The organism is Acidiphilium iwatense, assembly GCF_021556475.1.
GTDB lineage: Bacteria > Pseudomonadota > Alphaproteobacteria > Acetobacterales > Acetobacteraceae > Acidiphilium > Acidiphilium iwatense.
In genome coordinates this window covers 1-102,943 of record NZ_JAKGBZ010000012.1, presented here as the reverse complement: position 1 = coordinate 102,943, position 102,943 = coordinate 1, and the positions used below count along the sequence as shown (strand labels likewise).

The following is a 102,943-nucleotide window of genomic DNA, read 5'->3' as shown; positions in this document are numbered from 1 at the left end:
CTCCAGCACCATCCGCACCGCGCGTTCGCGGACCTCAGGTGAATATCTGTTCGATGTCTTCCGCTTTTCCATTGCTCCATCCTACTCAAGAGTTGGAGCCTCCGGGATTCCCGGCGCGGTTCAACGTCATTCATTGCCTAGTGCCTCCATCCTGATGGATATCCGCTCTCTCTTTCGTTACGGTTCGTTGCCCGCGACGCGATCGATGGCGTCGGTCAGCCGTTTCCGCTCCTTATTGATCCACTGACCTTCCGAGTAGTTTTGGAGAAACGCCTCGGCGAACTCCACAGGGTCCTCCCCAACGATCGCGCGGATCGGGGTTCCGTTCGCCGCGCTCTGCTCGAAGAGATCTGCGAGATCCTCCAGCATCGACACCAGGGTGTCCCCTTTCGTTATCGACCCGAAGTACATCAGGTACCGATTCAGCGCATCGATTGCCGCGCGATAATTCGCGGGAAGCTGTTCCGTGCGCGCTTTGTACTGCCAGTAGCGCCTCTTCTGCTCGATCGACCCTGTGATCTGCTCGATCCACCCTGTGGCCATGTCTATTTCCTTCCTGTGTGGAGCTGTTCGAGCCGTTCCGCGAGGAAGTTCCAGGTCCTCCAGAACTCTTCGAGATATTCCCGTCCCTGAGCGTTGAGCGAATACACCTTGCGCGGCGGCCCCTTCTCGGACGGGATCTTCTCCACGTCGACGAGGCCCTTTTGCTCGTTCCTGACGAGCAGGGCGTAGACGGTGCCTTCGGCGATGTCGGAGAAGCCCTGCTCCCGCAACCGTGCCGTGATCTCGTAGCCATACTCGGGCTGCACGGACAGGATCGCGAGGACGATGCCCTCCAGCGTGCCCTTGAGCATCTCCGTCATCTGCTTGCCCACGAACACCCTCTCTGGCTACTCATCGATACTGACTACTGGTATATAGCGTCACTCAATAGTAGCCGTCAAGTTCCACGTGGCGCGGGAGGTTTCGGCTCTTGCGATAGAGGACTGGTGGTCGTTCGCGGGGCTCTGGGACAAGGCCGAGACAGCGGAAGGTCCGCTGGAGAGCTTTGCCATCATCACGACCGAGGCAGGCGAGGACAGCCGGGCGCCCCCCAACCGCCAGCCCGTAATCTTTAGAGAAGGCCGACTTCGCCCGATGGCTGGACCTGTCGGCGGATGTAACCGGCCTGCTGACTCCATTGCCGCCAGGGACGCTGAGCATCGAGCGGACGTGAGGGGACTGAGACCGCTTCCTTAAAGCCCATCAAGGTGCGCTAACCACCCTTCTCCGACGTTCGGAATGTCTGCTTGCGGCGCGGAAGCTCTACGTGCCTCCCGCGCCTAACGGCGCAATCGGAGAAGAGTCCGAAGCCGAACGGCCCGTGCATCGGCCGGCGATCGGGCACTGCGCGAACTGACGGCTCCGCGGCCGCTCGACGCCCGACCCCGAACGTCGGTGCTGTGACATCTCTAACGGTGAGAAATCGTGACTTCTCTATCCGGCGTAGACAGACATGGATGACGATTCAGGAGCGACAAAAATAGAAAACGCCGCCCGTGGGGCGGCGTTTCCAAAGGCGCTGGAGGGAGCAAAAGATCAGTTTTCGGTCTGGGCCTGCTGGTTGCGGCGGCGGATCGCCGCACCGAGGATGTCGCCGAGCGAGGCACCCGAATCCGACGAGCCGAAATCGGCCATCGCCTGCTTCTCCTCGTCGATCTCGCGGCCCTTGACGGTGAGCTGGAGTTTGCGCGCCGCACGATCGACCGCGGTGATCTTCGCGTCGATCTTTTCGCCGACGGCGAACTTGTCCGGGCGCTGGTCCGCCTTGTCGCGCGCGAGTTCGGCGCGGCGGATGAAGCCGGTGAGAACGTCGTCCACCTTCACTTCGAGCCCGTTGGCCTGAACCGCGGTGATCACGCAGGTCACGACCATGCCTTTGTGGACACGGTCGAGCACGCCGGCGGCGGGGTCTTCCTCAAGCTGCTTCACGCCGAGGCTGATGCGCTCCTTTTCGACATCGACATCGAGTACCTTCGCCTTGACGATATCGCCTTTGTTGAACTTCGCCATGGCAAGCTCGCCCGGCTCGTCCCACGACAGGTCGGACATGTGGACCATGCCGTCGATTTCCGGGGCGAGGCCGATGAACAGGCCGAACTCGGTGGTGTTGCGAATCTCGCCCTCGACCACGGAGCCCACGGGATGTTCGTCCATGAACTGCTCCCAAGGGTTGCGGCTGACCTGCTTGAGCCCGAGCGAGATGCGGCGCTTGCCGGCATCGACGTCGAGCACCATGACCTCGACTTCCTGGCTGGTGGCGACGATCTTGCCGGGATGGGCGTTCTTTTTGGTCCAGGACATTTCGGAGACGTGAACCAGCCCCTCGACGCCGGGCTCCAACTCCACGAAGGCGCCGTAATCGGTGATGTTGGTGACCCGGCCGGTGACCTTGATTCCAGGCGGATATTTGACGTCGACACCGTCCCACGGATCGGTTTCGAGCTGCTTCATGCCGAGGCTGATGCGCTGGGTGTCGGAATTGAAGCGGATCACCTGCACGCGCACCGGCTGGCCGATGGTGAGTGCCTCGGCCGGGTGATTGATGCGGCGCCACGCGATGTCGGTGACGTGGAGCAGGCCATCGACGCCGCCGAGATCGACGAAGGCGCCGTAATCGGTGATGTTTTTCACCACACCGTCGAGGATCTGGCCTTCCTTGAGGCCCTGGATCAGCTCGCTGCGCTGCTCGGCGCGGGTTTCTTCCAGGACGGCACGGCGGGAGACGACGATGTTGCCGCGCGCGCGATCCATTTTCAGGATCTGGAACGGCTGCGGCGTGCCCATCAGAGGCGTAACATCGCGCACCGGGCGGATATCGACCTGGCTGCCCGGCAGGAACGCGGTGGCGCCGCCGAGATCGACGGTGAAGCCGCCTTTGACCCGGCCATGAATGACGCCGTTGACTCTGGTTTGTGCTTCGTGGGCCCGTTCCAGCGTGGTCCAGGCTTCCTCGCGCCGCGCCTTCTCGCGCGACAGGACGATCGAACCGTCCTTGTCCTCGTAGCGCTCGATATAGAGATCGAACACGTCGCCCGGCTTGACTTCCTGGGTGCCGAATTCCTTGACCGGAACGCGGCCTTCGCTTTTCAGGCCGACATCGACGACGACGAAATCATCGTCGATGCGCGAGACCCGGCCCGAGACGACCGAGCCTTCGAACCCGGTGTTGCTGCCCAAGGTGCTGTCGAGCAGGGCGGCGAAATCCTCGGTGCCCGAACCTGTAGCGTTGGTGAAATCGTGAGCGCCTTGCGAGCGCATGGCAGTTGCGGTTGAACCCATGAAGCGGTCTTGATCCTTGAAACGAGGCCGGTGGGCCGGCCGGGTTGGCTTGCGCGCCGCGCCCACCATCCGGGGCGTTTCGTCGCGACTGCCCGGTGCTGAGGGGCCGGGCTGGTTGAACATCATTCCCATGCGGAAACGGGCCGCGCACATCATGCGCGCGGCTGGCCTGGAAATACGCAGTTTGCGCGGGTTTTGCAACCCGCGCGCGGCGATAGCGACTCTCTCCATAACTGCCGAGGCTTCGCGCGCCCGAATCACATGCTATAAGCCCGCCCCGATGACGCACGCGCACCCCCAGACCGGCCCGTATCCCCGCCCTGCCGCCAATCCTGTGCCGCCGAGGTCCAGTATGACGCGGCTCAGGCATCTGATCGTTCTCGCGCCGCTTGCCCTCGGCGGCTGCGGCCTGTTCGGCGGCGGCCATCCGCATACCGGAAAGGACGCGGCGTCGGGCAAGGAAAAAATTCTGCCGCCCGCGGGGACGCTCTACGCCAATGGCCTCGCCTATCTGCGGAAAGGCGAGAACAAGAAAGCCTCGGCGGCGTTCAACGAGGTCGAAGTCAATTATCCGTATTCGACCTGGGCGACCCATGCGGAGCTTCTGCACGGCTATGCCGAATACCGGCGGCAGGATTTCACCACGGCGGTCGGCGCGCTCAACCGCTTCATCCAGCTCCATCCGGCGAGCCCGGAAGCGGCCTACGCCTATTATTTGCGCGCGCTCTGCTATTACGAACAGATCGAGGGCGTGCGGCACGACCAGACTTTCACCCTCGAAGCGGTGCAGGCGCTGCAGGATGTCGTCACCCGATTCCCCGACAGCGCCTACGCGCGGGATGCGCGGGTCAAGCTTCGCCTGGCGGAAAACCGGCTCGCCGGACATGAAATGGCGATCGGGCGGTTCTACGAGCGGCAGAATCTCTACGCAGCGGCGATCATCAAATACCAGGCGGTGGTGCAGGACTTCCAGACCACGACCTTCGTTCCCGAGGCACTGGAACGGCTGGTCGAATGCTATCTCGATCTCGGCCTGACCAAGGAGGCGCACCGCACCGCCGCCGTGCTCGGCTACAATTATCCCGGCTCGCGCTGGTATCGGGACGCCTACGCCAAGCTGCGCGCCCATGGGCTGCTGAACGGGGTGGCGAAGCCCAAGCGGTCGGGCGGCTTCCTGTTCGGGCTGTTCTGACCGGGGGCGTGCCGGCGCCATGCTCACCGCGCTCTCGATCCGCGACGTGGTGCTGATCGACCGGCTCGATCTGGCTTTCGACCAGGGACTGACCGTTTTCACCGGCGAGACCGGGGCGGGGAAATCCATCCTTCTCGACGCGCTGGGCCTCGCACTCGGCGCGCGCGCCGATGCCGGGCTGATCCGCGCCGAGGCGAAGCAATCGGTGGTGGCCGCGTCCTTCGCCGTGCCGGCGGCGCACCCTGCCCAGACGCTGCTGACCGAGCAGGGAATCGAGCCGGGCGAGGAGATCCTGCTCCGCCGCATCGTGGCGCGCGACGGTAAATCCCGCGCCCTGATCAACGATCAGCCGGTGGGTGCCGGATTGCTGCGCCGGGTTGCCGATCTGCTGATCGAAATCCAGGGCCAGCACGCGCAGATCGGTCTCGCCGATCCGGGGGTCCAACTCGCCATGCTCGACGAATACGGGGTCGAGCCGGGGCTTCGGGAGTCCGTGGTTTCGGCCCATACGGCGTGGCGCGTCGCCGAAGCGGCACTCGGGGTGGCCGAGACCGCGCTTGCCGAGGCACGGCGTGACGAGGATTTTCTTCGTCATGCGGTGGACGAACTCTCAGGCCTCGCCCCGCGCGCTGACGAGGAGGATGCGCTGGCCGCGAGCCGGCAACGGTTGCAGGGCGCGGAACGGCGCGCCGAGGCGATCGACTCCGCACTGGCCGAACTCGCGCCGCGCGAACGCCGCTCGGCCGGCCCTGCCACAATCCTGCGCGGGGCCGCGCGCGTGCTGGCACGGATCGCCGAGACGGAGGCGGACGGGACGGTCGCGCTCGCGCTCGAGGCGCTCGAACGCGCCGAGGAGGCGCTGGCCGAGGCGGAGACCCTGTTGTCGCGCGCGAGCGCCGAAGCCGAGGCCGACCCGCGCGGGCTGGAAGCGATTGAGGAGCGGCTGTTTTCGCTCCGCGCCATGGCGCGCAAACATGCGGTCGCCGTATCCGAACTTCCCGAGTTGCTCGACCAGTTCGCGGCGCGGCTCGCGACGCTCGACGCCGGTACCGCCGATCTCGCCCGTTGCGCCGCCACGGCAAAGATGGCCCGCGCGGCCTATATCGCCGCCGCTGGCGCGCTGATGGTGGCGCGGAACCGGGCCGCCGAGCGGTTGGCGAAGGCGGTGGCGCGCGAATTGCCGCCGCTCAAGCTTGACCGGGCGCGATTCGTGGTGGAACGCGCCGATCTGCCGGAGACGCAATGGGGCGCGCGGGGTGCCGATCAGGTGCGGTTCCTGATCGCGACCAATCCGGGCGATCAGCCGGGGGCGATCGACAAGGTGGCGTCCGGCGGCGAGCTGTCGCGCCTGCTGCTGGCGCTCAATGTCGTGCTTGCCGGCGAATCGCCGGTCGGTACGCTGATTTTCGACGAGGTGGACAGCGGCATCGGAGGTGCGACCGCCGCGGCCGTGGGCGAACGGCTCGCGCGGATCGCCGCCGGCACCCAGGTGCTGGTGGTGACGCATTCGCCGCAGGTCGCGGCACGGGCCGGCACGCATTTCCAGGTCGCGAAACTGGCCGGGCGTTCGCGCGCGCAGACATTGGTGGGCCGGCTCGACGTGGCGGCAAGGCGGGAGGAAATCGCCCGGATGCTGGCCGGCGAGACGATCACCGATGCCGCCCGTGACGCAGCACTCAGCCTGATGGCGGAATCATGAACAGGAACGACCCGAAGCTTCGGATCGACGAATTGCTGGCGCGGATCGCCGAGGCCGATCTCGCCTATCATCGCGACGACCGGCCGATCATGGACGATGCGGCGTATGACGCGTTGAAACGCGAGGCCGAGGCGTTGCGAGCCGCCGATCCAGCGCTTGGCGCGGCGCTCGACCGGGTTGGCGCGGCGCCGTCCGGCGCTTTTGCGAAGATCAGGCATCGCCAGCCGATGCTGTCGCTCGACAATGTTTTCGCGCCTGAGGAATTTGCCGAATTCTGCGCGCGGATACGACGTTTTCTGAACCTTGGGCCGGTGCCGCTGGCGTTTGTGGCCGAGCCGAAGATCGACGGGCTGTCGATTTCGCTGACCTACGAGAATCGGCGTTTCGTGCGCGGGGCGACGCGTGGCGATGGAGCCGAAGGCGAGGATGTGACGGCGAATTTGCGCACGCTCGCCGGCCTGCCCGATACACTACCGGAGGATGCGCCGGATTTCATCGAGATCAGAGGCGAGGTCTATATGACCAAGCGCGACTTTCTGGCGCTGAATGCCGGCCAGGCGCGGCAATTCGCCAATCCGCGCAACGCTGCCGCGGGCAGTTTGCGACAGATCGATCCGGCGGTTACGGCATCGCGCCGGTTGTCGTTGTTCGCCTATGCGCGGGGCGCGGCGAGCGCGAAGGTTGCCGATACGCATTGGGATTATTTGCGCAGGCTCGAACGCTGGGGATTTTCGGTCAATCCGCTGGCCGAACGGATCGCCGAGCCGGAGGCCGAGGAATTTCAGCGGAGCATCGGCGAGCGGCGGGCGGCGCTCGACTACGATATCGATGGTGTGGTGTACAAGATCGATGATCTCGCGATGCAGGAGCGGCTTGGATTTGCCGGCCGCGCGCCGCGCTGGGCGGTGGCGTGGAAATTTCCCGCCGAGCGTGCGATCACCACATTGCGCGCGATCGATATCCAGGTGGGCCGGACCGGGGCGCTGACGCCGCGCGCGGCGCTCGATCCGGTGAATGTGGGCGGGGTGCTGGTGCAGCACGCGACGCTGCACAATGAAGACGAGATCGCGCGCAAGGATGTCCGCGTGGGCGATACCGTCGAATTGCAGCGGGCTGGCGATGTGATTCCGCAGATTCTGCGGGTTTTGCCGGAACACCGGCCGGCGGCGAGCGTGCCGTTCCGGTTTCCCGATCATTGTCCGGTGTGTGGCTCGTTGGCGATTCGCCCGGCGGGCGAGGCCGTGCGGCGTTGCACCGGCGGGCTCTCGTGTGCGGCCCAGGTGGTGGAACGGCTGATCTATTTTTGCTCCCGCGCGGCCTTCGATATCGACGGGATGGGCGAGAAGACGGTGCGGGATTTCCATGCGCGGGGCTGGCTGGAAAGCGCGCCCGATGTTTTTGCGCTGCCCGCGCGGGCCGGCGAGATCGCGGCGCTGGAGGGGTGGGGCGAAACCTCGGCCCGCAAGCTGGTGGCCGCGATCGAGGCGCGGCGGAAAATTCCGCTCGCGCGGTTCATTTTTGCGCTCGGCATAAGGCGGATCGGCGAGGCGAATGCGCGGCTGCTCGCGCGCCATTACGGCAGCTACGGCGAATGGCGCCGGCAGATGGAGGCGGCCGGCACGATCGGGTCGGATGCGCGGCTCGAATTGGGTTCGATTTCGGGAATCGGCCCGTCGATCGCCGAGGAACTCGCCGGGTTTTTCACCGAGCCGCATAATCGTGCCCTGCTCGACCGGCTGGTCGCGCCGCTGGCGATCGAGGATGAGGTGCAGATCGCGTCGGGTGGTGCGCTGGCCGGCAAGACCATCGTGTTCACCGGCACTCTGGAGACGATGACGCGCCCGGAGGCAAAGGCGCGGGCTGAGGCTTTGGGGGCGAAAGTGACCGAGAGCGTGTCGAAGAAGACCGATCTCGTCGTGGTCGGCGCCGATGCCGGGTCGAAGGCGGCGAAGGCGACGACACTGGGCGTCACTGTGCTCGGCGAGGCGGAATTCCGCGAGATGGCGGGGTTGTAGAACTCAGTCGTCGCGCTGGATGCGCTCCTGGCGCTCGTGCCGCTCCTGGGCCTCGATGGATAACGTGGCGATCGGGCGCGCCATCAGCCGCTTCAGGCCGATCGGCTCGCCAGTTTCCTCACAGAACCCATAAGTGCCGGTTTCGATTCGGGCCAGCGCCTGATCGATTTTGCCGATCAGCTTGCGCGCCCGGTCGCGGGTGCGCAACTCAAGCGCCCGATCCGTCTCGACGCTGGCGCGGTCGGTGATGTCGGGTTCGAGAATGCCGCCCTCGGACAGGCTGGCCAGGGTGCCGTTCGCCTCCATCAGCAGGTCGTGGCGCCAGCGCTGCAGGCGTTGCCGGAAATATTCGACCTGCATCGGATTCATGAACTCCTCATCCTCGCTCGGCAGATAATCCGGGGCAAGAGTGATTAACATGAATACGAGTTCCTCCAACGGACTGGCCGTACGGAGATCGCCGCGGGCCGTATGCTGGGCGGCTTATAGCGGCGCACCATGGCGCCGCCAAGAGCGGCGGGGCGGCATTTCATCGAGCCGTCATATCCGCCGGCGCCGGGCGAGTTCGATTCGTGCCCGCAGCCGGATTGCCCCGATGATGGCGCCAAGCGCGGGATCGGCCGGTTCCGCCATACGCTCCACCGCATCATTCAGCGCGGCCATGGCGGTGCTCTGGCTGCCGCCCAGCAAGGCAGCCTGAAGCTCGCCAAGCGCATCGAGCGCCTGTCTGGCGCCGCGTTGCGCCGCGCGGTCGCGCCGTGAGGGCGATTCGTCGTCCTGCAACGCGATCAGGCCGGTCAGGCCGGCCGGCGTCACCACCGCCGCCTGGCGCGGCGGCGGGGAGGTGACGGTGAAGTCCGGGTTGTCCGGGCGGGGGCTCGGCGCGGCCATCGCCAGAGGGCTGAACCGGCCGAGCGATGCGATGCGGGTCACGCGGTGCTCCATTGAATTAAGGTGGATCGGCCGGCAGCGAATTTTGGCCGGTAACGAGCCTGGAGGCGGAAAATAGCTGCAAATTATTAACTTTTCCCTGCGATAACCGGCTTCGTGAGCATGCCGGACCGACCCCAACGCCGAGTCGCACGACGCCTGACATCGCTGGTCCGGCTTGGGCTGCTGCTCGTTCTGCTTCCTATGGGCGCGGCGCCGGCCTGGGCGCAGGTGCGGATCAAGGACATCACCGATATCCAGGGCATCCGCGACAATCAGTTGATCGGCTACGGGCTGGTTGTCGGCCTCAACGGTACCGGCGATACGCTCAACAACGCGATCTTCACCCGCCAGTCGCTGATCGGCATGCTGGAGCGGCTCGGGGTCAATACCCAGGATCAGGCGGCGCAATTGCGGACCAAGGATATCGCCGCCGTCATGGTCACCGCAAATCTGCCGGCATTTTCGCACAGCGGCGAGCAGATCGACGTGACGGTGTCGGCCATGGGCGACGCCAAGGATCTGACCGGCGGCACGCTTCTGGTCACACCGCTGCTCGGCGCCGATGGGCAGGTTTATGCCGTCGCACAGGGGTCTCTGGTGACCGGCGCGATTTCGGCGCACGGGGCAAACGCGTCCTTCACCCAGGGCGTGCCGACGGTGGGGCGCATCACCAATGGCGCGATCGTCGAGCGTTCGGTCAATTTCAGCCTGGCAACCCAGACCGCGCCGAAGCTCGAGCTGCGCAACCCCGATTTCACCACCGCCGAACGCATCGTCCGCGCGATCGACGCGCGGTTGGGGCCCGGTGTCGCGACGATGGACGACCCGCGCACTGTCGCGCTGGATCTTAAAGGGCGCAACGTGGTCCAGGATCTCGCGAATATCGAGGATTTGAGGGTGAGGCCGTCGGTGCCGGCGACCGTGGTGGTCGATGAAGCCACCGGCACGATCGTCATGGGCGCGGATGTGCGGATCAGCACGGTGGCGATCGCCCAGGGCGATCTGACGGTCCGGGTGACCAATCTGCCGGTGGTCAGCCAGCCGAACCCGTTCGCGACGGGGCATACCGTGGCGACCGCGGTGACGCATATCTCGGTCAACAAAGGGAAAGGCAAGAAATTGGACATACTTCGGGGCAGTATCAGCCTTCGCCAGCTCGTTTCGGGGCTGAACGCCCTGGGCGTCGCGCCGCACGACATGATCAGCATTCTCCAGGCGATCAAGGCGGCGGGCGCGCTGCAGGCCCAGTTGATCGTGCAATGACCGGCACGGTTCCCGCCATTGCAGCCCGCTATCTGCCGCGACCGGAGAATCGGGCCTCCATGCCGGGCGGCGATGCGGCCGCCGCGCATAAATTCGAGGCGATGGCGATCGCCCAGTTGCTCAAGCCGATATTCGCCACTCTGGGCAAGGCCGACCCGCCTTTCGGCAGTGGCGGAGCGGTCAGGGCGTTTCGCCCTTTCCTGATCGAGGCGATCGCGAAATCGATGGAGGCGCGCGGCGGCCTGGGTCTTGCGCCGATGATCGAACGGGCACTGTCCGCCAAAGCACCAACCGGTGAAACCACCATGAAGGGAGCCTTCCAGCGATGACCGCACCACCCGAGACGGCGGAATGGATCGCGGCGACGGCCGAACTGGCCCGCGTGATCGAAGCGGAGAACGATGCACTGGCCAGAGTCGATTTCAGTGAAAGCTGCCGGTTTGCCGAGACCAAACGCATGGCGATCATGCGCCTGGAATCGATGATCGATTCGCGCCCCGTACCGGCATTCGGGCAGGATCGGCCGGGAAGCGCGGCGCTCCGACAGCGGCTCGATGCGGCGATCGGCAGGAACCGGGCATTGCTGCTGCAGGCGATCGATACCCAGCAGCGCGTCATCGCGACGATCGTTCAGGCTCTGGGGCCGGGCGAGGCCGACACGCACTACCCGTCCGCATGCGGAGCTCATCCGATGCAGCGAGCGGCGGCACCGGTCGCTCTTGCGGTTCGGGCCTGAGGGGGAATGCTGACCTCACCGGATGAAATTCATTCGGCGCGCGTCATTGCGCTCCTAGTGATGACGGCAATGTCGCAGGCGTCAGCGCTGCGCGCCTCGCGATTGCCTGTTGCGGGTATGGCAGGTGATGGTTGTCCCGTTACGGTGGGATGCGCGGAGCCGGGTGGCCAGTCCCGACAGCCTATGGCATTCAGTCCCGCATGCGTCTTGCATTGATCACCGCGGCGCCGTTCGAAACCGTGACCGGCGCGTCTTTCTATCATCGCCGGCTGCTCACCGCCTGGCGGGATATGGGCGGGGAGGCCGATATCGTCGCACTCGACGGGCCGGCCGCGCCCGATCTCGCGTCCCGGTTCGGTCACGGCGAGATGATCATTGTCGAAGGAGCGGCCTTCGAATCGGCGGAGGCGGTGATTCCCGCCTTGCAGGCACGCGGTGCGGTTGCCCTGGTTCATCATCCGACCGCGCTCGAACCGGGAACGCCCGAGCCGCGCCGGCGCCGGCTGAAATCGCTCGAACTCGCCGTGCTGCCGGGATTCGGTCGGGTCGTCGCCGCGAGCGAACCGATCGCCGACCGGCTTTCGAGTGAATTCGGCGTGATCCGCGAGCGGCTGCATGTGCTTGTGCCGGGGACCGATCAGCAGCCGCGCCGCGCGATCGACCCGAACCGGCCGGACGGCACGCAATGCACGATCCTGAGCCTCGGCACGCTGAGCTATCGCAAAGGCCACGATATCCTGCTCAGAGCGCTCGCGACGCTCGCCGATCTGGACTGGCGGCTCATCCTGGCCGGAGAGCCGCGCGATCCGGCCTATGCCGCCGAGCTCGACACGCTGGTCACGACACTTGGCATTGCCGCTCGGGTGGATCGGCGGGGTGCGCTCGAAGGCGAGGCGCTGGAGCGGGCATGGGCGGATGCCGAATTATTCGCCTTGGCAACCCGGTTCGAGGGATTCGGCATGGCGATCGCCGAGGCGATGGCGCGCGGCCTGCCGGTGGCGATCACCGACGGCGGCGCGGCCGGCAGCCTGGTGCCGCCGGCGGCGGGCGTGGTTGCTCCGGTCGATGACGCGACGCAGCTCGCCAAGGCGATGCGCAGGCTGATTTTCAGCCCCTCCCTGCGCGCCGACATGGGCGGTCACGCCTGGACCCATGCCCGCAGCCTTCCCGGCTGGCCGGATCAGGCCCGCGCCTTGCGGGATATCCTGCGCGGCTGAACCGCGCCCGAGATATTTTACCGCCCGAGCAGCCGGGCGATCCGGGTTGCAAGCTGATCGAACGAAAACGGCTTCGCCAGCAGATCGGTATCCGGCGCGGCCGAGGCATTCGCCGGTTCGCCCCCTTCGGTGAAGCCGGTCATGAACAAGACCGGCAAATCCGCACGTTCGTCCCGCGCTCGCGTCGCGAGGTGTTGACCGTTCATCCGGCCCGGCAGGCCGATATCGGCGATCAGCAGGTCGATTCGGGCGGCGGACCGCACGATGCCGAGCCCGGTTTCGGCGTCCTGCGCTTCGAGCACCGCGAAACCCAGTTCGCCGAGCATATCGCCCAGAACCGAGCGCAGACAGGCTTCGTCATCGATGATGAGGATGGTTTCGCCAGGGCGCGCAAGCCGGGAAGGCGCAGGGCATGGGAAGCGATCGGGGAGCGGGTCGGGTTGCGCGGCGCCGCGACGGCGCGGCAGGAACAGCCGCACGACGACGCCGCCGCACGGCATGTTGCGAAGCTCGATGTGCCCGCCCGATTGCTTGATGAAGCCGTAGACCATCGACAGCCCGAGCCCGGTGCCCTGACCGCTCGGTTTGGTCGTGAAGAACGGCTCGAAGGCTCGGGTGAGCGTGTCGGCGCTCATTCCGGTCCCGGTATCGGTAACCGAGAGCATCACGTAATCACCGGGTTCGCAGCCATCCTTCATCCCGGATGAGCGAAGGGTCGCATTGGCCGCTTCGATGGTGAGGGTGCCCCCGTCCGGCATCGCGTCGCGCGCGTTGATCGCAAGGTTGAGCAGGGCATTTTCGAGCTGGTTACGATCGCAATAGGGCGTCCATACCCCCGCTTCGCATCGGCTGGCGACCGTAATGGCCGGCCCGACGGTGCAGCCGATCAGCTCCTGCATATCGGCAAGCAGGATTTCGACATCGATCGGGGCCGGGGTGAGGGTCTGGCACCGGGAAAATGCGAGAAGCCGCTGGGTCAGGCCGGCGGCGCGACTCGCGGCGCTGCGGGCGCCGTCGAGATAGGAATTCGCGGATTCGCGGTCACCTTGATCCAGCCTTGCGGCGAGCATGTCGAGATTGCCGAGAATACCGGTGAGCAAGTTGTTGAAATCATGTGAAATTCCACCGGTAAGCTGGCCGATTGCCTCCATTTTCTGGGCCTGGCGCAGCGCGCCCTCCACCCGTTCGTACTCGCGGATCCGGCCGGTCGTCTCGGCGATGATGACCAGCACGCCGTCGATTCGTCCCGCCGCATCGGCAATCGGGCTGCAACTGAAGTTGAGCCAGACTTGCTCGGGTCTGCCGTTCCGGTTCAGGATCAGTTCGTGATCCCGGTAGCGCATCGCCAGGCCGCTATGAACCTGATCGAGCACGGAGCGGCTGAACTCGGCCATCTCCGGCCAGGCCCGTTCGATCGGCATACCTAAAATCGCCGGATGCCGCCGGCCGGCGAAGCGGCCATAGGCCTCGTTGTAGATCATGATTCCGTCCGCGCCCCAGAGCGTCGCGATCGCCGACTTCGAGGGAAGAATCAGGTCGAGCGTGGTGCGGCGAATGTCCGGCCAGGTCGCGATCGGCCCAAGCGAAGTCCTCGCCCAGTCGAACGCGGCGATGATGGAGCGGAGTCCTTGTGCCGGTTCGGGAGGGGCGGGCACAAGCTCAGGTGCAAGGTAGGACGGCAAATCGCGAACACCTCCGGCACGGATGACATGCGGATTCAGCCTTCTCGATGGTCAAAAGAAGCTCGATCTGCCATGTCCGCAGGGAGTTGCCCCTGATGTCCACCATGTTAAGTTTTAGTGATCCCGTGATGGCAACTCAAGGGAGAATCAGCGTCTGGGTCGGGTTTTCGGCAAGTTTGAAATTTAATTACCGATTTCTCAGCCGATAGACCGCGACCGGGGTATTGTCGACCACCTGAAGCCCGATCGGCAGCAGGAAGGTCTGAGCGTGATGCGACTCAAGCTCATACCGCACCGGCTGCAGCGCGTTCATCAGGCCCCGGTCGATCACCATATGGCCGGTGCCGTCGACGAACAGAGCGGCGACGATCCGGCCATCGGGCAGAGCGGTGAACAGAATGGTCGCATCGACCCGGTGGGCATTGGCGAGGGCCGCGCTGAACTGGCCGTTGCTGCGCAGCGCGGCCGCGATGCTCCGGCAATAGGCGGGGAATCCGATCGCCTCATGGTCGCGGAACGCGGTGGCCTGGCAGAACAGCGAGTGGCCATAGGTTGTCGGCGCCGCGCGGGCGGTGCCGCCGGATAGGGCCAGCGTGGCCACTGCCGCGAGGGTTGTGACGATCAGCGAGCGAACTGGGTGGCGCATCGGACTCACCATCGGCTTCGATGTTGTCGATATGCGGCATGACCAGCGTGGCCATTGCCACTGCCGAATATATTAATACCACGGGCGCCGTTCGACTCATGCCGATTTCGCAAGGATCGGTTTGCAAGGGGCGTGTCGATTGCATGGTTCGGGACCATGCCGGCGATCGTCAGGGGTCGTTCGCCGCCATGACGCCGCGCTTCTCCGCCGCGCGGCCGTAGAGAAACGTCCAGACCATGAGGAGCCCGATGGTGGCGTAGCCGACGATCGGGCCGACGATCAGGAACCGGCCCACCGGCAGCGAAAACACCAGCACGCTGCGGATGGTCGTTTCGGCGATGAATCCCGCGCCCCAAACGATGGTCATCATCGTCATCATGCGGCGAAAGCCGGGGCGGTCCCGAAAGGCCGCGAATTCCGCGCTGTCTTCGGGCGATTGGCGCTTGAGGCTGGCGCTCGCGAGGACATAGATCAGCGGTTTGCCGATGATCGCCGAGGCGATGAAAACGATGCCGATCAGGCCGGTGATGAGGGATTCGCGCATCAGCAGCAATTTGGGCGAGCCGCCGAGCGCGAAACCGACCAGCGAAAGCCCGATGCCGCCGAGCACCATGACCGAAATCGCGTCGATGCGCCGCTTGCGGGCGAATTCGATCAGGCTCCAGGCCATCGGCGGGGCGGCGGAGGCCATGATGGCGTGGATCTGGCCGACATGCGGTTTGGCCAGCCGGTAGCACGCCCAGGGGAGCAGGAAGTTGAACAGGATTTCGAACGCGAACAGGACGCGCTTGCGGGTGATCCAGCCGGTCATGGCATCTTTCCTATCGAACCCGGCGCGCAAATGAAACCGGGCCGTCAGATCGAGGTCAGGCCAACGGCGCGGGCGGCTTCGCCACGCCGCCTCTGCCGCTTGCCATACCAGGTGCTCCAGAGGATCAGAAGGCCGATAATCCCGTAGCCGATGATCGGGCTCGCGATGAGGTAATGCCGGATCGACATGGTGAAAACCAACACGCAGGCGAGTGCGGCCGAGGCGATCAGGCCGCCCCCCCAGACCAGGGTCATGATCGTCATGGTGCGGCGGAAATGCCGGTTGTCGCGCAGCCGTTCGAACCGTTCCGCCTCGGTCGGGGATTTCCGCATCATGCTCGCGCGGGCGAGCTGGTAGATCAGCGGCTTGCCGATCGCCGCCGAGCCGAGGAACACCAGACCGATCAGGCCGGTGACCAGGTTTTCGCGCAATTGCAGGAAACGCACCGAGCCGCCGCCGAAAAAGGCGAGAATCGAGAGGACGATGCCGGCGATCACCAGCATGGAGACCGCGTCGATGCGGCGTTTGCGAATAAATTCGGTGACGCTCCAGACGATCGGCGGTGCCGATGCCGCGAGCAGGGCGTGGACCTTGCCAATATACGCTTCCGAACCGGCATAGATCGCATAGGGAAGCACGAAATTGACCAGGATTTCGCCGGCGACGCCGGTACCGTTTCGCAGTGCGGATCGCCTGATGCCGGTGCTGTCGGTCATGGGCTTTCGGTCGTCCGTTCAATAGACGAAGGGAAGAAGCCGCTTGGTTTCGCGCCGGTAGGCGCGATAGGAGTCGCCGAAGGCTTCGGACAGCGCTTGTTCTTCCACCTTCATGCGATAGGCGTAGACGGCGAGAGCCGCGCCGGTGATGACGGCGAGGCTGACCCAATTGCCGAGCGCCAGGCCGACGCCGAACATCGAAAGAATCCCGCCGCTATAGGATGGATGGCGAAGGTAACGATAGGGGCCGTCGCGGACGATCCGATGACCTTCGCGAATCGCGACGTCGCGCGTGAAGAACCGGCCGAGAACGCGGATCGAATACCAACGGAACGCGGCGCCGCCGACCATGACCAGGGTTCCGGCAAGCAGCATCGCCGCCTGGTCCGCGCCGATGCGGGCCGCCGGCCACGAAGCCGAGACGTTGAAGGCGAGGGTAGCGCCGCCTACCAGCCCGACGATCAGGATCGGATGCGACCAGCGGTCGTGGCGCCGATCGGCTTTGCCGGAGGCTTGCCAGCGCGCACCGATCATTTCCGGCAGGAAACAAGCGGCGAAAGCCAGCCAGAAGACAATCGTGACGGGGCGAGATTCAAGCCAGATCGGAGTCATGGGTTGGTGCGGCTCCAGGCCGTTTATGTCAATAAGGTAGGCAATCTAACTATTTTACAATCCGAATCAACACAATCCAGCCGGGCTGTTGCGGCATGGGGTCGCGCCGTCGCAGTGCGCCTCGCGATAGCGGCCTCAGCGCGTTGGCCGGCCGGCACGGTGATAGGGGTGACCGTCGAGTATGCTCTGCGCGCGGTAGAGCTGCTCGGCAAGGATCGCGCGGGCGAGCAGATGCGGGAAGGTGAGGCGGCCGAGCGACAGCGTCGCCTCCGCCCTTCCGATCACCGCGCCGTCCAGACCCTCGGCGCCACCGATCACGAAGGCAAGCGCACGGCCGGTTTCGCGCCAGCGGGCGAGCTGCGCGGCAAGGCCGAGACTGTCGGGGGCCGAACCCGCCTGATCGAGGGCGATCACGAAATCGCCGGCGCCGAGGCGCTTGAGGATCGCCTCGGCCTCGCGGCGCTTGATTTCGACCGGGCTGCCGTGCCCGTCGGGCAAAGCGATCAGCTCGGGCGGCGGCCTGAGCCGTGCCGCGTAGCGGCGCAAAAGTTCGGTTTCGGGGCCGGTGGTGTCGCGCCCGATCGCGACGATGCGCAGTCTGCCGGCCGCGACTGTCAAATCCGCCTCCGGTCAGGCGGGATCATCCAGATCCGCACCCCACATTTTTTCGAGCGCGTAGAGCGTGCGCGAGTCCGGTTTGAACAGATGAACCACGATGTCTCCGGCATCGACCAGTACCCAGTCCGATCCGGCCGCGCCCTCGGTCTGCACGCGCTTGACGCCGAGTTCGGCCAGTTTCTCGATCAGATGGGTCGCCATCGCGGAAATCTGCCGGTCGGCGAGGCCGGTGGCGATCACCATGCGATCCGCGAAGCTGGCGCGGCCGGCAAGGTCGAGTGCGACGATATTCTCGGCCTTGTCGTCGGCGAGGCTGCTGGTGATGACGCTCTGCATCGCCTCCAGCCGGTCGGACGATTTATCCCGCGCCGCTTTATGCGCGCGCGCCGGTTTCGGCCCGGCGATCACGGCTTTCTTGCGCGGCGTGCCCGGCGCCTTGGGGGCGGCTTCGGCGAGTTTCGGCGGCTTGCGCTTCGCCGCCGGCTTACGCGCGGCGGGCGATGGCGGATTCGAGCGGCTCGGTGGGCGGGCTATGGAAATTCTCCTCGAGAACGGCTTTTGGCATGAGCGCGCAATGCCGTGGCTGATAGCGGATTTTCGCGAATCGGCAACCATGCCCATGCCGGAGCGGGCAGGGCGGCAAGCGTTGCGGCGCGGCGCGGCGGCATCCTCGACCGGCGCAGCGCCTGTGCCGCCGCCCCGGCAAGGGCGCGGCGGGTTTCACCGGGGCGCGGCAGCACAGCGATCGGGATCAGGCGGGTGATCGCACGCCAGCGATTCCAGCGCGGCAATTGAGCGAGGTTGTCCGCTCCCATCAGCCACACGAAACGCGCGCGCGGAAACCGCCTGCGCAGTTGCGCCAGCGTATCGGCGGTGTAGCGCGTGCCGAGCGCGGTTTCGATCGCGGTGGCGACGATGCGCCGCCCGTCGGCGATCGCCCGCGCCGAGGCAAGGCGTGCCGCGAGCGGCGCCATGCCGTTGCCGTTCTTCAGGGGATTGCCGGGCGAGACCAGGAGCCAGATCTGATCGAGGCGGAGGCGCCGCAGCGCGGCGCTGGCGATATGCGCGTGGCCGGCATGGGCGGGATTGAAGCTGCCGCCGAGCAATCCGATTCGCAGAGGGCGCCGGTCGCCGAAGCGCGGCAAGGCGTGATCCTTCAGGGCCGCACCTGTCCATTCCCGATGACCTGATAGCGGAACGTGGTGAGCTGCTCCGGCCCGACCGGGCCGCGCGCGTGGATGCGCCCGGTGGCGATGCCGATTTCGGCGCCGAAGCCGAATTCCCCGCCGTCGCAGAACTGGGTGGAGGCGTTCCACATTCCGACCGCGCTGTCGATGCCGGCGAGGAACCGCCCGGCGGCGGCGCGGTCTTCCGTGATGATGGCTTCGGTGTGCGACGAGCCGTGGCGTGCGATATGGGCCAGGGCGTCGTCGATGTCGTCCACCACCTTGACCGACAGGATCGCGTCCAGCCATTCGGTATCGAAATCGCCTTCGGTCGCGGCGGGAAGTGCGGGGACGATGGCGCGTGCCCGGCCGCACGCCCGGAAAGCGCAGCCGAGTGCGGCGAGATCGGCGACCAGGGAGGGCAGCAGGCCGGGCGCGATCGCGGCGTCGATCAGCAGCGTTTCAGTGGCGCCGCATACGCCGGGGCGGCGCATTTTGGCGTTCGCCACGACCCGGCGGGCCATTTCGGGGTCGGCGGCTTGGTGAACATAGGTGTGGTTCAGCCCTTCCGCATGGGCGAGCACCGGCACCCGTGCCTCGCGCTGCACAAGCTCGACCAGGGAGCGGCCGCCGCGCGGGATGATGAGATCGATCAGCCCGGCGCCGGCCAGCATGGCGGCGACGAAGCCGCGATCGGCGGTCGGCGCGATCTGCACGCAGGTTTCGGGAAGGCCGGTTTCGCGCAGCCCTTCGGCGAAGGCGGCGTGGATCGCGCAGGCAGAGAAGAAACTCTCGCTGCCGCCGCGGAGCAGGACGGCGTTGCCGGATTTCAGGCAGATCGCGGCGGTATCGGCGCCGACATTCGGCCGGCTTTCATAGATCATGCCGATCACGCCGATCGGCTGCGCGACGCGGCGGATCACCAGGCCATTCGGCCTGGTCCACTTCGCGAGGGTGCGGTCCAGCGGGTCGGGCAGAGCGGCGACGGTTTCGATCCCTTCCGTCATCGCCGCGATTCGCGCCTCGGTCAGGAGCAGGCGGTCGCGGAACGCTTCGGTTCCGGTAGAGGTCGCGATGTCCTGGGCATTGGCGGCGAGGATGTCCGGCGCATGACGGCGCAGCGCCGCGGCGGCTTCGCGCAGCGCGGCATCGCGCAGCGCGGCCGGGGTCTGGGCCAGGGCGCTGCTCGCCGCGCGCGCCGCTTCGGCGGCTTCGCGCAGGACGATCTCGTTGGGGTCCAGCTTCATGTCCATCGCCAATGGTTGCGCCTGCCGCGCGCGCAAATCAACCGCCCGAGATTCGGGTGCAACGTGGCAGGATTGCCCTTCCGGCGCGGCTTCGGACCGGCTATCCCGGTCCGGGTCCGTCCATCGATCAGCAAGGGGTTACGTGTCCGATCTGTTCGCCATCGCCGACCGCGCCGGGACGACGGCATCTGCCGCATCCACGGCGCTGCGCCGGCTCGAAGCCGGGGATGCCGCGCGATTCCATCTTCTGATCAATGACTGGGAAATCTGCCGCCTGCTGCCGGAGGCGCCGTTTCCCTATCCCGAATCGCTCGCCCGCGCGTGGATCGACACCGCGATCGCCGACCGCGCGGCGGGGCGTGCCTATGAGTTCGCGATTCTCGATGCCGCGAGCGGCGCGATGATCGGCAGCGCCGGGCTGCGGCTGGCGAAATCGGGCGATAGCGCCTCGCTCGGCTACTGGCTCGGCCGGCGCCACTGGGGCAAGGGCCATGCGCGCGAGGCGGCCGGCCAGTTGATCCGCTGGGGTTTCGCAGAACTGCCGGTCGCGACGATCGCCGCCACGGTGGCGGAGGACAATGCGGCCTCGCTCGCGGTGCTGCGGCGGATCGGCTTCGCCGAAACCGGAACCGGCCGGGCACGCTTCATCGGCCGGCCGGGCGAGCGCCTGCCGGTGCGCCATTTCGCGATCACCCGTGAGGCGCTGGCGTTTCGCGATCCCGAAACATCCCAGGAAGTATCAGGGTCAGGACGCATGATCGATGCCATGAAACCGCTGCTCACGGTCGCCGCCTGCGCGCTGGTCGACAAGCGGGGCGATATTCTGCTGGCGCGCCGGCCGGAGGGCAAGAAGCTTGCGGGGCTGTGGGAGTTTCCCGGCGGCAAGCTGGTGGCAGGCGAAACGCCGGAGGCGGCATTGGTGCGTGAGCTTGCTGAAGAAATCGGCGTTGCGGTGCGCGAGGCCGATCTGGCGCCGTTCGCCTTCGCGTCCCATGCCTATGAGGCTTTCCATCTGCTCATGCCGCTCTATCTCTGCCGGCGCTGGCGCGGCGCGCCCGAGGCGCGGGAGGGCCAGACACTCGCCTGGGTTTCCCCCGCGCGGCTCGACGAATACCCGATGCCGCCGGCCGACCGGCCGCTGATCCCATTGCTGCGCGATTTTCTGTGAGGACTTATGGCCGATAACCCGACCGCCGCGATTCTGATCATCGGCAACGAGATTCTTTCCGGCCGCACCCAGGACGTGAACGTGAAATTCATCGCCGAGCGCCTCGCCGCCCTCGGCCACAAGCTCGAAGAGGTGCGGGTGGTGCCGGATGTGCCGGCGCGGATCATCCGGGCGGTGAACGAATTGCGCGCCGCCTACGACAATCTGTTCACCACCGGCGGAATCGGTCCGACCCATGACGACATCACCAGCGAATGCGTCGCCGAGGCGTTCGGCGTGCCGTGGCAAAAGCATCAGGCGACCTGGGACGCGCTGGAGCGCCATCTGGGCGCCGAAAATTTCAATGCGGCCCGGCAGCGCATGGCAATGATGCCGCGCGGCGCCGTGCCGATTCCCAACGCGATCTCGATCGCGCCGGGGTTCTCGATCGGCAATGTGCATGTCATGGCCGGCGTGCCCAAAATCATGCAGTCGATGTTCGGAACCCTCGAACAGAAACTCGGGCGCGGGACGCCGATTTCGATGCGCGCGGTGCATGGCCTGCGAATTAAGGAAGGCAGCATCGCCGCTGGGCTCGGCGCGATCCAGCAGCGCTTTCCGATGCTCGATCTCGGCAGCTATCCGTTCTACCGCGAGAGCGGCGGCGGTGTCGCGATCGTCGCCAAGGGCACCGACGCGGCGGCGCTGGATGCAGCGATCGCCGAGGCGGAGCTTCTGATCGTGTCCCAGGGGATCACGCCGGTCCGCGGCGAACCGGCGATCTGACTCAGCGGTTCAGCGGCAGGGTGATGCCGAAGGACAGGCCGGCCGGGAAGGCGGGCGTGTAGTACGCCGGCGGGGGCGGGGCATAATAGACCGGCGGCGGGGGCGCGTAGTACGCCGGCGGCGGTGGTGCGTAGTAGACTGGCGGGGGCGGCGGTGCGTAATACATCGGCGGGCCAGCGAAGCCGATGGAAAAGCTCGGGCCATCGTCCCAGTCGGCATGGGCGGTGCCGATCGCGCCAAGAGCGAGCCCGGCTGCCATTATACCGCCAAGAACCAAAGTTGATCGACGCATGGTCACGACCTCCAATCTGACGGTCGATTGGATAGATCGCGATTATGGCATGATTTCGGAGGGGTATATCACGCTTTCGTGAATTCTTTCAGAGGTCCGGACACGGAAGTGAATTTACGGACGCCAGACGCGAACGAGGTCGGAGCATTTGTCCGTTTTCCCGTCCGAAAACTGGTTTGGCCGCGATCTCATCGGTTGATTTGGCTCCCGGATATTTTGAACTTGTCCGATCATTTCTTGATTTTCGGACATACGTACGTAAACGCTCCTTTCGCACGGGTCTTTTTCTTGAAGTTCATTGCCAGCAAGGACTATCCTCGATTTCACCTCGCAGTGCGCAAGGAAAAACAAAGGGAGAACGGCCATGAAATATGTGCTGCTCGGCAGGTTGGACGCGGCGTGGGCCGGCAAGCAGGCGGATCGGCTGAAGAAAGCGGAAGCGAAGCTCAAGGAACTGGGCATCAAGCTCGAGAGCATCCACTACACCCAAGGCAAGTACGATTTCGTGGACGTCGTGGACGTGCCGGATGCGGAAGCGATGCTGAGCTTCTCGGTATGGTATGCCGGTCAGGGCTTCGGTCGCATCGAAAGCCTCCCCGCCTTCGAGCCGAAGAGCTTCGAAGCGGCGGTCAAGAAGGCTGCCAAGTGAGCTAGGCGAGCGGAGCGAAGGGCTCGGGGATAGCGTTTGGGACGCTCGGTCGGCGCCTGGAATGCGCTGCGCTTTCGGCGCGAAGGCATGGCCGGTGACAAAGGCATGTTATACCAAATCTCATGAATCTCGACTCATGAGATTTGGTATGCGCGCGGGTTGGCGGGCGGCGCGCGCGAACACAAAGAGCGAATACCATGGGTCGCGATCAGCGAGACATGGTATTACGTGTCGGCACCCCTTTCATGCGTGGCGCATGCCGATCAACTGGATGAACAGCGTGATCAGCAGAACCGCGAGCACTACGATCGAGACCGTCCAGCGCATCGCGAGATAGTTCGAGGCGACGAGGTTGCGCCCGCGCCCTACGGTTTCGCCTACGACGGTCGCGAAGAAGCCGGCGATCAGGATGGCGATCGCGAGGCGGGGTGCGGAAGTCAGGGTGAGGGCCAGAAGTGCTACCCAGCCGATCAGGGCGGGCACGACGCCGAAGGTGAGACGCTGGTGGTTGAGCTTCGAGTCAGTGACCACGCCGCCGGGTTCGAGGGCAAAACCCCAATGCACCGCACCGAGAAAGGCAAGGATGCAGGCGCCGTAGTCGATCATCGCGACGGTCGCGGCCGGCGCGTTGAGCGGCCGGGTGACGATCACCACGAGGGCCACGAGGAACGGAATCAACCCGGCGGCACCGAGGAGGGAAGCGATCATGAAGGGAGAACGGGTCATGCCCGTTTATGTCATGAAATCGAGACCGATATCCAGCACCCGTGCACTATGGGTCAGCCAGCCGGCCGAGATGAGATCGACGCCGGTTTCCGCGATCGCGGGTGCGGTTTCCGGCGTGATCCGGCCGGAAGCTTCGGCGATCGCTTTGCCGCCGATGATGGTGACGGCGTTTTGCAGCGCTGCGAGGTCCATGTTGTCGAGCAGCACGGCATCTGCCCCTGCGTCCAGCGCCTCGGTGAGCTGATCGAGGGTTTCGACCTCACATTCGATTTTGACCAGATGCCCGACGGATTGGCGCGCCCGGCGCACCGCGATGCCGACACCGCCGGCGATGGCGATATGATTGTCCTTGATGAGCACCGCGTCATCCAGGCCGAAGCGGTGATTCGCGCCGCCGCCGCAGCGCACCGCGTATTTCTGCAGGGCGCGCAGGCCGGGGATGGTTTTGCGCGTGCAGGCGAGTTTCGCGCGTGTGTGGGCGATGGCGGTGACGATGCCGGACGTGGCGGTCGCCACGCCGGATAACTGACCGAGGAAATTGAGCGCGACCCGCTCGGCGGAGAGGATCGGCCGGGCACGACCTTCGATGGTCGCGATCACATCGCCGGGAGCGACGGTTTTGCCGTCGGGGATTCGGACGTCGAGTGTGAGAGTGGAATCGAGGAGCAAAAACGCGATCGCGGTACAGTCGAGCCCGGCGATCACGCCGGCTTCGCGCGCGACGAAAGCGACTCGCGCGGTTGTGTCCTCGGGGATGACCGCATCGGCGGTGATGTCGCCCGCGCGGCCGAGGTCTTCCAGGAGTGCCGCGCGCACCAGAGGTTCGATCATGATGCGCGGCAGCGGCGTCATGCCGCGTGCCTGATGGACGTGATCGCGGCGGCGCGTGCCAGCGCCTGTGCCATGGTGAGGGTGGAGGGACGCGCGGTCGCGGCGCGGCACGGAAAGTCGGTGCGGGCGTGGCCGCCGCGGCTTTCCCGCCGATCGAACGCGGCGACCGCCATCATCAGCGCGATCAGGGCGGCGTCGGAGGTTTCGGCGCGGGGCGCCGTGGCGGAAATCAGTGTCGCGAGTCCGGTGCCGTCGCGCAGCACGCCGAGATGCCGGCTGACGAGACCGCGGATGGCGGTGATGACGTCGCGCATTGGCGGTTCGGGCGGTTTGCACGGGGTGCGATGATCGAGCCTCGCCATTGCGAGCCCAGCCGACTCGCCCGTCACGAAAGCTTCGAGGAGGGAGTTGCTGGCAAGCCGGTTCGCGCCGTGCAGGCCGGTGCAGGCGGCTTCGCCGGCGGCGAACAGACCATCGACGCTGGTCTGGGCCGCCGCATCAACGGCGATTCCGCCCATATGGTAATGCGCGACCGGGCGGATCGGGATCGGCTGGGCCGCCGGGTCGATGCCGGAGGCGCGGCAGGCCGCGTCGATCGCCGGGAAACGCACGGCGAACCGGGCGCCGAGATGGGTGGCGTCGAGAAACACCCGATGACCCTCCGCCAGATGGCGGAACACCGCGCGCGAAACGGTGTCGCGCGGGGCGAGTTCCTTGGTGAAGCGGGCGCCGGTCTCGTCGATCAGCATGGCGCCTTCGCCGCGAACCGCTTCCGAAATGAGAGGCATCGGGGTGAGCCCGGTATCGAGCCCGGTCGGGTGGAACTGGACGAATTCGAGGTCGCGGAGGATGGCGCCGGCACGCGCGGCGAGGGCGAGGCCGGAGCCGGTGGCACCGTCCGGGTTGCTGGTGTGGTGATACAGTGCGCCGACGCCGCCGGTCGCGATCAGCACCGAATCGCTCGGCAGAAAGCGGAGGTTTCCGTTGCGCTCGATCCAGAGCCCGGCGATGCGGCGTTCGACGGTGTGAAGCCGGATCGCTCGGGTCCGTTCCAGGATCGTGATATGCGGCGCCGACTGCACCGCACGGGCGAGGGCGGTGGTGATCGCAAGCCCGGTGCGGTCCTGGACATGGACGATGCGACGCCGCGAATGCGCGGCTTCCAGGCCGAGCCCGGCGTTGAACGCCACGCCGAGCCCGCGCAGCCGCTCGATCACGCGGGGGCCGGCGCCGACGATGCGAGAAACGGCTTCGGGATCGCAGAGTCCGTCGCCGGCCGCGATGGTGTCGGCTGCGTGAAGGGCGACGCTGTCGTCGTCGCCGGTCGCGGCGGCGATGCCGCCTTGTGACCACAGGCTCGCGGCACCTTCATCGAGCGTGCCCGCGGTGATGAGCATGACGGGTTCGGGCGTCATGGCCAACGCCGCCGCGAGCCCGGCGACGCCGGCACCGATAATGTATTTTGTTGTCATGGAATTGCGAGCATTCTTTCGACCGATCGGCGAGCGCGGACGGCAAGATCGGGATCGATCGTCACGGCTTCGCTCATCGTCCCAAGAGCGGTTCGTATCTTGTGGAGCGAAATCCGTTTCATGTGCGGGCAGAGATTGCACGGCTTGACGAATTCGGTGCCGGGATTGGCCGAGGCGATATTGTCGCTCATCGAGCATTCGGTGATCAGGGCGACCCGCTTCGGCTGGTGGCGGGCGACATAATCGGCCATTGCGGCGGTCGATCCGGCGAAGTCGGACGCGGCGACCACCTCCTCGGGGCATTCGGGGTGGGCGAGAACCACGACATCAGCATATTGGGCGCGGACCTGGGCGATATCGGCCTGGGTGAAGCGTTCATGCACCTCGCACGCGCCGTCCCACGCGATGATGCGGATTTGTGTTTCGCGGGCGGTATTGGCGGCGAGGAACCGGTCAGGCAGCATGATCACGGCGTCGGTCCCGGCCTGGTTTGCCGCGAATTCAACGACTTTCCGCGCATTCGCCGAAGTGCAGCAGTAATCGACCTCGGCTTTCACGGCGGCCGAGGTGTTCACATAGGCGATGACCGGCAGGCCGGGATGCCGGGCGCGCAATGCGCGCACGTCGGCGGCGGTGATGCTCTCGGCGAGCGAGCAGCCGGCGCGGGAATCCGGGATCAGCACGGTTTTGTCAGGGTTCAGCAGCTTCGCGGTCTCGGCCATGAAATGCACCCCGGCGAGAACAATCACCGCGGCTTTCGCGCGCATCGCTTCGCGGGCGAGGGCCAGGCTGTCGCCCACGATATCGGCCACCCCATGATAAATCTCCGGCGTCTGATAGTTATGGGCGAGGATGATGGCGTCGCGGTCGCGTTTGAGGACGCGGATCGCGGTGATATCCTCGTGCATGAGCACCCATTCGGCCGGCGGGATATGCGAGGCGAGCTTGGCGTAGGCGGGGTCGGCGAAGGCGAGGCTGGCGCCGGTCATGGTTCGCTCCTTATGCTCGAAACGAGCATATTTTCGGCAAGCTGCACGAAATTTATTCGTGTTTTTGCGTTTTTTACATTAGAAGCGAGTATAATACCGTCAAGAGCGCGCGAGGGTCAGCCGGGTTCCCGCATGGGCGCGTTCGGCCAGAATCTCGGGCCGGTAGCGGAACAATTTGGCCGGCCGGCCGGAGCCGGACGCCAAACTTCCGGTTTCTTCCAGGAGCTTCTGGCTCTCGATCAGGCGGCGGAAATTCTGCTTGTGCAGGGTGTGTCCGGCGATGGCTTCAATGCAGCGTTGCAGATCGAGGAGGGTAAAATTTTCCGGCATCAGTTCGAAGACGATCGGCCGGTATTTGATCTTGGCGCGCAGTCGGCTGATCGCGGTGGCGAGAATGCGGCGGTGATCGGCGGTCATGATCGCGCCAGGGGCGAATGCGCCATGGGCCGGGCGGCCGTCGCGCGCGGCTTCGCGGACCAGCCCGGCCTCGTAGAGCAATTCGTAGCGCGCCAGCACGAGGTCTTCGTTCCAGGCGGCACCGTCCAGCCCGAAACAGAGGGATGCGCGGGCGCGGTGTTCATCCGAACCGGCGGACCAATGGTCGAGACCGGGTTTGATCGCGGTTTCGATCGTCGCGATTTTTTCGCGCCGGTCTTCCCACGGGAAATAGCGATACCAATCCTGCCAGGAGACGCGGCCGCCGAGCGGCGTGCGGGTCTCGGCGGTGAGGGCGAGGTAGGAGATCGAGATGCTGCGCCCGGTGCGGCTGCGCGCGGGGTCGGCGAAGGTGTAGAGCTGCTCGACATAACCGAGCGGATGGCCGGTCAGCCGTTCGGCCCAGTTGCGCAGCCCGGCCTGGAGCGAGCGATGACCGGATTCGAGCGGGCCGGCGGGCAGGGCGCTGCCGTCGAACAGGGTGAGCACGCGCGGCCGCGCCCCGGTGACCGCGACCGGGACGGCGATCAGTTCGGCGTGGATCGGCTCGCCGCTCAAGGTTTCAGCGACCGATAGGCGATCCGGGCGGTGAGGCCGCGCGGAGCGAGGCGGGTGCCGAACGCCATGGCGGCGTTCAACGCGCCGGCAACCGCGGTGGCACGGCCTTTCGCCAAAGCGTCGAGTCCGATGCGGGCGACCGTGGCGCTGCTCATCGAGCTGCGCTCGACGAAGGCGGATTTCTTCTGCGCGGCGACCGCGAAGAATTCGGTCTCGGTGACGCCGGGGCAGAGCACCGTGGTTTTCACGCCTTGGCCCGCGAGTTCGACATTGAGCGAGGTGCCGAGCGACAGCACGAAGGATTTGGTTGCGGCATAGACGGCATAGAGCGGCACCGGCTGGAACGCGGCGGTGGAGGCGACCAGCATGATCCGCCCGAAGCCGCGCTGCGCCATGCCGGGGGCGAACAGATGGGTGAGATGGGTCAGTGCGGTCATGTTGACCGTCATGACCCGCTCGAGCCGGTCCCATTCGGTTTCGGCGAACGGGCCGAAGGCGCCGAGCCCGGCATTGTTCACCAGAATGTCGGTATCCGGGAAGCGCGCGGCGAGATCGGCACGGATCGCGGGATCGGCGAGGTCGCCGGGAGCGGCCTCGGCGGCGACGCCGAACAGCGCGCATTCCTTCGCGAGCTCGGCGAGCCGGTCTTCACGCCGCGCGACGAGGACGAGATTAGCACCGCGCTGGGCGAGCTGCCGGGCGAGTTCGGCGCCAATGCCGCTCGATGCGCCGGTGACCAGCGCGTGGCGGCCGCGAAACGGATCGGGCATGGGCTTGTCTCCTTAACCGAGGCGATCATGGCAGCGGCGCGCCGGAGGCGCAATTTCGCCGCCTATTTCAGCCGATCGACGCGCAGGCGCTCGCGGGAATCGGTGAGGCGCGCAGCCGCGAAATAGGCGGCGCCGACGGCGGCGATGCCGTTGGCGCCGGCAAGCAGGAACATCAGCAGGATCTGGTATTTCACCGCCTCGACCGGGTCGAGTCCGGCGAGGATCTGGCCCGTCATGATGCCGGGCAGGGTGACGATTCCAGCCGCCGACATGGTGTTGATGATCGGCAATATGCCGCGCCGGACCGAGGCGCGGATCAACGGGCGCATCGCGTCGCGGAACCGCGTGCCGAGGGCGAGTTGCGCCTCGATCGCCGAACGCTCGCGCATCACCCCCGACAGCAGCGCGTCGAGCGAGAGCGAGGCGGCGTTCAGGGCGTTGCCGAGCATGATGCCGGCGAGTGGGATGGCGTAGCGCGCATCATACCACGGATGCGGGCGCAGTGCCGTGGCAAGCGCAAAAATCGCGGTGACGAAGGTGGCGAGGGCCACCGCGGACAATCCGGCGATCTGGTTGCCGTAGCGGGCAAGTTTTTTTTCCGGTCGTGCCGCGACCTCACGCCCGGCGATGGCGACCATGACCAGGATGACGCCGAGCGTTAGTGCTGGCGTGTCGATCGCGAACACGAAGCGGAGCAGAAAGCCGATCAGCAGGAGCTGGATCGTGCAGCGCGCGGCGGCGACCAGAATTTGCTTGTGCAGGCGCAGGCCGAGCAGAACCGAAACCACCGCGTCGAGCACGACAAGGGACGACGCGATGATGAGATCGAACGGGGTGAGCAGGATCGGCTTCATCGCGGCGTGAGCGTGCCGGCTTCGAGGTGAAACCGCCTGGCGCCGAGCCTGGAGGCCTGCGCCATGTCGTGGGTGACCAGGATGAGGGCGGCGCCGGCCCGCAGGCGTTCGATCAGGAGGGTTTCGACAAGAGCCGTCGCGTGCGGGTCGAGCGCGCCGGTGGGTTCGTCGAGGAGCAGAATCTCGGGCTCGTTGAGCAGAGTGCGGATAAAGGCGAGGCGCATGCGCTCGCCGGTGGAGAGGCGATGGACCGGCTGGTTCAGCAGGCCGGGATCGAGGGCCAGCGACGGCATCAGCGCTTCGGTGCGCGGGCGATCGGGGAAATGCGGGGCGGTATCGTCGTGCCACCAGCCCGGTTCGGCGGCGAGATAGGCGACGCGCCTGCGCCACAGTGGTGCGGCGATGGTCGCGCGGTCCACTCCGTCGAGCAGGATGGCGCCTTCGTGCGGGTCGAGATCGGCGATCATGCGGAGCAGAACCGATTTGCCGGCACCGGACGGGCCGGTGATGGCCATCGCGTCGCCCCGGCCGAGAGCGATGCCGAACGGACCGCCGGCAGCGCCGGTCAGGCCCCGCGCGCTGAGGCGTTCAGGCATCGGCGATCGCGCAGGCGTCGAGAAAACCCTGCATGGCGGCGCGTTTGGCCGGACCGCCGTGGATTGCATTGAAGTGCAGGAATGGGCGGGTGCGGGATGGTGTCGCGATTGGCCGCAGATAGTCCAGCGCCGCGTCCAGCACGTCGAAATCGCCCAGGTGGCGCTCGTGGAGCAGGATGTTCAGGATCGGCTGATCGCCGAAATGGGCGAAACGGGTGCCGCGCTGTGCCGTGCCGAGGGCGAACACGTCAGCAAACAGATCGTGGACCAGCGCAAGACCGGCGAAGGCGAACGCGCCGGCATTGGCGAAGCGCAGATGCGCGATTTGGCTGTTGCGCTGTTTCATCAGCCAGACGCCATACCAGTCGGTGATGCCGTCCTCCGGCAGAGCCTGCGCCGGGATGTCGCGGTATTGCGGGCAGAAGCGGTCTTCAGTGGCGATCAGAAATTTTGACGAGCCGTAGGTCGCTTCAAGAATGGGGGCGATCGGCCCGAGGACCAGGATGTCGCTGTCGAGATGCAGGAACGGGCCGTAGCCGTCGAGCCCGAATTCGGTGAGCCGAAACCGCTGAAGCATCGCGGTTTCGGCATCGGCGTAGTCGATCGGCTGGATGAGGAGCTTGCCGCAGCAATGGCGGGCGAAACGCCGCCGAATCATGGTTTCGGGCCGGTCGGTGAGGAGCAGAATATCGCCGCGATAGCCGCCGTAACGGTAGAGGGTGGTGAGGGTGAGGTCGAGGCAATCCTCATAGGCGGAATCGCCGAACAGCGTAGTGAAGACAAGAGGTTTACCCGAGACGGCACGCGGGCGCGCGGGCCGGAGGCGGCGAGCGTAGGAGCGGAAAACCGGATCGAGGCGCGAGCGGGGCAGGCTGCGCGCCTCGAACTCGCCCAGACCGGGATGGTAGCGGGTTGAGAGTTTAGCGGTGATTCGGATCAAGCGGCGAAGGCGGCGAGCATCCGCGCCTCGGCGCGCATCCCGCGATGAAAGCAGCGCAGCTCGAATTTCTCGTTGGGGCTGTGGATGCAGTCATCGTCGAGGCCGAAACCGACCAGAAGGGTTTTCAGGCCGAGTTGGCGCTCGAAGGCTTCGACCACCGGGATCGACGCGCCGCAGCCGGCGAGCACCGGCGGTTTGCCGAACTCGGCCTCCAGCGCGTGGCGGGCGGCGACGACATAGGGTGCGTCGATCGGCACGGTCAGCCCGGCCGAGGCGCCGAACACGGTGAATTCGGCGCGTGCGTCGGGCAGCAGACGTTCGGTGACAAAATGTTTGAAACCCTGGATCACGCGTTCCGGGTCTTGGCCGGGGACCAGGCGGAAGGTGAGCTTGGCGCCGGCTTCGGCGGGGATGACGGTCTTGCTGCCGTCACCCTGGTAGCCGCCGAAAATGCCGTTGATCTCGGCGGTGGGGCGTGCCCAGTTCTGTTCCAGAACCGAGCGGCCGTGCTCGCCGCTGGCATGAGCGAGGCCGATCGCGCCGAGCCAGGCCGCATCGTCGAAGCCGGTGGCGCGCCAGGATTTCAGAACGTCTTCGGGAATCTGGGTGATGCCGTCATAGAAGCCGGGAATGCGGATGGTGCCGTTCTCGTCGAACAGATCCCCGAGGATGCGGGTGAGCGCGCGGATCGGGTTCAGCGCCGGACCACCGAACAGGCCGGAATGCAGATCGCGGTTGGGGCCGGTGATTTTCAGTTCCATCGCGGCGAGGCCGCGCAGGGACGTGGTGATCGCCGGCGTATCGATGTTCCACATGTTGGTGTCGGCAACCAGGACGAAATCGGCGGCGAGGGCGTGGCGCTCGGCGTTCAGCATGGCTTCGAGGGAGGGGCTGCCGCATTCCTCCTCGCCTTCGAGCAAGACAGTGAGGTTGACCGGAAGCCTGCCGGTGACCGCCAATGATGCGCGGATTGCCTCCAGCACCATCATCACCTGGCCCTTGTCGTCCACCGCGCCGCGCGCGATCACGCGCTTGCCGTGCGGCCCGTCCACCAGTTGCGGGTTGAACGGGTCCGCATGCCAGAGTTCAAGCGGGTCGGCGGGCTGCACGTCGTAATGGCCGTAGAACAGCACGCGCGGCGCGTGGGCGCCGGCTTTGAGATGGGTCGCGATCACGCCCGGCAGGCCGGCGGTTTCCGCCAGGCGAGCCTCGAACCCCATCCCGGCGAGCAGGTCGCGCGCATGGGCCGCCGCACGGATGCAATCCTGCTTGTGGGCCGGCTGGGCGCTGATCGAGGGGATGCGGAGCAGGTCGAACCATCGGGCGCGGGAGTCGTCGAGATGCGCGTCGATATGGGCGAGAATCGCGTCGATCGATGGATTGCTCATCGTTCTGTCTCTCCGTTATGCTCACCAAGAGATAGACGCCGAACGACGATGAGGAAAGAGTGACGATGGCGGATGTGTCGATCCGCGCCCGTGAATCGGGGGATATGTTGATTCGCGCCCGTGAACCGGGCGACGCCGAGGCTATCGCGACGCTGATGAACCTGCCGGGCGTGCGGTTCGGCACGCTGCGCACGCCGTTCGTTTCGGTGGAATTCGCACGGACATGGATGGGCTATCCGGTCGCCGCCGCGCTGGTCGCCGAACGGGGCGGGCAAATCGTGGGCACCACGTCATTGATGCGTGGCGAAGGGCGGACCGCACATTCCGCCTCGATGCTGATTTTCGTGCACGACGATCATGTCGGCGGCGGGGTCGGCAGCGCGCTGATGGCGGCGCTGCTCGATCTTGCCGATAATTGGCTTGGACTCCGACGTATCTCGCTGACGGTAAACGCCGACAATGCGCGGGGCATCGCGCTCTACCGGAAATTCGGCTTCGAAGTGGAGGGGGGTTTGCGCGACGAGGTGCTGCGCGATGGCGTGTTCATCGACAGCTTGGCGATGGCGCGGTTGCGGTTGTGATCGGGCTTGCGGCGGCAGATGAAATGGACTAAGTCTAGTCCGGTCGAAATCGAGATTAAGCGATGAACGCGATCAACATTCACGCCGCCAAAACGCAATTGTCCCGGCTGATCGATGAGGCCGAGGCCGGGCATGAGACGATCATTGCGCGGGCCGGCAGACCGGTGGCCAGGCTGGTGCCGTTGAACGCGGTCGGAACGAAGCGGCGGCTGGGAATTCTGGCGGGAAAATTCCGGGTGCCGGATGATTTCGATGCGCCCCTGCCGGATGATGTGCTGGACGGTTTCGAACCACGCTGATGCGGGTTCTGCTCGATACCCATGTGCTGATCTGGACGTTGGTGGAGCCTGACCGGCTGGGCAAAAGATGGCAGACGGATATCGAAAACCCGGCCAATACGGTTCTGTTCAGCGCGGTCAGCATCTGGGAAATCGCGATCAAGGCGCGGCTCGGGCGGGTCGATTTTCCGGTTCGGCCGGAGGAAATCGCGGCGGCGGCGGTTGAAAGCGGGTTTGCCGAATACCCGGTGACCGCCGCGGTCGCCGCGCTGGTGGCAGGGATCACAGTGCGGCATCGCGATCCGTTCGATCACCTTCTTCTCGCCCAGGCGATGGCCGAACCGGCACGGCTGTTGACCGCCGACGCCGTGCTTGTGCCGTATTCCGAGCTGGTGACGCTGATCGGCTGAAGCTCAGAACAAACCGGCGCCGGTCAGCCCGCCATAGACGCCGAGGCCGGCGGTAACGACGGAGAGGAAAATCGTCAGGCCCATATACCAGCCGCGCAGCTTGAGATGCGCGGGCAAGGCGTGCAGGCCGAGCATGATCAGGAAGCCGAGCACCAAAGGCAGCAGCAGGGCGTTCATCACCTCGACCGCGATATTGAGGATGACGAGGTTTGGCACGACGGCGACGAGCACGGCACCAAGGATCAGGCAGGCGGCATAGACGCCGTAGAACCATTTGGCTTGCAGCGGGTGGTCTTCCAGCGAGCGGCGATAGCCGGCGACCTCGCCGAGGCCCCAGGCCAGCGCCAACGAGGCGACGATCGCCGCGACCAGCCCGGCGCCGAGCACGCCGATGCCGAAGACCAGTTTTCCAATTGTGACGCCGAGATAGGGCGTGAGGGCGGCGGCAATGTCACCCACGGAATTGAGGCTGGCATTGGGGTTGTGCGCGCCGATGGTCGCCGCCGTGGCGACCAGGACGGCGGCCATGACGAGCTGGGTGATGACCGCGCCGATCGCGGTGTCCCAGCGGGCATATTTGAAATCCGCCGGGCCGAGTTTTTTATCGGCCACCGCCGATTGCTGGTAGAAGATCATCCAGGGCATGATGACGGCACCGATATTCGCCGCCACAAGGTAGAGATAGCCCGGATTGCCCAAAGCGGGTTGGAAGGTTTGCGTCGCGATCGCGTGCAGGTCGGGATGCGAGACGAAGGCGATGCCGAAGAACACGAATTCGAACAGGCCGAGCGCGATCGCCACCCGCTCCACCCTGCGGTAGGAGCCGGTGAAGGCGACGACCAGGAGGAAGGCGACCGCAAGGGTGAGGGTGACGGCGCGGGGCACGCCATAGAGTTCGCCCACGCCGGCGACGCCCGAAAATTCCGACAGAAGCGCGCCGACGGTCGCGACCGCGAGGCCGCTTGCCGAGAGCCACGCCCAGCCTTTGCCGAACGTGTCGCGGATCAGCTCGCCATGGCCCTTGCCGGTGAAAATACCCAGGCGGACCGTGAGTTCCTGCACGACATAGAGGATCGGCATGAGCAGGAATTGCAGCAGCAGCAGACGGTAGCCCCAGGCGACGCCGGATTGCGAGGCGGTGATGATGCTGCCGACCTCGGTATCGGCCAGCATGACGACGATGCCGGGCCCCAGCACGGCGAGAAAAGGCAGACGCGAGCGGCTCTGCTTCGGGCGGGTCACGGTCTGCGACAAGGCGTACTCCATCAGAGATGATAATGAGAACTATTCGCAATTTCTGTCGAAATGGATACAGGACCGGTTTAGTCCTGTCAACGGAGGCCGGTTGACTTCCGATGATCCGCGGAGGAAATCGCCGCCATGATCGAGATCAGGCTGCACAACACCAAATCAAGGCGGCGCGAGGCGTTCGTGCCGATCGATCCCGGCCATGTGAAGCTCTATGTGTGCGGCCCGACCGTCTATGACCATGTGCATATCGGCAATGCGCGGCCGGTTGTGGTGTTCGACGTGCTGGTGCGGCTGCTGCGGCAGGTGTTTCCGCGCGTGACTTACGTGCGCAACATCACCGACATCGACGACAAGATCAACGCGAAGTCGCGCGAGACCGGCGAGGCGATCGCTTCGATCACCGCACGCACGACCGAATGGTATCATCGGGACATGGCGGCACTGTTCGCGCTGCCGCCGGATATCGAGCCGCGGGCGACCGGCCATATCGTCGAGATCGTCGCGATCATCGAACGGCTGATCGAGCGGGGCCACGCTTATGAAGCGGAGGGCCATGTGCTGTTCGCGGTGAAATCCGACGCGGAGTATGGCGCGTTTTCCGGCCGCAGCCCGGACGAATTGCTCGCCGGAGCGCGGGTGGATGTGGCGCCCTACAAACGCGATCCGGGCGATTTCGTGCTGTGGAAGCCATCGACCGGGGAGCTGCCGGGATGGGACAGCCCATGGGGACGCGGCAGGCCGGGTTGGCACATCGAATGCTCCGCGATGAGCTGGAAGCATCTCGGCGAGAGCTTCGACATCCATGGCGGCGGAGACGATCTGATCTTTCCGCATCACGAGAACGAGATCGCGCAATCGACCTGCGCGTTTCCCGGTTCGGGCTTCGCGCGCTACTGGCTGCACAACCGAATGCTTCTGGTGAACGGCGAGAAAATGTCGAAATCGCTCGGCAATTTCATCACCGTCGGACAGGCCCTGGAACGGGCGCCGGGCGAGGTGATCCGGTTTCTGCTGTTGAAGACGCATTATCGCAGCACGCTGGATTTTACCGATGCGGCACTGTTGGAAGCCAAACGGGAACTGGATCGGTTCTATCGGGCGCTGGCGGCACATTGCGATTGGGCGGTGGCGAATACGGTTCCCGACTCCGTGTTGTTGCCGCTCGCCGACGATCTGAACACGCCGGGGGCGATTGCGGCGCTGCACACACTGGCCGATGCGGCGCTGGCGGGCGACCGGAATGCGGCATCGTCGCTGAAGGCGGCGGGCGCGATTCTGGGTGTTTTCAATCATCGGCCCGCAGACTGGTTTCGGGGCGACGATGCGGATACCGCGCGCATCGAAGCGGCGATCGCCGAAAGGATTGCCGCGCGCCGCGCCAGGGATTTCACCCGCGCCGATGCGATCCGCGCGGAACTCGCCGATAGCGGCATCATTCTGGAGGATAGCCCGGCGGGCACAAGCTGGCGGCGCGCATGACCGGACGCGACGAAGGCGCCGATCTTTACCCGATCGATCCGTCGCCGGTGGTTATCCTGGTGCGGCCGCAGCTTGCGGAGAATATCGGCTCGGTCGCGCGCGCCATGGGCAATGGCGGCTTGTTTCACCTGCGGCTTGTTAGTCCGCGCGATGGCTGGCCGCAGGATCGGGCGTTTCGCACCGCTTCGGGGGCGGTTCGGATTCTCGAAGCGGCAAGCCTGCACGAAACAGTCGCCGATGCGGTGGCCGACCTGCATCGCGTGTTCGCGACCTGTCCGCGGCCGCGCCATATCGTCAAGCCTCTGCTTACCGCGCGAGGTGCGGCGGCGGAATTGCGCGCGATCGGAGCACGCGGGTTGCGCATGGGGCTGCTGTTCGGCCCGGAACGCGCGGGGCTCGACAATGACGACATTGCTCATGCCGACAGCCTGATCCGCTATCCGCTCAATCCGGGCTTCATGTCGCTCAACCTCGCGCAGGCGGTGATGGTGATGGCCTATGAGTGGTGGATGGCCGGCGAGGCGGTGCCCTCGCGCGTATTGCAGACCCACAAGACCCGCGTGGCCACCAAGAGCGAACTCGAGAATTTTCTCGCCCATCTGATCGCCGAATGCGATGCGTCCGGCTTCCTGCGCAACGCGCCGAAACGGCCTGGGATGGTGCGCAACATCCGTCATTTCTTCCAGCGCGGCGAAGTGACCGAGCAGGAGTTGCGCACATTGCATGGCATCGTCACCGAATTGGCGCATGGGCACGGCCTTCGGGCCCGCGACTCCGGCATTGAAACAGGGTAGAGAAATTAAATTCCAAACGGGGGAAAGCATGTCTCGGATCGATCACGACAGCCTTGGCAAAATCGAGGTTCCAGGCGATGTCTATTGGGGTGCGTCCACCGCACGCGCGTTGCGCAATTTTCCGATCTCGGATCTCACCATCGGCCAGCACCGGCATCTTCTGGTCGCTTTCGCCATGGTCAAGACCGCGGCGGCGCGCGCGAACGCGCGGCTCGGCAAGCTCGACCCGGTGATCGCCGAAGCGATCGACAAGGCGGCGCGCGAAATCATCGACGGGAAATGGCACGATCAGTTTCCGGTCGATGTCATCCAGGGCGGGGCGGGAACCTCGACCAACATGAATATGAACGAGGTGCTGGCCAATCGCGCCTCGGAACTGCTCGGCGGCGTACGCGGCGATTATCGGGTGCATCCGAACGATCATGTGAATATGTCGCAATCGACGAACGATACCTATCCCACGGCGGTGCGGCTCGCGGTTCTGCTCGGCAAGGATGCGCTCAGCGACAGGCTCGACCAGCTCGCCACGTCCTTCGAGCGGAAGGCCGGCGAATTCGCCGATGTGGTGAAGCTCGGCCGCACCGAGATGCAGGATGCCGTGCCGATGACGCTGGGCCAGGAATTCGGCGCTTTCGCGACCACGGTGCGCGAGGATATCCAGCGGCTCGACGAAGCCGCCAAGCTGCTCACCGAGATCAATCTCGGCGGCACCGCGATCGGCACGCGGATCAACGCCGATCCGGCCTATGGTCCGTTCGCGATCGAATCGCTGTCGCGACTCAGCGGGATCGAGTTCGTGCAATCGTCGAACCTGCTCGAAGCGAGCTGGGACATGGGCGCCTTCATCATGTTCTCGGCGGTGCTCAAGCGGATCGCGACCAAGATATCGAAAATCGCCCATGATCTGCGGCTGCTGTCGTCGGGTCCGCGCGGCGGATTCGGCGAGATCGCGTTGCCGGCCATGCAGCCCGGCTCCTCGATCATGCCGGGCAAGGTCAATCCGGTGATTCCCGAGATGATCAGCATCGTCTGCTTTCAGGTGATCGGCCATGATCTCGCGATCACCATGGCGGCCGAGGCCGGCCAGTTGCAGCTCAACGCGTTCGAGCCGCTGATCGCGCATAATACGCTGAACAGCATGAAGCTGATCCGCAACTCGGTCGAGGTGTTCGCGACGCTGTGCGTCGACGGGATTCAGGCCAATCCCGAAAATTGCATAAAGCATTTGGAGGCGAGCACGGCGACGGTGACTGCCCTGGTGCCGTATCTCGGCTACGAACGCGCCTCGGCGGTGGCGAAGATGGCGCTTGCGACCGGGCGGACGGTGCGCGAGCTGGCCGCCGAGGTGATGCCCGGCGCCGATCTCGACACGATTCTCGACGCCAAGGCATTGGTGGGCGAGGTGATGCGGACCCGTGCGCCGGCGCCGTGAAACCGCTCGCGGTTATCTGCAAGTTCTACAACGAGCCGGTGCATCTGCCGCTCTGGCTCGGGCATTATCGACGCCAGGCTGGTCTCGAGAATTGCTATCTGCTCGATCACGGCACCGATGATGGTTCGGGGGCGGCGGTTGGCGGCGCGCAGGTCGTCCGGCTGCTGCGCTCGGCGCAGGACGACTATCGCCATCTGGCACTCATCCGGCTTTTTGCGGGTGAACTTCTGAAGCGTTATCGCTACGTTCTGCATGTCGATATGGACGAGTTCGCGGTCGCCGATCCGGCGCGTTATGCGAGCCTGACCGATTATGCGGATCGTTGCGAACGCGATGTCGTCTCGTTGATCGGCCTCGAATTGCAGCATGTTTACGATCGCGAGCCGGTTTTCTCGGCGGAGCGGAAAGTGCTGAACCAGCGCCGCTATGCCTGGTTTCACAGCCCGATGTGCAAGCCGGCACTGACGCGGGGACCGCTGGACTGGTCTCCGGGATTTCATTGCATGCCATCCGATACCGTGTTCGACGGTCTTTACATGTTTCATCTGCGCTATTTCGATCGCGATGCCGGGATACGCCGGCTGCACCGTTCGCGCAGCCAGCCCTGGTCGCACCCGGATCAGGCAGGCCATCAGCGATTGAGCGATGAAGACTGGCTGCGCATGTTCGAGGGCTTCGGCGCCGCCGGGCGGCTGAGCGACATCCCCGCGGACGAAGCGACACAAGAGATGCGCGCCTGCCTGGATGCGGTTATCGCGAGCCGCATCGGCCGCGAGAGCGAAACCTATCGCATCGATCTGTCGATTCAGGGGCCGAGATTATGGCGGATACCGGATCGATTTTCCGAGGTTTTCTGATCGGAATATTGGACGGCGGCGATTGTCGCCGATATGATCGCCGGTCAGATGACCGATAATGTAACCGATCCGGCATTCGGAAAGCCCCGTCCGCTCTACGAGCAGGTCAAACGCAATATCGCCGCGCGCGTCGCAGCCGGCGATTGGGGCGCGGGCGCGCGCCTGCCATCGGAGCACGAACTGACCGCGCATTTCGGCGTTTCGCGCATGACGGTGCATCGCGCTTTGCGGGAATTGTCGACGGAAGGCGTGGTTTCGCGGATTCAGGGGGTCGGGACCTTCGCCGCCGAGCGCAGGCCGCGCCAGGAATTTTTGCGAATCCACGACATCGCCGAGGATATCACGGCGCGCGGGCACACTCATCGGATGCGACTGATCGCGCTGGAAGCGGTGCGGGCGACGCCGACCCAGGCGATCGGGTTCGAGCTGCGGCCGGGTGCGAAAATCTTTCATTCCACAGTGCTGCATTTCGAGGACGATGTGCCGGTGCAGCTCGAGGACCGTTTCGTTTCGCCGAAATTCGCGCCCGATTATCTCAATGCCGATTTTTCGCGGGAAACCACGGCGCGTTATCTGCTGCGCCTCGGCCCGGCGACCGAGATCGAGCACACCGCCTATGCGGCGACGCCGGCGCCGGCGGTGCGCGCACTGCTCGAGTTCGGGCCGGCGGACGATGCCGCTTGCCTGGTGCTGCTGCGCCGCACCTGGAGCAACGGCATTTCCGCGACGCAAAGCGAGTTCATCTACCCAGGCTCGCGCTACAGCCTGGGCAGCCGGGCTTCGACGGTGATCACCGCGTGAGGAAGGGCAGGTCGAGTGCGTGGGTGCGGGCGCAGTCGATCGCGGTATCGTAACCGGCATCGGCGTGGCGCATGACCCCGGTGGCGGGATCGTTCCAGAGCACGCGGGCGAGGCGCTGCGCCGCCGCTTCGGTGCCGTCGGCGACGATGACCATGCCGGCGTGCTGCGAATATCCCATGCCGACACCGCCGCCATGATGAAGCGACACCCAGGTCGCGCCCGAGGCGCAGTTGAGCAGCGCGTTGAGCAACGGCCAGTCCGAGACTGCATCCGATCCGTCACGCATCGCCTCGGTTTCGCGATTGGGACTCGCAACCGAACCGGAATCGAGATGATCGCGGCCGATTACGATTGGCGCCGACAATTCGCCGCTCGCCACCATTTCGTTGAAGGCGAGCCCGAGGCGATGGCGATCGCCCAGGCCGACCCAGCAGATTCGCGCGGGCAGCCCCTGGAAGGCGATGCGTTCGCGTGCGAGATCGAGCCAGTGGTGCAGATGGGGATTGTCCGGGATGAGTTCCTTCACCTTGGCGTCGGTGCGGTAGATATCCTCGGGATTGCCGGACAGGGCCGCCCAGCGGAATGGCCCGATGCCCCGGCAGAAGAGCGGGCGGATATAGGCGGGCACGAAACCCGGAAAATCGAACGCGTCGGCGACGCCGACATCCTGCGCCATGGCGCGGATATTGTTGCCGTAGTCGAGCACCGGGATTTTGTTCCGCCAGAAGCCGAGCATGGCGCGGACCTGCGCGGCCATGGATTGTTTGGCGGCTTCGGCGGTGCCGCGTGGATCGCGGACGCGGCGGTCTTCCCATTCGGCGACGGTCCAGCCGGCGGGAAGATAGCCATTGACCGGATCATGCGCCGAGGTCTGATCGGTGACCATGTCGGGCCGCACGCCGCGCGCGAGAAGGTCAGGAAAAATTTCGGCGGCATTGCCGAGCAGGCCGACCGAGACCGGCTTTTTGCTCTTCGTGGCGTGGCTTATGATCGATAGCGCTTCATCGAGCGTGCTGGCCTGAACGTCGAGATAGCGGGTGCGCAGGCGCATTTCGATGCGCGAGGGCGAGCATTCGACGGCGAGCATCGAGGCGCCGGCCATGGTCGCGGCGAGTGGCTGAGCGCCGCCCATGCCGCCCAGGCCGCCGGTTAGTATCCAGCGGCCCGAAAGATCGCCGTCATAATGCTGGCGGCCGGCTTCGACGAAGGTTTCGTAGGTGCCCTGAACGATGCCCTGCGAGCCGATATAGATCCAGGACCCGGCCGTCATCTGGCCGTACATCATCAGGCCTTTGCGATCTAGTTCGTTGAAATGGTCCCAAGTCGCCCAGTGCGGCACCAGATTCGAATTGGCGATCAGCACGCGCGGCGCATCCGCATGAGTGCGGAAGATGCCGACCGGTTTGCCTGACTGGACGAGCAGCGTCTGGTCGGCTTCGAGCGATTTGAGCGCGGCGGTGATACGGTCGTAGCTCTCCCAGTCGCGTGCCGCACGGCCGATTCCGCCATAGACGATGAGTTCCTCGGGACGTTCGGCGACATCGGGGTCGAGATTATTCATCAACATGCGCAGCGGCGCTTCGGTGAGCCAGGATTTGGCGCTCAGAATGTTGCCGTGCGGCGCGCGGATGGTGCGGGCATTGTCGATTCGGGTCAGCATGATGTGTCTCCGGGTCGGCGGACGATCGGGAAATCGAGACAGGCGCCGATGATGGGGATGAGCAGGTCGCGAATTGTACTGGCGCGGTCTGAAGAATAGGGCGGCGGCCAGTTGGATTCGGTGATGGCGTCTTCGGGTTCGTCGATATAGGCGCGGCAGGCGAGTTCGAGCTGCACGGTGTGAACGCCGGCTTCCGGCGCGGCATAGTGCCTGGTGATGTAGCCGCCCTTGAAACGCCCGTTCACGATGTGATCGAACGGACTGGCGGCGCAGAGAGCGACGATTTCGGCGACCAGCGCGGGCGAAGCAGTGACGCCGCCATTCGTGCCGATATTGCAGACCGGGAGCAGGCCGTCGAACAGGCGCGGAATCCGCGAGCGGATCGAATGGGCGTCGAACAGCACGATCTGGTCGTGGGAATCGCGAAGGCGGGCGATCTCGCGCGCCAGTATCGCGTGATACGGTTCGAAATAGCGCACGCGGCGGCGGGCGATTTCCGCGTCGTCCGGTTCCTGGCCCTCATTGTAGAGCGGCGCTCCATCGAAATCGGTGAGCGGGCAGAGCGAGGTGGTCGCCATACCGGGATAGAGCGAGACGCCGCTGGGAACGCGATTGACGTCGATCACGCTGCGCGACATCGTGGTGCGGATGATGGTGACGTCGCGGTCTTCAGCAAAATCGTAGAGTTTTTCGAGCCACCAATCGGCGTCGGCGAGCGTTTGCCAGCGCGAGACGAAACGCGGCGCGAGATCGTCCGGGATATCGGTGCCGGTATGCGGCAGACTCAGGATCAGCCGGGAGTTTCCTGGGCGGACCGTGATGAAATCGGTGCCGGTCATCGGAAATCGCGCTCCAGATCGATAACGGAATCGCCGGCGACCGCCCGGACCAGCGCACCTCTCTCGATCAGTGCCTGGGCGGCAGCGATATCGGGGGCTGCGAGCCGGTCGTCCTCCAGTTTCGGCACATCGGCGCGCAGCAAGGCGTGAGCGCGCGCGAGGGTTTGGCTGGTTTGCAACGGTGCCAGGCAATCGAGACCCTGGCTGGCAAGCAGATATTCGATGCCGAGAATCGCGGCGAGATTGTCCGCCATGCGCAGCGTGCGCAGCGCGCCGTGCGTCGCCATCGAGACGTGATCTTCCTGGTTGGCGGAGGTCGGAATGGAATCGACGCTGGCGGGATGTGCCAACATGCGATTTTCCGCGGTGAGCGCGGCGGCGGTGACATGGGCGATCATGTAGCCGGAATTCAGCCCCGGATTTGGCGTCAGAAACGCCGGCAGGCCGGAATGGGCGGGATCGACCAGGAGTGCGATGCGGCGCTCGGCGATCGAGCCGGCTTCGGCGATGGCGAGAGCCAGGATATCGGCGGCGAAGGCGATCGGTTCGGCGTGAAAATTGCCGCCGGAAATCACCTCGTTCTGGTCTGCGAAAATCAGTGGGTTGTCGGATACGCCATTCGCCTCGATCGTCAGCGTGCGCGCGACATTGGCGAGCAGGTCGAATACCGCGCCCATCACCTGCGGCTGGCAGCGCAGGCAATACGGGTCCTGCACGCGCGGATCGCCGATGCGATGAGAGTCGCGAATGTTACTTCCGGTCATGTAGTCGCGCAGAAGGCGAGCCACCGCGATCTGTCCGGCATGGCCGCGCAGGGTGTGGATGCGTGCATCGAACGGCGCATCCGAGCCGCGCGCGGCATCGGTGCTGAGCGCGCCGGTGATCAATGCGCTGTCGCAGAGATGCTTTGCGCGAAACAACCCGGCGAGTGCGATGCCAGTCGAAACCTGGGTGCCGTTGAGGAGGGCCAATCCTTCCTTCGGACCGAGAACGATGGGCGCGAGGCCGGCTTCGTTCAGCGCCTGAGCGGCGGGTTTGCGCACGCCGCGCGCGACCACATCGCCGATCCCTAACAGACCGCATGTCAGATGGGCGAGCGGTGCGAGATCACCGGACGCGCCGACCGAGCCTTGCGCGGGGATGACCGGCATTATGTCGTGATCGAGCAGCGCCATCAGCGCATCGAGCGTTTCGGAGCGCACGCCGGAGGCGCCATGTGCAAGACTCGTCGCCTTCAGCGCGATGATCAGGCGAACGACCGGCGCAGGGAGGGGATTGCCGACGCCGCATGCGTGCGACAGCACGAGATTGCGCTGCAATTGGGCAAGATCGGCGCGGTCGATCCGGGTGGAGGCGAGCCGTCCGAAGCCGGTATTGATGCCGTAGACCGCATCGTCGCGCGCGACGATGCGTGCCACCGCCGCCGCGCCGGCTTCGACGGAAGCGCGGCAGGACGGATCGAGCGAGACGGCTTCGCCTTCAAGGATGGCGCGCCAATCCGCATAGCGCATTTGGCCTGGCGTTAGAACGATCATGCGTCGAAACCTTTCAAGATGCGCCGATGCAGGGGAGCGGGGCCGATCCACCCTAGGACCGAGGCTGGATCGTCTTCGTCCCAGATTGCGAGGTCGCAGGATTTGCCTGCTTCGATCGTGCCGGTTTCGGCGGAGACGCCAAGGGCCATGGCGGCGTTGCGCGTGATGCCAAGCCAGGCTTCCTCGAGCGTAAGACCGAAAAACACGCAGGCCATATGGGCGGACAGACGCAGCGAGAGGATCGGCGAGGTGCCGGGATTGCAATCGCTGCCGATGGCGATCGCGCAGCCTGTGCTGCGCATCGCATCGACTGGCGGCATTCTGGTCTCGCGGAGAACGTAATAGGCGCCGGGCAGCAGGACCGCGATGGTGTTGGCGCTTGCCATCGTCGCGATGCCGGAGGCGCTGGCGTATTCGAGATGATCGGCGGACAGGGCGGCGAATCGCGCGGCGAGGGCGGCGCCGCCGAGATCGCTCAACTGGTCCGCGTGCAGCTTCACCTTCAGGCCATGGGCCTGGGCGGCAGTGAACACGCGCGCGATCTCATCGGGTGCGAAGGCAATGGATTCGCAAAACCCGTCGACCGCATCGGCGAGGCTTTGCTCGGCGATACGCGGGATCATGCGGTCGCAGATCAACCCGAGATAGGCTTCGCGGGTGAGGTCGGGCGGGATCGCGTGGGCGCCGAGATAGGTCGCGCGGACGCGCATGGCCGCTTCGGCTTCCAGCGCGCGCGCGGCCGCGAGCATGCGGAGTTCGGTCGCCTCGTCGAGCCCGTAGCCGGATTTGATTTCAATGGTGGTGACGCCTTCGGCCTTCCAGGCGGACAGGCGTTTCGCGGCGGAGTTTTTCAGTTCGGCTTCGGTCGCAGCACGGGTGGCGCGCATGCTCGCCACGATGCCGCCGCCGCCGCGCGCGATCTCCGCATAGGTCTCGCCAGCCAGACGGCGCGCGAATTCGCCGGAACGATCGCCGGCGAAGATCAGATGGGTGTGGCAGTCGATCAATCCCGGCGTGATCAGGCGTCCGGCGCAGTCGATCGTATCGCCGGCGACAAGTCCGGCCGGCTGCTCGGCGCGGCTGCCGCACCAGACGATGCGCCCGTTCGCCGTGGCGATTGCGCCGTCGCCGATCATGCCGAGCCCGGCCCGGCCCGGCGCGCAGGTGGCGATTCGGGCGTTGGTCCACAAACGATCGCACTCCAAATTTTTCCTCCTGACAGCGTCGCGTGAGTTGTATATACAACTGAACCCGACGGATAATCAACCGGGTGCGGGAAGGAAAGCGGACATGGTGCGGAGGCTCTGGTTTGCCTGGGCGTGGCTTGATGGAGACTGGCGCGAGAATGTCGCCGTCGCGATCGACGATGCGGGACGGATTGCCGAGGTCGAGACCGGGGTTTCTCCGGCAGGAAGCGAAGCCGTGCCGGGAATTGCCCTGCCGGGATTGCCCAATCTGCACAGTCACGGATTTCAGCGGGCGATGGCCGGTCTGGCCGAGCGAGGCCAGCGCCCCGGTGAGGATTTCTGGTCCTGGCGGCATGTGATGTACCGGACCGCCAACGAATTCGATCCCGACGAGATCGAAGCGGTTACCGCCATGGCCTATGTCGAGATGCTCGAAGCGGGATTCACTGCGGTTGCCGAGTTCCATTATCTGCACCACGACAAGGATGGCACACCCTATGCCAACCGGGTGGAACTTGCCGGGCGGATCGTCGCGGCAGCGCGGGCGAGCGGAATTGGGCTCACCCTGCTGCCGTGCCTCTACAGCGCGGGCGGAATCGGGCGTGTCGCCGAGCCGGGGCAGCGGCGATTCATCAACGATATCGACGGGTTCTGCCGGTTGCATGAGGAAACGGCGTCGATGCTCAGGTCCGAAATGCCCGGTGCGGCGCTTGGTGTGGCGCCACATTCGCTGCGCGCCGCGCGCCCCGAGGATGTCGCGCGGATCGCGGCGCTGTTTCCCGCCGGGCCGATCCATTGTCATGCGGCGGAACAGGTGGCGGAGGTGGATGACTGCGTCGCCGCTCTCGGCGCGCGGCCGGTCGAGTGGCTGCTGGACCATGCCGGGGTCGATGCGCGGTGGTGCCTGATCCATGCGACGCATATGGGGGCGTCCGAAACCGAAGCGATGGCGCGGTCGGGCGCGGTCGCCGGGCTCTGTCCGCTCACCGAAGCCGATCTGGGCGACGGTATTTTCGACGGCGCGCGGTTTCTCGAATCCGGCGGACGGTTCGGAATCGGCAGCGATTCATTGATCCGCATCGATGCGGCGGCGGAGCTTCGTCAGCTCGACGGGTCGCAACGCCTGCGCGACCGGCGCCGGGTGGTGCTGAGCCCGAACGGTTCGGCGGGCACGGCACTATATGCGGGCGCGCTGCGCGGCGGTGCGCAGGCGCTGAATCTGCCTGTCGGCGCGATCGCGCCGGGAGCGCGGGCGGATATCGTCGTGCTCGATCGCGACGGTACCGATCTTGCCGCTCTGCCGCCGGGATTCTGGCTCGATCAGTTTGTATTCGTCGGCGGCTCGAAGCTCATCGATCGGGTCTATGCCGCCGGGCGCGTTGTCGTGGAGCAGGGGCGGCACGTCGCCCGCGAGGCGGCGGTGGCGCGGTTCCGGCCCGTGTTGCGCCGGCTCGCCGCCGCGCTGTGACCGGATTGCATAGACATGCAAATAGATATTGACGGTGCAGCGCGTCATCGTGCTTGATAGCGTTGCCGAATCGTAAAGGACTCAACCCGATGTTTGAACGACGCGCCATCGATCGAATTCCCGAAACCGAACGCCACGGCCGTCCGGCTTCGCTGTTCACGCTGTGGTTTTCCGCCAATATGCAGATGACGACGGTGGCGACCGGGCTGGTCGCCGGATCGCTGGGGCTGGGGCTTGCCTCGGGGATGGTCGCCATCGTGCTCGGCAATGTGCTCGGCGGCGTCTTCATGGCCTATCACGCGGCGCAGGGACCCAAACTCGGCATTCCGCAAATGATCCAGTCCCGCGCGCAGTTCGGCGTGCTCGGCGCGAACCTGCCGGTGTTTCTGGTGATCATCCTGTATCTGGGCTTCTTCACCCTGAGCGCCATTCTCGGCGGCGAGGCGGCGAGCGCATTGCTCGGCGTCCCTCCCGCGCTGGGCATCGTCATTGCCGATATCGCCGCCTTCGTTCTGCTGATTTTCGGCTACGATCTGATCCATCGCTACGAACGCATCGTGGCGCTGTTGTTTCTGCTGGTATTCGCGATCGTTACGGTCGTTCTGATCGGCGACTATCACCGCTCGGTCCTGGCGGCCGGCAAGCCGGCGCCGGTCGCGATGATCGTGCTCGGTATTTCGATTTTCGCGACATGGCAGATCACCTACGCACCTTATGTCGCCGACTATTCGCGCTATCTGCCGGCAAAAACCTCGTTTCTGTCGAGTTCGGCCTATACCTATCTCGGCTCGGTGCTCGCCTCGATCTGGATGATGGCGCTGGGGCTGGTGGCCGGGCTGATCGCGAGCAAGGCGGCAAATGCCGATACGACGCTATATTTCGCCGGGCTGCTCGGTTCGTCCTGGCGCTGGCTGATGCTGCTGGTGATTCTGCTCGGCATCACGGCGGCGAATGTGCTCAACCTGTATGGATCGGCGATGTCGGCTGCGACCATTCTGACCTCGGCCGGAGAAAACGGGTTGACCCGCAAGGTTCTGGCGAACGGCATGGCGCTGCGGATCGGGGTCGGAGCACTCGCCGCGATCATCGGCAGTGCGCTGGCGATTTCCGCAAGCGGCAATTTCGTCGGCGCGATGACGAATTTCTTGCTCTTGCTGCTCTATGTGTTCGTGCCATGGACGGCGATCAATCTGACCGATTTCTATCTGGTGCGGCGCGGCAGCTACGACATCGACGCGATCTACGATCCTGCGGGGGTTTACGGCACGATCAACTGGCGCACCATGGCGATCTACGGGATCGGCATTCTGGTCGAGATCCCGTTCATGAATGCCGATCTCTACGAAGGGCCGATCGCCAAGGCTCTCGGCGGTGCCGATATCAGTTGGATTCTCGGGCTGATCGTGCCGTCGGTCCTGTATATTCTGGCGAACCGGCGGATGCGGATTCAGGCGGTGGCGAGGTAGTCGATCGCCGAATCCACCCCGCCGCTTGCATGGGGAATATCGGCGAGGCGAAGCGACATTTCCACCACGCCGAGCGTGCCGAGCAGCATCGGCTCGTTGAGATCGCCCATATGACCGATGCGAAAAACCTTGCCGCCGAGCGGATCGAGCCCGCTGCCGAGCGAGACGTTGAAACGATCATAGGCGATCGCGCGCACCGCTTCGGCATCGTGGCCATCGGGCATTTTCACCGCGGTCACTGAATCCGACCGGCGCTTCGGATCGGCGCAGAAGAAAGCGACGCCTTCATTGCCGCTCCAGACCGACACGGCCCGGCGTGTGGCTTCCGCAAGACGATGATGGCGGCGCCAGACCTGTTCGATCCCTTCCGCTTCGATCAGCCGCACCGCCTCGCGCATGCCATAGAACGGAGCGATCGGCACGGTGCCGGTGAAGCTGCGATGCCGGCGGGCGCGCATTTTCGTCCAGTCGAAATAAAAGCGCGGGAGGGTCGCGCGGCCATGCGCTTGCAGGGCTTTTTCGCCGACCGCGGTGAATGCCAGACCCGCCGGCAGCATCAGGCCTTTCTGGCTGCCACCGACCACGGCGTCGATTCCCCAATCCGCCATGCGGAATTCCAGCGAGCCGAACGAGGAGATGGAATCGACGAGGAACAAGGCAGGATGATTCGCCGCATCGATCGCGGCGCGGATTTCGGGAAGCGGCAGACTAACGCCGGTCGAGGTTTCGTTATGGACGATGCAAACGGCCTTGATTGCATGGGATTTGTCGGCGGCGAGGCGATCGGCGATCGCCGCGATGTCGGGACCACGTCGCCAGTCGGTTTCCGGCATTTCGACGGCAAGGTCGAGATTCTTGGCCATCGCCCCCCAGGTCCGGGAGAAATAGCCGCAATCGGGCATCAAAATACGGTCGCCCGAGCAGAAGAGGTTTTGCAGCGTCGCTTCCCAGGCGCCGTGGCCGCTCGCGGTGTAGATGAACACCTCGCCCGCGGTGAACAGCAGGCGCTTCAGGCCGGCGATGGCGGCATCATAGACGTCCAGAAAATCATCGGCCATGAAATCGACGGTCGCTTGATTCATCGCGCGCAGCACGGAATCGGGGATGTTGGTCGGTCCCGGATTGGCGAAGAACAGGCGTCCCGGCTTTCGTTTTGTCATGTGTTTCATTCCCACTCGATTATTTTACTCATCAGTCGGTAATATAGGCGACAATTGGTGCTTTGAAAAAGGATCGAACGAGCCGTGCCGCCCGGCTTGATCCACGGACGGCCTTTCAGGCCCTTCAACCGTGTGATCTGGTCACGCTGCGCCGCCACAACCCCACTTCAGCTCAGACACATCGCCCAGCAGTTCCACCAGCAATGCTTCCAGTTCGGCACGGGATAGGTCGGACAGATCGGCGGGCGGTGACATGAAATCACTGAATCGTACGCAGCCGCGTCGGCGCAAGCCAAATATCGCCGCTTCCCCAGGTTTTGCCCCGATTACATCCGGGCGGGTCTCCGTATCACGCCCGAAATCCCGACCCGACCAGCAATCGCCGGTTCACCGCATGACGGCGCCGATTTCCTTCGCGGCGGCAACGAGAAGCTCAAGGCATCTCGATTCTTCCGCACCGGCGAGACGGGGCGTCAGGGTGGTAATGCTGATCGTGCCTAGCAATTGACCATCGCGGTCGAAAACCGGTACCCCGAGTCCCGCGAGCCCGAGCACGAAATCGTCGATGGCGAGCTCCCAGCCCTGACCGCGAATACGCTCGGATTCGGCCGTGAGAATCTCCGGATCGACCTGACTGAGCGGCGTCCGCTTCGTGAGATCGCCCGATAGCGCATCTCGCCGCTCCTCCGGCGAGATGAAGGCCAGAAGCGCGCGCGGGCCGGCACCGCAATTCAGCGTCGTCCTGCTGCCGACATTGGTCCAGGCGACATCGATGCTGAAATCGCCGGATCGCACGCGCTCGATGCAAAGCGCCATTCCTTCGCGATAAACCCAGAGAAACGTGGTGCAGCCGGTGTTCGTCGCGACCCTGGCGAGTTGCGGTGCCGCGACGTTGCGGAGTTCCCGCCCGGTCTCGACCGCGGCGCCGAGTTCGAGCACCGCCGCCGACAATGCATAGCGCAGCGTTTCCCCGTCGTGCTCAACGAGACCGTTCAAAGTCAAAGTCTGCAGAAGACGCCGGGCGGTTCCCTTATCCAGGTCAGTCAACCGGGCGAGTTCGCTCAGCGTCAGGCGCGGCTTCGCCGGACTGAAGGCGCGCAACAGGCGAATCGCCCGCTCCACCGCTCGGACGAGTGGCACGTTCGGCTTCGTCTGGTCGGAGTTTTTCATGCTTCGATTATATATCGTGTCATCTATTGACACAACATATTATTAGTTGACATATCTTTGCGGCACTCCTTATGGTTCCGATCAACAGCCGAGCCAAAAGCAGGTCGGGCGAAGCGTTCTAGCCGTGAACGCCGAGAATGAGGGATCGTTTGGAATGGCATTGGATCGGGAACTCGCGAGACACATCGTCGCTTCGGTCGATGCCGGGTTTGCGGAGCAGATTGAATTCACCAAATCGCTCATCCGTTTCCCCTCGACGCGCGGCAATGAGCACACGATCCAGGATTTCGTCTTTGGCGCGCTGCGGGACCGAGGCTATGCGATGGATCGGTTCGCGATGGAGCCCGATGCGATTGGGCGGCATGTCGGCGGTGCGCCGTTCTCGGACCAGCATTCCACCGCGCCGATCGTCGTCGGCATTCATCGTCCCCGCCGGGAGACCGGACGGTCCCTGATCCTCCAAGCCCATGTCGATGTCGTCCCCACCGGCCCATCGGACATGTGGCGCACTCCACCGTTTGACCCGGTTATCGAGGGCGATTGGTTGTTTGGCCGCGGGAGCGGCGACATGAAAGCCGGACACGCAGCGAATATCTTTGCGCTCGATGCTCTGCGCCGGGCAGGGCTTCAGCCCGCGGCAACGGTTTACGTGCAATCCGTCGTCGAAGAGGAATCGACCGGCAACGGCGCCTTGATGACCCATCTTCGCGGATACAAGGCCGATGCGGTTCTGATTCCCGAACCGGAGGACGAAAAACTCGTCCGCGCGAATGTCGGTGTTCTGTGGTTCGATGTCGAAGTCCGCGGCGTGCCCGCGCATGTGCGGGAAATGTCCGACGGTACCAACGCGATCGACGCAGCCTATCGCGTCGTGGCGGCGCTTCGGGCGATCGAAGCGGATTGGAACGCCCAAAAAACCGGACGGCCTCATTTCGAGAATGAGCCCCATCCGATCAACCTGAATCTCGGAAAAATCCAAGGCGGGGATTGGGCTTCGTCGGTGCCGAGCTGGTGCCGGATCAGTTGCCGCATCTCGATCTATCCCGGCATCACCGCAGCGGAAGCCGCCCGCGAGATCGCCGAATGCGTTGCCGATTTCGCGCGCTCTGATCGGTTCCTGGCCAATAATCCGCCGCGGGTGACATTCGGCGGGTTCTATTCCGAAGGCTATGTTCTCCAGCCCGGATCGGAGGCCGAGGCGGTTCTGGACCGCGCGCATGAAACGGTCATCGGCAAACCGCTCGAGAGTTTCATGACGGCCGGCTACCTCGATACGCGCGTCTATGCGCTTTACGATCAGGTTCCGGCACTCTGCTACGGGCCGATCGCACGCAGCATCCATGCGGCCGACGAAAGCGTCAGCCTGCCTTCCGTCGAACGGATCACCAAGACGATGGCTCTCTTCATCGCCGAATGGTGCGGTCTCGAATCCGCCGAATCGCGTTAGTTATTCCGCCCCACTTTTCCCAGAACGTCAACGACATGAGGATCAGGATGATCGAGGAAGAAGCCGAGCTGAGACGGTCGCTGCCCACCGCGATCAAGATCTGGTTTGCATTCGATTTCATCGTCTGCTGCTTTCCGCCGATCTACCTTGCCTTCAGCGGTCGCGGTCCTCTGCCCAATCTGCCGCTTTCGGTCGGATATTTTCTATTCGCCGGGTTGTTCGTGACATTGAGCATCCTCGCCGCGTATCGGATGAGCGCGTGAAAATCCATCGGACGCAGAAGGAATTGAAAAAGGAAATGTCCCGATGCTGGTGACCTTTGGTGGCCTTGCGGCATTTTTCGCCGTCGTGGTGATCTACCTTCAGCTCTCCTACAGGAAGGACAAAAATTTCGCGGAGTATGCGGTCGGCGGCCGTTCCTTCGGCGCGTTCTTTCAGTCGATGTCGTTTCTCAACACGTGGTATCCAGGCGCGATCTTCATCGCTTTCGGCGGTCTTGCGGTCCAGGCCGGCGTGCTGAGCTTCTATCTTCTGCTCTACAGCCTGCTCACGATCGTTGCGATGTATGCGATCTCGAACCGGGTCTGGCTCTGGGGCAAGCGTTTCAATCTATACACGCAACCCGACCTCTTCGCACTCCGATACGGGACGAAGAACATTCGCCTGTTGATCGGCGTCATCGGCATCGTTTCCCAGTTTCCCTGGATCATTCTTGGAATGAAGGCACTGGGCATGCTGTTCTACTATATGGCGCTGAAGAGGATCGATTTCACCGTGGCCGTCATTCTCGGTGTGGTGCTGATCGTCGTCCGCCAATTCTGGACCGTGCAGATGGGCATGCGCGGCGTCGTTATCTCGGACATGGTGCAGGGTGTCGTATCCTATATCGGCGGAACGCTGCTGATCCTTGGATTGATCGGCTGGCTGCTGCTCTCGCAAGGCACCTCCTTCGCCGCTCTTCACGCGGGACTTTTCGAAATTCCCGGCGAGCACTCGAAACAGGGGCCGCTCTATCTCTTTGCGCTGATCTTCACCGGCGCGCTCGGGGGCTGGTGCTGGCCCGGCATTTTCGTTCGGCTGTTCACCGCCAACAGCGTCGATGCGATGAAGAAAGCGGCAGCCATCGCCGCGCCGATCTCCTTCTTCTTCGCCGGCGCGCTGATCGTTCTCTCGATGCTTGCGGCAAATCTTCCCGCCGTCACCAAATCGCCCGATGCGATCTGGTTCATCGTGAATCAGCAAGCCGGCGGTCTGGTTCTGCTCTCGGTTGCTGGAATCGTCATCCTTGCATCGACCATGGGCAATATCGACGGCAACATCCAATCCACCGGCGCGCAGGTCGCCAATGACATTTTCGGCAACTACGTCGAGCTTAGCGAGACATCGAAAGTGGTGATCGCGAAGATCAGCATGATCGCGATCACGCTGCTCGGAGCGTGGATCGCGACGCTGAAACTGCCCCAGCTCTTCAATGTCGCGGTGATCGGCTACCAGGGGATCATCCAGCTCGCCGTTCCGCAATTCCTCGGCATTTTCTGGATGAGGGGGAATAGGCAGGGTGCCTATGCGGGTACGATCGTCGGGTTCGTTCTCGCGGTCGCTCTCACGCTGCAATATCCCGAATTCATCGGACCGCTCTGGGGCGTGACATCGGGGTTCGTTGCGCTGCTGGCAAATCTCGCCATCTATCTCGCCTGTGCCTATTTGTTTCCCCATGCGGACACTGAAGCGCGGCGGGTTCGCTCGCTGTTCGGCGAAGTTGAATTGCCCGCGCGTCAGGCGGCACCGGTCAGCCTGCGGTCCATGTGAAGCGGCAACCGGAACGAACCGGATTCAGTCGTGACCATTGCCCACCATACCGCCGGAATCGCGCCCGTCACGCCTCGTTCCGCCGCGAGCCTGCTCGTGTTGCGCGGCGGTGCGGCCGGCGCGGAGGTTCTGATGGGAAGGCGGAGCGCAAACCACCGCTTCATGCCGAATCGGCTCGTGTTTCCCGGAGGCGCTGTCGATCCCGGCGACACGTCCGCTCCGGCGGAGAGCGAGCTTTCTCCACATGTATTCGACCGCCTTCGGTTGCATGTTGGCGCGGGACTCGCCAGGGCGCTCGCAATCGCGGGTACGCGTGAACTGCATGAGGAGACGGGGCTTTCCCTGGGCGTGCCGCCCCGTCTGGACGCGCTCGACTATATCTATCGCGCGATCACGCCGCCCGCCTCGCCGGTGCGGTTCGATGCGTTTTTCTTCACCGTTCCGGCAATTCGTGTCACCGGCACGATCGCCGGCTCGGGCGAACTCAAAGAACTCCGCTATTACGGGATCGAGGAGGCGCTCGAACTCGATCTTGCCTTCGTAACGCGTGCCGTGCTCGGGCATGCGCGGCAATGGCTGGCGCTCGGCGCGACGGAACGGATCGCCCTGGGGCCGGTGCCCGTGCTGCGCGAGCAGCGCTGGCGTGAGTCATAGAGCGTGATTGACTTTCAGTCGATCACGCTTGTCATATGACATCCCCGCTCCTTCGGACAAAGATGAGGTACCGCCGGCGAGGTACGAACTCACCGGCGGCAGGAGGGGATGGATCGTAGATCACGCCGCTCTGAGAACCACCTTGGTCCAGCCGTCATCGCGGTTGTCGAAATGCTTGTAGGCGGTCGGCGCCTCGCTCAACGGCAATTCGTGCGAGATCAGGAATGACGGCTTGGCCCGATTCCGCTCGATCGATCGGGCCAGATAGCGATTATAGGCTTTCACGTTGGCCTGTCCGGTGCCGAGCTTCTGGCCCTTGAACCAGAACTTGCCGAAATCGAACGCCATCTTGCCGCTCTGTTCCAGCTTGGTCGGCGCTTTCGGATCGCTCGGCACGAACACGCCGACCACCCCGATCCCGCCGCTGGCGCGCACCGACTCCACCAGTGCGTTCATCGTCAGGTGATTGCATTCACGCCCGTGATGATCGTGACACTGATAGCCGACGCATTCGCAGCCCCGGTCGGCCCCCGCGCCATTGGTCTGCTGCAGAACCTTCTCGACGGCCTGCTCGTCGGAATCATCGATCGGGATGGCGCCGATCTGCTCGACAAGCTTCAGCCGATCGGGGTGCCGGTCGACCACCATCACCTGCGACGCGCCTTTGACCATCGCCGAATACGCTGCTATCAATCCGACCGGTCCGGCGCCATAGATCACGATCGACTCGCCCGGCTTCAGCCCGGAAAGCTCGGTCGCGTGCCAGCCGGTCGGCCAGATATCGCTGAGCATCACATAGTCGAGCTGTTTCTCCTCGGTGTCCTTCGGCAGCACCAAACAGTTGAAATCGCCATACGGCACCCGCAGCAACTCCGCCTGACCGCCGCTGTACGGACCCATGCCGGCAAACCCATAGGCCGCGCCGGCGGTTCCCGGATTGCAGGTGAGGCAGAAGCCGGTCAGCCCGCGCTCGCAATTCTCGCAGAACCCGCAACCGATATTGAACGGCAGGCATACCCAGTCGCCTACCTTCACCCGATCGACCGCGCTGCCAATTTCGATCACCCGGCCGAAGTTTTCGTGCCCCAGAATCCGGCCGCTTTTTCCTCTTCCAGGGTCTGCTGGAACAGGCTCACGCAGTCGGTGTGGCCCAACGCCTGGCCAGCGCGATCAGCGTGCCGTACCGGCTGATCTCGTAATGCTCGACCGCCTGCGCGGACGAGGCCATCCCGACATCGAGCACGCTCGGATCGGCGATATCGCTCATCACCTCCTTCGCTTCGGCGGCGATGCCGTCGATCGCGGCACACGTCACTCCTTTGACCAAACGGAAATACCTATGCGGCGGGTGACATCGTGGAGAGTCGTTTCAAGTCGAGGCTTCGGAAACATTTGGCTTCGACAATAAAAACGGAAAATCTCATGGATTTCAGGCCTTTGTTCCAACCGCGCTCAAGTCGCATGCCGCGCGCCCGACTGTTCCAGAAGGGCGATGAAGGCTTTGTTGAAAGCCGGCAGATCGTCCGGCTTGCGCGACGACACCATGTTGCCGTCGGTCACCACCTCCTGATCGACCTACGGGATTCACACATTTCATAAAATGTATGTAAATCAACGGATTGTAACCGATATTCCGATTTGATCCCGTTATGTGTTCTCTATTATGAGCACTTCAGATCATGTACTTTAATCTGGCTTCGGCGAAATTTTTTCGGGTTGATTCTTTGCCGCAAAGAGATGTGTGCATACCGTAGCCTGATCGACCCAATGGGCGCCGGCATTGCGCAGATCGGTCTGCAGCGACGGCCAGGAGGTCATGGTGCGGCCACGCACCGCGTCGGCCTCGATCAATGTCCACGGACCATGGCAAACCACCGCGATCGGCTTTCTCTGCTTCGCGAAATGCTCGACGAACGCGACCGCCTTCGACAGCGTGCGCAACTGATCGGGATTGGCGACACCGCCCGGCAGCATCAGCGCGTCGAACTCCTGGGTTTCGCATCGGCTAGGTGTTTAGTCCCAGCATGTGATGGTTGGGCTGGACGTTGAAGATGTCCGGTTTGGCTTTCCAGAGCCGCTCGATGGCCATGGTCATTCTCCTTGTCAGGGCGTGGGGTCACGGGTTTGGGAATCTCTGGGCGGCGGCGGGCATTCTCAAGGCCGTTCCAGGCAAATTGCCCATTGTTCATCGGCGGGACAAACGAATGAAAGGCAATCCGCGCCGCCCCGGACCATCATCAAGCGATAGTCAATCCAAGGAGGATGCCATGCCGCGCGGCGACAAATCCGCCTATACCGACAAACAGAAACGCAAGGCCGACCATATCGAGGAGAGCTACGAAAGTCGTGGCGTCGCCGCGCCGGAAGCGGAACGCCGGGCCTGGGCCACGGTCAACAAGGAAAGCGGGGGCGGCAATAAAAGCGGCTCCGGCGTCGGCAAGCCGGAAAGCCATGCCGCATCGCGCAAGGGCGGAAAAACCGGCGGCAAAGCCGCTGCGTCACGCCCCAGGACGGAGAGTCAGGCAAGCGCGAAACAGGCGGCGCGGACCAGGAAGGACAATAAATCCGGCTCCTGAAATCCGCGCTCCCGAAGTAATGCCGCCTACCGATCCGCGGTTCCTGGCGTAATCCCATAGTATTGGTCGACTTCGTGGCCATAGATTCCGTTCGACCAGTCGGGTGTCGCGCTGGTGGCATAGGCCGGGCCCCGCTCCAGCCGGTCGCGGTCGAGATTGACGATGTAGCCGCCTTGCCGTTCGTCGTATTTCAGCAATTGCCACGGCAACGGGTGATAATGCTCGCCCAGGCCGAGAAAACCGCCGAACGACATGATTGCGTACTGCACCCGGCCGCTGCGCTTGTCGATCATCAGGTCATAGATCGAGCCGATCGAGTCGCCCAGTTGGTTATAGACATTGGTGCCGTTCACCTTGCTGGCGGCGATCATGCTCGGCGTTTCGCTCAGCGACATGTCGCCGGCCGTCGTGCCAGTTCGCGGCGGCGTGGTGGGATCGAAGCTGCTCATCTGCGTTTCCTTCGTTGGTTCGTTGGGGGTTGCCGCCAACTCACCCTATCTCAGTCGCCGGCAGCCGAATTTCGATGCTCCCGCAGATGAAACTATGGTTATGATCGTGACTATCCCGCACCATTCACCCAAGATAGCATCTATACCATTGCGCAGGAGACATCTGGGATGAAACGCAAGCCGAGAATCATACGCTACACCTCGCCCGCCGGCGGTTGGGGCTCGATGAAATCGCTCGCCGAGATCCTGCTGCGCGAGCGCATCCCGCTCGACGGCGCGAAAATCCTGATGGCGCAGAACAAGCCGGATGGCTTCGCGTGCGTCAGTTGCGCCTGGCCGAAACCGGCCAAGCCCCATGCCTTCGAATATTGTGAAAACGGCGCCAAGGCGACCGCGTGGGAAATCACCAGCCGGCGCACCACGCCCGAGTTTTTTGCCAAGCATACGGTGGACGCATTGCGCCGCTGGTCCGATTACGATCTGGAGCAGCAGGGCCGACTGACCCAGCCGATGCGATGGGATGCGGCGACCGACAAATATCTTCCGGTGTCCTGGCAATCGGCCTTCGAGGAAATCGGCCGCGAATTGCGCGCGATGCAGCCGGACGAAACGGTCTGGTATTCTTCCGGCCGGGCCTCGCTCGAAACCTCCTTCATCTACGCGCTCGCGGCAAGGCTTTACGGCACCAACAACCTGCCCGACAGTTCCAACATGTGCCACGAAAGCACGTCGGTCGGGCTGACGCAGAGCATCGGCGTTCCGGTCGGCACCACCACGCTCGAGGACATGGAAAAAACCGACTGCATCATCTTCTTCGGGCAGAATCCCGGCTCGAACTCGCCGCGCGCCCTGCATCCGCTGCAGGATGCGCATCGCCGCGGCGTGCCGATCATCACCTTCAACCCGATCCGCGAGCCGGGGCTGCTGAGCTTCACCAACCCGCAATCGCCGACCGAGATGTTAGTGACCTCGCCCACCCCGATCAGCACGCAATACCATCAGGTCAGGCTCGGCGGCGATATCGCGGCGGTCATGGGAATTTCAAAGGCGCTGATCGCCGCCGACGACGCGGCGCGCAATTCCGGCCGCGTCGGGCTCCTCGATCACGGGTTCATCGCCGAACAGACCGATGGGTTCGACGCTTTCGCCGAAGCGGCACGCAAAATCTCCTGGCAAACCCTGGAGGCGAGGTCCGGCCTGTCGCGCAACGCGATGGAAGCGACCGCCGCCGTCTATGGCCGCGCGCAGAAAACCATGGTGGTCTACGGCATGGGGATCACCCAGCATCGCGAAGGCGTCGAAGGCGTCCAGATGCTCGTCAATCTTCTGCTCCTGCGCGGCAATATCGGCAAAATCGGCGCGGGCATCTGCCCGGTGCGCGGCCATTCCAACGTGCAGGGCCAGCGCACCATGGGCATCAGCGAAAAACCCGAACTGGTCCCGCTCGACAAATACGCCGAACGCTACGGCTTCGAGCCGCCGCGCAACGCCGGCCTGAACACAGTCGAAGCCTGCGAAGCGATCATCGCCGGAAAAATCAAGGCTTTCCTGATGCTCGGCGGCAATTTCGTGCGCGCGGTGCCCGAGCGCGAGGCGATGGAAGCCGCCTGGAGCGGGATGCGCCTCACGGTGAACGTCGCCACCAAGCTGAACCGCAGCCATCTGGTTCATGGCGAGATTTCCTATCTCCTGCCCTGTCTCGGCCGGATCGAAAAAGACCGCCAGGCCACCGGCGATCAGGCGGTCTCGGTCGAAGACAGCACCGCCTGCGTCCACGGCTCGCGCGGCGTGCGCCCGCCGGCCAGCGCGCATCTGTTGTCGGAGCCGAAAATCGTCGCCGAAATCGCCAAGGCGGCGCTCGATCCCAACCCGCGCATCGACTGGGACGCCTGGGTCGGCGACTACGCGCTGATCCGCACCGAAATCAGCGCGATCTATCCCGATTTCGAGAACATGGAAACCCGGATGTGGGAGCCCGGCGGATTTTACCGCGCCATCCCGGCACGCCAGCGCATCTGGAACACCGACACCAAGCGCGCCCATTTCATCGACCCGCAAAGTCTCGCCGAAGACCCGGACATGCCCGAAAAAGGCACCGACGTGCTGATGATGATGACGATGCGCAGCAACGATCAGTTTAACACCACGATCTACGGCTATAACGACCGGTTTCGCGGCATCAAGGGCACCCGCATGGTGGTGCTGATGAACGGCAACGACATCGCGCGGCTCGACCTGGTGGACGGCGAAACCGTCGGCCTCGCCACCGTCGCCGACGACCGGACCCGCGAAATGACCGGCTTTCGCGTCACCGCTTACGACATTCCCGATGGCTGCGTCGGCGCCTACTACCCCGAGGCAAACGCGCTGATCCCCCTGTGGCATCACGCGGAAGGCAGCAAGGTTCCCGCCGCGAAATCCATCCCGGTGCGCGTCTTCAAGCTGGACGGCAGCGGCGGCCGGGTTCGCGCCGCCTGACCAGCCGGCCCGGCGGGCGGGCGCTCAGCCCGCGTCGAGCGCCTTCGCGCTGGTGACCACTTTCGCGACCATGCCGTAGGCGCGATCGCCTCGTCCGCGCCCATCCAGTAGTTGCGGTCGGTGTCGTGCTCGGGCATGCGTGGCTTGGCTGACTCTCAGGTCGGGTCCACCTGGTGGCGCACCATGACCGCGATATCGTGAAGATCCTTCGTTGGTGCCGTGGCGAGCACGGCATATCCCAGCCCGTCGCAGATCCACGCATATCCGTCGACATCGCCTGCCCCGACATGGACGGTCCTGGTATCCCGTTTCCGGTCGGGCATCGGCCGAACGAAGACGGTGAGCCTGGTGCCGCCGGCGTCCTCGTAGAGCAGCATCGCGGCCGGTCCATGGTCGGTCGCGGCCAGCCTGCCGCCGACGAAACGATAGCCGATGGCGGTCAAATTCACCATGATGAGCGGATGCTTCAGCTCGCTCGACAGCCATTGGTAGATCGCGTTTTGCCGTGCCGCGCCGGATTCGGCTGGCGGACCGCGATCCGTGGCGTAGACCGCGTGAATGATCAGCGCCTCCTGCGCCAAAGCGGGGATGCCCGCCGGCGAACCATCTGGCAATCGCCCGCGCACCAGCCAGCCCGCGCCGCTTCCGGCCAGAAACGCGAAAAGGATCGCGGCGGCCATCTGCCAAGCGATACGGCGCCGGGCCTCGCGCAGCTTCATCAATCTGCGCGGATCGAGCAGCGGCGGTATCGGTTCGGCCAAATGATCGGCCAGGGCCGCGCGCAAGGCGGCGCGCTGCATCTTGTATGCGGCAACCCGCTTCGCGGCCGATTGGTCCTGCTCGAGATGGCGCTCGAGCGCAGGGCGCCGCGCCGAGTCCAGTTGGCCGTCCACGAAGGCATGGAGCTCATCTTCAGTGATCGCGCGTTCGATCTCGTTCATTTCACTCTCCGAAGCGTGGGGCGCTCCTCGCCGTTCATCGCCTGTCTGAGCCGCTCCCGTCCCCGCGACAGTCGCGACATCACCGTACCGATCGGAATGCCGAGCACCTGTCCGACCTCGGCGTAGGAAAGTTCCTCCACGCTGACCAGAACGATCACCAGCCGCTGATCTTCGGGCAGCTTCTCCAGCTCCCGCAAGACGTCGCGTTGCCGCAACCCCTCTTCCTGAACCGCCGTGATGCTCATTTTCTCCTCATCGATCAGCTCGAGGGGAACCGTCTCGCCCTGTCGCTGCCGCCGCCTCATTCGGCTGACGAACAGGTTATGGATAATGGCGAACAGCCAGGGGCGCATCCGCGATTCCTCCTGCAGCGTGTGAAGCCGGCCGAGTGCCAGAACCAGGCTGTCATGCACCAGGTCGTCGGCATCCTGCTGGCTTTTGAGCAGCAGGCGCGCATAGCGCCGCAACGCGGGAATGCAGGCTTCCAGATCGCGAAGCCCGTCGCGGCAGGCTGCGGAATCGTCTGGATCATTGCCGTTTTGCATGGGCGCTTCCGTCGGAAGGTGGCTTGCCGAACTCTCTATGGCACCGGGGATCAATCGATGCCGCCGCATCGGGCTCCGGCACGGCCGGGCGATCCGTCGTCCGTTTCAGCACGGGCCATGCCGGCAGCATCCGCTGCAAGACCTCGTCGCGCTCGACGAATTGATGGCGAAGCGCCGCAAGCACGTGAAGTCCCACGGCGGCGACGATGATCCATGCGCCATAGACGTGGAGAACCGCCACTGCGCTTTCCGCCGCATGCCCGCGCTTCAGCAGGCCGAACACGGGCAGGTCCGGCCAATCGACGATGCCGTAGAGCCGGAACGGCAATTTCAGGCTGGAGACCGAAAGCACCAGCCAGCCGGTCAGGGGAATCCAGAACATCAGCGCGTAAAGCAGGTAATGCATACCATGCGCCGCGAGCCGTTGCGCGCGCGGGATTCGCGCCGGCAAAGGCGGTGCCGGATGAAAGATGCGCCAGGCAATCCGCAGCAATACCAGAAACAGAACGGTGATCCCGATCGATTTGTGAAGCTGGAACAGAGCGAATCTGGTCTCGAGCGACATCGGGAGCTGAACCATGACGACGCCCAGGACAACGAGCAGTATGATGTCGAATGCGATGATCCAGTGCAGGATGATCGCCACAAGCGTGTAGCGTGGCATGATATCCCCCGGCCAATTCATGATGCGTGCGCAGCAGGTCAGGTTGACGCATCACCGTCCCTGACTTTGACGCCGCATTGCCCGGATTATTCCGCCCGGCGACCGGCACGCCGAAAACCGGCCGGTCGCGGCTGATGTCCTGTTATGTTTTCGCCGTGAATCCCGCGCTCAGCCCGCGTCGAGCGCCGTCGCGCTGGTGACCACTTTCGCCACCATGCCGTAGGTGATCGCCTCGTCGGCACTCATCCAGTAGTTGCGGTCGGTATCGCGCTCGACCCGCTCATAGCTCTGGCCGGTCTCGCGCGCGATGATCCGGTTGATCCGCTCGCGCATCTTGATGATTTCCCGAGCCTCGATATCGATATCGGTGGCAGGCCCGCGCACCCCGCCCATCGGCTGGTGCAGCAGAAACCGCGTATTCGGCAGGCAGAACCGCCGATCCTTGTGGCCCGCCAGGAAAATCAGCGCCCCCGCGCTCGCCACCCAGCCGGTGCCGATCATCCGCACCGGCGAGGTCGCATCGACGAAGCGGATCACGTCGTGGATCGTATCACCGCTCTCGACATGCCCGCCCGGCGAATTGACGAATACGTCGATCGGCGCATCGTCGGCACCCGATAAGGCGAGCAGCTGGCCGGTCACCGCGCGCGCCACCCGGTCGTTGATTTCGCCGAAAATCAGCACCTTGCGCTGCTTGAACAGTCGGTTCTCCAGCTCGCTGGCCGGCGCCTTCGGCTCCTGCTTCGCGGTCTCCGGCGTTTCCGTCTCCGGTTCTTCCTCATCGTCGCGCGCTTCGGTCCAGTTCCGGTCATCGCGTATCATGCGTCGCTCCATGAAATGTTCCGCCCATTGTGGTGGATGCGTCGCGCGCTGTCGAGACGAGCTTTTATACCAGCGGCCTGAATAACTGATTCGTTCAATCTTTGTCGGGCCGCTGGTATCCTTCCGGTTTGCGCGCTGCCACCTCCGTTGCGTTTCCCGCGATCCTTCGGATCGCCGGAACCTTGCGCAACTCCGCCACACCAGCCCTGCGCGCGATACCGTCTTGACACCGCGCCCCGCTCATGGTGCGAGATAACTTTGTATACCACCGGAGCATGGCATTTTATGTCGTGCGGAAGGGGGACGCCACAATATTCGACACATCGAGCGGATGGCGATACATCCGTCCGCCGCAAGGTTCGAAGGGAAGGGATACGATAGGATGCGTCTAGCCGTGTTGAAGGAGCGTCTGCCGGGCGAAACCAGGGTTGCCGCGGTGCCCGATTCGGTGAAAAAACTCACAGCGCTCGGCCTCACCGTGGCTGTCGAGTCCGGCGCGGGCGAGGCGGCCGCGATCGCCGATGCGGCGTTCCGCGAAGCCGGCGCCGAAATCGCGCCCGATGCCGCCACCGCACTCGCCGGCGCGGGCGTGGTGTTCACCGTCCAGCCGCCGGATCCGGCGACCATCGCCGCCATCCCGCGCGGCGCCCTGCTGGTCGGCACGCTGGCGCCGCTCGCCAACCCCGATCTGGTGGCCGATCTCGCCAAGGCCGGGATCGATGCGTGTTCGATGGAGCTGTTGCCGCGGATCACCCGCGCCCAGTCGATGGACGTTCTGTCCAGCCAGGCGAATCTCGCCGGCTATCGCGCGGTGATCGAGGCGGCGGAAGCCTTCCCGCGCGGCTTCGCGATGATGATGACAGCCGCCGGCACGGTGCCGCCCGCGCGCGTCTTCGTCGTCGGCGCCGGCGTGGCCGGCTTGCAGGCGATCGCCACGGCGCGCCGGCTCGGCGCCATCGTCTCGGCGACCGATGTGCGCCCCGCCGCCAAGGAGGAAATCAAATCCCTCGGTGCCTCCTTCATCGGCGTCGAGGATGAGGAAAGTGCGAGCCAGACCGGCGCCTACGCCCGCGAAATGAGCGCCGAGTTCCGCGCCAAGCAGGCCGCGCTGATCGCCGAAACCGTCGCCAAGAACGACATCGTCATCTGCACCGCTCTGGTGCAGGGCCGCCGCGCGCCCACCATCGTCACCGCCGAGGCGGTCGCCGCGATGCGCATGGGCAGCGTGATCGTCGATATCGCGGCCGATGCCGGCGGCAATTGCGCGGCCACCGTGCCGGGCGAACGCATCGTCACCGAAAACGGCGTCGCCGTGCTCGGCTACCGCAACTGGCCGGCGCGCATCGGCGTGGCGGCAAGCAGCCTCTATGCCCGCAACCTGCTGACCTTTCTGAGCAGTTTCTGGGACATGGATGCGCGGGCGCCAAAACTCCCGGCCGAGGACGACATCGTCAAGGGCGTGCTGCTGACCAGGGCGGGCGCCGTCATCCACCCGAATTTCCAGCCACAAGCGGCGGCGTGAGAGGACCCTCAGCATGACCCCAGCAGACCTCGCGGGCCAGGCGGCGAGCCTTGCCCATAAAGCCGCGGTGCTCGCGCAGAACGCCGCCGGCTTCGCCGCCCAGGCGGCCGCTCACGCGCCGCACGGCGCTCCGCTGATCGACCTGTTCGCGATTTTCGTGATGGCGGTATTCGTCGGCTATTACGTGATCTGGAGCGTCACCCCCGCGCTGCATTCGCCGCTGCTCGCCGTCACCAACGCGATTTCCTCGGTCATCATCGTCGGCGCCATGCTGGCGACCGGGCTGCACGGCGACTTCGCTGCCCACGCCTTCGGGTTCATCGCGGTCACGCTGGTCAGCGTGAATATTTTCGGCGGGTTCCTGGTCACCCAGCGCATGCTGTCGATGTTCAAGAAAAAGACGAAGTAAGGGCGGCTCACACACATGAATTACGCAACCGAACCGGGCATCACGCTCGCCTACCTGGTCTCCGCCGTCCTGTTCATCCTGGCATTGCGTGGCCTGTCCCACCCGACCACCTCGCGGCGCGGCAATCTGATGGGCATGGCCGGCATGGCCATCGCCATCCTCGCCACCTTCAGCCATCCCGGCATGCTTCTGTCCGGCGTCGGGCTGATCGTTCTTGGCCTCATCATCGGCGGCGCGGTCGGCGCGGTGGTCGCCCAGCGCGTCAACATGACGGCGCTGCCGCAACTGGTCGCCGCGTTCCACTCGCTGGTCGGGCTCGGGGCGGTGTTCGTCGCGGCGTCCGCGCTGAACGCGCCGCAGAGTTTCGGCATCGGCACGCCCGGCCATCTGCACGTCGAAAGCCTGATCGAAATGTCGATCGGCCTGTCGATCGGCGCGATCACCTTCACCGGCGCGGTCATCGCCTTCGCCAAGCTCCAGGCGCTGATGAGCGGCGCGCCCATCAGCTTTCCCGGCCAGCACAAGCTCAATCTCGGGCTCGGGATTCTCATTTTCATCCTGATCGTCGCCTTCGTCGCTTCCGGCGGCGCGCAGGTGCTGTTCTGGATCATCGCGGCCCTGGCGCTGGCACTCGGCATTCTGCTCATCATCCCGATTGGCGGGGCGGACATGCCGGTGGTGATCTCGATGCTGAACTCCTATTCCGGCTGGGCCGCGGCGGGCATCGGCTTCACCATCAGTAACATCGCGCTGATCGTCACCGGCGCACTGGTCGGCTCCTCGGGCGCCATCCTGTCCTACATCATGTGCAAGGGCATGAACCGCTCGATCGTCAACGTGCTGCTCGGCGGCTTCGGCACCGACAGCAGCACCGCCGGACCGGCCGGCGTCACTGGCGATCGCTCGGTCAAATCCGGCTCCGCCGAGGATGCCGCCTTCATCATGAGCAACGCGTCGAAAGTCATCATCGTGCCCGGCTACGGCATGGCGGTGGCGCAGGCGCAGCACGCGCTGCGCGAAATGGCCGATCTGCTGAAGGAAGAAGGCGTCGAGGTCAAATACGCCATTCACCCGGTCGCCGGGCGGATGCCCGGCCACATGAACGTGCTGCTGGCCGAGGCCAACGTGCCGTATGACGAGGTGTTCGAACTCGAAGTCATCAACAACGAGTTCTCCACCGCCGATGTCGTCTATGTCATCGGCGCGAACGACGTGACCAACCCGGCGGCGAAGACCAACTCCGCCTCGCCGATCTACGGCATGCCGATCCTGGAGGTGGACAAGGCGAAAACCGTGCTGTTCGTCAAGCGCTCAATGGCGTCGGGCTACGCCGGCGTCGATAACGAGCTGTTCTTCCGCGACAACACGATGATGCTGTTCGGCGATGCGAAGAAAATGACCGAGGAAATCGCCCAGTCGCTCGGCAGATAATTTTTCTCCGCACCACCCACAAAATCGCCGGCATGAATGCCGGCGATTTTCGTTTGCCTCCTTCAGACATTCCTCAGCAAAAAGAAACGCAGTTCCACGCCCGGAAGCCCTGAATCGACGATGATGCGCGGATCGACGGTGGTGCGGCTCGCCTGTTGCCAGGTGCCGGCGGTGGTATAGACGCGTACCGCCGCGTCCGCTTCTCCATTGAGATCGCAATGAATGAAATAGCCGCCGACCCGCGCGGCCATGTTCGGCGCGAACGGCGCGTTGCCGTCGGAAATCAGCAACTGGACGTCGATCGTGCGCGGGTTCGTGGCAAGCCAGGATGCCAGGTTGTTCCCGTTATTCGTGTGATCGCCGCACACTTCGATGCCGAACCGGACTCCTCCGGTTTTGAAATAGGGCTTGGTATCCTTGTGGTCATAGGTCGCGGCGGGATCGTTCTTGCCGAGAACGCCATCGTCGAATTTCTTGTAGTATTTGTAGATGATCTTGCCGCGCCGCAGCACGGGGCAGACATTCAGCCCCCGCGCACCGGCGCCATTGCCCTTGCGATAGAAAATCGAGCCGGCGACGATGATGGTGCTCCCGGCCCGGCGCGAGACTTTCTCGAGATCGCCATAGAGGTCATGCTTCTCGGTTCTGGTCATCGGCTGCGATCCCAGGTTTCGCAGCCTGCCGATCGGCCCGACCGGACTGAAAAAATATTCGGGCGCGACGACCATGTGCAGCCCCTGAGCCTGGTTCACCAGCCGGCCCATGAAGCTATTGGCTTGATCGACAAGCTGGCCCAGATCCCCGGCGCTGTAGCCGCCTTGGGCATGATAGCTGGCCTTGGGAACCCGTACGACGCAAACCGCGATGTCGGTCATGATACCCCCATGTTACCCGTTTCTCGTCTCGCGGGATTGGCGTAATCGACGAGCCTCACGGGATGATTGGTCTTTGTGAAGGGACGATAATATACCAACTCATCTCGGGTGAGAACCAATCCGCCAGGCGAGCCGGCCGCCAGGGCCTCACGCCATCACCGCATCACTTTCCTTGGGGCAAATCGGATTCCCGATTTTCTCGAATTTTTACCGATATTTCCCATGCGTGAACGGGCAATCGGCTCCTTCGGATTGAGGATGACGGCGTCACGATTGGCCCGGACGCGCCGCGAATCGGATAATGAGGCACGAACTGCCGTGAATAGACCCGATGCGAGTATGGGTGGCGGAATTCTCCCGGAGCGCGTCAAAAATCATATGATGGGAATCTGGATCGTGAGCCGGGGCGCAAGAGGGGTATTCCAAGGCAAGGAATCATAGATCTCGTAAGCGGATGTCAAAACGATTCGTCAGGTCGAGCGCCATGCGGTCACCTATTACCACATCGAACTCCCCCACCACGCGATCCTTTATGCCGAGGGCACGCCGGCCGAATCCTATCTGGAAACCGGCAATCGCGACGCCTTCGAGAATGGCGGAGCGGCACTGCTGCTCCACCCCGATTTCGCGCAGACATTCCGTGAAACCTAGGGTCGCATTCCCGCCAGCCTGCTGCGCGGCTCCAAATCGGTGCGAATCACCCTCGCCGCCAAGCGGGTCTATCCGGTCAAAAAAGGTATCAAACCGGTCCTTTGTTTCACGTGAAACATATGGCAGTATTACTAACCTAATGTTAGAAAAGCCCGCTGATCTCGCCCGCGGCGTCGAGGCCGATGGCTTCGGCGGCGGGCACGCGCGGCAGGCCGGGCATGGTCAGAATGTCGCCGGCCAGCGCCACCACGAAGCCGGCACCGGCGGAAAGCCGGATATCGCGGATCGGGATGGTGAAACCGCTGGGCGCGCCGCGCAAATTGGGGTCGGCGGTGAAGCTGTACTGGGTTTTTGCTATGCAAACCGGCAAATGAGAAAAACCACGCTGCTCGATGCGCGCGATCTGTTTCGCCGCTTTGGGCGATAACACGATGTCATCGCCGCCATAGGCGCGCCGGACCACGGTGCGAAGTTTTTCGGCAATCGGCATGGTGTGGGGATAGAGCGGCGCGAATCGCGCGGATTTTGCCGCAATCGTGGCGAGCACGGTTTCGGCCAGCCCGTCGGCACCGTCCGCGCCATCGGCCCAATGGGTGCAGAAAATCGGCGCGATTTCATCCGGTTCCAGGGCTTCATTCAGGGCTTCGCGCTCGGCTTCGGTGTCGGAGAGAAAACCGTTGACCGCGACGATCGCCGGCAGGCCGAAGGCGCGCATCGCCGCGACATGGCGGCGCAGATTGTCCGCCCCCGCGGTGACGGCGCGCGGGTTTTCCGCCCCGAGATCCGCCTTGGCGACGCCGCCATGCATTTTCAGCGCCCGGATGGTCGCGACCACCACCACGCAGGACGGCGCCAGACCGGCCTGGCGGCACTTGATGTCGAGGAATTTCTCGCCGCCGAGATCGGCGCCGAATCCGGCTTCGGTGATGACGATATCGGCGAGTTTCAGCGCCGTCCTGGTCGCCATCACCGAGTTGCAGCCATGAGCGATATTGGCGAACGGTCCGCCATGCACCAGAGCGGGGGTTCCGGCCAGGGTCTGCACCAGATTGGGCTGCAGCGCGTCGCGCAGCAGGGCCGCCATCGCGCCCACCGCATTGAGGTCGGCAGGGGTGATCGCGGAACCATCCCGCCGTTCGGCGACGATCATGCGGGCGAGCCGCGCCTGAAGATCATCCAGGTCGCGCGCGAGGCAGAAAATCGCCATGACTTCCGAGGCGACGGTGATGTCGAACCCGTCCTCGCGCGGGATGCCGTGCGCGACGCCGCCGAGGCCGATCACCGCGTCGCGCAGGCTGCGGTCGTTGATGTCGATCGACCGGCGATGCTGGATGCGGCGCGGGTCGATCCCCAGTGCATTGCCCCAGTAGAGATGATTGTCGAGCATCGCGCCGAGCAGGTTGTTCGCACTGGTGATCGCGTGGAAGTCCCCGGTGAAATGCAGGTTGATCTCGTCCATCGGCGCGACCTGCGCATGGCCGCCGCCGGTGGCGCCGCCCTTCTGGCCGAAACAGGGGCCGAGGCTCGGTTCGCGCAGCGCGATCATCGTGCGCGCGCCCGCTTCGCGCAGCGCGTCGGCCAGGCCGATCGTGGTGGTGGTCTTGCCTTCGCCGGCCGGGGTGGGGCTGATGCCGGCGACCAGGACAAGCGCACCGTCCGGCCGGTCGCGCAGGCTCTCGATGAAGCGGAAATCGATCTTACCCTTGTGGTGGCCATAGGGGATCAGCGAGCCAGGGGGGATACCGGCGGTGGCGGCGATCTCCGCGATGGGACGCAGTTTCGCGGCGCGCGCGATGTCGAGATCGGAAGCCATGAACACTCCCCCCGTTTGGCCGGCATGTTATGTCCACTGCGGCAGTCGAAACGCAAGGCTTGCCTGCCGGGTGCCGGGGCCGGTAGATAGGTCCATGACCTTGCCGTTCTCCCTGCCGGATTGGATGCCCGCGTGGCTCGGCCTCGTGCTGCTTCTGGTCGCGCTGCTCTATGCGCTGGCGCTGCTGGCGATGCCGTTCTCGGTATTCGGAGTGAAATCGCGGCTCGAGGCGATCGAGACGCAGTTGGACGCGGTGCAGGAGGAGTTGCGCATTCTCACGATGCGCCTGCCCGAACCGCTGCGCGGCGTTGCGATCGACGAATCGCCCTACGACCCGCTGCCGCGCGCGTCGGCACCGCGCTATGCGCGCGAGCCGGATACCCAGCCGCCGCTGGCGATTCCGCCCGCGCCGGAGGCTGCGCGCGAGCCTCTGGGCCGGTCGCGGCCTTCGGCGCCGCCGTCCCGGTCTTCATCGCCGCCACCGCCGCGACGAATCGAACCAAGATTGGATTGATTATCTACTGATCGCGAACGGATCGGCGCTGATATCGCGCGCGGAGACGCGCATCCAGAACCCGGCAGCGAGCAGGGCAAGGGCAGTGAGCAGGATCGAGGTTCCGATGAACAGATCGGCCGGGCCGAGCAGGTAATCGGCGGTGATGATCGCCGATACGCCGCAACCGAGCGCGATCATTTCCCATCCCACCCAGATGCCGAGAATGACCAATCCCATCATGTTGAAGGTCAGTTGGAACACTACCCCGGCATTCTGCTGAGCGAGCGAAAGACCGGCGATCGGGGTCGGAATGCCGAGCGCCTGCCAGATCATCAGTTCGGCGCAGAACACGACGAAGCTCCAGAACAGGCGGCGTGCGTTCTCGGCATGGGCAGGCGCGCGCGCGCGGACCTGAGTGATCGCCCAGGTGCCGAAGAGCCCGCAGAGCCCGGACGCCCAGGTGAGAAAATCGAACGGGCTGAGGAAGCTGATCACCGCGTCGTTGAACAGAAAAATCGCACCCCATAGCAGCAGCACGTCGGCGAGGCCGGCATAGACGAGCTTGCGGGCGACGCCGCGCTTCAGGCGCGTCAATTCCTCGTCGATATTGGTGCGGGCTCCGATCGGCAACGCCATTGTCTTGCTCCTGGCCGGGAGTGAAACGCGCAAAAATATGCAGCGTCAATGGCCGATGAGTTCGGGTTCCGGTTCCAGGGTTTCGCGCAGCAGGACATCCTCCACCTTGAGGCCGATGACCAGGGCGAGTCCGGCGAAACCGGCGGCGATCAGGAAGGCGAGGTGAAACGCGGCGGGGAGGGCCGGATTGGCGGCGGCGCCGCGCGCGCGGCCGAGAGCGTTGATTCCGCTGCCTAGCCGGAGCGCCAGGACGGCGCCGGCGAGAGTGGCACCAAACGCGCCGCCCATCGCGCGCAGCAGAAGCAAAGTCGCGGTCGCGGCGCCGACATCGGCGCGCGACGCAGCGTTCTGGATGGCGACCAGGCTGGACGGCAGAACGAACCCGATGCCCACACCCACGGCAAAGCAGGTCAGCACCACCAGAGGCAGCGGCGTGGTCGCCGGCAGCAGGCCGAGGAGCAGAAAACCGGCGGTGGTGGCGGCGAGGCCGCCGAGCAGCAGCCCGCGCGTACGCCCGATCCGCCGCGCCCATTGGCCGGCGGTGTAGGAGCCGATCGTGGTCGCGATCAGGAAGGGCATGATGTCCCAGCCCGATTGCGCGGCGTTGGCTCGGAACACCAGTTGGAACAGCAAGGGAAGCAGAAAAATCGCCGAGAACATCACCAGCGCGATGAAAAACCCGATCGCGACCAGCCGGTTGAACGAACCGGACGCGAACAGCCGCATCGGCAGAAGCGGCATCGGCACGCGACGTTCCCATTGCCAGAGGAGGCCGATCAGGGCAGCGCCTCCGAGAAATACGCCGAGGACCGGAGCAGAAATCCAGGGATAGGTGTGGCCGCCCCAGGACAGGCCGAGCAGGAAGGCGGTGACCGCGCCGGTGAGCAGCGCGGCGCCGGGATAGTCGATCCGCCCGTCGCGTTTCACCACGCGCAACTGGCGCAGGCCGATCTGGCTGAGTACCAGGGCGGCGATGCCGAGCGGCAGGTTGAACCAGAAGATCCAGTGCCAGGAAAGATGATCGGTGACCCAGCCGCCCACGACCGGCCCGGCGGTGGAGGCGACACCCCAGGTGCCGGCCATGTAGCCCTGGTATTTGCCGCGTTCGCGCGGCGAAACCACGTCGGCGATCGCGGCCTGGGAAATCGCGAGCAAACCACCGCCGCCGACACCCTGAAGCGCGCGCCCCGCGATCAGTTGCGGCAGGGTTTGGGCGAGGGCGCAGACGCAGGAGGCAATGACGAACAAAACGATCGAGGGGATCAGGGTTTTTCGGCGGCCGAACTGATCGGACAGGCGGCCGTAGAGCGGGGTGGTCGCGGTCGAGGTGAGGAGATAGGCGGTGACCACCCAGGAAACATGCGAGAAGCCGTGCAGATCGGCGGCGATCGCCGGTACCGCCGGGATCACCACGGTCTGGTCGATCGCGGCGAGCAGCATGCACAGGATGATCCCGCTGATGACCTGAAGCCGCTGCTGATGGGTATATTCCATGAAGTCCGGTTCCAATCGCCCGATGATCGTCCCGCGCGTGTGATCGGGCAACCGCTTGACAGCTATAAATATGGCGCAGCAAGGCTGACATGCATGGGGGGCGGATTTGCACCGGGTGGCTTGGTGACTTAACGTATGCGTAAATATTCTTCATCACGAAAGACTGCGACATGCCGCTCAGCCCCGCCGACTCCCGCGAACTCCTGCATCTGCGAGACATCGCGCTGCGCGGCTATCTGCGCAAGGACGGGATGCTCGATATCGAGGCGCGGCTGACCGACACGAAAACCTATGGTTTCGCCAACCGCGATCGCGGGCGGATCGGCGCCGGCGAGCCGCTCCATGGAATGTCGCTGCGCGTCACCGTCGATCAGGGACTGACGGTGCGCGGGGCGGAGGCTGCGATGGACGCGACGCCGCATGCGATCTGCCCTGGTGTCGCGCCGAATTTCGCCCGGCTCGAAGGGCTGACCATCGGGCGCGGCTTCCTCAAGGGGGCGATGGAGCGCGTCGGCGGCACCCAGGGCTGCACCCATCTGCGCGAATTGCTGCAGCAGGTGGCGACCGTGGCGATCCAGACCATGTTCAGCGTGCGCGCCCACAAGGCGGCGCGCGAGGGCGGCGAGACCGAGGACAGATGGGATATTCCGACGGCGCTGCTCAATTCGTGCCATGCCTATGACGAGAACGGGCCGCTGGTCGCCGCCGCGCGCGAGCGCGCCGCCGCACGCACCGCCGCCGAGGCGTGATAGTGGGTGGTCAGTAGGTCGCCCGGCCGCCCGAAATATCGAAGACGCCGCCGGTGGTGAACGAGCATTCCTCGGAGGCCAGCCAGCAGATCAGGGCGGCGATTTCGTCGATGGTGCCGAACCTGCCCATCGGGATTTTCGACAGCATGAAGTCGATATGCTCCTGGGTCATCTGCTCGAAAATCGCGGTGCGCACGGCGGCGGGGGTGACGCAGTTGACCGTGATTCCGGTTCTGGCCAATTCCTTGCCGAGCGATTTGGTCAGGCCGATCACCGCCGCTTTCGATGCGCTATAGGCCGGCGCGTTCGGATTGCCTTCCTTGCCGGCGATCGAGGCGATGTTGACGATGCGGCCATCCTTGCGCTGCATCATGAACGGCACCACCGCCCGGTTGCAGTGGAACACGCCGTTGAGATTGACCGCGATCACCCGGTGCCAGTCCGCGACCGGATAGGTCCAGGTCGTGGCGTTCGGGCCGGTGATGCCGGCGCTCGCGACCAGGATGTCGATGCCGCCGAAGCTGGCGGCGGTGCGCGACGCCGCCTGCTCGACCGCGTCCCAGTCGGCGACATCGACGGCGATGCCGAGGATTTTTGCCCCGAATCTCGCTTTTGCCGCATCGATTTGTGACTGATCGCGGTCCCAGATCGCGACACGGCCGGCTTCGGCGACGATCCGGGCGGTGACCGCGAGCCCGATTCCGGCGGCGCCGCCAGTGACGACGGCGATTTTGGCATCGAAGCGGGCGGTGTCGGTCATGATGCGGTCTCGATACCGTTGAGTTTCGCGACGACATCGGACAGCATCGGCACGTAATCGTCGCCATGGCCGGTGCCGACCGCCAGCGCATAGGAATTGCGCACGGCGGCGGCGATAGGGTTCGCGGCACAAGATGCCTGCGCGAAGGCCGCCAGGTAGCTGGTGTCCTTCAGCGCGTTGCGGAGCGAAAATTTATGGGCGTCGCGGTCGCGGTCGAGCACGTATTTGAAAAATGTCTGGTAAAATCCGCAATCCATCCTGCCGCCACGAATGACCTGATCGAACACCTCGGCCTTGAGGCCGGATTTGGCGCCGAGCATCAGCGCCTCGGCATAGAGCGCGCCATAGCCGAGTGCCAGGAAATTGTTGAGCAGCTTCATGGTGTGGCCGGTGCCGGTGGGGCCGGTAGGAACGATGCGCTGCGCGAAACGTTCGATGATCGGGCGGACGCGCGCGACATCGGCTGGATCGCCGCCGATCATGACATCGAGCGTGCCGTCCCAAGCGTCTTTCGGGGTGCGGCTGAGCGGGGCGTCGATCAGGGTGATTTTTTTTGCGGCGAGATCGGCCGCGAGGCGGGTGGTGACGGATGGATCGGAGGTCGAGCAATCGACGATGAGAAGCGGTTTGCCGGCGGCGGCGAGGCCGTTTTCGCCTTCGATGACGGAGACCACCTGTTCGCTGCCGGTGACGCAGAGGAACACGATATCCGAAGCTTCCGCCAGGACTTTTGCCGACCTAGCCTCGGTGGCGCCGCGTCCGAGCAGGTCTTCGACGGGTTTGCGGTTGCGGTGACCGAGGATGGTGGTGGGATATCCCGCCGCGACGATGTTTTTCGCCATGCCATGACCCATCAGGCCCACGCCGATGAAGCCGATTTTTTCCGTGGTCATGATGGTGTCCTCCGGGCGATTGGTGCGGCCGGTATAGAGGCAGGTCTGTGGTCGCGCAACCAGGGTTTGACAGCGCTACCATCTTGCGCGGTGGAGGAAAATTCGCGATACTTCCGAAGCGCGACATTGAAAAAACCGGCTAGTGTGGTGGTTTTGAAATTCCGACGTGCCTGAGGGAGCGGTTTTAGAATTTCAGAACCATAAACCACACTAGAATCAAATGCTTGCTAGTGTCCTGATCGATTTCGGACGTTCGTAGGATGCCTTTGCCAATACTGACGAACGTCCGAATCGGGATATGAGCGGCCGAGCCAGGAGTGAGCCGTCACCCATGGATAAACCCTCCCCAACGGCGCGCGCGCGGGCCGCGAAGCGCGCGGGGCGCGGCGCGGTCACGCTGAGCGATGTCGCGGCGGCGGCGGAGGTTGCGCCGATTACCGTGTCGCGCGCGATCAACCGCCCCGAGAGCGTTTCTGACGCGCTGCGCGCGCGCATCCGCGCCGCGATCGACACACTCGGCTATGTGCCGAACCGGATGGCCGGCGCGCTCGCTTCGGCGAAAACCGGCGTTATCCCGGTGATCGTGCCGTCGCTGTCCAACGTGGTGTTCGTCGAGGTGATCGAGGGAATTCAGGAAACGATCGAGACACGCGGGTATCAGATGCTGCTGGGCAGCACCGATTACGATCTCGATCGCGAGGCGGCGCTGGTGGCGACATTGCTCGGCTGGGCACCGCCCGGAATGCTGATCGCCGGATTGCGCCATTTGCCACGTACCGCGACTCTGCTGCGGAATGCCGGCGTGCCGGTGGTCGAGTTCATGGAGCATGGCGCGCGCTGCATCGACATGAATGTCGGGCTGTCGCATTACCGTGCGGGGGCGGCGATGGCGGAGCATTTGCTGACGCGCGGTTATCGGCGGATCGGGTTTGTCGGGGTGCGGGTGCGCGACGATTATCGCGCGTGCCAGCGCTATGAGGGGATGCATCGCCGGATTCTTGAGGTGGGTGGAGCGGAGGACGTTCTGTTCGATTATTCCGGCGGTGTCGGCCAGGACATCGGCTGGCGGGCGCTCGGCGATGTGCTGGCGATGCGGCCCGTGATCGATGCGCTGTTTTTCGCCAATGACGAAATGGCGGTGGGGGCGATATTGCGCGCGCAGCGCGATGGAATCGCGGTGCCGGGCCGCATCGCGATCGCGGGATTCAATGGACTGCCGATGAGCGCGCTGGTCACGCCCGCGCTGACGACGATTATTTCGCCGCGCAAGCTGATCGGGCGGCGTGCCGCCGAGCTTTTGCTTGCGCGCATCGCGGGCGAGCGTCCGGGGCGGCGGCGGTTCGATGTCGGCTTCAGGCTGGAAGTGCGGGAGAGCACATGACGATAAAGCGGAAGACCAAGACCGCGCGGCCGCGCATCGCGGTGATCGGACTGGGCTCGATGGGGTTCGGCATGGCGTCGGCGCTAATGCGTGCGGGCTTTGATGTGGCCGGTTTCGACGTGATCGCGGAGAATGCGGCGCCGCTTGCCGGGATCGGCGGAGAGGTCGCCGCGTCGGCCGCCGAGGCGGCGCGGGGTGCGGGAGCCGTTGTCAGTGTGGTGGTGAATGCGGCGCAGACGGAAGCGATCCTGTTCGGGGCTGATGGATGCGCCGGCGTGATGCCGCCGGGGGCGGTGTTCATTTCCTGCGCCACGATGGCGCCGGATGCGGTGCGCGGTCTTGCGGCGAAACTTGAAGGCAGCGGGCGGCATTATCTGGATGCGCCGATCAGCGGCGGGGCGGCGCGCGCCGCGGAGGGCAGGCTGACGATTCTTGCATCGGGCAGCAAGACGGCGTTCGACGCGGCACGGCCGGCGCTGAAGGCGATGGCGGGCACGCTGCACGAATTGGGCGACGAGGCGGGAATTGGCGCCGGCTTCAAGATGGTCAACCAGTTGCTGGCGGGGGTGCATATCGCGGCGGCGTGCGAGGCGGTCGCGTTCGCCGCGTCGATGGGGCTGGATCTGCGCCGGGTTTATGAGGTGATCACCGGATCGGCCGGTAATAGTTGGATGTTCGAGAACCGGGTGCCGCATATTCTGGATGCCGATTATGCGCCGCGCAGTGCGGTGAATATTTTCACCAAGGATCTCGGCATCGTGCTCGATATGGCGCGCGCAACGCCGCTGCCGGTACCGATGGCGGGCTCGGCACTGCAATTGTTCCTGATGACGGCGTCCGCCGGGATGGCGCGCGAGGATGATGCCGCCGTGGCGAAACTGTTCGCGCGCATCGCCGATATTTCCTTGCCGGGGAGCTGAGCCGGATGAAACTCGTTCTCGGCTGCATCGCCGACGATTACACGGGTGCGTCGGATCTCGCGAATACACTGGCACGGCAGGGGCTGCGCGTCGTGCAGACGATCGGCTTGCCGCGCGAGGGATTTGTGTTGCCCGAGGTCGATGCGGTCGTGGTTGCGCTGAAAACGCGTTCGGTGCCGCCGGGTGAGGCGGTGGCGCGGGTTTTGGCGGCAGCGGACTGGCTGCGCGGGCGCGGTGCAGCGCATGTGATGTTCAAGATCTGCTCGACCTTCGATTCGACCGATGCCGGCAATATCGGGCCGGTGACCGAGGCGCTGGCGGGTGCGTGCGGCGCTGCTATCGTGCCGGTGACACCGGCGTTTCCCGAGACCGGGCGGACGGTGTTCCAGGGGCATCTGTTTGTCGGCAGTCGGCCGCTGCATGAGAGCCCGCTGAAGGACCATCCGCTCAACCCGATGCGCGATTCCGATCTGGTGCGGGTGCTGGTGCGGCAAAGCGTGGGTCGGGTCGGGCTGGTGCCGCTCGATGTGGTCGAAGACGGTGCGGCGGCGATCGCTGAATCCCTGTTAGCGCTTGTCGGCGAAGGATATCGCGCGGCGATTATCGATGCGGTTGCCGAGCGGCATCTGACGGCACTCGGCGAAGTGGCGTTCGGGATGAAGGTTTCGGCCGGAGCCTCGGGGCTCGGGCTCGGCCTGGCGCGCGCCGCGATCGCGGCTGGGCTTGTGGTGCATGGCGCTGCGGATGAAGCCTGGCCTGATGTCGGGGGTTCGGCGGCGATCATCGCCGGAAGCTGCTCGGCGGCGACGCTGGACCAGATCGCGGCGGTGGATGGGAGGATTCCGGTGCGGCGCCTCGATGTTAGCAGGCTGATCGGAAGCGATGCTTGTGTTGCCGAGACCGTCGCCTGGGCCGTGGCGAAGCTTGGGGATGGGCCGGTGCTGCTCGCGAGCAGTGAAGCGCCGGACGGGGTGGCGGCTCTGAAATCGGCGCATGGCGAGGCGGTGGGTGCGCGGATCGAAGGGGGTTTGGCCGAAATTGCCGCTGGTTTGGTGGCGCGCGGCGTCAGGCGGTTGATCGTCGCCGGCGGCGAGACATCGGGTGCGGTGATCGACCGGCTTGGCGTCGCGGCGCTGCGGATCGGCGCCGAGATCGCGCCCGGCGTGCCGCTGCTGCGCGGCGTGGGCGGCGAGGTGATGCTGTTCGCGTTGAAATCGGGCAATTTCGGTGGACGCGATTTTTTCACGCGCGCGCTGGCGATGATGCGCTGACTATCGACTCCCGACAAGGCGGGAAAATTGCTTTACAGGTGAATCGCGCGACGATATAAATCGATTAACCCGATCGGGTTGCGTCAGGGAAATTTGCAAATATCAAGGAGGAGACGATGAATCGTTCATTGCGCCGGGTACTGGCCGGCCTGGCTTCGGCGGGGGTTGTCGGCCTGTTCGCGGCCGTGCCGGTTCCGGCGGCTCATGCCGCCGCTGGCAAGGCGCGCGTCGCCATCGTGGTGCGCGATTTCGGCAATCCGTATTGGCGGGCGCTGCGCGACGGCGCGGTCGCCGAAGGCAAGAAGCTCCACGTGCCGGTGAGCGTGCAGGCGGGATCGAGCGAGACCGATTCGATCGGCGAGAACGCCAAGATTTCCACCATGGCGAACGAGAATTTCACCTGTTTCGGCGTGGTGCCGGTGAACGCGACGAATATCATCACGCCGCTGATTTCGGTGTCGCGCAAAAACATCCCGATCATCAACCTCGATACCGGGCTCGATCCGAAGGCGGTGGCCGCGGCGGGGCTCAAGATCACCAGCTTCATCGGTTCGGACAATTACCATGCCGGCCAGATCGCCGCGAACTACATGTTGAAACTGTTGCATGACAAGGGCAAGGTTGCGATTCTGGAAGGGATTCCGGGCGAACAGAACGGGATCAATCGCGAGACCGCGTTCCGTAAGACGACGGCGGGCAAGCTGACCGTGGTGCAGGCGGAGGCCGCCGATTACGAGCGCAGCCGGGCGCTGACCGATGCCGAGGCAATGCTGCGCGTGCATCATGATCTGAACGGTATTTTCGCCGCCAATGACGAGATGGGGCTGGGTGCGGCGCAGGCGATCGCCAACACGGGCAAGACCAGGACGATCCGCGTCGTCAGCATCGACGGTGTGAAGGAAGCGCTGGGTGCAGTGAAGTCGGGCAAACTGGCTGGAACCGTCTCGCAATACCCCTACGCGGAAGGCGAGATGGCGGTGCAGGCTTGCGAAAGACTGGCGCGGAAGCAGCCGATTCCGGCGCATATCACCTCGCCGATCAAGCTGATCACGCCGCAGAATGCGGCGCGCGCGCTCAAGGCGTTCCCGCGCCCGTTCTTCGCGTTCAACGATCCGTTCGGCGCGCCGTAATACCGTGCCGAAAGACATGATGCCCGCCGGGGCCGCGGCATCGCGGGTGCCGGCAGGAATAGAAGCCGTGCTGCGCGATCCGGGATTCTGGGGCGATAACGCGGCGGTGATCGGGCTGCTGGTGATCGGCGTCGCGTTTTCTCTGCTGACGCCGTTCTTCCTGACATGGGGCAATATCAGCGATCTGCTGGTTTCGGCCTCGATTCTGGTGGTGCTGGCGACGGCGCAGCAATTCGCGATCGTGACCGCCGGGATCGATCTGTCGATCGCCGCCAATCTGCCCTGGGCGGCGGTGGTGTTCGGCCTGGTCTATACCGGTGGGTTCGGGATTCCGGCGGCAATCGTTGCGGCGATCGCCGCGGGGATGATCGTCGGCGTGGTCAATGGGTTGATCATCGCCAAGCTGCGGGTGAACGATTTCATCGCGACGCTGGGGATGCTGGGCGTGATGAACGGTGTGGCGCTGATCGTTAGCGACGGCCAGTCGTTCAGCGTCAGCAGCCCGTTCCTGCAGGCGCTCGCGTTGGGTTCGATCGGGCCGATCCGGTATTTCTACCTGATTGCGATCGTCATCGCGCTCGCCGCGCATTTTCTGTTCACCCGCACCGCGTTCGGCACCCATGTTCTGGCGACCGGCGGCAACCGGGATGCCGCGCGCAACATGGGGATTCCGGTCGATCGGATGCGGATCGCGGTGTATGTGATCAACGGCGCGTTGGTGGGGCTTGCGGCGATCTTGCTGGTCGCGCGCACCGGTGGTTCCGATCCGTCGCTGCAGACTTCGCAGTTGCTCAGCTCGATCGCCTCGGTGGTGCTGGGCGGCAGCAGCCTGTTCGGCGGGCGCGCGGCGGTGCTGGGCACGGTGGCCGGCGCGCTGGTGCTGACCACGCTGTTGAACGGATTTACCCTGCTGCAGGTTTCCGAATTCTATCAGCCGATGGCGGTGGGGATCGTGGTGATCGCGGCGGCGGTGCTCAGCAGGTTGCAGCGATGAGCGAGGCGATGCCGGTTCTGGAGGTTCGCGGCCTGCGCAAATCCTTCGGCGCGGTGGATGCGCTGGTCGGCGCCGAACTGATCTGCCCAGCCGGCGAGGTGACGGCTCTGGTGGGCGATAACGGAGCGGGCAAGTCGACGCTGATTCGCTGCATTACCGGGGTTTATCCGCCGGATGGCGGCGCGATCGCGTTCAAGGGCGCGCCGATCGGCTTCGCATCGCCGACCGAGGCGCGGGCACTGGGTATCGAGACGGTGTACCAGGACCTTGCGCTGGTCGAGGATTTGACGGTCTGGCAGAACATGTATCTCAACCGCGAGGTCGAGCACGGAATCGGGCCGTTCCGCTGGCTCGACCGGCGGCGGATGATCGCGGAGACCGAGGCGAAGCTGGAACGGCTGCTGGTCAACATGCCGCCGGTGCGCGCCAAGGTGCGGCGGCTGTCCGGTGGGCAGCGGCAGTCGATCGCGATCGGCCGTGCGGCGAGCTGGGGTTCCGCACTGGTCATCATGGACGAGCCGACGGCGGCGCTGGGCGTGCGCGAGCGCGGAGCGGTGGAGGCGCTGATCGGCCGGCTGCGCGGCGAGGGTGTGGCGCAGCTCGTGATCAGCCACGATCTGGAGCAGGTGATGCGGATTTCCGACAGTGTGTGGGTGATGCGAAGGGGCCGCACCATCGCCCGGTGGCGCACCAGGGAGGTCGATCGGACCCGGATTGTCGCGGCGATCGCCGGCGCCGAGGGTTAGGGAATGACGAAATCGCGTGGGCCGACCTTGCGGGACGTTGCCGAACGCGCCGGCGTTTCGACCGCGACCGTCTCCTTCGTGCTGAACGACACCAAGCCGGTCGCCGCCGCAACCAGGGCGAAGGTGGAACGCGCGCTGGCGGCGCTCGATTATCGCATGAGCCCTTCGGCGCGCGCGCTGCGCACCGGGCGGCACCATGCGATCGGGCTGCTGCTGCCCGATCTCGCCAATCCGTTTTTCCCGTTGCTGGCGCAGGCGGTGACCGAAAGCGCCTGGGCGCGCGGCCATGCGATCGTGTTCGCGAGCAGCCGCGCCGATCCGGCCGAGGAAGCCGAGGCGCTGGCTGCGTTGGAGGAACGCGCCGACGGGATCATCTGGATTCCCGGCGGCATCGCACCGACGCGCCTGCCCACGCGCCCGGCCGTGGTGCTCGACCGGCCGAGCCCGGCGCTGATCGCCTATGACAGTATCAGCGCCGATCACTATGCCGGAGGCGCGGCGGTGGCGGCGTTGGTGCAAAGGCTCGGCCATCGGCGGATCGGGCTGCTGGCCGGCCCGGCAACCTCGCCCAGCGCGCAGAGCCGGTGCGCTGGATTTCTCGATCATGCCGAAGGACTCGAAATCGTCTGGCGGCAGGAGGTGATGTTCACATTGGACCTGCCGGAGTCTGCCGCCGCCGTGCTTGCCGATCCGCGGATCGATGTCGTCGTGGCGGCCAACGACGTCGTCGCGATCGGGGCGCTTCGGGTGCTGCGCGGCCTTGGCTGCGCGGTGCCGGGCGCGGTGTCGCTGATCGGGTTCGACGACATTCCCTGGGCGGCGCTGACCGAGCCGCCGCTGACCACGATCCGCCAGCCGGTGGCCGAACTCGGTGACCGTGCGGTGGCAGCTTTGCTGGACCGCATCGCCGGGCGGGACGGACCAGCGCAGCATCATCTGCTGCCGGTCGAAGTCGTCGAACGTGGGACCACGAGGCAACATACGGCGCGGGCGGCATGATCGTCGCCGGCAGCGCCAACATGGATATCGTGGTGCGCACATCCCGCGCGCCGGATGCTGGCGAGACGATTATCGGCCGCGATTATGCGCTCTATCCGGGCGGCAAGGGTGCCAACCAGGCGGTGGCCGCGCGGCGGGCCGGAGCCGAGGTCGGTTTCGCCGGCTGCATCGGCGACGACGCCTATGGAGACCAGCTTGTCGCGGCGCTTGTTGCCGAGAGAATCGATCTCGGCACGACAAGACGGGTCGCGGCGCCGACCGGGGTTGCGTTCGTCATCGTTGAGGCGGGCGGGCAGAACCGGATCATCGTGGTGCCGGGTGCCAATCATGGTTTTGCGCCGGCCGATCTGGTCGGCGATGTGCCGTCCGGTTCGGTGCTTCTGATGCAGCTCGAAATCCCGGTCGAGACCGTTCTTGCCGCCGCGATGCGGGTGCGCGCCGTCGGCGGGGTGGTGATTTTGAACGTCTCGCCGATCGCGGGGCTCGATGCCGGGACGCGCGCGCGGCTGCTCGCTGTCGCCGACATCGTGCTGGTCAACGAGACCGAGGCGGCGGAGTTGCTGGGCATTGCGGTCTCCGAGGGCAATTCTTCCGATGCGGCGCGCCGACTTGCCGAAGGGCGGCGGGGGGCGGTGATCACACTGGGCGCTGCCGGCGCCGTCTGGTGCGCGGGCGGCGAGCAAGGGCGTGTGCCGGGACACCGGATTGATGTGGTGGATACCACCGCTTGCGGCGATGCTTTCGCCGGTGCTTTTGCCGCGGCGATCGAACGGGGTGTTTCGGTGGGTGAGGCGGTCGCCGATGGCAACGCCGCGGGCGCGCTGGCGGCGACGATATCGGGCGCGCAGCCCTCGCTGCCCCGCCGCGATGCGATCGAGGCGTTGCGCAGCGCGACGGGATAATCGCAGACGCACATCCAACAGGATCGTGCCCCAGCGGCCTTTGGCGGCGAGAGCCTGGCAATGACCCCGATTGGGGGAAAAAATCGAATGTGATTGGGGTTGCAGCCGGTTCCTCGACCTGAAACCACTCGACGGCCACCCGATGAACCAAGATTTATGGGTATGTCCATCCGGCGCGAAGCCGCATTGCACTATGGTGGCCTTCATCGAAGGGAGTTGAACAGGATGCGGCGAGACCGCGGGCACGAAGCGGATGCGCCGTGGCAGATCCCGGTGCGCGGTTGGATGGATATCCTGGGCCGGGCCTGGAAGGAAACCGGCAAGAAGAACCTGTCGCTCGTTGCGGGCGGGGTGACCTATTACGTGCTGCTGGCGCTGTTCCCCGCTCTGGCCGCGCTTATTTCGGTCTATGGTCTGGTCGGAAACCCGGCGGAGGTGACGAAAATCGTGCAGTCGCTGTCCGGCGTGCTTCCGCCCTCGACCTCGACACTGATCGCCAACAACCGCACCAATTCGTCACCGCGCCGCGCGGGAGCCTGGGCTTTGGTGCGGTTGTTGGCATCGTGATCGCGCTCTGGAGCAGCATGCGCGGGATGAGCGGCATGATGACGGCGCTCGGCATCGCCTACGATCAGCCGGAGCGACGGGGATTCATCTGGTTCAACGCAACCGCCCTGCTGCTGGCCGTCGTGGTTATCGTCGGCGGGTTGATCGCCCTGGCGCTCGTCGCAGGCCTGCCTGTGATGCTGAACGGAGCGGGTGCGCTCGGTCCGGCGCGCTGGATCGGTCTGGTCGTCGAATGGCCGATTCTGATCGTGTTCGTCATCGGAATGCTGGCGCTGATCTACCGCTACGGGCCGGACGGGGACGAACCGGAATGGAAATGGACTTCGTCCGGCACGATCGCGGCCACGATTTTGTGGATTATCGGTTCGGTCCTGTTCACCGTCTATGTTTATCACTTCGACAGTTACAACACGACCTACGGCGTATTGGGTGCGCTGGGGATTCTGCTGACCTGGATGTGGTTGTCGGCGTTCGTTGTGCTGTTCGGGGCCGAGATCAACGGCGAATCCGAGCGGAAAGCGCGGCAGGATACCGTGGTTGGCGTCCCGTTACCGATGGGCCAACGGGGGGCGGGGGATGCCGGCACGGTTGCTCGCTAACGCAGGCGGCGACGCAGATTGTCGATATAGACCGCGCCGATCACGACGATGCCAAGGATGACCTGTTCGACATAGGAGGAAATGCCGGCGAGCTGGGTGCCGTTCTTCAGGATGGTCATGAGCAAAGCACCGAGCACGCTGCCCAGGATGGTGCCGACGCCGCCGAACAGCGAGCCGCCGCCGATTACCACCGCGGCGATGGCGTAGAGTTCGTAATTGGCCCCCGATGTCGGCTGCGCGGCGGCGGTGTAGGCGAGATAGACGATACCCGCGAGCGACGAGATGACGCCGCCGAGGATGTAGATCAGCATCAGATGGCGCGGCACGTTGATGCCGACCCGGCGCGCCGCTTCGGGGTTGCTGCCGATCGCCAGGGTGTAGCGGCCGAACCGGGTTTTATTGAGAACGAACGCCGAGATCAGCGCGAGCACGATCGCGATCCAGCCCATATTGGGAAATCCCGCGATGGTGCCCTGCGCGATGTTCTGGAAGCTTTCCGGCAGGCCGAAGACCGGCGTGCCGTTGGTGGTGAGCAGGGCGGCGCCGAGCGCGATCGCCAGCATCCCCAGCGTCGCGATGAAGGGCGGCACGCCGAGCACGACGACCGAACCGCCGATGATCGCGCCCACCAGCGCGCCGAGCAGCAGGGTGAGTAGAATGCCTAGAACGATGCCGAGATGGGTATCGACGATCACGATGGCGCAGATCATCGAGGATAAGGCGACGACGGAGCCTTGCGAGATGTCGATCCCCGCCGTCGCGATGATAAAGGTCTGGGCGATCGCGAGGATGGCGATTACCGCGACCTGCTGGGCGATATGGAACCAGTTGACCGGGCTGAGGAAGCGCGGATTGAGGAAGCCGAAGACGACGACCAGGACCGCGATGCTGATCAGCGCGAAGGCGAGCTGGCGGACGAAGCGAAGCAGCGCCCGGCCGCGCGGAATCGTCTCGACCTGGATGAGGGGCTGGGTTTGCTGATCCATCGTCCGCTTTGCTCCGGTCAGCTGCCCGGCTTATAGTTTGGCGCGTATTGGCGGATCGCCGCCGTCGCTTTCGCGCTGCTCAGATTTTTCGGAGTCAGCAGAAAGTACGGCGTATTGATGCGCTTCGGCAGGGTTTTTCCGGCGAGCTTGTCGAGCATCGCGACGACCGCGTAATAGCCCATGTCGTAGGGCGATTGCAGGATCGACGCCTGGATGATTCCCGATTTGACATAGGCGATCTCGCCGAGATCGGCATCGAACCCGACGACCTTCACCTTCGCGTGGGCGCGCTGCACCGCCTCGGCCGGGCCGAGAGCGGCACGGTCGTTGGCGCCGAAAATCACGTCGAGATGCGGATATTGGGTCAGCATGGTGGTCGCGATGCGCAGCCCCTTGCTGACGCTGTTCTGCGAATACTGGATCGGCCCCATCCGCTTGATGGCGGAATAGGATTTCATCCCGAGCATGAATCCCTTGGGCCGCGCGATGCCGGTGGAGGCGGTGTGGTTGAAATCGACGATCGCATATTGGCCCTTGCGGTTCATCAGGTGTTCGGCGGTATATTTCGCGAGTGCCGAGGCGGCGCCGACATTCGAGGTGGCGAGGAAGCAATCGGCGATGTTGGGCGACAGGCCGGAATCCACCGTCACCACCGGGATGCGATGGGCGAGGGCGGATTTGACCGGCTTGAGCAGCGCCTGCGGGTTCTGCGCGGCGAGGATGATGCCGTCGGTGCCGGCGGTCACCGCGTTATTGACCATCGCGATCTGGCCGGCGAGGTCAAGGCCGCTGGCGGGCGCTTCGAAATTCACCGTGACGCCGAATTTCTTCGCCGCCGCGTCGGCGCCGTCGCGCACCGCGAGCCAGTAGGGCGATGCGTTGGATTTGGTGATCAACTCGAAATGATAATGCTTCGCGGGTTTGGCCGGCGTCGCCAGCGCGGCGACGGTGGCGCTCGGTGTCGCGGCATCGGCCTGGGGCGCGGTGAGTGCCGCGCCGGCGGTCAGCGCCGCGGCGCCGAGACCGGCAAGCATCAAACGTGTCGTTAGCATGAGTCTCTCCCTTTTCAGTTGTTGGTTTCCGCATCGGCATAGCCGGTCATGTAGCGGATCAGTTCGGTCTGCGAGGTCTGGTTCGATCGCGCGTCGAACACCGCGCGACCGCGATACATGACCATCACCCGGTCGCAGACTTTCAGGATCTCGACCAGGTTATGACCGATGAACAAGACGCCGATTCCCTCGCTCGCCAGTTGCCGCGCCATTTTCAGGACGTTTTCGGTCTCCATCACCGCGAGCGCCGCGGTGGGTTCGTCCATGATGACGATTTTCGCCTTCCAGTAGATGGCGCGTGCGATCGCCACCGCCTGGCGCTGCCCGCCGGACAGGTCGAGCACCCGCGCCGACGGATCGGGGATGTGGCTTTCGATGCGGGCGAGGAGGGATGCGACCTCGCCGTGGATTTTCGCCTCGTCAAGCATCGGAATCAGGCCGGCGAGGCGGCGCACCGGCTCGCGGCCGAGAAAGATGTTCGCGCCGACATCGAGATGATCGGCCAAGGCGAGATCCTGATAGATCGTCTCGATGCCGGCGTTGCGCGCATCGCGCGGCGTGCGGAAGGCGACTTCGGCACCGGCCAGCCGGATCGTGCCGGCATCGGCCCGATGGACGCCGGAAATCACTTTCATCAGCGTCGATTTGCCGGCGCCGTTGTCGCCGACTACGCCGAGCACCTCGCCGGGAGCGACCTGCATCGATACGCCGCGCAGCACCTCGACCGCACCGAAATGCTTGTCGATGCCGGCGACTTCGAGGGCAGGGATGGTCATGCGCGCGAGTCCGGCGTTTGAAGGCGGCCAAGGAGCAAAGTAATCTGCGCGGTCGTTTGGACAAGCCGCCTCATCTTTGTTTCCTCCGGCACCGGACTAATTGGCCTAAAGGCCGGACCATTCGCTGGGTTCAATTACCAATAAACGACAGGCATGACAAGCTAAACCGATAGCATTATTCGCGGAGAAAAACATCGATCACCATGTCGAGATGGACGATCATCGCGTCGCGCGCGCCGGCCTCCGATCCGGCGCGGATCGAGTCGAGGATGGCAGCGTGCTGGGATTCTGAATTCGCGATCATCTCGGCGGTTGTGTAAAGCGATTGCAGCCGGCGGAACATGCCGCCATAGGCGTGACCGAGCAGCACGATCATGAACTGCTCGAACGCAGCGTTGCCGCTGGCCTGGGCAATGCGGATATGGAACATCCGATCGCCGGGATGGGTGGTGGAGCGCGCGCGATTATCGGCGACATTCTGGGCGAAGGCGGCTTCGATCGCCGCAATATCGGCCGAGGTGGCGCGCCGTGCGGCAAGGGCGGCGGCCTCGGGTTCGACCAGGCGGCGCGCCTGGAGCAGCGCGAAAGGCGGGATTTCGACATCGAGATCGAGCGCGACCGGCAATTCGGGATCGGGGCCGGGACGGGTGAGGCGCATCACCCGGCGCATCAGCGAATCGCCTTGCGCCTCGGCGGGCGGGATCGCGCGGACCAGAACCCCGTCACCCACCCTGACATCGACGAGGCCGAGCACTTCGAGCGCGATCAGCGCCTCGCGCACCGAGGACCGGCTGACACCCAGGGAGGTGGCTAGATCGCGCTCCGGCGGCAGGTAGCTGCCCGGCCTATAGACGCCGCTCGCGATCAGGTCGCGAATCTGATCCGCGATCTGGCTGTAGATCCGGCGATTGCGGATCGGTTCCAGTGCCATTCCTGGTTTCGCCCTCCTGGCTGGCTTGCGTGACGCAAAATGGCTTGATACTGGTTGCTTAGCATTGGTCCGGCCATTGATCCAGTGACCAGATGAGGGGACGCTTCCGATGACCCGTATCACGGGATTCGAGACCTATGATTTGCGGTTCCCGACCTCGCGCCAGCGCGACGGGTCGGACGCGATGAACCCGGACCCGGATTATTCCGCCGCTTATGTGATCCTGCGCACCGACCAGGACGGGCTTGCCGGCCATGGTCTGACCTTCACGATCGGACGCGGCACCGAGATTTGCGTTGCCGCGATCCGCGCGCTGGTGCCGCGCGCGGTGGGGCTGGAACTCGACTGGATCAGGGAAAATCCGGCGCGGTTCTGGCGGCATCTGACCGGCGATTCGCAATTGCGCTGGATCGGGCCGGACAAGGGCGCGCTCCATCTCGCCACCGCCGCCATCGTCAACGCGGTGTGGGATTTATGGGCGAAGGCTGAGGGCAAGCCGGTGTGGCGGCTGGTTGGCGAGATGAGCCCGGAGGAGATCGTCCGGGCGATCGATTTTCGCTACATCACCGACTGCGTCACGCCGGAAGATGCGCTCGATTTTCTGCGCGATGCCGCGCGCGGCAAGGCTGAGCGGCTGCGCACGCTGCTGGCGGGCGGTTATCCCTGCTATACCACCTCGGTGGGATGGCTCGGTTACGACGATGAAAAGCTGCGCCGGCTGATCGGCGAGGCGATGGCGTCGGGGTTCCGCTATCTCAAGTTCAAGGTTGGGCAGAATATCGACGACGATATCCGCCGGCTGACGATCGCGCGCGAGATCGCCGGGGCGGATTGCCGGTTCATGATCGACGCCAATCAGGTCTGGGAGGTCGGCCAGGCGATCGACTGGGTGAAGCGCCTGACTTTCGCCGATCCGTGGTTCATCGAGGAGCCGACCTGCCCGGACGACGTGGAGGGGCATCGGGCGATCCGCGCGGCGGTGGCGCCGGTCAAGGTCGCGACCGGCGAGATGTGCCAGAACAGGGTGATGTTCAAGCAGTTCATCATGCGCGGTGCGATCGACGTGGTGCAGGTCGATGCCTGCCGGCTGGGTGGGCTGAACGAGGTGCTGGCGGTGCTGCTGATGGCGGCGAAGCACGAATTGCCGGTATGGCCCCATGCCGGCGGCGTCGGGTTGTGCGAATATGTGCAGCATATCTCGATGATCGACTATCTGGCGATCTCGGGGACGATGGCGGATCGGGTGATCGAATATGTCGATCATCTGCACGAGCATTTCATCGATCCCTGCGTGATCAGCGACGCCGCTTACATGCCGCCCGAGGCGCCGGGCTATTCGATCGCGATGAAGCCCCAATCCCTGCGCGATTATCGGTTCGACGGGGGAGTGTGATGGAACTCGGGTTGTCGGGCCGGGTGGTGATCGTGACCGGCGGTTCCGCCGGGATCGGCGAGGCGATCACGCGCGTGCTGATTGGCGAAGGTGCGGTGCCGGTGGTTTTTGACCGCGCGCCGCCGGAAGATGCGCCGGGCAGCATTGATTTTTGCGCCGTCGATCTAACCGATGTTGATGCCTGCGGCGAGGCGGTGCGGCGCGTGGTGGCGCGGCACGGCAGGATTGACGGGCTGGTGAATAACGCCGGCGTGAATGACGGCGCCGGGCTGGATGCCGGGGTGGGTGCGTTCCGCGCATCGCTGGAACGCAATCTGGTGCATTACTACACGATGATGCATTTCTGTCTGCCGCATCTGCGCGCTTCGCGCGGTGCCGTGGTGAATATCGCCTCGAAAGTGGCGCTGACCGGGCAGGGGCGCACCAGCGGCTATGCGGCGGCGAAAGGCGGCCAACTGGCGCTGACGCGGGAATGGGCGGCGGAACTCGCCGGCGATGGCATCAGGGTGAACGCGGTCGTGCCGGCCGAGGTCGATACGCCGATGTACCGGGCGTGGCTGGCCGGTTTTCCCGATCCCGCCGCGCGGCGCGACGCGATCGTCAGGCGGATTCCGCTCGGCGCGCGGATGACCCGGCCCGAGGAGATCGCGGCGAGCGCGGTGTTTCTGTTGTCGGACGCCGCATCGCATAGTACCGGGCAATGGCATGTCGTCGATGGCGGCTATGTCCATCTCGACCGGGCATTAGAGCAAGGTAGATTTTGATTGAACCATTGCGTTCAATCAAAATCTGCCAACTTGCTCGCCAAAATCAGAGTAGAGGTGATCGACCCAGACGATCACCGCTAAATGAGGGGAATGACTGAATGCTGTTAGGGATCGATCCGCTGCTCACCGCCGATCTGCTTCATGCGCTGCGCGCCATGGGGCATGGTGACGCCATTGCGATTGTCGATGCGAATTTTCCGGCGACCGCGAACACCCGCCGGCTGGTGGTGCTGCCGGGCTGCGACGCCAGCGCCATGCTGCGCGCGATTCTGAGCGTGCTGCCGGTGGACGATTTCATCGCCCACCCGCTGACCACGATGCAGGTGGTGGGCGACCCGGACGCGGTGCCCCCGGCGGTGGCCGAATTTCGCATGATCGCGGGCGAGGCGGGAATGGGCAGCGTCGAGCGCCATGAGTTCTACCGCCTGACGCGCGAGGCGTTCGCGATCGTGCAGACCGGTGACCGGCGGCTTTATGCCAATGTCATCGTCACGAAAGGCGTGATCCGGGCATGACGTGATGCGCATCGACGCGCATATGCATCTCTGGCTTGTGGCGCGCGGCGATTATGGCTGGCTGACGCCGGATTTGCCGATCCATCGCGATTACGATCTCGCCGATGCGCGTGAGGTAGCCACGGGAATCGAAGGCGTGGTGCTGGTGCAGGCGGCACCCACCGAGGCGGAAACGCATTTTCTCCTGGAGATTGCAAGAAACTCGGATGGATTCGTGCGCGGCGTCGTCGGTTGGACCGACCTCGCGGCAGGGGATGCGCCCAAGCGGATCGCCGCACTGGCCCGCGATCCCCTGCTCAGGGGATTGCGACCGATGCTCCAGGACATCGCCGATCCCGGCTGGATTTTGCGCGGCGACGTGGCGCGCGGGCTGGATGCGATGGTGAAGGCTGGGCTCGCGCTCGACCTGCTGATCCGGCCGGCGCATCTGCCGCATTGCGTGGCGCTGGCGCGGCGCCATCCCGGTCTTGCCATGGCGATCGACCATTGCGCGAAACCCGACATCGCGGACGGTGCCTTTGCTTCCTGGGCCGACGCGATCGGTGCCGTGGCCGGCGAGACAAGGATAGCGTGCAAACTCTCCGGGCTGGTCACCGAGGCGGCGGGCGATGCCAGGCTGGACGCTATCGCGCCCTATGCGCGTCACGCGATCCGCGCCTTCGGCCCGGACCGGCTGATCTGGGGCAGCGACTGGCCGGTGCTCACCCTCGCGGGCGATTACGGGGCATGGCGTGCGGCGGCGCAAGCGCTGGTCCGGCAGGAACTGCCCGAGGCCGAGGCTTTGGTATTCGGCGGCAATGCCGTGCGGTTCTATGGGCTTGGCGACTGATTTTCCGCGATAGCGCGGCCGTCTCTGCCGCGATGCGCCGCCGATTATTTCTGGTGAACGATGCCGCAGAAAATGCTACGCTCAAGAACTGATTCCGATTATCGCGCAGCTCTGCAAAGGCCGAGGAGGTTGATTTGGAGCCGGACATGTTCGAAACGAACCGGAGCAATCCTGGAAAATCAGGGTATCCTCAGGAACTGGCCCGAGGCCTGAATCTCATCGAGAACATAGCCCTGGTGCTGTCGGACATCACGCCGATGGCGTCGCTGCTCGTCATCGCGCCGGTGGTGTTGAGCACGGCCGGCTCGGGCGCCGTTATCGCCTATCTGCTCGCGGGATTCGTCGCGATCAATATCGCGCTGTGCATGGGCGAACTCGGCTCGGTCTTCCCGGTTGCCGGGGGGTTGTATTCGATCGTCACCAAAGTTCTGGGCCGGCCGATCGGCTTCCTCGCCCTGCTCGACTATATCGGTCAGGCGATCTTTTTGCCGGCCAGCATCGCGATCGGGATCGGCACCTATCTTCATGCGCTCGACGCCGCGATTCCCGAAAACATATCCTCAGCAATCGCCATGGCGCTGATCACCCTGCTCGCGATCGCCCGCATCACCGCCAATGCGATTTTCGTCAGCGTCTTCCTCGTCATCGAAATCGGCGTGCTGACCTTCATGACCGTCGGCGGCCTGATCCATGTCACCCAGCCGATCGGCATTCTGCTGCACCCGGTCCTGCTGGTCGGCCAGACCGCGACGGCTTCCGGCGCACTGCATCCGGTGACGGTCGACGCGATCCTGGCCGCCCTGGCGGCTGCCTTGTTTTCGGTCAACGGCTATGACAGCGCCATCAATTTTTCCGAGGAGACCAAGGGGCCGGCAGCCAATATCGGCCGTGCCGTCATCATCGCCTGCTCGGTCGGGGTGGTTTTCGAAATCATCCCGTTCGTGGCCAGCGTTTTCGGCGCGCCCGATCTCAAGGCCTATCTTGCGTCGCAGACGCCGCTGACCTGGGTGATCGAGCAGGTTTTCGGGACCCTGATCGCGAGCCTCGTGCTCGTCGGCGCGATCGCCGCGATCGTCAACGCGACGCTCGCGATCACGCTGCAGTTTTCCCGAATCGTCTGGGCCAGCGCCCGCGATCAGGCGTGGCCGATGCCGGTCAACCGGGCGTTGGGCAAAGTGAGCCGGCGTTTTCATTCACCGTGGGTTGCAACGCTTTTGGTCGGCATCTGCGCCACCATCCTCGCCTATCAGTTCACCCTGGTCAGCGTCGTTACCTTCACGTCGGTTCTGCTCGTCGTGCTGTATGCGCTGGTCGCGATTTCGGCGATCGTCCATCGCGTCCGCTCCCGTGGCGAGGCGACGCCGTTCAGAATGCCGTTCTGGCCGGTCCCGCCGCTCATCGCCCTGATCGGTTCGGCGGTGACGCTCTATGAGCAGACCTATCAGGATATCCTGACCGTCGTGGCGATTTTCGTGGCCGGGCTTATCTATTACGGCCTCTATCTCGGCCGCCGCGGGGTGGGTTACGCGCCTTCGGCGGTCCCGGAAAACCTGCCGTGAAGAACGGCACCGGAACCAACCGGAGCTACGCGGGCAGATAGCCCAGAAGCTCGTCGGCGCTCATGACGTGGCAGTAGATCATGTTGATGATCTCGAGTTCCTTCCGGTGAAGGTCGTCGCTCGCGGCGGCACAGGCGTCCTCGATGACGATGACCTCGAAGCTCTCATCGGCGAGGCTGCGGACCGTCGAGGAAACGCATTGGTCGGTGAAAATACCGGTGCAGATGACCTGGCTGACTCCGAGATTATGCAGGATGAGGCGCAGATTCGTGCCGGTCAGCGCGGAATCGGTGGTTTTGGTGACCACGATCTCGTCGCCCACAGGCGCGATCGCCGGAACGATCCGCGCGGCGTCGCTGTCGCGCGGCAGCAGGAGATTGTTCCATCCCGGCATTTTCTGGCTGAGCGAGCGATCGCGCCCGTCAAGGGTCTGGCAGGCGATCCGGGCGAAGAGCACCTCCAGCCCGCCGGCGCGGAACCGCGCGAGGAGGCGCGCGATGGTCGGTAGGACCAGGCCGTGCATGCGCGTGTGAAATCCGTCCCACGCGTGATAGGCGTCGAGATCCCTGCCGTGCAGCGTCGCGATGTCCGGGCGTTCGAGATAGGTGTTCTGCACGTCGATGACGAGCAGCGCGACCTTGTCGCGCCCGAGCGCCGGGTCCGGCGGCTCCGGGGCGTTCTGGTAGTAGAGCGAACGGAAAGCGGTTTTCCAGTTGGACATCGGGTTCTTCCCTGAACGGGTTAGCGGATGAGCAGGATGCCGCCCATGACGAGCAGTGCGGCGACGCAGCGGACCGGCCGGAACCGCTCTTTCAGGACGAAAGTGGCGATCGCGACCGAAAACAGCACGCTGGTGCCGCGCAAGGCGGCGACGACCGCGATCGGCGCCACCGTCATCGCCCAGATCGCGATCCAGTAGGAGGCGAGCGACATCGCACCACCCGCCAGCCCCTGGCGCGTGTGGCGCAGCAGTTTCATGAACGAGGACGCGCCGTGGCGCCAGAGGACGATGATCGGCAGCGGCAATCCGTCGAGGACGAACAAAGTGGCGGCGTAGGCGCTGGGATTTCCGGCGGCGCGCGCGCCGATTCCATCCGTCAAGGTATAGAAGGAAATGATCAGCGCGGTGAGCAGCGCGAAGCCGATAGCGCCACGATTGGTCGCGACATTCCATCGTCCGCTCAGCGACAGCAGGATCACGCCCAGGCCGAGCACCACCACGCCAATTGTCGCCTGTGCACCGATCGGCTCGGCGACCAGGGCAAACGAGGCCAAGGCGGTCAGCAGGGGCACGCCGCCCCGCGCGATCGGGTAAATCTGGCTCATCTCCCCGCGCCGGTAAGCTTCGGTCAGCGCCAGATTGTAGCCGAGATGAAGTGCAATCGAACCGAGCAGCCATGGCCAGGCCGCCGCCTTCGGGGGGCCGAGGATCAGCATGAACGGCAGGCCGATCAGGCCGGCGCCCGCGGTGATCAGGGTCATCGCCAGGATGGGTTCGAGGCGCACCTTGAGGAAAGCGTTCCAGCCGGCATGCATCGCCGCTGCTGCGAGCAGTGCGGCGAAGACGACGGGGCCCGCGGTGAGAGACGGCGTCACCGGCAGGAGCCGATGCCGGACTCTGCCAAAAGAGGGGTTCGCAATTCCATCATGCCAGAGATTTTCGCCATCCGTCTCCTCTTTTCATGGCAGAAGCCCGTTTTTGTGTTGTCATAATTGTCATAAATGGATGCCATATCCAGGCCTGGGGTGAAGCGGGCTGGCCTGCTGCCGGCGCATTGGACCGCTGCGAAATTGGCTCATATCGAACTGAATGCTGCGGAACTGCCCGGCGGGGGGGGGGGGGATGCGAGTGACGGTAACGCTGACATTTCTCGATCTCGCGGGGGCGGTCGCGCTGCTGCTCTGGGGCGTGCGCATGGTGCAGACCGGCGTGCAGCGGGCGTTCGGCGCCCGGTTGCGTGGCTTTCTCGGCGGCGCGCTGCGCAATCGGCTCACCGCCTTTCTGGCCGGCATGGGCATCACCGCCATCATGCAGAGCAGCACCGCGACCGGCCTGATGGTGACCGGCTTTGTCGCGGAGGGGCTGGTGGACCTGGTGCCGGCGCTCGCGGTCATGCTGGGGGCCAATGTCGGCACCACGCTGATCGTGCAGGTTCTTTCGTTCGACGTGGCGGCGATCGCCCCGGCGCTGATCCTGGCCGGGGTTCTGCTGTTCCGCCGCGCGACGGCGGGCCCGCGCGACTTCGGCCGGGTGCTGATCGGCCTTGGTCTCGTGCTGATGGCCCTGCACCAGTTCGTGGGCGTGCTCGCCCCCTATGAGAACGTGCCCTTCCTGCGTCTTCTGCTCGGCGCGGTCGCGGCCCAGCCGGTTCTGGACGTCGTTCTTGCCGCGATTTTCACCTGGGCCGCGCATTCTTCGGTTGCCGTCGTTCTGCTGATCATGTCCTTCGCGGCGAACGGCACCGTGCCACCGGACGCCGCTTTCGCGCTGGTTCTGGGTGCCAATCTGGGCACCGCGTTCAACCCGGTGCTGGAGAGCGGCGCCGGCGACGACAGGGCGGCCAGGCGGCTGCCGATCGGCAATCTGCTCAACCGGGTGATCGGCGTCGCGGTCGCGCTGGCTCTGCTGCCGTATATCGGGCGGCTGATGGCGGCGATCGAGCCGAACGGCGCACGCGCGGTGGCCGATTTCCACACCCTGTTCAATCTGGTGCTGGCGGCGGTGTCCTTCCCGCTGCTGACGCCCTATGCTGTCCTGCTGCGGCGCCTGCTGCCGGCGCGGGTCGATCCGGCCGATCCGTCGCGGGTGATGTATCTCGATCCTCTGGCGCGCGAGACGCCGGTCGTGGCACTCGGCGGGGCGGCGCGCGAGGCGCTGCGGCTCGCGGACGTGCTGGAATCCATGCTGGTCGGGCTCAGGGACGTTTTCGAGCGCGGCGATCGCCGGCAGCTCGCCGAGACCAGGCACCTCGACAACGTGCTCGACACGCTCAACACCGCGATCAAGACCTATCTTACCGGGCTCGACCCGGAGGCGATGGCCGAGGCCGATCATCGCCGGGTGGCGGAAATCCTGACCTTCGCCCTGAACATGGAACACGCCGGGGATGTGGTGGACCGGAACCTGCTCGGGCTCGCGGCCAAGAAGATCAAGCGCGGCCTGGTTCTCCCACGGGAGGGTCAGGCCGAATTGCTCGGCGTCATCGATCGATTGATCGCGAACGTGCGGACGGCGGCGGCTTTGTTCGTGACCGAGGATGCGCGCGCGGCCCGCCTGCTCGCCGCCGAGAAGGAGGCGTTCCGGGATATCGAGGCTCACGCCACGTCCGTGCATTTCGAATGGTTGCGGGCCGGGCGGGTCGATATGGCCGAGACCAGCTCGCTGTATCTCGACACGCTGCGCGACCTCAAGCGGGTGAACGCCCACCTTGTCGCGGCGGCGGCATACCCCGTGCTTGAGGGCAAGGGCGAGCTGCTGCCGAGCAGGTTGCGCCAGGACGGGATGGAGGAAGATTAGGGTATGATGAGTTTAGGCTCATCACACTCAATCTCTTTGTTTGGCGAGCAATTTCATGGCTTTGCCGGATCGCTCCGCGATTCCGTCAAACGCCATATGGCTCTAAATACATCAGGCGGGCGTTCTGCCGGCAGGGAAGGTCAGCATGGTTCAGTTCACCGATCATGGAACAACAACCGAGCACCATCGTCGCCGTGTCGTTACCGGATTACTGATCGATCACATAACGATCCTGTGATGGCTCTGCGCTGTCACCCAGACCTGATAGATACGCAGACGCCACAGCGAAGTACCGGTATCCCGGATATTTGCCGACATAGGACGAGGCACGCCACCATGACCATCAAGACCCAAGCGGACCGCATACAAGGTGACAGCGAGATCGGCGGCCAACGCCCGGGGCGCGATGCGCTGATCGGCCAGATCGCGGGCGCGATCCGGCGCAGCCTTCAGGGATCGGCGGGCGATGCGGCGTGCCGTTTTCTGTTGCAATATACGGCAGGTATGGCAACCACCGATCTCGCGACTCGCTCGGTGGAGGACATCGCCGCTGCGTCGCTTTCGCTATGGTCCTTTGCGCAGGAACGCAAGCCCGGCACCAATAGTCTGCGGGTGTTTAACCCGCGTGGCAGTGGGGCCGGCTGGGGCAACGCGAATGCCGTGCTGGAACTGATCAACGACGACAAGCCCTTTCTCGTCGAGTCCGCACTCGCAGTGCTCCAGTCCTTCGAGCAGCCGGTTCATGCCCTGATTCATCCCGTGTTGCCCGTCACCCGCGACGGGGCCGGGCTTTTGCAGGCGATTGGCACCGGCAAACCTGAATCGATGATCCAGATCGCCTTCGGCCCGGAGGCCGATGCCGCGCGGATCGACGCGATCGCTGGAAGCCTCAGGCTGGCGATGGCCGATTTGTCGGCCGCTGTGGCCGATACCGAGCCCATGCGCACGGCCCTGCACGCGACGATCGAAACGATGCCCGAGGGTTCTGAACGCGATTTTCTGAACTGGATCGGCCAGGACAATTTCATCCTTCTCGGCATTCGCGATGTCCGCATGGGGCCGGACCTGAGCATCCTTTCGCCGGAAGCCGCCAGCCGGGCCGGGGTGGCCCCGTCGCTGGGTGTGCTGCGCGACCATGCCAACATCGTGTTCGATGTCCTGCGCGACGCTGAAACCTGGCGCGTGATCGCGCACGAGGCGCTGGGCCGGTTCGATCATATTGCGGTGGCGAAGGCCGACAGCCGCAGCCGCGTCCATCGAGCGCAACTCTACGATGTCGTCGTGGTCAAACGCCACAGTGCAGAGGGCGCGCCGATCGGGCTAACGTTGTTTGCCGGTCTGTTCGTTGCGGATTCCTATAACCGCAACCCACGAAGCATCCCCATGCTGCGCGACAAGGTCGATCGCATTCTCCATGCGTCCGGCGTCGATCCGGCCGGGCATGATGGCCGCGCCCTGCGCCATATTCTCGATACCTGGCCGCGGGATGATTTGTTCCAGGGCATGCCCGGAGAAATCCTCACCGCCGCCATGCGGGTGATGGGCCTGCAGGTGCGCCCGGAACTGGCCCTGTTCGTGCGGCGCGATCCGTTCGGGCGGCATCTTTCCGCGATCGTGTTCGTCCCGCGCGACCGGTTCGATACCACGCTCCGGCTCAACCTTGCTGCCATGATCAATCGCGCCACCGCGGGCGAACTCGCCGGATACGCGATTTCAATGGGCGACGGACCGCTCGCACGAGTGCATTTCATCATCGCGGCCGAACCGGCGCGGGCGCGGGCGCTCGATGTCGCCGCCCTCGAAGCGGCCATGACCGAGGCGGCGCGGAGCTTTCGGGAACGGCTCCGCGAAGCGCTCACCATGGAACAGGGCGGCGTGAACGCTGCCGCAACCCTTGCCGATTGGGGCAGCGCGTTTCCCGACGATTATGCCGCCGTCACGCCGGCAACCATCGCGGTGCAGGATATCGAAACCGCCGCGGCGGCCCGTGCGGCTGGCCGGTTCCGGCTTGCGCTGTCGCGGCCGTTCGGGGTGCCGGAGCATCGGGTGGTTCTAAAGCTGTTCCGGGCCGACGAACCAGTGCCGCTTTCGGATATCGTACCACTGATCGAAACCCTCGGGCTGCGCGTGATCGAGGAGGTGCCTTACCGCTTGGTCGCGCGCGGCGGCGTGGTGATGCTGCAACGCCTGACCCTGGAAACCGCCGATGGCGCGCCGTTCAATCTGGCCGGGCGCGGTGGCGCGGTTCTCGACGCGATCGAGGCGGAATCGGACCAGCGCTGCGAGATCGACGGGTTCAACCGCCTGATCCTGCGCTCCGGGCTGGACTGGCGCGAAACCTGGCTGCTGCGCGCCTTGTTCAAGTGGTGCCGTCAGGTCCGCGCCCCGTTCAGCCAGGGCGCGGTGGAAAGCGCGCTGGCCGCGCACCCAGCGGCAGCGCGGCTGCTGATCACGCTGTTTCATACCCGCTTCGATCCCGACCGCCCGCGCGATTCGGCGGCCGAGGCCGAACTGGCCGCCCGCTGGGTCCGGCTGCTCGACGATGTCACCAACCCGGATGAAGACCGTATCCTGCGCCGGCTCTACCTGCTGCTGGACTCTGTGCTGCGAACCAATTTCTACGACCGGACCAGCCCTCTCATCGCGCTCAAGATCGACAGCGCCAAGGCCGGGGACATGCCGCTGCCGCGCCCGATGGTCGAGATATGGGTACACGGCGCGCGGATGGAGGGCTGCCATCTGCGCGGCGGCATGATCGCGCGCGGCGGGATACGCTGGTCGGACCGGCGCGACGATTTCCGCACCGAAATTCTCGGTCTGATGAAAGCCCAGATGGTCAAGAACGTCGTCATCGTGCCGGTCGGGGCGAAGGGCGGCTTCGTTCTGAAATGCCCGCCCCCGCCCACCGGCGATGCGAATGCCGATCGCGAGGCGTTCATGGCCGAAGGCATCGCCTGCTATCGGCTGCTGATCAATGCCATGCTCGACATCACCGACAATCTGAAAGGCGGTGAGGTGGAGCCGCCCGCGCGGATCATGCGGCGCGATGGTGACGATCCGTATCTGGTAGTTGCCGCCGACAAGGGCACTGCGACCTTCAGCGATATCGCGAATGAAATCGCGGTGGCGCGCGGGTTCTGGCTTGGCGATGCCTTCGCCTCGGGCGGCTCGGTCGGGTACGATCACAAGGCGATGGGCATCACCGCGCGCGGCGCCTGGGTGAACATCGCGCGGCATTTCGACGAGCTGGGCCACGACATCCAGAGCCAGGACTTCACCTGCGCAGGCGTGGGCGACATGTCGGGCGACGTGTTCGGCAACGGCCTGCTGGTGAGCCACCATACCAAGCTGCTCGCCGCGTTCGACCATCGGCACGTGTTCATCGACCCCGACCCCGATCCGGCGGCGAGCTTTGAGGAACGCCGCCGGCTATTCGGGCTGAAACGCTCTTCCTGGGCGGATTACGATCCGGCCCGGATTAGCGCGGGCGGCGGTGTCTATCCGCGGCAGGCCAAGACCATTCCCCTCACGCCGCAGGTAGCTTCCATGCTGGGACTTGAGCCGGAGCCCCAAGAACCCGACCGGGTGTTGCGGGCGATCCTGACAATGCGAGTCGATCTGCTCTATTTCGGCGGCATCGGCACCTATGTGAAAGCGGCCACCGAGACCCAGGCCGACGCGGGCGACCGGGCCAACGACGCCATCAGGGTCGATGGACGGCAGATCGGCGCGCGGGTGATCGGCGAAGGGGCCAATCTCGCGGTGACCCAGGCCGGGCGGATTGAGGCGGCGCAGGCCGGCGTGCTGATCAATACTGACGCGCTGGACAATTCGGCGGGTGTCTCGACCTCGGACCACGAGGTCAATATCAAGATTTTGCTGGCTGGCGCCATCGAATCGGGCGGCCTGACCGCGCATCAGCGGGTCGATCTGCTCGGCTCGATGACCGATGAGGTGGCCGCACTGGTGCTGTGCGACAATCACCAGCAATCCCAGGCGATTTCGCTCGACGCGCTGGGCGGAGCGGCCGATCTGCCGGCGCAGAACGCGCTGATGACTCGGTTGGAAGCGGCGCGCATTCTTGATCGTGCCGTAGCCGGGTTGCCGGATGCATCCACCATGGCGGCGCGTGCCGCCGCAGGCCAGGCGCTGACGCGGCCCGAACACTGCACGCTGATGGCCCATGCCAAGCTCTATCTCGGTGCGGCGATCGATGTCTCGCCTTTGGTCGATGATCCGGCGCTCGACGCCGCATTGGTCGAATATTTTCCGGCGACCCTGCAATCGCGGTTCCGCGCCGATATCGAGCGCCACCGGCTGAAACGCGAACTGATCGGCACCGCGATCACCAATGAATTGATCAACCGGATGGGGGCGGCCGCGTTCGGGCGGATCGGTGCCGAATCCGGGCAGGATGCCCCGGCGATCGCGCTCGCGGCCCTGATCGCCCGCGCCGCGTTCGACCTGCCGGAACGCTGCCGCACGATCGAAGACCTCGGCATGGCGGTGCCGGCCGCCCTACGGCTTGGCATGTTGCAGGCGGTGCGGCGGTTGCAGGAAGCCACCGCACGAATCCTGCTCGCCGGCCCGTCGCTCGGCGCGATCGGTGCTGAGGTGGCCGCCCTCCGTCCCGGTCTCGCCGCCCTTACCGAAGCCGCCTACGACCGGCTACGCCGGACGGATGAGGTACGCATCATGACCGAGCAGGGCATCCCTCCAGAACTCGCCTGTTTCACCCAAGCGTTGCCTGATCTGCTGGTCGCGCCGATCGTGGTTCGGCTGGCGAACCGGCATCAATGCAAGATCAAGACGGTCCGCACGGCCTGGATCGGGACCGGCGAGAGTTTTGCGATCGATGCGTTGCGCAGCTCGCTGGCCGCCGTGCCCAACACCGGCGGCTGGGCGGCACGCGCCACCGCGTCGCTTGCGGATGAGCTCAACGAATTGCAAAGCCATCTGGTCGAGGCGACCCTGACCAGAGGCTGTGTCCCCGCAGATCTGCGCATCACGATCGGCCGGCCGGCCGAGACTGCCGTGGCGCTGGCGCACGAAGTCGCACTGCTGCCCGACCTCGCGGCGATGATCGTGGCCGTACGCGCCCTGCGGGGCGTCACGGCCTGAACGCAGCATTATACCATGTGTGGACGGCGCCGTTTTGGCAAGAGCTTTCTTTCGGGATGACATTTGGTCGGGTGCAGCCATGTGTTCGGCCTTGAATGAAGCGGCTCTCATGGCTGCGGCCCTGATGAGATTCGCGGACCGGATCCAACCAGCGGAACGTGCTTGGAGGCACCTGGCTTTCCTGGACTTTCCCGATCCTCGGCTCGACCGATTTGTCATCACGACATTGCAGCCCTCACCAAACGCGTACCCTTTTTTTGACCGCCGGCCCTACTGGGCAATTATGCCGCAGCGCCTGTGACTGGTACACATGCCTTGGCAGCCAGGAATTTCTGGCCGCTGTGGATCAAGGTCCAGGCGATACGCGCCAGCTTGTTGGCGACTGCAATCGCCACGACCCGAGCCGGCTTCGTGGCAAGCAGCCGGTTGATCCATGAGGCGAGCGGGGTTGCCTTGTTGCGCGCCGCGTAAATTGTAAAATCGCGTCCAATTCTGATGGTGTGGAACGCCCCCACCCAACCGCTGGCGTTCGCTGCGGCCGAACTGCGGTAGGATGCCGAACCGTCAACATAGGAGGGTGTATCCATGGAATGGATTGTGACGATTGGCCTGGATCTGGCGAAAAACATCTTCCAGGTTCACGGGGTTGCCGCGGACGGGCGCGTCATTGTGCGCCGGCAGTTGCGACGAGCGGACATGAGACCGTTCTTCAGCAAGTTGCCGGCCTGCCTGATCGGCATGGAAGCGTGTAGTTCGGCACATTACTGGGGGCGCGAGCTTGTAGCCATGGGGCATACGGTGAAGATGATGCCGCCTGCCTACGTCAAGCCTTATGTGAAACGGGGTAAGACCGATGCGGCGGACGCCGCGGCAATTTGCGAGGCGGTGACACGACCGACGATGCGGTTCGTGCCGATCAAGACGGCCGAGCAGCAGGCTGTTCTGACCTTGCACAAGGTACGGGAGTTGTTGGTGCGGCAGAAGGTGATGCTGACCAATGCGATGCGCGCCCATCTCGGCGAATTCGGCATGGTCGCCTCCCAGGGACCCGGTGGCATGACGCAGTTGTTCGAAATGTTCCGAACCTGCGGCGACGCGTTGCCGGCGTTCGCGCACGCCGCCTTGAACGGGATCATCGCGCAGATCGAGAGTGCAGAACAGCAGATCAAAGCGATCGAGATTAAAATCATGGCCTGGCA

Annotated in this window: 104 protein-coding genes and 1 pseudogene; 51 read left to right on the top strand and 54 right to left on the bottom strand. The window is 64.8% G+C overall.

The window, feature by feature from the left end; translation table 11 throughout:
• Positions 1 to 177: 177 nt before the first annotated feature.
• Both L2A60_RS08415 and L2A60_RS08410 read right to left on the bottom strand, forming a co-directional pair.
• Entirely contained in the window at positions 178 to 543 is a 366-nt protein-coding gene (locus L2A60_RS08415; protein ID WP_235703930.1) for a DUF1048 domain-containing protein, read from the bottom strand.
• A gap of 2 nt (positions 544 to 545) precedes the next feature.
• Positions 546 to 875 (bottom strand): PadR family transcriptional regulator, encoded by a 330-nt coding sequence (locus L2A60_RS08410; protein WP_235703929.1) that lies wholly within the window; start codon positions 873 to 875, stop codon positions 546 to 548.
• Between the two features lie 76 nt (positions 876 to 951).
• Here L2A60_RS08410 and L2A60_RS20875 point away from each other — a divergent pair, with 76 nt between their 5' ends.
• On the top strand, positions 952 to 1,239 hold the full coding sequence (locus L2A60_RS20875; protein ID WP_407932532.1) for an SOS response-associated peptidase family protein: 288 nt from the start codon (positions 952 to 954) through the stop codon (positions 1,237 to 1,239).
• Positions 1,240 to 1,578: 339 nt separating this feature from the next.
• Here L2A60_RS20875 and rpsA read toward each other — a convergent pair whose 3' ends face one another.
• A complete protein-coding gene (rpsA, locus tag L2A60_RS08405) occupies positions 1,579 to 3,300 on the bottom strand; it encodes a 30S ribosomal protein S1 (RefSeq protein WP_235703935.1) in 1,722 nt (573 codons plus the stop codon).
• A 373-nt stretch (positions 3,301 to 3,673) separates the two neighbouring features.
• Here rpsA and L2A60_RS08400 point away from each other — a divergent pair, with 373 nt between their 5' ends.
• Genes L2A60_RS08400 through ligA form a run of 3 tightly spaced genes read left to right on the top strand, consistent with a single transcriptional unit; the run spans position 3,674 to position 8,227 of the window.
• Complete coding sequence (locus tag L2A60_RS08400; protein ID WP_235703928.1) at positions 3,674 to 4,513, top strand: outer membrane protein assembly factor BamD; 840 nt, start codon at positions 3,674 to 3,676, stop codon at positions 4,511 to 4,513.
• Positions 4,514 to 4,532: 19 nt separating this feature from the next.
• Entirely contained in the window at positions 4,533 to 6,212 is a 1,680-nt protein-coding gene (gene recN / locus L2A60_RS08395; RefSeq protein WP_235703927.1) for a DNA repair protein RecN, read from the top strand.
• Positions 6,209 to 8,227 carry an NAD-dependent DNA ligase LigA gene (ligA, locus tag L2A60_RS08390; protein ID WP_235703926.1) on the top strand — a complete coding sequence of 673 codons (2,019 nt, stop codon included), beginning with the start codon at positions 6,209 to 6,211 and terminating at the stop codon, positions 8,225 to 8,227. Before recN ends, ligA begins: the two co-directional genes overlap by 4 nt.
• A gap of 3 nt (positions 8,228 to 8,230) precedes the next feature.
• On the opposite strand, the gene dksA is transcribed toward ligA, so the two are convergent.
• Both dksA and L2A60_RS08380 read right to left on the bottom strand, forming a co-directional pair.
• Entirely contained in the window at positions 8,231 to 8,647 is a 417-nt protein-coding gene (gene dksA / locus L2A60_RS08385; RefSeq protein WP_235703925.1) for an RNA polymerase-binding protein DksA, read from the bottom strand.
• A gap of 120 nt (positions 8,648 to 8,767) precedes the next feature.
• Positions 8,768 to 9,160 (bottom strand): flagellar assembly protein FliX, encoded by a 393-nt coding sequence (locus L2A60_RS08380; protein ID WP_235703924.1) that lies wholly within the window; start codon positions 9,158 to 9,160, stop codon positions 8,768 to 8,770.
• Positions 9,161 to 9,361: 201 nt separating this feature from the next.
• On the opposite strand from L2A60_RS08380, the gene L2A60_RS08375 reads away from it, so the two are divergent.
• From L2A60_RS08375 to L2A60_RS08360, 4 genes are all read left to right on the top strand, one after another.
• On the top strand, positions 9,362 to 10,423 hold the full coding sequence (locus L2A60_RS08375; RefSeq protein WP_235703934.1) for a flagellar basal body P-ring protein FlgI: 1,062 nt from the start codon (positions 9,362 to 9,364) through the stop codon (positions 10,421 to 10,423).
• Positions 10,420 to 10,752, top strand: coding sequence for a rod-binding protein (locus L2A60_RS08370; RefSeq protein WP_235703923.1), 333 nt, complete (start codon positions 10,420 to 10,422; stop codon positions 10,750 to 10,752). The genes L2A60_RS08375 and L2A60_RS08370 overlap by 4 nt, the downstream gene beginning before the upstream one ends.
• Positions 10,749 to 11,159 carry a hypothetical protein gene (locus tag L2A60_RS08365; RefSeq protein WP_235703922.1) on the top strand — a complete coding sequence of 137 codons (411 nt, stop codon included), beginning with the start codon at positions 10,749 to 10,751 and terminating at the stop codon, positions 11,157 to 11,159. Before L2A60_RS08370 ends, L2A60_RS08365 begins: the two co-directional genes overlap by 4 nt.
• A gap of 200 nt (positions 11,160 to 11,359) precedes the next feature.
• The gene (locus tag L2A60_RS08360) at positions 11,360 to 12,376 is read left to right on the top strand and encodes a glycosyltransferase family 4 protein (protein WP_235703921.1); all 1,017 of its coding nucleotides are present in this window, start codon (positions 11,360 to 11,362) and stop codon (positions 12,374 to 12,376) included.
• 17 nt (positions 12,377 to 12,393) lie between these two features.
• On the opposite strand, the gene L2A60_RS08355 is transcribed toward L2A60_RS08360, so the two are convergent.
• The 9 genes from L2A60_RS08355 to L2A60_RS08315 all read right to left on the bottom strand — a co-directional run bounded on the left by L2A60_RS08355 (position 12,394) and on the right by L2A60_RS08315 (position 19,874).
• Positions 12,394 to 14,058: an ATP-binding protein gene (locus L2A60_RS08355; RefSeq protein WP_235703920.1), complete on the bottom strand. Its 1,665-nt coding sequence runs from the start codon at positions 14,056 to 14,058 to the stop codon at positions 12,394 to 12,396.
• Between the two features lie 187 nt (positions 14,059 to 14,245).
• Positions 14,246 to 14,704, bottom strand: coding sequence for a hypothetical protein (locus tag L2A60_RS08350; protein WP_235703919.1), 459 nt, complete (start codon positions 14,702 to 14,704; stop codon positions 14,246 to 14,248).
• Positions 14,705 to 14,873: 169 nt separating this feature from the next.
• A complete protein-coding gene (locus tag L2A60_RS08345; protein ID WP_235703918.1) occupies positions 14,874 to 15,515 on the bottom strand; it encodes a VC0807 family protein in 642 nt (213 codons plus the stop codon).
• Between the two features lie 44 nt (positions 15,516 to 15,559).
• Positions 15,560 to 16,231 (bottom strand): VC0807 family protein, encoded by a 672-nt coding sequence (locus tag L2A60_RS08340; protein ID WP_235703917.1) that lies wholly within the window; start codon positions 16,229 to 16,231, stop codon positions 15,560 to 15,562.
• 18 nt (positions 16,232 to 16,249) lie between these two features.
• Positions 16,250 to 16,843 carry a methyltransferase family protein gene (locus L2A60_RS08335; protein ID WP_235703916.1) on the bottom strand — a complete coding sequence of 198 codons (594 nt, stop codon included), beginning with the start codon at positions 16,841 to 16,843 and terminating at the stop codon, positions 16,250 to 16,252.
• Between the two features lie 135 nt (positions 16,844 to 16,978).
• Entirely contained in the window at positions 16,979 to 17,440 is a 462-nt protein-coding gene (locus tag L2A60_RS08330) for a 23S rRNA (pseudouridine(1915)-N(3))-methyltransferase RlmH (RefSeq protein ID WP_235703933.1), read from the bottom strand.
• A 33-nt stretch (positions 17,441 to 17,473) separates the two neighbouring features.
• Positions 17,474 to 17,869, bottom strand: coding sequence for a ribosome silencing factor (rsfS, locus tag L2A60_RS08325; protein WP_235703915.1), 396 nt, complete (start codon positions 17,867 to 17,869; stop codon positions 17,474 to 17,476).
• Between the two features lie 122 nt (positions 17,870 to 17,991).
• Positions 17,992 to 18,606 (bottom strand): nicotinate-nucleotide adenylyltransferase, encoded by a 615-nt coding sequence (locus tag L2A60_RS08320; protein ID WP_235703914.1) that lies wholly within the window; start codon positions 18,604 to 18,606, stop codon positions 17,992 to 17,994.
• A gap of 11 nt (positions 18,607 to 18,617) precedes the next feature.
• Positions 18,618 to 19,874 (bottom strand): glutamate-5-semialdehyde dehydrogenase, encoded by a 1,257-nt coding sequence (locus L2A60_RS08315; protein WP_235703913.1) that lies wholly within the window; start codon positions 19,872 to 19,874, stop codon positions 18,618 to 18,620.
• 151 nt (positions 19,875 to 20,025) lie between these two features.
• Here L2A60_RS08315 and mutT point away from each other — a divergent pair, with 151 nt between their 5' ends.
• Positions 20,026 to 21,042, top strand: a complete 1,017-nt coding sequence (gene mutT, locus L2A60_RS08310) for an 8-oxo-dGTP diphosphatase MutT (protein WP_268920189.1) — start codon at positions 20,026 to 20,028, stop codon at positions 21,040 to 21,042.
• A gap of 6 nt (positions 21,043 to 21,048) precedes the next feature.
• Entirely contained in the window at positions 21,049 to 21,807 is a 759-nt protein-coding gene (locus L2A60_RS08305) for a competence/damage-inducible protein A (RefSeq protein WP_235703911.1), read from the top strand.
• A gap of 1 nt (position 21,808) precedes the next feature.
• Here the strand turns inward: L2A60_RS08305 and L2A60_RS08300 are convergent, their stop codons facing one another.
• Entirely contained in the window at positions 21,809 to 22,066 is a 258-nt protein-coding gene (locus L2A60_RS08300) for a hypothetical protein (RefSeq protein ID WP_235703910.1), read from the bottom strand.
• A gap of 397 nt (positions 22,067 to 22,463) precedes the next feature.
• Here L2A60_RS08300 and L2A60_RS08295 point away from each other — a divergent pair, with 397 nt between their 5' ends.
• Complete coding sequence (locus L2A60_RS08295; protein ID WP_235703909.1) at positions 22,464 to 22,748, top strand: GYD domain-containing protein; 285 nt, start codon at positions 22,464 to 22,466, stop codon at positions 22,746 to 22,748.
• A gap of 243 nt (positions 22,749 to 22,991) precedes the next feature.
• Here L2A60_RS08295 and L2A60_RS08290 read toward each other — a convergent pair whose 3' ends face one another.
• From L2A60_RS08290 to L2A60_RS08245, 10 genes are all read right to left on the bottom strand, one after another.
• A complete protein-coding gene (locus tag L2A60_RS08290) occupies positions 22,992 to 23,474 on the bottom strand; it encodes a DUF3429 domain-containing protein (protein ID WP_235703908.1) in 483 nt (160 codons plus the stop codon).
• Positions 23,475 to 23,480: 6 nt separating this feature from the next.
• Complete coding sequence (gene nadC / locus L2A60_RS08285; protein ID WP_235703907.1) at positions 23,481 to 24,326, bottom strand: carboxylating nicotinate-nucleotide diphosphorylase; 846 nt, start codon at positions 24,324 to 24,326, stop codon at positions 23,481 to 23,483.
• Positions 24,323 to 25,777, bottom strand: a complete 1,455-nt coding sequence (locus L2A60_RS08280; RefSeq protein ID WP_235703906.1) for an L-aspartate oxidase — start codon at positions 25,775 to 25,777, stop codon at positions 24,323 to 24,325. The genes nadC and L2A60_RS08280 overlap by 4 nt, the downstream gene beginning before the upstream one ends.
• A complete protein-coding gene (nadA, locus tag L2A60_RS08275) occupies positions 25,774 to 26,766 on the bottom strand; it encodes a quinolinate synthase NadA (protein ID WP_235703905.1) in 993 nt (330 codons plus the stop codon). Before nadA ends, L2A60_RS08280 begins: the two co-directional genes overlap by 4 nt.
• A 99-nt stretch (positions 26,767 to 26,865) precedes the next feature.
• On the bottom strand, positions 26,866 to 27,759 hold the full coding sequence (locus L2A60_RS08270) for an NUDIX hydrolase (protein ID WP_235703904.1): 894 nt from the start codon (positions 27,757 to 27,759) through the stop codon (positions 26,866 to 26,868).
• Complete coding sequence (locus tag L2A60_RS08265; RefSeq protein ID WP_235703903.1) at positions 27,756 to 28,529, bottom strand: SDR family NAD(P)-dependent oxidoreductase; 774 nt, start codon at positions 28,527 to 28,529, stop codon at positions 27,756 to 27,758. Before L2A60_RS08265 ends, L2A60_RS08270 begins: the two co-directional genes overlap by 4 nt.
• Before the next feature lie 62 nt (positions 28,530 to 28,591).
• The gene (locus tag L2A60_RS08260) at positions 28,592 to 29,383 is read right to left on the bottom strand and encodes an ABC transporter permease (RefSeq protein WP_235703902.1); all 792 of its coding nucleotides are present in this window, start codon (positions 29,381 to 29,383) and stop codon (positions 28,592 to 28,594) included.
• Complete coding sequence (locus L2A60_RS08255) at positions 29,380 to 29,979, bottom strand: ABC transporter ATP-binding protein (RefSeq protein WP_235703901.1); 600 nt, start codon at positions 29,977 to 29,979, stop codon at positions 29,380 to 29,382. Before L2A60_RS08255 ends, L2A60_RS08260 begins: the two co-directional genes overlap by 4 nt.
• Positions 29,972 to 30,919: a glycosyltransferase gene (locus L2A60_RS08250; protein WP_235703900.1), complete on the bottom strand. Its 948-nt coding sequence runs from the start codon at positions 30,917 to 30,919 to the stop codon at positions 29,972 to 29,974. Before L2A60_RS08250 ends, L2A60_RS08255 begins: the two co-directional genes overlap by 8 nt.
• On the bottom strand, positions 30,916 to 32,307 hold the full coding sequence (locus L2A60_RS08245; RefSeq protein WP_235703899.1) for a dipeptidase: 1,392 nt from the start codon (positions 32,305 to 32,307) through the stop codon (positions 30,916 to 30,918). Before L2A60_RS08245 ends, L2A60_RS08250 begins: the two co-directional genes overlap by 4 nt.
• A gap of 65 nt (positions 32,308 to 32,372) precedes the next feature.
• Here L2A60_RS08245 and L2A60_RS08240 point away from each other — a divergent pair, with 65 nt between their 5' ends.
• The 3 genes from L2A60_RS08240 (at position 32,373) to L2A60_RS08230 (ending at position 33,576) form a co-directional block, all read left to right on the top strand.
• Positions 32,373 to 32,888, top strand: coding sequence for a GNAT family N-acetyltransferase (locus L2A60_RS08240; protein WP_235703898.1), 516 nt, complete (start codon positions 32,373 to 32,375; stop codon positions 32,886 to 32,888).
• Between the two features lie 62 nt (positions 32,889 to 32,950).
• Positions 32,951 to 33,187: a type II toxin-antitoxin system Phd/YefM family antitoxin gene (locus L2A60_RS08235; RefSeq protein WP_235703897.1), complete on the top strand. Its 237-nt coding sequence runs from the start codon at positions 32,951 to 32,953 to the stop codon at positions 33,185 to 33,187.
• Entirely contained in the window at positions 33,187 to 33,576 is a 390-nt protein-coding gene (locus L2A60_RS08230; protein WP_235703896.1) for a type II toxin-antitoxin system VapC family toxin, read from the top strand. The genes L2A60_RS08235 and L2A60_RS08230 overlap by 1 nt, the downstream gene beginning before the upstream one ends.
• A gap of 3 nt (positions 33,577 to 33,579) precedes the next feature.
• Here the strand turns inward: L2A60_RS08230 and L2A60_RS08225 are convergent, their stop codons facing one another.
• Positions 33,580 to 34,842 (bottom strand): NRAMP family divalent metal transporter, encoded by a 1,263-nt coding sequence (locus L2A60_RS08225; protein ID WP_235703895.1) that lies wholly within the window; start codon positions 34,840 to 34,842, stop codon positions 33,580 to 33,582.
• 114 nt (positions 34,843 to 34,956) lie between these two features.
• Between L2A60_RS08225 and cysS the strand changes: the two genes are divergently transcribed.
• The 5 genes from cysS to hutC are packed head-to-tail and all read left to right on the top strand — an operon-like array spanning position 34,957 to position 40,190.
• A complete protein-coding gene (cysS, locus tag L2A60_RS08220) occupies positions 34,957 to 36,306 on the top strand; it encodes a cysteine--tRNA ligase (RefSeq protein WP_235703894.1) in 1,350 nt (449 codons plus the stop codon).
• Positions 36,303 to 37,100: an RNA methyltransferase gene (locus L2A60_RS08215; protein ID WP_235703893.1), complete on the top strand. Its 798-nt coding sequence runs from the start codon at positions 36,303 to 36,305 to the stop codon at positions 37,098 to 37,100. The genes cysS and L2A60_RS08215 overlap by 4 nt, the downstream gene beginning before the upstream one ends.
• A gap of 28 nt (positions 37,101 to 37,128) precedes the next feature.
• Entirely contained in the window at positions 37,129 to 38,532 is a 1,404-nt protein-coding gene (locus L2A60_RS08210; RefSeq protein ID WP_235703892.1) for an aspartate ammonia-lyase, read from the top strand.
• Positions 38,529 to 39,389, top strand: a complete 861-nt coding sequence (locus L2A60_RS08205) for a glycosyltransferase family 2 protein (RefSeq protein ID WP_235703891.1) — start codon at positions 38,529 to 38,531, stop codon at positions 39,387 to 39,389. The genes L2A60_RS08210 and L2A60_RS08205 overlap by 4 nt, the downstream gene beginning before the upstream one ends.
• A 48-nt stretch (positions 39,390 to 39,437) precedes the next feature.
• A complete protein-coding gene (gene hutC / locus L2A60_RS08200; protein WP_235703890.1) occupies positions 39,438 to 40,190 on the top strand; it encodes a histidine utilization repressor in 753 nt (250 codons plus the stop codon).
• On the opposite strand, the gene hutU is transcribed toward hutC, so the two are convergent.
• From hutU to hutI, 4 genes are read right to left on the bottom strand one after another with little or no spacing between them, the layout of a single operon-like run.
• Positions 40,180 to 41,850 carry a urocanate hydratase gene (gene hutU, locus L2A60_RS08195; protein ID WP_235703889.1) on the bottom strand — a complete coding sequence of 557 codons (1,671 nt, stop codon included), beginning with the start codon at positions 41,848 to 41,850 and terminating at the stop codon, positions 40,180 to 40,182. The genes hutC and hutU overlap by 11 nt on opposite strands.
• Positions 41,844 to 42,689 carry an N-formylglutamate deformylase gene (hutG, locus tag L2A60_RS08190; RefSeq protein ID WP_235703888.1) on the bottom strand — a complete coding sequence of 282 codons (846 nt, stop codon included), beginning with the start codon at positions 42,687 to 42,689 and terminating at the stop codon, positions 41,844 to 41,846. Before hutG ends, hutU begins: the two co-directional genes overlap by 7 nt.
• The gene (gene hutH, locus L2A60_RS08185) at positions 42,686 to 44,224 is read right to left on the bottom strand and encodes a histidine ammonia-lyase (protein WP_268920185.1); all 1,539 of its coding nucleotides are present in this window, start codon (positions 44,222 to 44,224) and stop codon (positions 42,686 to 42,688) included. Before hutH ends, hutG begins: the two co-directional genes overlap by 4 nt.
• The gene (gene hutI / locus L2A60_RS08180) at positions 44,221 to 45,429 is read right to left on the bottom strand and encodes an imidazolonepropionase (protein WP_235703887.1); all 1,209 of its coding nucleotides are present in this window, start codon (positions 45,427 to 45,429) and stop codon (positions 44,221 to 44,223) included. Before hutI ends, hutH begins: the two co-directional genes overlap by 4 nt.
• An 85-nt stretch (positions 45,430 to 45,514) precedes the next feature.
• Between hutI and L2A60_RS08175 the strand changes: the two genes are divergently transcribed.
• Positions 45,515 to 46,879, top strand: coding sequence for a formimidoylglutamate deiminase (locus L2A60_RS08175; RefSeq protein ID WP_268920184.1), 1,365 nt, complete (start codon positions 45,515 to 45,517; stop codon positions 46,877 to 46,879).
• A gap of 89 nt (positions 46,880 to 46,968) precedes the next feature.
• A complete protein-coding gene (locus L2A60_RS08170; protein ID WP_235703886.1) occupies positions 46,969 to 48,345 on the top strand; it encodes a purine-cytosine permease family protein in 1,377 nt (458 codons plus the stop codon).
• Here the strand turns inward: L2A60_RS08170 and L2A60_RS08165 are convergent.
• Positions 48,327 to 49,505 (bottom strand): pyridoxal-phosphate-dependent aminotransferase family protein, encoded by a 1,179-nt coding sequence (locus L2A60_RS08165; RefSeq protein ID WP_407932531.1) that lies wholly within the window; start codon positions 49,503 to 49,505, stop codon positions 48,327 to 48,329. The two genes, L2A60_RS08170 and L2A60_RS08165, sit on opposite strands and share 19 nt — an antisense overlap.
• Before the next feature lie 387 nt (positions 49,506 to 49,892).
• Positions 49,893 to 50,675, bottom strand: a complete 783-nt coding sequence (locus L2A60_RS08160) for an IclR family transcriptional regulator (RefSeq protein WP_235703884.1) — start codon at positions 50,673 to 50,675, stop codon at positions 49,893 to 49,895.
• A gap of 154 nt (positions 50,676 to 50,829) precedes the next feature.
• Here L2A60_RS08160 and L2A60_RS08155 point away from each other — a divergent pair, with 154 nt between their 5' ends.
• Genes L2A60_RS08155 through L2A60_RS08140 form a run of 4 tightly spaced genes read left to right on the top strand, consistent with a single transcriptional unit; the run spans position 50,830 to position 54,585 of the window.
• On the top strand, positions 50,830 to 52,122 hold the full coding sequence (locus L2A60_RS08155) for an ArgE/DapE family deacylase (protein WP_235703883.1): 1,293 nt from the start codon (positions 50,830 to 50,832) through the stop codon (positions 52,120 to 52,122).
• A 47-nt stretch (positions 52,123 to 52,169) separates the two neighbouring features.
• The gene (locus L2A60_RS08150; protein WP_235703882.1) at positions 52,170 to 52,385 is read left to right on the top strand and encodes a hypothetical protein; all 216 of its coding nucleotides are present in this window, start codon (positions 52,170 to 52,172) and stop codon (positions 52,383 to 52,385) included.
• Positions 52,386 to 52,428: 43 nt separating this feature from the next.
• On the top strand, positions 52,429 to 53,931 hold the full coding sequence (locus L2A60_RS08145) for a sodium:solute symporter family protein (protein ID WP_235703881.1): 1,503 nt from the start codon (positions 52,429 to 52,431) through the stop codon (positions 53,929 to 53,931).
• A gap of 30 nt (positions 53,932 to 53,961) precedes the next feature.
• Positions 53,962 to 54,585 carry an NUDIX hydrolase gene (locus tag L2A60_RS08140; protein WP_235703880.1) on the top strand — a complete coding sequence of 208 codons (624 nt, stop codon included), beginning with the start codon at positions 53,962 to 53,964 and terminating at the stop codon, positions 54,583 to 54,585.
• A 120-nt stretch (positions 54,586 to 54,705) separates the two neighbouring features.
• On the opposite strand, the gene L2A60_RS08135 is transcribed toward L2A60_RS08140, so the two are convergent.
• The 4 genes and pseudogenes from L2A60_RS08135 to L2A60_RS08120 form a co-directional block, all read right to left on the bottom strand.
• Positions 54,706 to 55,650, bottom strand: coding sequence for a glutathione-independent formaldehyde dehydrogenase (locus tag L2A60_RS08135; RefSeq protein WP_235703879.1), 945 nt, complete (start codon positions 55,648 to 55,650; stop codon positions 54,706 to 54,708).
• Between the two features lie 67 nt (positions 55,651 to 55,717).
• Entirely contained in the window at positions 55,718 to 55,900 is a 183-nt protein-coding gene (locus L2A60_RS08130; protein ID WP_235703878.1) for a YciE/YciF ferroxidase family protein, read from the bottom strand.
• Positions 55,901 to 56,037: 137 nt separating this feature from the next.
• Positions 56,038 to 56,148: a hypothetical protein gene (locus L2A60_RS08125; protein WP_329603564.1), complete on the bottom strand. Its 111-nt coding sequence runs from the start codon at positions 56,146 to 56,148 to the stop codon at positions 56,038 to 56,040.
• A gap of 123 nt (positions 56,149 to 56,271) precedes the next feature.
• Positions 56,272 to 56,574: pseudogene (locus L2A60_RS08120) on the bottom strand (DJ-1/PfpI family protein); the annotation flags it as partial.
• A 278-nt stretch (positions 56,575 to 56,852) separates the two neighbouring features.
• On the opposite strand from L2A60_RS08120, the gene L2A60_RS08115 reads away from it, so the two are divergent.
• On the top strand, positions 56,853 to 57,161 hold the full coding sequence (locus L2A60_RS08115; protein ID WP_235703877.1) for a plasmid stabilization protein: 309 nt from the start codon (positions 56,853 to 56,855) through the stop codon (positions 57,159 to 57,161).
• Between the two features lie 26 nt (positions 57,162 to 57,187).
• Here L2A60_RS08115 and L2A60_RS08110 read toward each other — a convergent pair whose 3' ends face one another.
• The gene (locus tag L2A60_RS08110) at positions 57,188 to 57,610 is read right to left on the bottom strand and encodes a PRC-barrel domain-containing protein (protein ID WP_235703876.1); all 423 of its coding nucleotides are present in this window, start codon (positions 57,608 to 57,610) and stop codon (positions 57,188 to 57,190) included.
• A gap of 168 nt (positions 57,611 to 57,778) precedes the next feature.
• Between L2A60_RS08110 and L2A60_RS08105 the strand changes: the two genes are divergently transcribed.
• Positions 57,779 to 60,088: an FdhF/YdeP family oxidoreductase gene (locus tag L2A60_RS08105; RefSeq protein WP_235703875.1), complete on the top strand. Its 2,310-nt coding sequence runs from the start codon at positions 57,779 to 57,781 to the stop codon at positions 60,086 to 60,088.
• 155 nt (positions 60,089 to 60,243) lie between these two features.
• Here the strand turns inward: L2A60_RS08105 and L2A60_RS08100 are convergent, their stop codons facing one another.
• The 4 genes from L2A60_RS08100 to L2A60_RS08085 form a co-directional block, all read right to left on the bottom strand.
• Positions 60,244 to 61,029: an anti-sigma factor family protein gene (locus L2A60_RS08100; RefSeq protein ID WP_235703874.1), complete on the bottom strand. Its 786-nt coding sequence runs from the start codon at positions 61,027 to 61,029 to the stop codon at positions 60,244 to 60,246.
• Positions 61,026 to 61,574 carry an RNA polymerase sigma factor gene (locus L2A60_RS08095; protein WP_235703873.1) on the bottom strand — a complete coding sequence of 183 codons (549 nt, stop codon included), beginning with the start codon at positions 61,572 to 61,574 and terminating at the stop codon, positions 61,026 to 61,028. The genes L2A60_RS08100 and L2A60_RS08095 overlap by 4 nt, the downstream gene beginning before the upstream one ends.
• Entirely contained in the window at positions 61,558 to 62,238 is a 681-nt protein-coding gene (locus L2A60_RS08090) for a cytochrome b (protein WP_235703872.1), read from the bottom strand. The genes L2A60_RS08095 and L2A60_RS08090 overlap by 17 nt, the downstream gene beginning before the upstream one ends.
• A gap of 168 nt (positions 62,239 to 62,406) precedes the next feature.
• Positions 62,407 to 63,060 (bottom strand): ATP-dependent Clp protease proteolytic subunit, encoded by a 654-nt coding sequence (locus L2A60_RS08085; RefSeq protein WP_235703871.1) that lies wholly within the window; start codon positions 63,058 to 63,060, stop codon positions 62,407 to 62,409.
• Positions 63,061 to 63,442: 382 nt separating this feature from the next.
• Here L2A60_RS08085 and L2A60_RS08080 point away from each other — a divergent pair, with 382 nt between their 5' ends.
• From L2A60_RS08080 to L2A60_RS08070, 3 genes are read left to right on the top strand one after another with little or no spacing between them, the layout of a single operon-like run.
• Positions 63,443 to 64,582 (top strand): Re/Si-specific NAD(P)(+) transhydrogenase subunit alpha, encoded by a 1,140-nt coding sequence (locus L2A60_RS08080; RefSeq protein ID WP_235703870.1) that lies wholly within the window; start codon positions 63,443 to 63,445, stop codon positions 64,580 to 64,582.
• 13 nt (positions 64,583 to 64,595) lie between these two features.
• Positions 64,596 to 64,991, top strand: coding sequence for an NAD(P) transhydrogenase subunit alpha (locus tag L2A60_RS08075; protein WP_235703869.1), 396 nt, complete (start codon positions 64,596 to 64,598; stop codon positions 64,989 to 64,991).
• A gap of 15 nt (positions 64,992 to 65,006) precedes the next feature.
• Positions 65,007 to 66,422 carry an NAD(P)(+) transhydrogenase (Re/Si-specific) subunit beta gene (locus L2A60_RS08070; RefSeq protein WP_235703868.1) on the top strand — a complete coding sequence of 472 codons (1,416 nt, stop codon included), beginning with the start codon at positions 65,007 to 65,009 and terminating at the stop codon, positions 66,420 to 66,422.
• A gap of 62 nt (positions 66,423 to 66,484) precedes the next feature.
• On the opposite strand, the gene L2A60_RS08065 is transcribed toward L2A60_RS08070, so the two are convergent.
• Positions 66,485 to 67,297, bottom strand: coding sequence for a hypothetical protein (locus tag L2A60_RS08065; RefSeq protein WP_235703867.1), 813 nt, complete (start codon positions 67,295 to 67,297; stop codon positions 66,485 to 66,487).
• Positions 67,298 to 67,762: 465 nt separating this feature from the next.
• Here L2A60_RS08065 and L2A60_RS20740 point away from each other — a divergent pair, with 465 nt between their 5' ends.
• Complete coding sequence (locus L2A60_RS20740; protein ID WP_316044772.1) at positions 67,763 to 67,948, top strand: Hint domain-containing protein; 186 nt, start codon at positions 67,763 to 67,765, stop codon at positions 67,946 to 67,948.
• Positions 67,949 to 68,090: 142 nt separating this feature from the next.
• Here L2A60_RS20740 and L2A60_RS08055 read toward each other — a convergent pair whose 3' ends face one another.
• Entirely contained in the window at positions 68,091 to 69,761 is a 1,671-nt protein-coding gene (locus L2A60_RS08055) for a formate--tetrahydrofolate ligase (RefSeq protein WP_235703865.1), read from the bottom strand.
• Positions 69,762 to 69,855: 94 nt separating this feature from the next.
• Between L2A60_RS08055 and L2A60_RS08050 the strand changes: the two genes are divergently transcribed.
• On the top strand, positions 69,856 to 70,275 hold the full coding sequence (locus L2A60_RS08050) for a hypothetical protein (protein WP_235703864.1): 420 nt from the start codon (positions 69,856 to 69,858) through the stop codon (positions 70,273 to 70,275).
• On the opposite strand, the gene L2A60_RS08045 is transcribed toward L2A60_RS08050, so the two are convergent.
• Entirely contained in the window at positions 70,276 to 70,893 is a 618-nt protein-coding gene (locus L2A60_RS08045; RefSeq protein ID WP_235703863.1) for a hypothetical protein, read from the bottom strand.
• Positions 70,894 to 70,938: 45 nt separating this feature from the next.
• Positions 70,939 to 72,438 carry an MDR family MFS transporter gene (locus L2A60_RS08040; protein ID WP_235703862.1) on the bottom strand — a complete coding sequence of 500 codons (1,500 nt, stop codon included), beginning with the start codon at positions 72,436 to 72,438 and terminating at the stop codon, positions 70,939 to 70,941.
• A 119-nt stretch (positions 72,439 to 72,557) separates the two neighbouring features.
• On the opposite strand from L2A60_RS08040, the gene L2A60_RS08035 reads away from it, so the two are divergent.
• Positions 72,558 to 73,136 carry a DUF2889 domain-containing protein gene (locus L2A60_RS08035; protein ID WP_235703861.1) on the top strand — a complete coding sequence of 193 codons (579 nt, stop codon included), beginning with the start codon at positions 72,558 to 72,560 and terminating at the stop codon, positions 73,134 to 73,136.
• A 10-nt stretch (positions 73,137 to 73,146) separates the two neighbouring features.
• Here the strand turns inward: L2A60_RS08035 and L2A60_RS08030 are convergent, their stop codons facing one another.
• The gene (locus L2A60_RS08030) at positions 73,147 to 73,896 is read right to left on the bottom strand and encodes an SDR family NAD(P)-dependent oxidoreductase (RefSeq protein ID WP_235703860.1); all 750 of its coding nucleotides are present in this window, start codon (positions 73,894 to 73,896) and stop codon (positions 73,147 to 73,149) included.
• Entirely contained in the window at positions 73,893 to 74,789 is an 897-nt protein-coding gene (locus L2A60_RS08025) for an NAD(P)-dependent oxidoreductase (protein ID WP_235703859.1), read from the bottom strand. Before L2A60_RS08025 ends, L2A60_RS08030 begins: the two co-directional genes overlap by 4 nt.
• 331 nt (positions 74,790 to 75,120) lie before the next feature.
• Between L2A60_RS08025 and L2A60_RS08020 the strand changes: the two genes are divergently transcribed.
• From L2A60_RS08020 to L2A60_RS07975, 10 genes are all read left to right on the top strand, one after another.
• Complete coding sequence (locus tag L2A60_RS08020) at positions 75,121 to 76,170, top strand: LacI family DNA-binding transcriptional regulator (protein ID WP_235703858.1); 1,050 nt, start codon at positions 75,121 to 75,123, stop codon at positions 76,168 to 76,170.
• On the top strand, positions 76,167 to 77,090 hold the full coding sequence (gene ltnD, locus L2A60_RS08015; protein ID WP_235703857.1) for an L-threonate dehydrogenase: 924 nt from the start codon (positions 76,167 to 76,169) through the stop codon (positions 77,088 to 77,090). Before L2A60_RS08020 ends, ltnD begins: the two co-directional genes overlap by 4 nt.
• A 5-nt stretch (positions 77,091 to 77,095) precedes the next feature.
• Entirely contained in the window at positions 77,096 to 78,361 is a 1,266-nt protein-coding gene (otnK, locus tag L2A60_RS08010; RefSeq protein ID WP_235703856.1) for a 3-oxo-tetronate kinase, read from the top strand.
• Between the two features lie 116 nt (positions 78,362 to 78,477).
• A complete protein-coding gene (locus L2A60_RS08005; RefSeq protein ID WP_235703855.1) occupies positions 78,478 to 79,491 on the top strand; it encodes a sugar ABC transporter substrate-binding protein in 1,014 nt (337 codons plus the stop codon).
• A 16-nt stretch (positions 79,492 to 79,507) separates the two neighbouring features.
• Positions 79,508 to 80,485 carry an ABC transporter permease gene (locus L2A60_RS08000; protein ID WP_235703854.1) on the top strand — a complete coding sequence of 326 codons (978 nt, stop codon included), beginning with the start codon at positions 79,508 to 79,510 and terminating at the stop codon, positions 80,483 to 80,485.
• Complete coding sequence (locus L2A60_RS07995; protein ID WP_235703853.1) at positions 80,482 to 81,231, top strand: ATP-binding cassette domain-containing protein; 750 nt, start codon at positions 80,482 to 80,484, stop codon at positions 81,229 to 81,231. Before L2A60_RS08000 ends, L2A60_RS07995 begins: the two co-directional genes overlap by 4 nt.
• A gap of 3 nt (positions 81,232 to 81,234) precedes the next feature.
• Entirely contained in the window at positions 81,235 to 82,230 is a 996-nt protein-coding gene (locus L2A60_RS07990) for a LacI family DNA-binding transcriptional regulator (protein WP_235703852.1), read from the top strand.
• Entirely contained in the window at positions 82,227 to 83,132 is a 906-nt protein-coding gene (locus L2A60_RS07985) for a ribokinase (RefSeq protein WP_235703851.1), read from the top strand. The genes L2A60_RS07990 and L2A60_RS07985 overlap by 4 nt, the downstream gene beginning before the upstream one ends.
• Before the next feature lie 225 nt (positions 83,133 to 83,357).
• Complete coding sequence (locus L2A60_RS07980; RefSeq protein WP_235703850.1) at positions 83,358 to 83,699, top strand: YhjD/YihY/BrkB family envelope integrity protein; 342 nt, start codon at positions 83,358 to 83,360, stop codon at positions 83,697 to 83,699.
• Between the two features lie 17 nt (positions 83,700 to 83,716).
• Positions 83,717 to 84,298, top strand: a complete 582-nt coding sequence (locus L2A60_RS07975) for a YihY/virulence factor BrkB family protein (RefSeq protein WP_235703849.1) — start codon at positions 83,717 to 83,719, stop codon at positions 84,296 to 84,298.
• On the opposite strand, the gene L2A60_RS07970 is transcribed toward L2A60_RS07975, so the two are convergent.
• From L2A60_RS07970 to L2A60_RS07955, 4 genes are all read right to left on the bottom strand, one after another.
• Positions 84,295 to 85,284 carry an ABC transporter permease gene (locus tag L2A60_RS07970; protein ID WP_235703848.1) on the bottom strand — a complete coding sequence of 330 codons (990 nt, stop codon included), beginning with the start codon at positions 85,282 to 85,284 and terminating at the stop codon, positions 84,295 to 84,297. The two genes, L2A60_RS07975 and L2A60_RS07970, sit on opposite strands and share 4 nt — an antisense overlap.
• A 17-nt stretch (positions 85,285 to 85,301) precedes the next feature.
• Complete coding sequence (locus tag L2A60_RS07965; RefSeq protein ID WP_235703847.1) at positions 85,302 to 86,336, bottom strand: substrate-binding domain-containing protein; 1,035 nt, start codon at positions 86,334 to 86,336, stop codon at positions 85,302 to 85,304.
• 14 nt (positions 86,337 to 86,350) lie between these two features.
• Positions 86,351 to 87,112 carry an ATP-binding cassette domain-containing protein gene (locus L2A60_RS07960; protein ID WP_235703846.1) on the bottom strand — a complete coding sequence of 254 codons (762 nt, stop codon included), beginning with the start codon at positions 87,110 to 87,112 and terminating at the stop codon, positions 86,351 to 86,353.
• A 175-nt stretch (positions 87,113 to 87,287) separates the two neighbouring features.
• Positions 87,288 to 88,043 (bottom strand): FadR/GntR family transcriptional regulator, encoded by a 756-nt coding sequence (locus tag L2A60_RS07955; RefSeq protein WP_235703845.1) that lies wholly within the window; start codon positions 88,041 to 88,043, stop codon positions 87,288 to 87,290.
• Between the two features lie 109 nt (positions 88,044 to 88,152).
• On the opposite strand from L2A60_RS07955, the gene L2A60_RS07950 reads away from it, so the two are divergent.
• From L2A60_RS07950 to L2A60_RS07930, 5 genes are all read left to right on the top strand, one after another.
• The gene (locus L2A60_RS07950; RefSeq protein WP_235703844.1) at positions 88,153 to 89,436 is read left to right on the top strand and encodes an L-fuconate dehydratase; all 1,284 of its coding nucleotides are present in this window, start codon (positions 88,153 to 88,155) and stop codon (positions 89,434 to 89,436) included.
• A complete protein-coding gene (locus L2A60_RS07945) occupies positions 89,436 to 90,200 on the top strand; it encodes an SDR family oxidoreductase (RefSeq protein ID WP_235703843.1) in 765 nt (254 codons plus the stop codon). The genes L2A60_RS07950 and L2A60_RS07945 overlap by 1 nt, the downstream gene beginning before the upstream one ends.
• 101 nt (positions 90,201 to 90,301) lie before the next feature.
• The gene (locus L2A60_RS07940) at positions 90,302 to 90,718 is read left to right on the top strand and encodes an RbsD/FucU family protein (protein ID WP_235703842.1); all 417 of its coding nucleotides are present in this window, start codon (positions 90,302 to 90,304) and stop codon (positions 90,716 to 90,718) included.
• Positions 90,719 to 90,722: 4 nt separating this feature from the next.
• A complete protein-coding gene (locus L2A60_RS07935) occupies positions 90,723 to 91,547 on the top strand; it encodes an amidohydrolase family protein (RefSeq protein ID WP_235703841.1) in 825 nt (274 codons plus the stop codon).
• Positions 91,548 to 91,693: 146 nt separating this feature from the next.
• Positions 91,694 to 93,106 (top strand): APC family permease, encoded by a 1,413-nt coding sequence (locus L2A60_RS07930; protein ID WP_235703840.1) that lies wholly within the window; start codon positions 91,694 to 91,696, stop codon positions 93,104 to 93,106.
• A 25-nt stretch (positions 93,107 to 93,131) separates the two neighbouring features.
• On the opposite strand, the gene L2A60_RS07925 is transcribed toward L2A60_RS07930, so the two are convergent.
• On the bottom strand, positions 93,132 to 93,827 hold the full coding sequence (locus L2A60_RS07925) for a cysteine hydrolase family protein (protein WP_235703839.1): 696 nt from the start codon (positions 93,825 to 93,827) through the stop codon (positions 93,132 to 93,134).
• 20 nt (positions 93,828 to 93,847) lie between these two features.
• Entirely contained in the window at positions 93,848 to 94,702 is an 855-nt protein-coding gene (locus L2A60_RS07920) for an EamA family transporter (RefSeq protein WP_235703838.1), read from the bottom strand.
• Between the two features lie 247 nt (positions 94,703 to 94,949).
• Here L2A60_RS07920 and L2A60_RS07915 point away from each other — a divergent pair, with 247 nt between their 5' ends.
• On the top strand, positions 94,950 to 96,623 hold the full coding sequence (locus L2A60_RS07915) for a Na/Pi cotransporter family protein (RefSeq protein WP_235703837.1): 1,674 nt from the start codon (positions 94,950 to 94,952) through the stop codon (positions 96,621 to 96,623).
• Positions 96,624 to 96,959: 336 nt separating this feature from the next.
• A complete protein-coding gene (locus L2A60_RS07910) occupies positions 96,960 to 101,744 on the top strand; it encodes an NAD-glutamate dehydrogenase (RefSeq protein ID WP_235703836.1) in 4,785 nt (1,594 codons plus the stop codon).
• A 281-nt stretch (positions 101,745 to 102,025) separates the two neighbouring features.
• On the opposite strand, the gene L2A60_RS20870 is transcribed toward L2A60_RS07910, so the two are convergent.
• A complete protein-coding gene (locus tag L2A60_RS20870) occupies positions 102,026 to 102,331 on the bottom strand; it encodes a hypothetical protein (protein WP_407932530.1) in 306 nt (101 codons plus the stop codon).
• On the opposite strand from L2A60_RS20870, the gene L2A60_RS07900 reads away from it, so the two are divergent.
• The coding region (locus tag L2A60_RS07900) for an IS110 family RNA-guided transposase (protein WP_235703835.1) at positions 102,330 to 102,943 on the top strand (614 nt) is incomplete at its 3' end. The genes L2A60_RS20870 and L2A60_RS07900 overlap by 2 nt on opposite strands.

What these genes read in the sequence shown, in the direction of transcription:
- L2A60_RS08160 (WP_235703884.1), bottom strand. Translation starts at nt 50,675, where the DNA reads ATGAAAAACTCCGACCAGACGAAGCCGAACGTGCCACTCGTCCGAGCG.
- dksA (WP_235703925.1), bottom strand. Translation starts at nt 8,647, where the DNA reads ATGTTAATCACTCTTGCCCCGGATTATCTGCCGAGCGAGGATGAGGAG.
- L2A60_RS08225 (WP_235703895.1), bottom strand. Translation starts at nt 34,842, where the DNA reads ATGGAGTACGCCTTGTCGCAGACCGTGACCCGCCCGAAGCAGAGCCGC.
- L2A60_RS07950 (WP_235703844.1), top strand. Translation starts at nt 88,153, where the DNA reads ATGACCCGTATCACGGGATTCGAGACCTATGATTTGCGGTTCCCGACC.
- L2A60_RS08105 (WP_235703875.1), top strand. Translation starts at nt 57,779, where the DNA reads ATGAAACGCAAGCCGAGAATCATACGCTACACCTCGCCCGCCGGCGGT.
- L2A60_RS08050 (WP_235703864.1), top strand. Translation starts at nt 69,856, where the DNA reads ATGACCTTGCCGTTCTCCCTGCCGGATTGGATGCCCGCGTGGCTCGGC.
- L2A60_RS08020 (WP_235703858.1), top strand. Translation starts at nt 75,121, where the DNA reads ATGGATAAACCCTCCCCAACGGCGCGCGCGCGGGCCGCGAAGCGCGCG.
- L2A60_RS07925 (WP_235703839.1), bottom strand. Translation starts at nt 93,827, where the DNA reads ATGTCCAACTGGAAAACCGCTTTCCGTTCGCTCTACTACCAGAACGCC.
- L2A60_RS08255 (WP_235703901.1), bottom strand. Translation starts at nt 29,979, where the DNA reads ATGCCTGAACGCCTCAGCGCGCGGGGCCTGACCGGCGCTGCCGGCGGT.
- ligA (WP_235703926.1), top strand. Translation starts at nt 6,209, where the DNA reads ATGAACAGGAACGACCCGAAGCTTCGGATCGACGAATTGCTGGCGCGG.
- L2A60_RS08295 (WP_235703909.1), top strand. Translation starts at nt 22,464, where the DNA reads ATGAAATATGTGCTGCTCGGCAGGTTGGACGCGGCGTGGGCCGGCAAG.
- ltnD (WP_235703857.1), top strand. Translation starts at nt 76,167, where the DNA reads ATGACGATAAAGCGGAAGACCAAGACCGCGCGGCCGCGCATCGCGGTG.
- L2A60_RS08415 (WP_235703930.1), bottom strand. Translation starts at nt 543, where the DNA reads ATGGCCACAGGGTGGATCGAGCAGATCACAGGGTCGATCGAGCAGAAG.
- L2A60_RS08400 (WP_235703928.1), top strand. Translation starts at nt 3,674, where the DNA reads ATGACGCGGCTCAGGCATCTGATCGTTCTCGCGCCGCTTGCCCTCGGC.
- L2A60_RS08235 (WP_235703897.1), top strand. Translation starts at nt 32,951, where the DNA reads ATGAACGCGATCAACATTCACGCCGCCAAAACGCAATTGTCCCGGCTG.
- hutH (WP_268920185.1), bottom strand. Translation starts at nt 44,224, where the DNA reads ATGATCGTTCTAACGCCAGGCCAAATGCGCTATGCGGATTGGCGCGCC.
- L2A60_RS07965 (WP_235703847.1), bottom strand. Translation starts at nt 86,336, where the DNA reads ATGCTAACGACACGTTTGATGCTTGCCGGTCTCGGCGCCGCGGCGCTG.
- L2A60_RS08090 (WP_235703872.1), bottom strand. Translation starts at nt 62,238, where the DNA reads ATGCCACGCTACACGCTTGTGGCGATCATCCTGCACTGGATCATCGCA.
- L2A60_RS07935 (WP_235703841.1), top strand. Translation starts at nt 90,723, where the DNA reads ATGCGCATCGACGCGCATATGCATCTCTGGCTTGTGGCGCGCGGCGAT.
- L2A60_RS07930 (WP_235703840.1), top strand. Translation starts at nt 91,694, where the DNA reads ATGTTCGAAACGAACCGGAGCAATCCTGGAAAATCAGGGTATCCTCAG.
- L2A60_RS08300 (WP_235703910.1), bottom strand. Translation starts at nt 22,066, where the DNA reads ATGGCAGCCGGGCTCGCTCTTGGCGCGATCGGCACCGCCCATGCCGAC.
- L2A60_RS07985 (WP_235703851.1), top strand. Translation starts at nt 82,227, where the DNA reads ATGATCGTCGCCGGCAGCGCCAACATGGATATCGTGGTGCGCACATCC.
- L2A60_RS08215 (WP_235703893.1), top strand. Translation starts at nt 36,303, where the DNA reads ATGACCGGACGCGACGAAGGCGCCGATCTTTACCCGATCGATCCGTCG.
- L2A60_RS08370 (WP_235703923.1), top strand. Translation starts at nt 10,420, where the DNA reads ATGACCGGCACGGTTCCCGCCATTGCAGCCCGCTATCTGCCGCGACCG.
- L2A60_RS08305 (WP_235703911.1), top strand. Translation starts at nt 21,049, where the DNA reads ATGGCCGATAACCCGACCGCCGCGATTCTGATCATCGGCAACGAGATT.
- otnK (WP_235703856.1), top strand. Translation starts at nt 77,096, where the DNA reads ATGAAACTCGTTCTCGGCTGCATCGCCGACGATTACACGGGTGCGTCG.
- L2A60_RS08350 (WP_235703919.1), bottom strand. Translation starts at nt 14,704, where the DNA reads ATGCGCCACCCAGTTCGCTCGCTGATCGTCACAACCCTCGCGGCAGTG.
- L2A60_RS08175 (WP_268920184.1), top strand. Translation starts at nt 45,515, where the DNA reads ATGGTGCGGAGGCTCTGGTTTGCCTGGGCGTGGCTTGATGGAGACTGG.
- L2A60_RS07995 (WP_235703853.1), top strand. Translation starts at nt 80,482, where the DNA reads ATGAGCGAGGCGATGCCGGTTCTGGAGGTTCGCGGCCTGCGCAAATCC.
- L2A60_RS08030 (WP_235703860.1), bottom strand. Translation starts at nt 73,896, where the DNA reads ATGACCGACACCGCCCGCTTCGATGCCAAAATCGCCGTCGTCACTGGC.
- L2A60_RS08075 (WP_235703869.1), top strand. Translation starts at nt 64,596, where the DNA reads ATGACCCCAGCAGACCTCGCGGGCCAGGCGGCGAGCCTTGCCCATAAA.
- L2A60_RS08085 (WP_235703871.1), bottom strand. Translation starts at nt 63,060, where the DNA reads ATGATACGCGATGACCGGAACTGGACCGAAGCGCGCGACGATGAGGAA.
- L2A60_RS08025 (WP_235703859.1), bottom strand. Translation starts at nt 74,789, where the DNA reads ATGACCACGGAAAAAATCGGCTTCATCGGCGTGGGCCTGATGGGTCAT.
- L2A60_RS08345 (WP_235703918.1), bottom strand. Translation starts at nt 15,515, where the DNA reads ATGACCGGCTGGATCACCCGCAAGCGCGTCCTGTTCGCGTTCGAAATC.
- nadA (WP_235703905.1), bottom strand. Translation starts at nt 26,766, where the DNA reads ATGACCGGCGCCAGCCTCGCCTTCGCCGACCCCGCCTACGCCAAGCTC.
- L2A60_RS08260 (WP_235703902.1), bottom strand. Translation starts at nt 29,383, where the DNA reads ATGAAGCCGATCCTGCTCACCCCGTTCGATCTCATCATCGCGTCGTCC.
- L2A60_RS08095 (WP_235703873.1), bottom strand. Translation starts at nt 61,574, where the DNA reads ATGCAAAACGGCAATGATCCAGACGATTCCGCAGCCTGCCGCGACGGG.
- L2A60_RS08165 (WP_407932531.1), bottom strand. Translation starts at nt 49,505, where the DNA reads ATGACAAAACGAAAGCCGGGACGCCTGTTCTTCGCCAATCCGGGACCG.
- L2A60_RS08080 (WP_235703870.1), top strand. Translation starts at nt 63,443, where the DNA reads ATGCGTCTAGCCGTGTTGAAGGAGCGTCTGCCGGGCGAAACCAGGGTT.
- L2A60_RS07970 (WP_235703848.1), bottom strand. Translation starts at nt 85,284, where the DNA reads ATGGATCAGCAAACCCAGCCCCTCATCCAGGTCGAGACGATTCCGCGC.
- L2A60_RS08055 (WP_235703865.1), bottom strand. Translation starts at nt 69,761, where the DNA reads ATGGCTTCCGATCTCGACATCGCGCGCGCCGCGAAACTGCGTCCCATC.
- L2A60_RS08065 (WP_235703867.1), bottom strand. Translation starts at nt 67,297, where the DNA reads ATGACCGACATCGCGGTTTGCGTCGTACGGGTTCCCAAGGCCAGCTAT.
- L2A60_RS08110 (WP_235703876.1), bottom strand. Translation starts at nt 57,610, where the DNA reads ATGAGCAGCTTCGATCCCACCACGCCGCCGCGAACTGGCACGACGGCC.
- L2A60_RS08210 (WP_235703892.1), top strand. Translation starts at nt 37,129, where the DNA reads ATGTCTCGGATCGATCACGACAGCCTTGGCAAAATCGAGGTTCCAGGC.
- L2A60_RS08340 (WP_235703917.1), bottom strand. Translation starts at nt 16,231, where the DNA reads ATGACCGACAGCACCGGCATCAGGCGATCCGCACTGCGAAACGGTACC.
- L2A60_RS07910 (WP_235703836.1), top strand. Translation starts at nt 96,960, where the DNA reads ATGACCATCAAGACCCAAGCGGACCGCATACAAGGTGACAGCGAGATC.
- rpsA (WP_235703935.1), bottom strand. Translation starts at nt 3,300, where the DNA reads ATGCGCTCGCAAGGCGCTCACGATTTCACCAACGCTACAGGTTCGGGC.
- L2A60_RS07945 (WP_235703843.1), top strand. Translation starts at nt 89,436, where the DNA reads ATGGAACTCGGGTTGTCGGGCCGGGTGGTGATCGTGACCGGCGGTTCC.
- hutG (WP_235703888.1), bottom strand. Translation starts at nt 42,689, where the DNA reads ATGACCGGCACCGATTTCATCACGGTCCGCCCAGGAAACTCCCGGCTG.
- L2A60_RS08155 (WP_235703883.1), top strand. Translation starts at nt 50,830, where the DNA reads ATGGCATTGGATCGGGAACTCGCGAGACACATCGTCGCTTCGGTCGAT.
- L2A60_RS08035 (WP_235703861.1), top strand. Translation starts at nt 72,558, where the DNA reads ATGCCGCTCAGCCCCGCCGACTCCCGCGAACTCCTGCATCTGCGAGAC.
- L2A60_RS08070 (WP_235703868.1), top strand. Translation starts at nt 65,007, where the DNA reads ATGAATTACGCAACCGAACCGGGCATCACGCTCGCCTACCTGGTCTCC.
- L2A60_RS08045 (WP_235703863.1), bottom strand. Translation starts at nt 70,893, where the DNA reads ATGGCGTTGCCGATCGGAGCCCGCACCAATATCGACGAGGAATTGACG.
- L2A60_RS08115 (WP_235703877.1), top strand. Translation starts at nt 56,853, where the DNA reads ATGCCGCGCGGCGACAAATCCGCCTATACCGACAAACAGAAACGCAAG.
- L2A60_RS07990 (WP_235703852.1), top strand. Translation starts at nt 81,235, where the DNA reads ATGACGAAATCGCGTGGGCCGACCTTGCGGGACGTTGCCGAACGCGCC.
- L2A60_RS08230 (WP_235703896.1), top strand. Translation starts at nt 33,187, where the DNA reads ATGCGGGTTCTGCTCGATACCCATGTGCTGATCTGGACGTTGGTGGAG.
- nadC (WP_235703907.1), bottom strand. Translation starts at nt 24,326, where the DNA reads ATGACGCCGCTGCCGCGCATCATGATCGAACCTCTGGTGCGCGCGGCA.
- L2A60_RS08280 (WP_235703906.1), bottom strand. Translation starts at nt 25,777, where the DNA reads ATGACAACAAAATACATTATCGGTGCCGGCGTCGCCGGGCTCGCGGCG.
- hutU (WP_235703889.1), bottom strand. Translation starts at nt 41,850, where the DNA reads ATGCTGACCCGAATCGACAATGCCCGCACCATCCGCGCGCCGCACGGC.
- L2A60_RS08240 (WP_235703898.1), top strand. Translation starts at nt 32,373, where the DNA reads ATGGCGGATGTGTCGATCCGCGCCCGTGAATCGGGGGATATGTTGATT.
- L2A60_RS08375 (WP_235703934.1), top strand. Translation starts at nt 9,362, where the DNA reads ATGGGCGCGGCGCCGGCCTGGGCGCAGGTGCGGATCAAGGACATCACC.
- L2A60_RS08335 (WP_235703916.1), bottom strand. Translation starts at nt 16,843, where the DNA reads ATGACTCCGATCTGGCTTGAATCTCGCCCCGTCACGATTGTCTTCTGG.
- recN (WP_235703927.1), top strand. Translation starts at nt 4,533, where the DNA reads ATGCTCACCGCGCTCTCGATCCGCGACGTGGTGCTGATCGACCGGCTC.
- L2A60_RS08365 (WP_235703922.1), top strand. Translation starts at nt 10,749, where the DNA reads ATGACCGCACCACCCGAGACGGCGGAATGGATCGCGGCGACGGCCGAA.
- L2A60_RS08245 (WP_235703899.1), bottom strand. Translation starts at nt 32,307, where the DNA reads ATGAGCAATCCATCGATCGACGCGATTCTCGCCCATATCGACGCGCAT.
- L2A60_RS08100 (WP_235703874.1), bottom strand. Translation starts at nt 61,029, where the DNA reads ATGAACGAGATCGAACGCGCGATCACTGAAGATGAGCTCCATGCCTTC.
- L2A60_RS08145 (WP_235703881.1), top strand. Translation starts at nt 52,429, where the DNA reads ATGCTGGTGACCTTTGGTGGCCTTGCGGCATTTTTCGCCGTCGTGGTG.
- L2A60_RS08150 (WP_235703882.1), top strand. Translation starts at nt 52,170, where the DNA reads ATGATCGAGGAAGAAGCCGAGCTGAGACGGTCGCTGCCCACCGCGATC.
- L2A60_RS08000 (WP_235703854.1), top strand. Translation starts at nt 79,508, where the DNA reads ATGATGCCCGCCGGGGCCGCGGCATCGCGGGTGCCGGCAGGAATAGAA.
- L2A60_RS07915 (WP_235703837.1), top strand. Translation starts at nt 94,950, where the DNA reads ATGCGAGTGACGGTAACGCTGACATTTCTCGATCTCGCGGGGGCGGTC.
- hutC (WP_235703890.1), top strand. Translation starts at nt 39,438, where the DNA reads ATGACCGATAATGTAACCGATCCGGCATTCGGAAAGCCCCGTCCGCTC.
- L2A60_RS08315 (WP_235703913.1), bottom strand. Translation starts at nt 19,874, where the DNA reads ATGAAGCTGGACCCCAACGAGATCGTCCTGCGCGAAGCCGCCGAAGCG.
- L2A60_RS08290 (WP_235703908.1), bottom strand. Translation starts at nt 23,474, where the DNA reads ATGACCCGTTCTCCCTTCATGATCGCTTCCCTCCTCGGTGCCGCCGGG.
- L2A60_RS08265 (WP_235703903.1), bottom strand. Translation starts at nt 28,529, where the DNA reads ATGCCCGATCCGTTTCGCGGCCGCCACGCGCTGGTCACCGGCGCATCG.
- L2A60_RS07960 (WP_235703846.1), bottom strand. Translation starts at nt 87,112, where the DNA reads ATGACCATCCCTGCCCTCGAAGTCGCCGGCATCGACAAGCATTTCGGT.
- cysS (WP_235703894.1), top strand. Translation starts at nt 34,957, where the DNA reads ATGATCGAGATCAGGCTGCACAACACCAAATCAAGGCGGCGCGAGGCG.
- L2A60_RS07975 (WP_235703849.1), top strand. Translation starts at nt 83,717, where the DNA reads ATGCGCGGGATGAGCGGCATGATGACGGCGCTCGGCATCGCCTACGAT.
- L2A60_RS07940 (WP_235703842.1), top strand. Translation starts at nt 90,302, where the DNA reads ATGCTGTTAGGGATCGATCCGCTGCTCACCGCCGATCTGCTTCATGCG.
- L2A60_RS07955 (WP_235703845.1), bottom strand. Translation starts at nt 88,043, where the DNA reads ATGGCACTGGAACCGATCCGCAATCGCCGGATCTACAGCCAGATCGCG.
- L2A60_RS08170 (WP_235703886.1), top strand. Translation starts at nt 46,969, where the DNA reads ATGTTTGAACGACGCGCCATCGATCGAATTCCCGAAACCGAACGCCAC.
- L2A60_RS07980 (WP_235703850.1), top strand. Translation starts at nt 83,358, where the DNA reads ATGCGGCGAGACCGCGGGCACGAAGCGGATGCGCCGTGGCAGATCCCG.
- L2A60_RS08360 (WP_235703921.1), top strand. Translation starts at nt 11,360, where the DNA reads ATGCGTCTTGCATTGATCACCGCGGCGCCGTTCGAAACCGTGACCGGC.
- L2A60_RS08005 (WP_235703855.1), top strand. Translation starts at nt 78,478, where the DNA reads ATGAATCGTTCATTGCGCCGGGTACTGGCCGGCCTGGCTTCGGCGGGG.
- L2A60_RS20870 (WP_407932530.1), bottom strand. Translation starts at nt 102,331, where the DNA reads ATGGATACACCCTCCTATGTTGACGGTTCGGCATCCTACCGCAGTTCG.